Source organism: Streptomyces deccanensis, from assembly GCF_022385335.1.
In the GTDB taxonomy this organism is placed as follows: domain Bacteria; phylum Actinomycetota; class Actinomycetes; order Streptomycetales; family Streptomycetaceae; genus Streptomyces; species Streptomyces deccanensis.
The window spans coordinates 1,255,649-1,370,991 of the sequence record NZ_CP092431.1 but is presented as its reverse complement, the minus strand read 5'-3'; the positions used below and the strand labels follow the sequence as shown (position 1 = coordinate 1,370,991).

Below are 115,343 nucleotides of genomic sequence, written 5' to 3'. Positions count from 1 at the left end.
AGCGCAACGCGGCCCCCGGTGGCTACCACGGGCTCGCGCTGCCGCCGGCGCTGGACGCGAACCTGCTGAACATGGACCCGCCGGACCACACCCGTATCCGGCGTCTGGTGTCCCAGGCGTTCACCCCGCGTCGCGTCGCCCGCCTGCGCGAACCCATCCGCCGGACCGCCGACGCACTGCTCGACGCCGTCGCACCGCACGGGCGCGCCGACCTGATCGCCTCGTACGCCGCGCCCCTGCCGATCACCGTGATCTGCGACCTGCTCGGCGTCGCCCCGCACGACCGGCACGACTTCCGGTCCTGGACCGACACCCTGATCGCCCCGGACCCGACACGACCGGAACGCGCGAAGGAAGCCGTCCGCGACATGCTGGGCTTCTTCACGCTGCTCATCGCCGGCAAGCGGACCGAGCCGTCGGACGACCTGCTCTCCGCCCTGATCGCGGTGCGCGACGACGAGGACCGGCTGAGCGAGGACGAGCTCATGTCCCTCGCCTTCCTGATCCTGTTCGCGGGATACGAGAACACCGTCCACCTCATCGGCAACGCCACCCTGGCCCTCCTCCGCCACCCCGACCAACTGCGCGCGCTGCGTGCCGATCCCGGTCGACTGGGCGCCGCGATCGAGGAGTTGGCCCGCTACGACGGTCCCGTGCCCCTGGCCATCCGGCGCTTCCCGGTCGAGGACGTCACCCTCGGCGGGGTGGTCGTTCCGGCCGGTGAGACCGTCCTGTTGTCCCTGGCCGCCGCGCACCGGGACCCGCACCGCTTCACCGACCCCGACCGGCTCGACACCGGCCGCGACGCGAGCGGGCATCTCGCCCTCGGCCACGGCATCCACTACTGTCTCGGCGCTCCGTTGGCCCGGATGGAGGCCGAGATCGCTCTCGCCGCGCTCCTCGACCGGTTCCCCGATCTGGCCCTCGACATCGCGCCGGACGAGGTGCGTTGGCGGCCCTCCATGCGGTCCCGCGGTCTGCTCGACCTGCCGGTGCGCTTCTGACGGGGGCGCCGGCCGTCCGCCGCCGAGCGAGGGCGAGCGTCCGCCGCTGTGCGCGGGGACAGGCGTCCGCCGTAGTGCGCGGACGAGCGTCCGGTGGCCCCGTAACCCCGTAGTACAGTCGCGCCGTGAACACCTACTGGCACGTCGTTCTGCCGCCGCTCGGCGCCTGACCGGGCGCCGACACCGACGGTTCGATCCCCGGCCCCGACCGACCCGCAGGGCGGTCAGGGGCTGTCGTCGCGCGCCCGTCCCGGATCCAGTCCCAGACGCATGCGACGACGGAAGTTCACGACGTGCCGAACCGCACCACACCCCTGACTCCCGCGCGCCCGGCCACCGCCGGCTCGCGCCCCTCCCGCACCGGTCTCCCTCGCGCCGGGCTCCTCGACGGCCCCGCCCCCATCCTCGTCGCGGCGGTGCTGTGGGGCACGACCGGGACCGTCGCCTCGCTGGCACCGGCCGGCGCCCCGGCGGCGGCCATCGGCTGCGCCGGTCTCGCCCTCGGCGGCATCCTGATGTTCCTCACCTCCCGAGGTGCCCGCTCCCTGCCCGCCGCCTGCACCCGCTCGGAGCGCCTGCTGCTGTTCCTCGGCGCCGTGACGGTGGCCGGTTATCCGGTCACCTTCTACCCGGCGGTCGCCCGGACCGGCGTGGCGGTCGCCACCGTGATCGCACTGGGCAGCGCGCCGGTGTTCGCGGGACTGCTGGCCTGGATCACCGGCCGGGCCCGGCCCACCGCGCGTTGGACGGTGGCCACCACTGCCGCCGTGGTGGGCTGCGTCCTGCTGGTGACCGGCCCTCAACTCGCCGGGCACACCGGGACGATGGACCTCGTCGGCGTCGCGCTGGCCGCGTGCGGCGGGCTGTCGTACGCCGTGTACGCGCTGATCGGCGGCACGCTCATCTCGCGCGGACACGCCTCCGACGCGGTGATGGGGGTGCTGTTCGGGGCGGCCGGGCTGCTCGTCCTGCCGGTCGTGGTGGTCGCCGGCACGGGCTGGACGGCCACCGTTCGCGGTGCGGCGGTCGCGGGGTACCTCGCCCTGTTCACCGTCTTCCTCGCCTACCGGCTCTTCGGGTACGGACTGCGCCGCACACCGGCGTCGACGGCCACCTCGCTGACGCTCGGCGAGCCCGCCGTGGCGGCGGTCCTGGGCGTCTTCCTCCTCGGTGAACGGCTGCCCGCCGTCTCCTGGTGCGGGCTGGCCGTCCTCGCCCTCGGCATGGTCCTGCTGGCCGTCCCCGCCGGGACGGGCCGACGGCGCCGGTAGCAGAGCCCCCCGATCCCGTCCGTGAGGTAAGGCTGACCTAACTGACTTCGGTTAGTGTGCGAGGTGCACCTGTCGCCGCACGTACACACCTTGGGGGTCGGCCTTGCCGCGCACGATCGGGACCACCGCCGGAGACGACCCGGAAGCCGTGGCCGGCGCGGGGCGGAGCGAGGAGGGGTGGGTCGAACTGGGGTCGCGCGAGGCGTTGCGCGAACTGCTGGGCGAGCCCTGGCCGGTGGTGATCGAGAAGGTCCACGACCGGCTCACCGACCAGGACCGGGGCATCCTGGCCCGCTCCCCGTTCTGCCTGCTGGCCACCTCCGACGCGCGGGGCGGCTGCGACGTCTCCCCGCGCGGGGACGCGCCGGGCTTCACCCATGTCGTCGACCCCGGGACGATAGCCCTGCCCGACCGGCCGGGGAACCGGCGCGGCGACAGCTTCCACAACATCCTCGACAACCCGCACGCCGGACTGCTGTACCTGATCCCGGGCTCCAAGGAGGTCCTGCGGGTCAACGGCCGGGCGCGGATCCTCGCCGACGCCCCGTTCTTCGACGCGATGACGCTCGACGACCGGCGGCCCTCGCTGGCGCTGGTCCTGGAGATCGACGAGATCTACCTGCACTGTCCGCAGTCCCTGCGCCGGTCGGGCGTGTGGGATCCGCGGTCGTGGCCGACCGGCTGAATCCGGCCGACGGGGCCCGTTGTCGGCCAATATTTAGGTTAGGCTAACCTTCGCTTGTGAGATCTGGTGAGGAAGCAGCCGACACCCCGAGGCTCCGCGGGCACGCACTGTCGGCCACGGGTGTGACCGTGTCGTACGACGGCGTCGACGTCGTGCACGATGTCGCGATCGCGCTCCGGCCCGGCGAGGTGACCGCCCTGGTCGGCCCCAACGGCAGCGGCAAGTCGACGCTCCTGCGGACCGTCGCCCGGCTGCAGCGGCCCCGCCACGCCGCGCTCAGGATCGACGCCGACACCGACGGACTCGCCCTGACCTCCCGTGAGTTCGCGCGGCACGTCGCCCTGCTGACCCAGGGCCGGCCCACGCCCAGCGGACTGACCGTGCGGGACGTCGTCGAGTTCGGCCGCTACCCGTATCGGGGCCGCTTCGGTCGCCGGGACCCCGACGCGACGGCCGCCGTCGACCGGGCGCTCGCGCTCACCGGCGTCCTCGGCCTCGCGGAGCGCGGCGCCGACCATCTCTCCGGCGGGCAGTTGCAGCGAGTGTGGCTCGCCAGTTGTCTCGCCCAGGAGACCGGCGTCCTCCTGCTGGACGAACCGACCACCTATCTCGACCTGCGCTACCAGGTCGAACTCCTCGACCTCGTCCGCGATCTGGCGGACGACCACGGCATCGCCGTCGGCGTCGTCCTGCACGACCTCGACCAGGCGGCGGCCGTCGCCGACCGGATCACCCTGCTCGAAGCGGGCCGGATCGTCGCCGAGGGCCGCCCCGAGGACGTCCTCACGCCGGAACGTCTGACCGCCGTCTACGGCATCCGCATCGATGTCGACACCGACCCCCTCACCGGCCGACTGCGCACCCGCCCGATCGGTCGTCACCACACCCGCACCACCACCAGCGAAAGGCTCCGCTCCACCTCATGAGACGTCTCCTGCTCCCCGCGACCACCGTCGTCGCGGCGCTCACCCTCGCCGCCTGCGGTACCACCGAGCCCGCCGCCGACAGCACCGAGAAGACCTCCGAGGCCATCACCCTCACCGACTCCACCGGCAAGAAGGTCGAACTCGACGGCCCGGCCACCAAGGTCGTCGCCACCGAGTGGAACGAGGTCGAGTTCCTCCTCACCCTCGGCGTCGACCCCGTCGGCGTCGCGGACGTCAAGGGCTACAAGACCTGGGACCAGGCGGTCCCGCTGAAGAACGAGCCGAAGGACATCGGCACGCGGGGCGAGCCGAGCATGGACACCATCGCCTCCCTCAAGCCCGACCTCATCGTGGCCTCCTCCGACCTGGCGCCCGCCGCCGTCAAGCAACTGCGCGAGATCGCCCCGGTGCTGGGGATCCAGTCCGCCGACGCCTCCGACCAGATCGGGCAGATGCTGGACAACCTCGACCTCATCGCCAAGGCCACCGGCACCACCGACCGGGCGAAGACCGCCCGGGAGAGCTTCGAGGCCAAGGTCGCCGAGGGCAAGAAGGCCCTCGCCGACGCCGGACTCGACGGCACCGACATCGCCTTCGCCGACGGCTACGTCGCCTCCAACCAGGTCTCCCTGCGCCCGTACACCAGCGGTTCGCTGATCGGCGCCGTCAACGAGCGGCTCGGTCTGAAGAACGCCTGGAAGGTGAAGGGCGACGCCGACTACGGCCTCGGCACCACCGACGTCGAGGGTCTGACCGGGCTGCCCAAGGACGTCCAGTTCGCCTACATAGGCAACGACGAGGACGAGACCAGCAACCCCTTCGGCAACGAGCTGGCGAAGAACGCCGTCTGGAAGTCCCTCGCGTTCGTGAAGTCCGGCGACGTGCACCGACTGCCCGACGGCATCTGGATGTTCGGCGGCCCCGGGTCGATGGAGGCGTACATCGACGGCCTCGTCGACGCGCTGACGAAGTAACGGACCGAGCAGCAGAGAAGCAGACGAAGAGACGAAGCAGAAGCACGGAGCCATGGCCGTCACCGCGACTTCCCCCGCCACCCGTCCGTCGGCAGCGGCGACCCGGACGGGCGCGACCGCGGTGACGGCCGCGCTCGTCCTCCTGGTCGCCGCCCTCGCCGTCGTCGACCTCACCCAGGGCACCGCGGCCGTCGGGCCCGCCGAGGTGATCAAGGCCCTGACCGGACGGGCCGACCCCGGCGACGCGTCCGTCGTCATCGCCTCCCGGCTGCCCCGGATGACCGCCGGCATCCTCGTCGGCGTCCTGCTCGGGGTGGCGGGCGCCGTGCTCCAGGCCGTCAGCCGCAACGTCCTCGCCTCACCCGACACCCTCGCCGTGAACGCCGGCGCCTACCTGGCCCTCGGCATCGTCGGCGTCACCGGGGTCTCGCTGCCGCTGCTCGCCTCCTCCGGCGTCGCCTTCGTGGGCGGACTGCTGGCGGCGGCCGTCGTGCTCTCCCTCTCCGGCCTCGGCACGGGCACCGTACGGCTCGTGCTCGCCGGCACCGCCCTGATGCTGGGCCTGAACTCCCTCACCGAGGGCCTGCTGTTGCTGTTCCCGCAGCAGACCGAGGGCCTCTACCAGTGGAACCAGGGCAGCATCGGCCAGAACGGCTTCGACGGCATCCTGCAGATGCTCCCGGTCGCCGCGATCGGGCTCGTGGGCCTGCTGCTGACGGCCCGTCGGGTCGACGCGCTCGCCCTCGGCGACGACGCCGCGCGCGGGCTCGGCGTCCCGGTCCGCGCCACCCGGGTGACGGTCGTCGTCCTCGCCACCCTGCTGTCCGCGGCGGCCGTCACCCTCGCCGGGCCCATCGGCTTCGTCGGCCTGTGCGCGCCCGCGCTGGTGCGGCCCCTCGCCCGCCGCATCCGGGGCTTCGTGCGCACCCGGGGCTCTCTGCCCGTGGCCGGCCTGGTGGGGTCCGGGCTGGTCCTCGGGTCGGACGTCCTGCTGCGCGCCCTCGTCCCCTCCGACACGGCGGTCGCCGTCCCCACCGGCGTCGTCACCAGCCTGGTCGGCGCGGTGTTCCTGGTGGTGATGGCGCTACGGCTGCGGGACACCTCCACAGCCGAGGCGCCCGACCGGCTGCGCATCCCCAGCCGTACGGCGTTCCTGGTCACGTTGGCCGTGCTCGTGGCCGTGACGGTGGGCGTCACCGTCGCCGGCGTCCTGCTGGGCGACAGCAAACTCCTGCTCGGCGATGTCGCGAACTGGGCACAGGGACGGGCCGGCCGGACCGTGTCCTTCGTCCTCGACACCCGGGTGCCGCGGGTCCTCGCGGCCCTCTGCGCGGGCGCGGCCCTCGCCCTGGCCGGAACGCTGGTGCAGGCCGTGACCCGCAACCCCCTCGCGGAACCGGCGATCCTCGGCGTCTCCGGCGGCGCCGCGCTCGGCGCCGTGCTGCTCGTCACCACCGTGCCCGTCGTCGGGGGCTGGGGCGTCGCGGGCGCCGCGTTCGCGGGTGCCGCTCTCGCCTCGGTGGTCGTCTTCGGGCTCGCCGCCCGGGGCGGCTACCAGCAGAACCGGCTGGTGCTCGTCGGCATCGGCGTGGCCGCCGCGACCACGGCACTGATCAGTCTGCTCATCGTGCTCACCGACCCGTTCAACGCCACCAAGGCGTTGACCTGGCTGTCCGGTTCGACGTACGGCCGGACCATGCCGGACGTGCTGCCCGTCGCGTGCGTGGTGGCCGTGGGGCTCGTCGTCGCGGTCGCCCGCCGTACCGAACTGGACCTCGTCTCCCTGGACGAGCACACCCCGCGCCTGCTCGGCCTGCGACTGTCCCGGGCCAGGCTCGGGTTCCTGGTGGTGGCCGTCCTGCTCAGCGCGACCGCCGTCGCCTCCGCCGGCACCATCGGTTTCGTGGGCCTCGTCGCACCGCACGCGGCGCGGGCGCTCGTCGGCCGACGGCATGCACGGGTGGTCCCGGTCGCCGTGCTCCTCGGGGCCACGCTCGTCTGCGCGGCGGATCTCCTCGGCCGTACGGTGATCGCGCCCGCCCAGCTCGGCGCCGGACTGATGACCGCCGTGATCGGCACGCCGTACTTCCTCCACCTGCTGATACGGACCCGACGCTAGCCCGTGGGGCCGCCGTGTCCGGAAGCGGCGGTCGTTGCGTGCGGGCCGGCCCTCACCCGCCCGCCCAGGCCGCTCTTAATCGATCGCGAGGGCGGAGCCCGCCGGGCACAATCGGCCCCATGCCGACCACCGCGGAGCAACTGCTGTCCGCCCTCGAACCGTGCCGTTCCCCGCACGCCTCACCCTGACGGCACGGACCGCCCGCGGGCTCGCGGAGGAAGGGACGCTCGCCCCGCTCCTGGCCGACCTCGACGGACGCGGGCCGTACGAACGGCGGCTCGCGGCGCTGGCGGCGCTCGTCGGACGGGACGTGGAGTTCCTCGCGGAGCGACTGGCCGACCCGGACCCGGTGGTCGCCGGGTACGCGCGGCGCGCCGTACGCGACCTGCCCGTGCCGGACCGGGCGGTCGAGGCGGCCTACGACGACGCACCGGCCGTGCGGCGACAGCGGCTGGCCGGTCTGCTCGCCGCCGGAGGCCGCACCGCACTCGCCGAGCGGATGGTGGTCCGGCTGCGCGCCGAGTGGGGCGACACCGAGGCCGCGCGGCTGCTGCCGGCCTGCTCCACCCCGTTCGTGGCACGGGAGTTGCCCGGACTCGCCCACGCCGTCGACGGCTGGACCCGGCTCGCGTCCCGGCACCCCGACCCGGTGCTCGACCACGCCGAGCGGACCCTGGCCGACCGGGCGGGCGGGGAGCAGCGGGACGACTGGTGGCGGGTGCACGCCACCAAGGTCGCGGCGCTCGCGCCCCTGCGCCCCGAGCGGGTGCTGACCCTGCTGGAGCGGCACGGCCCCGGCAGCCTGCCGCCCGCGCTCAGCCGCGGACTCACGCCCTTGGCCACCGCCGACGCCGAACGTGTCATCCGCTGGATCACCTCGCCCGACCGCGGACGGCCGCGCCACGAGCCGGTGCCGCCCCCTGGAGCGCTGCGCGCGCTCCTGCGGGCCGAGCCCGCGTCACTGATCGCGCTGGGCCGGCACTGGCTGCAGCGCGTCCCGCTCTTCGCCCGGCTGGTCGGAGCCATGGCTCCGGGCCGACGCCCCGCGTTCGTGGACGCGGTCGGCGGCGACGCGGCGGAGACCGTCCTCGAACTGCTGCCGCGCGAGCGCCGCTGGGCGGAGGTGCGGCGCGCGGCGGCCGCTGCCGACGGGACCAACTACTGGTGGGACGACCTGGACACCCTCGCCAACGGTCCGCTCGACGAGGCACGCCCCGCCCTGCTGGCCGCGATCGGGCGGTCCGACGCCGACGACCGGGCCGCCGCCTGGCCGTTGTTCGTGGCCTGCGTCGCCCGGGACGGCGGCCGCGCGGCGATCACCGAGCTGCTGACGACGGCGGGACGACGGCTGCGCAACGATCGGGACCCCGTCCGCGCCGCGGCGCTCGGCGCCCTCGCCGCGACACCCCCGCGCCTCTTCGCCCCGGACGACGCTCCGCTGCTCGACACGATCGCCACGGCCGCGCTGGAGGCACGGGACACCTCGCCCGACACCCTGACGGCCCTACGCACCCTGGCCGTACGCCTGCTCGTCGAGCACGAGGCGGGGGGCGAGGCCGCGACCGGGGACGGAGCCGGCGGTGTCGGGCTGGGGGAGTGGGCACTGCGGGTGGTGGTGCGGATCGCCGAGCGGGTCGGGGTGCCCGACTTCGGGGAACTGCACCGGGAGTTGCGCAGGGGGCAGGAGCACGAGGTCCTCGGTGCCCTGCGGCCCTGGCTCGACGCCGGGGCCGGGCGGGCCGACTTCCGGCTGCTGTTGGGGCTGGCCGCCGCACTGGGACCGCGCGCCCGGCGACTGCCCGAACTCCAGGACCGGCTGGCCACGGCCGTGGAACGCGGCGACGACGAGACTGTCGAGGCGGCGGCCCGGCTGTGGCTGGCCGCACCGGCGACCCGCGACGAACGGGCCGCCCGCATCGTCGCTCGCGAACCGTCGGCCGTGGCCCTCCCTCCCGTACGGCACGTACTGTCCCGGCGGCGCACGGACCTGCTGGACACCCTGCTGGCCGAGACCCCGCCCCACGGCCGCTTCCTGGCGGAGGGCGCCCAGCGTCCGATGCCGGCCCTCGGCGACAGCGACCGCTGGCTGCCCCGCCAGCAGCGAGCGGCGGTCCGGCTGGCCGCGAGGGCGACCGCGGACCGTACGCTCCCGCTCGACGAACGCGCCGCGCTGATCCGGGCCGCCGCCCCGGTGCCCGAGTTCGGGCGTGCCCTGGCGCTCGCGCACACGGACGACCCGGACGTGGTCGTCGCCGAGGCCGCGCTCGGCGCCCTGCCCCGGACCGATCGGCCCCACGACGCCCTGCCGACGCTGCTCGACCAGGCCGACGGCGACCGCGCCGGGGTCGCCGTGTACGCGGCGGTACGCGCCGCCCGCCACACCGCCCCGTCCCGACTCGCCCACGCCCTCGGCCCGTTGCTCACCGGGGAACGGCCCGCGAAGGTCACCTCCCGCAAGGAGGCCGTACGGCTCGCCGCCCGCTTCCTGCCACCCCGGGACGCGGCCCCCCTGCTGGCGGGTGCCTACCACGCCCCCGACGGCCACCCGGACGTACGGGCCGCCGTCGTGCGCGCGCTGCCCCCGCTGCTCGACGAGCCGGAGGCCCGGGCCCTGATCGAGGACGCGGCACGCGACGACACCGCCCCCGTGCACGAAGCCCTCCTGGCCGTCACCCCCTGGGAGTTGGCCGAGACGCACCGCCGGGCGTACGCCGCCGCCGTCCTCGCGGCGTACGACCGAGCCCTCGCGCTCACGGAGGGCTTCGCCGGCCACGCCGTGCTGCGTGCCATGGCGGTGTGGTGCCGCTACTCGCCCGACATCGCCCACCGCATCTCCCGGACGGTCAGCGACCTCGACGACCGGGCGCGCTGGAGCCACGCCGCGTGGGCGCTGCGCGATCTGGCCGTCTCCGAACTGCCGCACCCCGTGGGCGGCGCCGCGCCCGGCAGCGTCTTCCACAGCGCCGTGGCCGAGCTGCTGGCCGCGACGCACACGCCGGAAGGCGGCTGCGACGCGCTGGAGAGCCGTGACGTGCCCGCTTTGCAGAGGCTGCGGCACCTGACGTCGTTCGCCTACGCCGAGGGCGTCCGCACCGAGTTGCTGGAGGCGGTCGCCGCGCAGCTCGCGGGCGAACCGCTGCTCGCGGCGGAACACGCCGAGCTGCTGGGCCAGTTGGTCGACCTCGCCGTGGAACCGACCGAACTGCTCGGACGCCTGCGGGACCTGGCGGCGGCGTTCGAGGACGTCGGGGTGAGCGTCGCGGTGCAGACCTCCGACCGGCTGCGGACGTCGGCGCACCGCGCTCCGGAGTGCGCCGAGGGCCTGCTGACCGCCGCCGACGGATTCGCCCGCGACGGTGCCACCGCGACCGGCCTCCTGGCGGTCGGGCTGGTGAGGGGGGCGGGGCTGTCCCTCGGCTGGACCGAGGAGCGGCGCGCCCTGCTGCGGCTGCTGCGGCGCCATCCCGACCCCGATGTGCGCCACCAGGCGTACCGGACCACGACGCACAACGAATGACGCCCCCGGACGGTCGGCGTGGCGCCGACGAGGACGGCCGCTGGCATGTCACCGGTGACGTCGACGACTTCCTCGCCCGAGCCGGGGACTTCCTGCGCTCGCGTCCCGCCCCGCACACCGTGCACCTGACGGTCACCGAGACACTGCGTACGTCCGGGGCGGACGCCTACGGTGTCGAGGCCCCCGTTCTCGGTCTGCTGGAGCGGGCGGGCGAGGTCCGCGCCACGTTCTTCCGCACCCCGCCGCACCGGCTGAACCTCACGCCTCTCACCCCCGGGGAGGCGGACGCCCTCGCCGCGCGTCTGGCCGGCCTCGGCCATCGCCTCCCCGGCGTCAGCGCGGACCAGGGCACCGCCTCCGCCTTCGCCGACGCGTGGCACCGGCTCACCGGGGCGGCGCCGACCCTGTCGGCGCGTCGCCGTCTGTACCGCCTCGGCACCCTCGCCCCACCCCGACCGCTCCCGCCGGGCCGGAGCCGGCTGGCCGGCCCGCGGGACCGTGAGCGACTCGTCCGCTGGTACCACGAGTTCGCCGCCGCCGTCGGAGAGGAGCCCACCGAGGCCGCGGCCGCCCGCTTCGCCCAAGGACGCGTCACCCTCTGGGAGACCCCGGACGGCGTTCCCGTCTCCATGGCCGCCGTGACCCCGGTGATCGCCGGTCAGGTGCGGGTGGCGGCCGTCTACACCCCGGCCCGCCTGCGGGGACGCGGGTACGCGGGAGCCGTGACCGCCGAGGTGAGCCGTGCCGCGTCGGCCGCGGGCGCGCGGCAGGTGCTGCTGTTCACCAACCTCGCCAACACCACGAGCAACGCCCTGTACGTCCGCCTCGGTTACCTCCCGGTCGACGACTTCACCGTGTACGACTTCGCGCCGCCGACACGCTGACGCGGCGGGCTGCCGGAGCCGTCGAAGCCGCTGGAGTGGCAGGGGGCGTCGCTGTCGCCGGGGTCGGTGAGGGGGGCTTGCGGAGGAGGAGTAGGGCCGCGTCGTCGTGGAGGCGGCCGCCTACGTGTGTGAGGAGTTCGTCGTGCAGGGCCGTGAGCGTGCGGGCCGGCTCCTCGGACAGGTGGTGTGCCAAACGCTCCGTGAGCGGGTAGAACTCGCGGTCGCGGTCCCGGGCCTCCGTGACCCCGTCGGTGTAGAGCAGCAGCTGTTCGCCGTCGGTGAAGGGCAGCGTCTGGAGCGCCGGGGTCTCGCCCGTGAGGGCACGCAGCCCGAGGGGCGGCGCCGGAAGGGCCGGCTCGACGGGCACCACGTCGTCGCCGCGCACCAGCAGTGGCGGCGCGTGCCCGCAGTTGACCAGCTCCAGCCGATCCGGCTCGGGGTGCCCGGCGACCACGGCGGTGACGAAGTCGTCGCAGCGCAGGTTGCGGGCCAGGCTCCGCTCGATCCGGTCGACGACGGCGAGCAGGTCGGGCTCCTCGTACGCCGCCTCGCGGAACACCCCGACCACCAGAGCGGCGATCCCCACCGCGGGCAGCCCCTTGCCGCGCACGTCGCCCACGATCAGCCGTACCCCGTAGGGGGTGGGTACGAGCGCGTACAGATCCCCGCCGATACGGGCCTCCGCGGCGGCCGCGCTGTACCGGACGGCCACCTGGAACGGACCGACGACCGCCGGCACCGGCTGGAGCAGCGCGTGCTGGGCGGCCTCGGCGACCGAGCGGACGGCCGCGAGGACCCGTTCGCGCCGTCCTCGCAACGCGCCGGCCAGGCCGCTCGCCAGGGTGACGGCCGCCAGCGCGGACAGTACGGCGGCCAGCTCACGGCCCGGAGCCCCTTCCCGGACGCCGAGCAGTGTGCCCAGCACCCCGGCCAGCAGCCCGACACAGAGGACGCCGCCGGGCCCGCTGGTGGTGGCGGCCAGCGCGGGCCCGACGGCGAGCAGCGGCAGCCAGGTCAGCCCGGTCCCGCCGAACAGACCGACGACCACGATGCCGGAGACGATCAGCACGGGCAGGACGGGCGTCCCGGAGGCCAGCTGCGCGGCGGCCGGTCGTTTCCGGGGCGGCCGGATCGGATCGTGGTCGGCACCGAGCTCTCGGGTGTGCCTCATGTTTCGCCCGCAGTCCTCACCTGTCCGTGGAGCATGCACTCCGGAATTGTCCGTTTGGTCCAGGAAAGAGGATCGGTGCGGGCGCCACAAGGAGACGATTTTCAGATAGTGAGCGACAGGCCCCTGGTCACCCGGCTCGCGGTCGGGAGCAGCCGGGCCCGGACCTCGTCGAGCCGGGAGAGGCGGTCCGCCCGCAGGGAGACGCCGAGCGAGCCGAGCGTGTCGCCGCTGTAGACGGGCACCGCGACACAGACCGTGCCGAGGGCGTACTCCTCCAGGTCCGTGACGGCCGGTGCGATGGGGGAGTCGTCCAGCCGGCGGAGCAGTTCCGGGGCGTCGGTGATGGTCCGGGGAGTGAGGTCGGCGAGGTGGTGCCGGGAGAGGTAGTCCTTGCGGGACTCCTCGTCCAGTTCGCGCAGCACCGACTTGCCCAGCGCGGTGGCGTGCCCGGCGTCCTCGAACCCCACCCAGAGGTCCACCCGGGGCGCCCGGGCGCTGTCCACGATCTCGGCGACCCTGATCTCACCGTCCTCGTAGAAGGTGAGGTACGCGGCGGTGGTCAGCTCGTCCCGCAGTGCGGCGAGCGTCGGCCGGACCCGGCTGAGCAGTGCCTGACCCCTGCCGGTGGTGTGCAGGGCCGTCACCTTGTCGCCCAGGACGAACCCGCCGTCGGCCAGTTTCCGCAGGTAGCCGTCGTGGACGAGGGTCCGCAGCAGGTGGTAGGCGGTGGCCAGCGGCAGCCCCGTCTCCCGCGCCAGCTGTTTCGCGGGCGCGCCGTTCTCGTGGGCGCTCACCGCCTCCAGCAGGCGGAAGGCCCGCTGCACGGAGGTGATGAGTGTGGGGCCGGGGCCTTCGTGCGCAGCCATACGACCAGCGTGCGCCGGGCGCGCGCCCCGGGCAAACTCCGCCCGGCCGGGACGGGGGCACCGGCGGGACGATCACTTCCAGCCGTACGCGTAGGCCGCGACCCACGTGATGTCGAGCTGGGCGCTGCTGCCCGGGGCCGCGCCCGGCCCCTCCAGGGCGCTCTCGTTCTGCAGCACCCACGACAGCGGCCGGTCCGGCACGTTCCGGGTGTCGTGCCCCACCAGCCGTCCGTCCACGAAGAACCGCACATGGCCGGGCGTCCACTCCGTCGACACGGTGTGCCACCGCGTCCAGTCGTCGCTCCCCGGGAAGTAGCCCTGCTCCCCGCCGCCGCAGGGATGGTGGAAGGCGGTGAGGTCGCCCGTCCACTCACCCTCGGGATGGTCCATCTCGCAGCCCCCGCCGTAGTGCAGCCAGGCCGACTTGTATCCCGGGGCGAGCTTCGTCACCTTGATACGGGCGCTGTACTTGCCGTACTTCATCTGCATGACCGCGCGGGGTACCACCGCGGCAGCGTGCACGGGACCCCCGTCGGCGGGCCGCCACATCCGGATGAACATCCGGCCGTCGCCGTTCTCCGCAGGGCCCACGCTCACGGTGTCCTCCGGGTGGTGGACACCGACGACGTCCCGGCCCCGGTCGTTGGCCGTGTCGCGCCAACCCGTCGGGTACGCCCACCAGTTGTCGCGGTACGCGCCGCGCAGGCCCCCGCAGTGGGCGGCGGAGGTGTCGACCCGGTGGTCGCAGTCGCTGAACCCGCCCAGCGGCACCCGGTCGCCGTCGAAGTCCTCCGCCAGGACCTGCCAGAACGGCCCGCAGTCGCCCCGGGGCAGCGCGGTGCCCGCGACACGGCAGGCGTCGGCCGACACCGGTGCTCCCTCGGCACGGGGAATGCCGACGAGCGCCACCAGCGGCAGGAGACACAGGGAGGGCCACAGTGCGCGTCCACGACGTTTCGGTGCCGCGTGCGAACCCATCGGACAGCCCCCTTCGACCCACAGCGGGATGCGTGGCGCGAGGGAGCATCCTCACCGCACGGCCGCTCCGGCGCCACCCCCGCAACGGGGTGGTGTTCGTGCCGTGATGTTCGTGCCTACCGGAGGGTCGTACTCCGTCGGCGAGGTGAATCGGCCGTTTCGGGTACTCGGGGCGCGGAGCCGGACCCGACACGTCCGGGACGACGGACCTGAGGAGGTACGCGATGCGACTGAGGGAACACGTCGTGGTGGTGACGGGAGCGTCCAGCGGGATCGGCAGGGCCACCGCCGAGGCCTTCGCACGCAAGGGCTGCGCCGTGGTGCTGGCCGCCCGCCGCGAGGAGGCGCTGGAGGCGACCGCTCAGGAGTGCGAGAGGCACCGCGGGGCGCGGACACTGGTCGTGCCGACCGACATGACCGATGCCAAGGCGGTCGACGACCTGGCGAGGCGCGCGGTGCGGGAGTTCGGCCGGATCGACGTCTGGGTCAACAACGCCGCCGTCAACGCCTTCGGCCGGTTCGAGGACGTACCGCTGGAGGACTTCCGCCGGGTCCTGGACGTCAATGTGATGGGCTACGTGCACGGGGCGCGGGCGGCTCTGCCGGTGATGCGGGCGCAGGGGCGGGGCACGCTGGTCAACATCTCCTCGATCGTGGGAGCCGTGGCCCAGCCGTACAGCCACCCGTACAGCATGTCCAAACACGCCGTCCAGGGCTTCGGGTCGAGTCTGCGGCAGCAGCTGCGGGTGGAAGGGGCGAAGGGTGTCCGGGTGTGCACGGTGATGCCCGCGACCATCGACACGCCGCACTTCGAGCAGTCGGCCAACTACACCGGGCGCAAGGTGGTCGCGATGCCGCCCGTCTACAGCCCCGAGCGGGTCGCCAAGGCCGTCGTCGACCTGGTCCGTCACCCGCACCGTGAAGTGGTGGTCGGCCCCGCCGGGCGGGCCCTGGTGCGCAGGGCGCGCAAGAACCCGGCCCTGGCGGAGCGGGTGATGGCCCGGCAGACCGACAGGACCCATCTGTCCCACGACGAGGAGGCGCCGGCCACGCATGGAGCGCTGCACGTCCCCGCTCCCGGCGAGGGAGCCGTGCACGGAGGCTGGGGCGGCCGACGCCGCACGGCACTGCGCCGCACGGCCGCCGTCGCGGTGGTGGGCGCGGGCGTGGCCGCCGCGGGACGCAAAATCGGCCGCGAACTGACCACGACCTGACCCGAAGCCCCCGCGAGCCACCGAAGCCCCTGGAGGCCGCCGGGGGCACGGGAGGCGTGGAGGGGCATCGAAGTCGCGGGGGCATCGGCGCCGTTGGAGGCGCGGTGCGGGTGCCCGTGCTCGCCCCGCTCCTGGGAGCGGGGCGGGGACGCGTGGTGCGCCGTGGCCTACCCGGACGCGTGCACCCGTGTCGGGACGCGGACCGACTCCATGACGAAACCGCTGCGCACCCGCGCCGGCATCCGCGTCAGCGGGATCCGCAGGTCCTGGGCGGGCACGTCGTACGTGAGCCGGGCCAGCCGCGGCCCCAGGGCCCGCAGCAGCGCCACGGTGACGTCCTCGCCGGGGCAGCGATGACCGGCGGCGCGGTCGCCGCCGCCCTGCGGCACCAGGTCGTCGCGCTGCGGCGGCCGCTCCAGGAAGCGCTGTGGTTCGAAGGTGTACGGCAGGTCCCACAGCTCGGGGTCGTGGTTCTGCCCGTACAGGTCGAGCAGGACCATCGCGCCCGCCGGGATCGGCTCGCCGCGCCACTCCAGGTCGGTGACGGCCAGCCCGCCGACGAAGGGCGCGAACGGGTAGAAGCGCCGCAGCTCGTGGGCGAACGCCACGGCGTAGTCGGGGTCGTCCTCGGCCAGCCGCTCCCGCACGTCGGGCCGCAGCCGCAGCGCGTGACCGGCGTAGGTGACGAACCAGCACACCGCGACGGTGGGGCGGACGATATTGAGGAGTTCCACCGCGGCCAGGTGCGGGTCGAGCGGCAGACCGTCGGCGTCCAGGTGCCGGACCACCACGTCCAGCGGCGACCCGGCCGGCGCGGTGGCGGCGCCCTCCCGGACGTCCCGCACCAGACCCGCCAGCCAGGCCTCGCTGCGACTGCGGGCCCGGCGGGCCCGCCAGTGCCGGGGCCCCGGGGTGGCGAAGCCGTCGACCATGGCGACCATGTCCCGGGCCGTGTCGACGGCGGCGGCCTCGTCCAGGGGGATCCCGGCCCACCGGCAGACACCCAGCGCGAGCACCCGGCTCGCCTCGTCGAACAGCACGACCGAGCGCCGGCCGGGCCACGACTCCACGGCCGCGTCCCAGGCCTCGGCGACCCGCTCCACCAGGCCCGCGACGGCCTGCGGGCCGGTGAGCAGCGAAAGGAACAGCTCCTTGCGCACGCGATGGGCCGGACCGTCCAGGGTGTGCACGGCTCCGTGGCCGAACAGGGTGCTCAGCACCGGGCCGGGCAACGCGTTCGCCCGTTCCACGTGCCGCTCGTCGTAGAAGAACCGCACGGCCTCCGGGCCCCACAGGGCGACGGTGTGCTGTCCCATCAGGCGGGCGCGGACCAGGGGACCGGTGCTGCGGCGCCGGCGCTCGGGCAGCCAGGTGTACCCCTTGACCAGGGCCGCGAGCGAACTGTCGACCAGGGGAGTGCGAGGACTGGGATTCATGCCGACCCGAGTGCCCGCCCGGCTCGGCCGGTAACGCGGGCGGCGCGGGCACCGCACGGATGGCCGAAGCGCGCCCCGCACGGACGCCCGACGCCACGCGGCGGCGATCACCGCACAGAGGTGTGACACCCCGCGGAACTCGGTACTCCGCACGGAGACACGAACCGGCCGACCGACCCCTCGGAGGCGATCATGAGCGACGAGAACCTGGCGGACGACGCCTACCAGCCCACCGGTGGCAACGAGGAGCAGGAGGACGCCTCCCCGCTGGATCTCCAGGACGCGATCGACGAACGCACGTACGACGACATGCTGGACGAGGGCTATTCGCCGCCGGAGAGGCCGCTGGGCGTCACCAAGAGCGGCACCACGGCCGCCGAGCAGCACGAGGGCGAGTCGCTCGACGACAGACTGCGGCAGGAGGAGCCCGACGTGGAGGTCCCGCTCGGGGACGGCATCGGCGACCTCCCCGGCGGCGAGGGCGAGCCCGTCGACCCGGAGGCCGGATCGGACCGCGCCGGCCGTCTCGTCGCTCCCGACGAGGGCGTCCGGACGGACACCACCAAGGAACTGGTCGCCGAGGACGAGGGCATCGACGGCGGAGCGGCGGGCGCCGAGGAGGCGGCGATGCACGTGGTCCCCGACGACCGGCTGCCGCCGGTGGAACCGCCGGAGGAATGAACGAACGAGGGAACGAAGGAACGAACGAAGGAAGGGGTGAACGCATGCTCGGGTCGGCCCGTGCGCCCCGCCGGAGCCGACCGCCCCGCCCCTCGGGCGCACCGCCTCGCGCGACCGAGGGGCGGTCGGGGCATACCTGGAGCATGAGAGTGTCGGCCGGGCTTCGTGCGGGGGACCGGTGGCTCGCCAAGCGGCTGGCGGCCTGGGACCCCGTGCGCGTGGGCAAGCCGCTGTGGGCGGTGGAGGAGACGGCCGAGAGCGCCAAGCTCTGGTGCGCGGCGGCCACGGTGATGGCCTGATGGGGCGGTGGGCGCGGCCGACGGGCGGCGGCGACGGGCCTGGCGGCGATGACGCTGGCCCAGGTGGGCTCCAACGTGATCGGCAAGCAGGTGATCGACCGGCGCAGGCCGCCGCTCGTGGCCGTCGAGCGGGTGCGGAGCGGGGCCCACTTCCCGAGCGATGTCGCCGCCGGCGCCGTGCTCGCCCTGGCCGCCGCCTGGACCACCCGCCGCCTTCCGCGCCTGCTCCTCCTCGCCGTCCGCCGTCTGCCCTGACCAGGGGGCGCCGGCGGCCCTACTCGGCGATGTGGCGCTGGAGCCAGTCGGCGGCGGTCCGGCGGAAGAGCCTGCGGCTGTCCGCGCGTAGGAAGTCGTGGCCCTCGTCGCGCAGCAGCAGCAGTTCGGCCCGCAGTCCGCGTTCCCGGGCCGCCCGGACGAACTGCTCGGACTCGCCGAGCGGCACATTGGTGTCGTGCTCGCCGTGGACCGTGAGGACGGGGACGCGCAGGGCGTCCACGCGGGTCATCGGGGACAGCGCGTGCAGCAGTTCGCGGTCGTGCTCCGGGTGGCCGTACTTGTGCGCGGCCGACTCCGCGATCCACGGCTCCGTACCGGCGTAGAAGGTCGCGAAGTCGGACATGCCGCAGGCCGCGACGCCGGTGCGGAAGAGGTCCGGGTGCCACACGAGTGAGGCCATCACCAGATAGCCGCCGTAGGAGCGCCCCATGACGGCCAGCCGCCGGGGGTCGGCGAGACCGGCGACGACGACATGGGCCGCGCAGGCGGCCACGTCCTCGATCGCGGCGAACCGGCCCGTGCCGAGGTCGGCGTCGACGAACGAGCGGCCGTGCCCCGACGAGCCGCGCACGTCCGGGGCGAACACGTCGAGCCCCCGGCCCAGCAGCTCGTGGTAGAGCGGGTTGAACACCGGGCGCTCCTGCTCCTCCGGCCCGCCGTGCAGATGGATCACACAGGGCGCGGGCTCACCGGCGCCCCGGTCCGGAGCCCGGTAGTACCAGCCGCTCAGCGGCAGTCCGTCCCGCGCGACCGGCCGCAGCGGCACCGGACGCACCGGCGGCCGGCCGGGCGGGACGGCGTCCTCGTCCCGCGACGACCAAGCGGTCCGCCGCGCGGTGCCGTCGGGGAACCACCACACCCCGGGGCGGCGCTGGGAGCCGGACAGGGCCAGCACCAGTCCCGCACGCCCGCCGACCTGCGGGATACGCGTCACCACCTCGTGCGGCAGCGACACCGTCCGCGACGGCCCGACCCGGGCCTCCCCGGCGGACGTCGGGGACACCGAGGTGACCTCCAGCTCGGTGGCGCCGCGTACGTTCCAGGCCAGGGCGGCGGTGTACCCGTCGTGGCCGAGCGCCAGCAGCTCCAGGCCGCAGTCCGCGCGCTCGGCGGCGACGGTCAGCCCCAGCGAGGCGCCCTCGGCGTCGAGGCGGACCGCGAACAGCGCGGCGAACTCGCGTGCCGCGTCGCTGCGCAGCCACAGCGTCGTACCGTCCGGGGAGAACCGGCCGATCCAGGGGTCGCCGTCGGCGACGTGCAGGGCGAAGACGGTCCGCAGATCGCCGGTCCGTACGACGAGGGCCTCGCGACGGCCGCGCGGTCCCCGGCGCACGAGCGCGAGCCGTCCGTCCCTGCTGAGGTCGCACACGCGCAGGGTCGCGGCGCCGCGTTCCACCGCGACCAGGGTGGGCGCCGCCACGCCCAGGGGGTCGACCAGATAGGCGGCCAGCCCTCCGCCCGACGCCGTCTCCCGGGCCGTCTCGCCGTCCTTCTCCCGGGCGCCGGGCGTCCCCGTGCCGTGGGCCTCGGGGCCTTCCGTCTCCCGGTCGGCCCCGGGGCCGGCGTCGCCGTGGTGCGGGCCGCCCAGCAGCACGGCCCGGCCGTCGCGGGTGGCCCAGCCAGCCGGGCGGGGGGCGGTGTAGGTGTCCGGATCGGCGAGGCCGGGCCCCGTGGGAGCGGCCCCCTCCTCCCCGTCGGCGCCGCCCGGGGTGAGGACCGGTTCGGCGACGGTGACGGCGACGGCCGTACCGTCGTGCTGCCAGCAGCCCAGGTAGGCGGAGCTGCCCGGTTCGGCACCGGCCAGGACGCGCCGTCCGGTGCCGTCGGGCCGTACGCACAGCACCCTGGTGTGCTCGCCGCCGCCGGGGGCCGTGGTGTAGGCGATCCAGCGGCCGTCGGGCGACCAGGCCACCTCCTTGACCGGGTGGGGATCGGAGTCCAGCAGATGCACCTCGTCCCCGCCGACCGGTCCGGTCCACAGCTGCGGCACCCCGCCCCGGTCGCAGATGAACGCGACGTACCGGCCGCTCGGGTCCACCGACGGGTACCAGCAGCCGTGCGACCGCAACGGCTGGGGCGTGTCCAGCGGCGCGGCGGTGTCGGGCAGCGGGACCGGCACCGGGGCCGTGGCGGCCGACGGCGTCGGGACGCCGAGCGTACGGGTGCGGCCGTCGGCCCCGGGGACCGTCGGGGCGGCGGGACCGTGCTCCTCCGGGCGCCACGGCACCCCGTCGACGAGGTCCTCGCCGACGGGGGAGGGGTGGAAGGAGCCGGTGCGGGGGTGCTCCCCGGTCACCTGATTCCGTGCGTTTGCAGCCATATCTCCAGCAAAGCTACCTGCCACAGCTCGTTCGCCCCACGCCTGGCGCGGTGTTCGTCCGGGGCCGCCAGCAGCCGGGCCACGTAGTCGTCCCGGAAGACGCCGCGCGACCTGGCCTCGGGCGCGGACAGCGCCTCACGGACCCTGCCCAGTACGGGGCCCGCCATGTGCTTGACGGCGGGGACCGGGAAGTACCCCTTCGGCCGGTCGACGACCTCGGCGGGCAGGACCCGGCGTCCGGCGGCCTTGAGGATCCCCTTGCCGCCGTCGGCGAGCTTGAGCTCCGGCGGGCAGACGGCGGCCAGCTCCACCAGCTCGTGGTCGAGGAACGGGGTCCGGGCCTCCAGGCCCCAGTCCATGGTCATGTTGTCGACGCGCTTGACCGGATCGTCGACGAGCATCACGTCGGCGTCGAGCCGCAGCGCCGCGTCGAGCGCGGTCTCGGCGCCCGGGCGGGCCATGTGCTCCCGCACGAAGCGATCGGACACGTCGTGGTCGGCCAGGAAGCGTGGTCGCAGCATTCCGGCGAGGTCGGCGTGCGACCGGTCGAAGTACGTCTCGGCGTACGCCTCGGCCGCCCGCTCCCTCGGGGCGGCGGCGATGTCCGGGTACCAGTGGTAGCCGGCGAAGACCTCGTCGGCGCCCTGGCCGCTCTGCACGACCTTCACCTCCTTCGCGACCTGTTCGGCGAGCAGGTGGAAGGCCACCACGTCATGGCTGACCATCGGCTCGCTCATCGCCTCGATCGCCGCGTCCAGGGCCGTCGACACGCGGTCCGAGGGCACCATCAGCTGGTGGTGGTCGGTGCCGAAACGCCGGGCGACCAGGTCCGAGTAGGGGAACTCGTCGCCCTCCTCGCCGCCCTCGGACTCGAAGCCCACGCTGAACGTGGCGAGATCGCGCTGCCCCTCGTCGGCCAGCAGCGCCACGATCAGGCTGGAGTCGAGGCCGCCCGACAGCAGGACGCCCACGGGCACGTCGGCGACCATGCGCCGGCGTACGGCGGTGCGCAGCGCGTCGAGCACCGCGTCCCGCCAGTCGTCCGCGTCCATCCCCGCGTCCTCGGGCCTGCGGGTGTACGACGGCTGCCAGTAGCGGATGTCGCGGTGGCTGCCGTCCGGCTCCACCACCCGCACGGTGGCCGCGGGGAGTTTGCGCACGCCCGCGAGCACGGTGCGCGGTGCGGCGACCGTGGCGTGCCAGCTCAGGTACTGGTGCAGCGCGACCGGGTCGAGCGAGGTGTCGACGCCGCCGCCCGCCAGGAGGGCGGGCAGCGAGGAGGCGAACCGCAGCCGCCCCGGCGCCTGGGCCAGGTACAGCGGTTTGATGCCCAGCCGGTCACGGGCCAGTACCAGGCGTCCGGTGTCCTGTTCGGCGATGGCGAAGGCGAACATGCCGTAGAAGTGGTCGACGCAGGAGGTGCCCCACTGCTGGTAGGCCTTGAGCACCACCTCGGTGTCGGAGCCGGAGAAGAAGCGGTGGCCGAGGCCGCGCAGTTCCTCACGCAACTCCTTGTAGTTGTAGACGCAGCCGTTGAAGACACCGGCGATCCGGCCCCCGGGGTCCGTCATCGGCTGGGCCCCGCACTCGGACAGGTCGATGATCTTCAACCTGCGGTGCCCCAGGGCGACGGCGTTCTGCGACCACAGGCCCCTGCCGTCCGGGCCACGGGGAGCGAGTCGGTCGGTGATGCGCTCGACGGCGGCCAGGTCGGGCCGTCCGCCGTCGAAGCGGATCTCTCCGCTCAGACCGCACATCAGACCGCACCTCCTCGCAGGGGGTCCGCGTCGGCCGGTCCCGGGGGCGAGGCCTCGATCGAGCGGGAGCCGGTGCGTTTCGGGTGCGTCTCCGTCTTGCTGCTGGGCATGCGAGCCACTCCTTGATCACGGTGGCACCGGCACCACGGGCGGAGGACGCTGCCGCGTCGGGCGTTCCGCGCCGTGTCGCGGGGCGCGAGAGCCGGTGCCTGCCCCTCACGCCGCCGCTCGGATGTCAGCCGCCGACGGACTCGACCGAGTACGCCGCCGAGGTCCCGGCGGGGCCGGCCCCACCGGCCGCGGTCACGGGCCGGCGGACGGCTCCGGGGCCGGTGCCCTGCCCGTAATCGCCCCGCGTCTCGGCGACCGCCGCCCGCACGCAGGCGAGCATGCCCTCCTGCTCGGCGACCCCGCGCAGCCGGTGGGCCGCGCTGCCCCGGGCCAGGGCCTCCTCGGTGAGGGTGCGGACGGTGTCCCAGTCGCCGAGGGCCTCCAGGACCGGGCGCAGCCTGCTCACCATGGCCCGCACCACCTCGGGGGCGGGCGCGGCGACGCGGGTGACCGGGTCGACGAGGGTGCCCTCCAGACCCGCCTGGGCGGCCCGCCAGACCGCGGCCCTCAGCCATTCGTGCCTGCCGTCGCAGCCCGCGCCGGGCTGCTCCAGGCCCGCCTTGGCGTCCTCGACGAGGGCCCGGAAGAGGCCCGCTATGAGGACGACCGTCTCGGCGCGCGGGCAGGCGTCGCAGATGCGCAGCTCCAGGGTCCGCTGGTGTTCGCTCGGCCGCAGGTCGTAATAGACCATCCCCGGGTCCTTGATCACGCCGGAGCGGATCAGGTCCTCGACCGCGGCGTCGTAGTCGGCGGCCCCGCCGAAGCAGCCGACGGGCCCGGCGGTGGGCCAGCGCTGCCACAGCATCGTGCGCCAGCTCGCGTAGCCCGTGTCCGCGCCGAGCCAGAACGGCGAGCTGGCGGACAGGGCCAGCAGCGGGGGCAGCCACGGCGAGACACCGCACATGACCCGGACGGCCGTGTCCCGGTCGGGCACGTCGACATGGACCTGCGCGCTGCACACGAGCTGCTCGTCGGCGACCTTCCGGTATTCGTCGACCAGCGCCCGGTAACGGAAATCGGGGGTCGCGTCCCCGGGCGTCACCCGCGCGAACGGTACGGTCCCGGCCGCGACGACGGCCAGGCCGAGCCCGGTGGCCGCGTCGTCCAGCCGGCGCCGTGCCCCGCGCAGATCGTCGTGCAGGGAGTCGAGCGCCGAGTGGACGGGGCTGTTCCATTCCACCGCGGACCGCTGGAGCTCGGCTTTGAACTCGGGTCCGGGGAGTCGGCCGAGAACCGCGCCGGCCCCGGGGACCAGCCGCCCGTTCTCCGCGTCCAGAACATGAAACTCTTCCTCTACGCCTACACGAACGGTCACGGCTTCTCCCTCATCCGTACCGAGATCGCTCTCCGGGCCTGAGCCCGTCGACGACCGCTGCGTGGTGCGAGTTCCCGACAAACGCACAAATAGTCCCATCTCTGCACTTCTGCCGCCAACGCATCACCGTGCGAGCGGTGCCGAGGGGGTCGCGGTGACGGATGTGGCGGGCGGTGTCGAAGGCGGCGGTCGCCGATCGACGTGAGGGTGAAGGCAGAACGAACCAGGACTTCAGGAGTACCCCACCGCGACGGTGACCGTGACTGCGGATTTGGCCATCTCCCTCGACGGTCCGGGGCCCCTCGGGGTGTGACGGGGATCACGCGGAACGGAAAACCCCTCACGCGGACCCCACGTCTAGGGGGTGTGAGATCACTCAGGAAGGCAGCGGGCGAGCCGGACGAGGAGCGCCTCGTCCGGCTCGTGGCCAAGGGCGACCGCGCGGCGTTCGACGAGCTGTACCGGCGCACCGCGCCATGGCTGGCGGTCCGGCTGCGGCGCCGTTGCGCCGACGAGCAGATCGTCGCCGAGGTCATGCAGGAGACGTATCTGGCGGTATGGCGCGCGGCGGGCGCGTTCGCCGGGGCCGCCGTCGGGGGGACCGCCGTCGGCTGGCTGTGGACGATCGCCGCCCGCCGTCTCGTCGACGCGTTCCGGCGCAGGGCCCACCACGCGGAACCCCCGCCCGCGGCCGCCGCGCACCCCGTGGCGCCCGCCGCCGAGGACGAGGCGCTCGCCGCGACCGTCGGCGGCGACGTCGGGGACGCGCTGCGCCGCCTCGCACCCGAACTCAGAGCGGTACTGCAGGCCATGGTGCTCGACGGACTGACCGTCCGGGAGACCTCGGTCCTGCTCGGCGTGCCCGAGGGCACGGTCAAGACCCGGGCCCGACGGGCCCGGACCGAGATGCGGAAGGCCCTGGCATGAGCGTGGAACACGCCTCGACGCGGCTCATCGACGGTTACGCGCGCGGCGACACCGACCTCGCCGCCGACGAGGTGTGGGCCCTGGAGGCCCATCTGGAGGCCTGCCGGAGCTGCCGGGACCGGCTGTCGGCCGCCGTCGCCGTGACCGCGCCCGCCGTGACCGCCCTGGTCGGCACCGTCCGGGCCGACCTCGACCCCCGGCTCGCCGCCACCGCCAGGATGCCCCGCCGCCGACGGCTGTGGGCCCGGCTCGCGACGTGGCTGACGCCCACGACGGTGCCGTGGCTGGCCATGGTCATGAGCGTCACCCTGCTCGCGCTGCTGTTCGACCTCGCCGACCCCGGCACGGGAGACGGCTCCGGCCCCGGCGAGGTGTCACTGGTGCTGCTGCTCTCCCCCGTCCTGCCCGTGCTCGGCGTGGCCGCCTCCTGGTCACGCGGCCTGGACCCGGCCTACGAGTTGACGGCCTCCGTGCCCAGGGCTGGGCTGCCCCTGGTGCTGCGGCGCACCGTGGCCGTGCTCGTCCTGGTCGTGCCCGCGCTGTTCGTGGGCGGATGGGCGACGGGCGTGACGGCCGCCCAGTGGCTGCTGCCCTGCCTGGCGTTCACCTCGACGACCCTCGCGCTCGGCGGTGTCGTCGGCGTGACCCGCGCCGCCCTCGCGCTGGTCGCGGTGTGGGCCGTCGTGGTCGTGGCGCCCGCCCTGGCCACCGGCCGCACCCCCCTCGCCCTCCGGGCGGACGGCCTGCCCGTCTGGGGACTGATCCTCACGCTCGGTATCGGTGTCGTGATCGCCCGCAGGGGCGCGTACTCCGTGCTGGGAGCCCATCGATGACCAACCGGAAGGAACCACACGTGATGTCCGCGCTGACCGCGGCCGACCTCGCGCCGACGCCCTACGCCTGGGAGATCCGGGCCACGGGGCTGAAGGTGAGGGCCGGTCGGAAACGGATGGCCGTCGACGGGCTCGACCTGTCGCTCGGCACCGGCGTGCACGGCCTGCTCGGACCCAACGGGGCCGGCAAGACCACCCTCATCCGGGCGCTGGCCACCGTGCTGCGCCCCGCCGAGGGCACCCTGGAACTGCTCGGCGAGCAGGCCGGAGGTCTCGGCGAACACCGGGCGCTGCGCCGCCGGATCGGCTATCTGCCGCAGGAGTTCGGCTACTACAAACGGTTCACCGTGCGCGAGTTCGTCGAGTACATGGCGTGGCTGAAGGAGGTGCCGAAAGCGGACATCCCCGGTGCGGTGCAGCGGGCGATCGAGCGGGTCGGCCTCGCCGACCGCGCCGACGAGCGGATGAAAACCCTGTCGGGCGGCATGGTGCGACGCGTCGGTATCGCCCAGGCCATCGTCAACGACCCCGCGATCCTGCTCCTCGACGAACCGACGGTCGGCCTCGACCCGGCCCAACGGCTGCGGTTCCGCGAGCTGTTGCAGGAGCTGGGCACGGACACCTGTGTCGTCGTCTCGACCCATCTCGTGGAGGACGTCGCCGCCGCCTGCACCGACGTGGTGCTCTTCGCCGAGGGCCGACTGGTCTTCCAGGGCACCCCGGACGAGCTGGCCGCCGCGGGCGGACCCGACCACGTGGGCGACAGCCCGCTGGAGCGCGGCTACTCGGCGCTGCTGCTCGACCCCCGCCAGGAAAGGGGCACCTGGTGAACGGCCGTGTCCTGCGCATCGAACTGAGGCGTTCCGTCGCCCCCTGGGCCGGCGTGCTGTCCTTCTGCGTCGCCCTGACGCTCCTGTACCTGGTGAGCGGACCGTGGTGGAAGGGCGCCGCGCTGTGGACGAGCCAGTGGACGTCCATGGCCCTGTGGACCCGGTTCCTGCTGGCCGTCCTGTGGCCGCTCGCCCTGGCGCTCGGCGCCCTCCAGGGGCTGCGCGACCACCGGTCGCGCATGTCCGAGCTGCTGACGAGCACCCCGCGGCCCGCACACCACCGCGCGGCCACCACCGCGGGCGCCATGGCCGCCACGGTGACCTCGGCCTTCGCACTCGTCGTGCTCCTGGGCGCGGCCCAGGTGGTCGGCGCCGCCGAGTACACGCACCTCGGCTGGCTGCCGATCTCGCTGGTCGCCCTGCTCGCGCTCGTCGCGGGGGCCCTGCTCGGCATGGGGATCGGACGCCACCTCCCCTCCCCGCTGACCCCGCCCGCGCTGGCCGTGGCCGCCTTCGTCTTCGTCAACCTGCTGCGGATGTCGACGGAGCCCGCGTTGCCGGCGCCGACGTGGGCGTCGAGCCGGATCACGCTGCTCTCACCGGCGGTGGACGAGGTGCGCGACGTGTTCCTGACCCTCTCCGCCCCCGTGCACCTCGGCCAGACGGTGTGGCTCCTCGGTATGGCGGTGACCGGCTTCGCGCTGCTCGCCGCCGCGTCGCCGCGCGCCCGGCTGCTCGCCCTCTCACCGGTCCTGGCGGGCGCGGTGATCGCCCTGCTCGTCCTGCCCGCCGACCCGCGCCGGGTCTATGTCGTCGACGAGGCCGCGGCGGCCCAGGTCTGCGACGGACCGGTGTGCGTGGCGGCCGTGCACCAGGACCGGCTGGCCGGCCTCGCGGGCCCCGGGAAGGAGGCGTTGCGCCTCATGCGGGACGCCCTCGGCGGCGAGGCACCCACGTCCGTCCGGGAGAGCACCGCCCGACGGGGGATCTTCGACCCGCCGGAGCGGTCACGCACGGCCGTGCTCATCGACTTCGGCGACGGCGTCTTCGGTGACGTGCGGGGCGAGCAGTTGACACGCGCCCTCCTCGGGCAGGGCATGGCACCGATCTGCTTCGCCCGCAGCGCCAACGAGAGCGGCACGGTCGGCGAACTCGCCGCGCAGGGCGTCGTCGCGGGCTGGGTCCTCGGGGATCTGCGGCCGTTCCCCGGCGCGCTGCACACGCCGGCCGACCAACTGGCCACGGCCGGCCCGGTGTTCAAGGAACTCAAGGCCCTGCCGTGGTCCGAGCAGATCGCGCGTGTCAAGGCCGCGCGCACCGCCGCGGTCTCCTGCTCGGGCGACCCGCTCGACATCCTGGACGGCGGTACCGCGCGATGAGATGGCTGACCCTGTACGCGCGCTCCCGGCAGGTGCCCGCGTCGCTCGCCGCGGTGGTGATCAGCGCGGTCGGGGTGTGGGCACTGGTCGCCCGGGACGGCGGCGGGGGACCGGTCGATCCGAGGATGCCCGTCTTCGTCCTCGTCGCCGGCGTGACGGCCGCCTCGATCGGGCTCGGTGGGCAGGATCTCGCGCTGGACCGTGCGGCCGCCGTCCACTGGCGGCCCCGCAGGGCGGCACACGTGCTGCTCATCGGCGCGGTCGTCGGCGCCGCGCTCCTCACGGTGGGTGCGGTGACGGACACGGATTTGGCCGCGACCGCCTTCGTCGTCCGGGACAGCGCCGGGCTGGCGGGGCTCGTCGCGCTCGGAGCGGTGGTGTGCGGGGCCGCGTACGCGTGGACCCCGGCGGTCCTCTGGCTGTCGTTCTCCGCCTTCGCCCCGCCCCCGACGAACGTGCCGACGGAGGTCGCGACCTGGATGACGCTGCCGCCCGGTACGCCGGCGGCCACCTGGACGGCCCTGGCCCTCGCGGTCACCGGCACCACGGTGTACGCCCTCGCGGGCCCGAGACGCTGACTCATGTCCAGGTGTCGAGGACTCATATCCAGGTGTCGAGCCACATCCGGGCCCGCCAGTCCGGATACGGGATCGTCAGGCCCGTGTAGATCGGGAAGAAGTAGACGAAGTTCCAGACGATGAGCAGGACGAGGGTGCCGACCGCCACCGCGCCCCGGTTGCGGCGGTCGGCACCCGCGCCCGGCGGACCCAGCAGCGCGCCCAGCGTCATGGCCACGGCCAGACACAGGTACGGCACGAACACGACGGCGTAGAAGGCGAAGGTCGTGCGCTCCTGGTAGAGGAACCAGGGCAGGTAGCCGGCGGCCACCGCGCACAGCACGGCGCCCGCCCGCCAGTCCCGGCGCAGTGCCCACCGGAACAGCAGATACCCGAGGGCGCAGCACGCCGTCCACCACAGCAGCGGCGTCCCCAGGGCGACGATGGCCTGGGAACAGCCGGTCAGCGCGTGGCAGCCCGCCTCACCGGGCTCGGGCGACCGGTACGTGAACAGCACCGGACGGCCGAGGACCAGCCAACTCCACGGGTTCGACTCGTACTTGTGGTACGCCTCCAGCCCCACGTTGAACCGGTAGACGGCGGCCTCGTAGTGCCACAGGCTGCGCAGTGGGGCGGGGATCCACGACCAGACGCCGCCGCGGCCGTCCGCCCAGTGCCGCCCGTAGCCGTCGTCGGACAGGAACCAGCCGGTCCACGTCACCAGGTACGTCACCACGGCGACCGGCGCGAGGGAGAGCACCGACCGGCCGAGGTCCTTGCGCAGCACCGCCCGGTAGGGGTGCCGTGCCCCCGCGACGCGGCGGGCGCCGACGTCCCACAGCAGGGTCAGGACCATGAAGAAGACCAGGAAGTACAGGCCGTTCCACTTGGTCGAGGCGGCGAGGCCCAGACAGACCCCGGCCGCGATCCGCCACGGGCGCCATCCCGTACCGGCACGGTCACCCGTGTCCGCGTCCGGGCGGACATGCCCGTCCGGGGGCACCGGCAGCGCCGCCGCGAGCCGGGCCCGGGCCTGGTCCCGGTCGAGCAGCAGGCAGCCGAACGCCCCCAGCACGAAGAACATCACGATGAGGTCGAGCAGCGCGGTCCGGCTCATCACGTAGTGCATTCCGTCCACCGCCATCAGCGTGCCGGCCAGACAGCCCAGGAACGTGGAACGGAACAGCCGACGTCCGACGCGGCACAGCATCAGCACCGACAGCGTCCCCAGGAGGGCCGTCATGAAGCGCCAGCCGAACGGCTCCAGACCGAACATCCACTCGCCGACGGCGATCACCCACTTGCCCGCCGGCGGGTGCGCGACGAAGGACCCGGGGTCGGAGAGCGGAATCACCTGCGGGTCGGCCAGCACCTGCGGGTCGGCGATCTTGCGGTCCGGCCAGGTGCCCTCGTAGCCGAGGCGCAGCAGCGACCACGCGTCCTTGGCGTAGTACGTCTCGTCGAAGGCGAGTTCGTGCGGCTGCCCGAGGCGCCAGAAGCGGATCGCTCCCGCCAGCATGGCGACGAGCAGCGGCCCCAGCCACCCCATCGCGCTCGCGACCCGGTACGCGGGCTCCGGCCCGAGCCCCATGCGTTCCCAGATCCGGGTCCCCGGCTCCGGGAAGGGCGGCACCAGCCGTTCGCGCGGGTCGCTCCTAGGCCGCCCCGCATACCCGAACGGGCGCAGACGGTCGATCCGTTCGACGGACGCCGTCGTCGGTCGGGGGCCGTGAAGCATCGTGATGACAGAGTCCTTCGGGCGGGTGCGCGGACATGGCCCTGGAGATCGTAATGGGCGCACGCGTTCGATCAGTGCTGGCAGGTGCGGTTCGAGCCGTGTCGTACGGCGACGTCCGTCCGACGGTCAACTGCCCACCGCCGCCCGCGAATCCCGGATGCGGGGTGGCGGCTCCCCGTGGTGGGATGCGGCACGTGAGTGAGACACTGCGGGACCGCATCGAGCGCTACTACGCCACCGTGCCCTCGCTGTTCGCGGAGGTCGAGGAGTTCGGGCCGCTGCGGCTGTTCGTGCGCGTGGAGCCGGGCGCCCCGTACTACGGCGGGCCCGGGCACGCTCAGCCCATCACGGGGCGGGCCGCGGCGATCGGTGCCGCCGACATCGCCCGGGTTCGGGCCCGGCAGCGTGAACTCGGTGTCCCGGAAGCGTTCGAGTGGCTGGCCGAGTCGGCGCCGGCGCTGCGGGCCGGCATCGAGGGCTCCGGACTTCCGGTGCTGGAACGCCCGTTGATGGCGCTCGGTCCGCACCACCGCGTCGACCCGCAGCCGGTGCCGGACGGGGTGACCGTCCGGGCCCTGACGGCCGACGACCCCGCGTTGCCCGCCGCCCTGGCCCTGCCGCGGCTGGCCTTCGCCGACGAGGGCACCGCCGTGGGCGCGGCGGGCCGTGCCCGGTTGGCGGCGGTGGCCGGGGAACTGCTCACGGACGGCACCGTGGAGACGGTCCGCCCCGTGCTCCGCGCCGGGCACAAGGTGCTGGTCGCCGCCGTCGCCGCGGACGGTACGCCGCTGGCCGTCGGCCACTACCACCCGATGGACGGCACCACCGAGATCGGCGGCATCGGCACACTGCCCGCCGCCCGCCGGCAGGGCCTGGCCGCGGCCGTCACGACGGCCCTGGTCGCCCATGCCCGCGACCACGGGGTGCACACCGTCTTCCTCGCCTACGCGCAGGACACCGTGGCCCGCCTCTACTCCCGCCTGGGCTTCCGCCCCGCCGACTGCACCCTCCTGATCGCCGACCAGCCCGCCCGGTCGTAACCGCCGCGCGACGGTCCGGTGCCGGGGCCGGTCGCCGGGGCGGCCCACTCGCGGCTGCGACTGGTGGCCCGCCACTGAGCTCGGAGAACGCCCTCGGGGACCTTCACGGGAGGGTCGCGTGGCTGGGCCGTTCGCGGGTACTCGGGGTCGCGCCGAGGGCCTGACGAGGCCCGCGGGTACGGATGGCGGAAGCGTCATACGAGGAGAGGACGGGAGACATGGGACACGGTGGAGACGTCATCGACGAACTGACCACGGACCACGGTGAAGTCGAGGAGATGTTCGGCCGGATCGAGGCACTGCCCTCCGGGGACCCCCAGCGCAAGCAGCACATGGACCAGGTCACCATCGAGCTGGTGCGTCACTCGGTCGCCGAGGAGGCCTACCTCTACCCGGCGGTCCGCGAGCACCTCCCGGACGGCGACGCGATCGCCGACCGTGAGCTGGAGGACCACGCCGAGGCCGAGCGCACCATGAAGGCGCTGGAGCGGTGCGAGGCCGACGACCCCGACTTCGACCTCCTGGCCACCCAGCTGATGAGCGAGATCAGGTCGCACATCCGGGACGAGGAGAACAATCTCTTCCCCCGGCTGCGCGCGGCCTGCTCGGCGGACGCCCTGAACACTCTCGGCGACAAGGTCCGCACGGCCAAGAAGACGGCCCCGACCCGGCCGCACCCGGCGGCCCCGGACACCCCGCCGGCCAACAAGCTGCTCGCCCCCGGGATGGGCCTGGTCGACCGCATGCGCGACGCGCTGAGCGGCCGGGGCAAGGACGACTGAACTGACACGGACGACCGACGCGGGAACGACGGCGGCGGCCGGTGGAACCAGGTGAATCCGGTTCCACCGGCCGCCGCCGTCGTTCCCGCCCTGCCTCGCGTTGCCTCGCGTCACCCCTCGTGGCCCGACGTCCGACTTCTACGTGAGTCGTCGGGCGTCCGTCAGTCGTCACCCCTGACGATGTGCGAGTCCGGCCCGGACCTCGCCGCACGCGTGCCGTCCCGGTCCGTCAGGGCGGGCAGGCACAGGCGCACGCCCTTCCCGCGCCGGCGCCGGGCCTCGGCCCAGCCGCTCTCGCGGACGACGAGCTTTTCGACGGTGTGCGTGCTCACGGCGTCTCATCTTCTTTCCGGACCGAATACGAACCGCTTCTTGCTGTGCGCCCACGGGTGCCCGGTGACACGGCGGCCAAACGGCCCTCAGGGCAGCGGGGTGCCGCCGGTGGCGTTGAGGATCTCCGCCGTGACGAAGCTCGCCCGGTCGGAGGCGAGGAACACGTACGCCGGTGCCATCTCGGCGGGCTGGGCGGGCCGGCCCAGCGGCGCCTGCTTGCCGAACTCCTGTGTGTCCGGGAGCGTCGCCGGGATCAGCGGCGTCCACACGGGCCCCGGCGCCACCGCGTTCACCCGGATGCCGTCCGCCGCGACCATCTGCGCCAGCCCCTGGGTGAACGTCACGATCGCGCCCTTGGTCATGGCGTAGTCGAGCAGATGCGGACTCGGCTTGTACGCCTGCACGGACGTGGTGTTGATGATCGAACCGCCCGCCGGGATGTGCGGCAGGGCCGCCCGGCACAGCCAGAACATGCCGTAGAGGTTGGTCCGCACGACCCGGTCGAACTGCTCGGTGGTGATGGCGCCGATACCGTCGGGCTGTGCCATCTGGTACGCGGCGTTGTTGATCAGCACGTCGATCCGGCCGAACTCGGCGACGGCCCGCTCGACCAGACCGCGGCACTGCTCCTCGTCGCGTATGTCGCAGGGGACGGCGATCGCCTTCCGTCCGGCTTCCTCGACGAGCCGTACCGTCTCGCGGGCGTCCTCGGCCTCCTCCGGCAGATGGGTGAAGAGGACGTCCGCGCCCTCCCGGGCGTAGGCCAGGGCCACCGCCCGGCCGATCCCGGAGTCACCGCCGGTCAGGACCGTTTTACGGTCCCTGAGCAGTCCGCTGCCCCGGTAGGACTCCTCGCCGTGGTCGGGCGGCGGGTCCATCGGCCCGGTCCAGCCGGGATGGTCCTGGTCCTGCTGCGGGAGGTCCGGCCGTGGGTGCCGCTCGACCGGGTTCCGCACGTCGTCGTTCATGGGTACGGCCCTTCGTCGGGTGGGTGGGCGGAGGACGGTCGCCCCCGCGTGACCCGTGCCGGGTACCCGCGCCGACCTGGTCGACGCCGCGCGGACGCCGGCGCCGGTCGCGCCCGGACCGCGGTGCGCGAGTGGTCGGGGTTCCGGGGTGTGGGGAGCCGAGGCGGGGGGACTTGGTGGATAGGCCGAGTTTCGGCGGCGCTCCCCTGGGGGCCGGCCCGGCCAGGCTTCTCTGGTTCTGACAGCGTGCCGGAGGAGCCGTCCCCCTCGACGGGCTCCGACGTCAGAGGCCGCCCTGTTCGCAGACCCGGCGGGCGACCTCACGGAGCTTGATGTTGTGCTCCTGCGAGAAGCGGCGCAGGACGTCGAACGCCTGGTCCTCGGTCAGGTGGTGGCTGCCCATGAGGATGCCCATGGCCTCGCCGATCACATGCCGGGTGGCGACGGCCTGCTCCAGTTGGGCATGGGTACGCGCGCTGGAGAACGCGACCGCCGCGTGCGAGGCCAGCAGCCAGCCGGCCAACTCGCTGACCTCGGTGAACGCGCCCGGCTTGCGGGAGTAGAGATTCAGGGCGCCGAGGTCCTCGTCCTCGGTGAACAGCAGGAAGCCCATCATGCTGCCCACACCGAGACGGCGGGCCTCCGGGGCGTAGACGGGCCAGCGCGGCTGCTCCGCGGAGAAATCGGAGATACGGAAGACCCGGTCACCCTCCGAATCACGGGCGGCGTCGAAGCAGGGGCCCTCCCGCAGCCGCTCCTGGAGCCGGTCGCTCTCGACGACCAGCTGGTCCGTGGGGGCGAGCGTCTCCACCGTCGTGCCGCGCAGCACGAGGATGCCGGCCGCGTCACAGCCCTCCACCAGTTCGATCGCCGAGGTCGAGATCCGCCGCAGTGTGGCGTCGACCGAAGGCTGGGCCAGCAGGTCGCGCGCCATCGCCGCCATCTGCTGGGCGAACCGATCCCAGTCCACACCGTCCTCCGTTCACCCCGGCCCGGAAAGCACTCGTACCCAGCCTCGCACGCGAGCCCCGTGCGGAGGCGGTTACGACAGCCGCCTCAGCCGTCTTCCCGGGGGCGGGGCGCGGTACGCCACCGTCGTCACGGCGTGCGCGAGGTCACCGGGTGTCGACGATGCCGCCGGTCACGGCGATGACCTCGCCGACGGTGTAGCTGGAGTCGGCGTCGGAGGCCAGATAGACGTACGTCGGCGCGATCTCCTCCGGCTGTGCCGCGCGGCCGAGGGGCGCCTCGCTGCCGATCCGGGCCAGACCCTCGGGCGGCATGTGCTGGTCCGCCTCGTTGAGCGGGGTCCAGGTCGGGCCCGGGGCCACCACGTTGGCGCGGACGCCGCGCTTGGCCAGATGCGGGGCGATCGACTTGCTGAGCGTGATCAGCGCGGCCTTGGGCGCCGCGTAGTCGATCATCGTGGTGCTGCCCTTGAGCGCCTCCTCGGTGGCCGTGGCGATGACGGCGTCCCCCGGGCCGAGATGGGGCAGGGCGGCCATGACGAGGTGGAAGTAGGCGTAGATGTTGGTCTTGAACGTCCGGTCGAAGTCCTCGGCGGTCAGCTGCTCCAGTTCGAGCTTGCTGTTGAGGTAGGCGGCGTTGCTCACGAGGACGTTCAGCCCGCCGAGCTCCTCCACGGTCCGCTCCACGGCCTCCCGGCAGAACTCCGCGTCCTTGAGGTCGCCCGGCAGCAGCAGGCAGCGCCGGCCCTGCTCCTCGACCTCCCGCCGTACCTGTTCCGCGTCCACGCGCTCGTCCGGCAGATGGACGACGGCACGTCGGCGCCCTCCCTGGCGTAGAGCAGCGCCACCGCCCGTCCGATACCCGAGTCGCCGCCGGTGATCAGGGCGACCTTGTCCTCGAGTTTTCCGGCGGCGCGGTACCGGTCCGCCCGGTAGCGCGGCGCGGTGCGCATGTCGGCCTCCAGTCCGGGCCGCCGCTGCTTGTCTGTGTCGTAGGGCGGGGAGGGCTCGGCGGCGACCTGCGGTGCGGGCTGTTCGTGCTGGGAGGGCAAGGTGTGCCTTTCGCCGGTGCTGTCCACGGCGGGGCGCCGTCGGCCGGGCCGCGCCGTGCTTGCGCGCATCGCGTTCCCAACACGGCGCGGACCAAGCGCCGCGGATCCGGGTCCGGCCGCCGAGACATCGCGATCGGCAGGTGCGGCTCGCCGCTGACGTGGCACTTGGTGGGGCATGGAGTGGACCGGCAGGGTGATGCGGGAGGCGCGGCGGCGCGGGGCGGCCGCCGTGCGGACGGTGCGGATGGCGTGGGCGGGACCGGGCCGGGAACGGGACCTGGTGGCGCAGGCCGGCAAGGCGGCGCTGGCCGCCTGGGTGGCCTGGGCGGTCGCGGGCTGGTGGCTCGCGGCCCCCATGGCGTTCGTGGCGCCCTGGGTGGCGGTCGTCCTGGTGGAGTCGACGGTGTTCCGGTCGCTCGCCCACGGGTTGCAGCAGCTGGGGGCCATCGCGGTGGGCACGGTGGTGGCCACCGCCGTGGCGCTGCTGATGGACCACACGCTGGTCACGATGGCCCTGGTGCTGCCGACGGTGCTGCTGCTGGGCCAGTGGCAACGGCTCGGGAGCCAGGGCGTCTACGCGGCCACCGGCGCGCTCTTCGTGCTGACCGGCGGTCAGGTCACCGTCGCCGCGTCGGCCGCCCGCATCGCGGAGGCGGTCTTCGGCGCGCTGGTCGGCGTCGCGGTCAACGCGCTGATCAGGCCCCCGGTGTATCTCCGCGACACCCGCGCCGCGCTGCGGGACGCCGCCCAGGAGGCCGAGGCGATCCTGGACTCGGTGGCGGACGGGCTGGCCTCCGGTGAGTGGGAGGGGCACCAGGCGGGGGAGTGGCACGAGCGCGCACTGCGGTTGGGGCGTCTGGTCGACCAGGCCCGGCAGGCCATCGGCTGGAGCCAGGAGAGCATGCGGGTCAATCCGTGGGGACGCCGCAGGCACGCCACCGCCCCGCCCGGCAAGGCGTACGCCGACGCGTTGGCCGTGCTCGACCATGTGGCCGTCCACACCTCGGGCGTGACCCGAACGGTGTGGGAGGCAGCCGACGGCGGGGGGAAGGCAACCCGCCCGGACGCGGCGATCGCCCGGCCCTACGCGGACTTCCTGCACCGCACCGCCCGCGCCGTGAGCCTCTACGGACGGACCCGGTTCGCCCCGGGCGGCCCCGACGACGCCGGGGCGGAGGAACTCCGCGAGACGGTCGCGGAACTCCACCGCACCCTCGACGACTTCCGTGCGCGGCTGCCCGGCGCCGTCGCCGACGACCCCGACGCGCTGGTGACGTACGGGACGCTGCTGGCCCAGGCCCACCGCCTCGCCGACCAACTCGTCCAGAACTGAGGCCACGGAGTGGTCACGGCGCGAGGCCCGGTAGTTATCCGGTACTTATCCGGGTAGTAAACGGTCATTGTCGATGGATACCGCTCAACTTAGGCGTAGTTGACGGAACGTCACTACCCTTCGGATACCGCGCGTCACCGATGGGACGCCTGTCGGTCCATGTTCAGCAGGGGGGCATTTCATGGGTTCCGTTGAGCGGCCTCGCCGCGTCGTCGTCCCGCCGGGCGCGTCCGTCGCGCACGGCGCCGCCCGGACCGTCGCGCCGTACACACCGGGACCGGCCGCGACCCGGGAGCTGTTCGCCACCCGGACATCCGAACTCCTCGGCCGCCTGCGCCGGTTGGACGCCGCCGTGGACGACGCCTCGGTCCGGGACATCGCCGACTGGCTGCACGAGCAGTACGTCGGCCGGGGCGCGCCGGTGCCCGTGGGATTCGTCGCGGCCTGCCTGCTCGGCTCCCCCTACGTGGACCATCGGCTCGGGCTCGACGGGCGCATCCAGGAGCACTGCGCGGCCCACGACGTGATGCCGCCGCCGTTCGACGCCGCCCGCATGCTGGCCCGCTCGGGCGCGTACGCGTTCATCGAGGTGTACGCCGACGGGCTGGTCCTGCCCGTGCTGCCCGACGGCAGCGTCGTCAGGCCCTGAGGCGCCGCACGCCGGCACAGCAGCACGGCACCGCACCGCACGGAACGGAGACCCGCGTGAGCGAGATCAACCTCGGCCCGATCATCAGCCGCATCAAAAGCCTGGAGCGTCAACTCGACCTCTCCGTCCGCTCGCTCGGCGGTCAGATCGAGCAGGTGGACGGAGAGGTACGGGACGTCAAGGCCGTACAGGTCCAGACGAAGAACCGTCTGGACCTGCTCTACGACAGGTTCCTGGAGTTCGTCGGAAGAACCGAACGCATCGCCGCCGCCCAACGCGCGGAGGTCCGGATCGTCCAGATCAACGACGAGATCGAGCACAAGTACGGCCACCACAAGGTCGTCCGCCGCTCCGCCACCGGCATCCTCCAGGCGTTCGACACCGGGCTCGTCCAGGAGGAGACGGTCCGCCAGGTCAGCGAGGAGCTGATGATCCAGACGCCGCGCTACTGGCTCGCCCCCGCCCTGGTGGGGCTGGCCGCGTGGGCGGGCGACGACGAGGCCCTGTGCGCACGGGCCGTGGAGGAGGCGTTCCGGCGCTCCACGTCGAAGACCTCCCTGTTCTTCGCGCTGATCCTGCGCAGACAGGGACGGCAGGAGGCGTCCGTCCGCTGGCTGCGGCACTATCTGGAGGGCCAGGACCCCCGGGTCCTCGGCCGGGAGTTCCAGGTCGTCCTGGAGTGCGTCTCCCAGGGCGCCTTCGGAGCCGCGGGCCGCCAACTGCTCGGCGAGACCCTGGAGGAGTGGCGCCGGCGCCTGCTGGACGACGACGCCGTACGCACCGCCCAGGTGGGACGCTGGCGTCAGGAGATCGACTCTCTGCGGGCCCCGTCCGCCGAGGACGACTTCCCGCGCCTGGCAGACGTGTGCCCCCAGTGGCCCGTGCTGGACGACCTCCTCGCCCGCGCCCGCGCGCACGAGGCCCTCCTCGAACGCTTCCGCACCCTGATGGAGAGCGAACTCCTCCCCGCCACCAACCTGGAGGACACGGTCGACGACATCCTCGACGGCCTGGTCCGCAACTCCGACGAGGAAGAACTCCCCCTGCAACGCAAGTTGCTGCTCAACGAGGCCATCGTGCGCCACGACGGGGACGAGGAGGCCGCGCGCCAGGAGGCGGACATGCGCTCCGAGGCACTGGACGAGACCCGCAACTACCTGAGTGTGCAGTCCGTCGCCGCCCTGGACCCCGCGGCCGTGGGCGCCTCACCCGCCGCGCAGCGGATGGCCGTCGCATCGTGCCAGGAGTGGTTCGCGCAGGCGCACGCCGGATTCAGCCGCGACTACCGGGCCGCCATGCCCCCGAAGATCGAGATCTCGCTGCGCAACACCTACGGCGTCAGCCACGGCACCCAGCGCTTCAAGCTCACCACCTGGACCAAGCCGCTCACCGACGACCTGCCCGATCTGGAGGCGTCGCTGACCCGGCACTGGAGCGGCTACGTCGACCTGTACGTCAAGTCCCTCGCCTACAACTACACCTCCTCCCTCGCCCTCCTCGGTGCCACGGTCGCCGGCATCCTCATGATCTTCCTCGGCGTCCACGTCGGCTTCGCCCTCCTCGCGGCCATCGCCGTCGGAGGAATCTGGGGGATCGTCCTGTACAACCGCGCCGACGCCGCGCGCACCGCGCAGGAGAAGGCCCGCGAGCTCCTCAGCCGGCACATGTCGGAGGCCCTCACCCGGCTCCGGGGCGCCCACGCCGAGCTCACCGACTGGCAACAGCGGTACTGGGCCGCCGACTTCGTCGAGGCCGAGGCCCGCGCCTTCATCGCGTCCCTGAACACCGCCACCCACGCACCTTCCCCGTTCGAGGGCCGCGTCGCCGGCACGAGAGGAAACGACCATGAGTGACGATCTCGCCTTCTCCGCGGACGCGACGCCGCCCTGGCTCAGACCGGAGGTCCCGGAGCACCTGCGCCCGCTCGCCGCGCCCCCCAGGCCGGACCGGCCCCCCGCCGTCCCCGACCAGCGCGACACGGACGCGGCACCGCCGCCCGCGTCCACCACCCCGCCCGCCGCACCTGCCCCCTGGGCCTCGGCGCCGGCGCACCCGCCGGGGCAGCCCGCACCGGAACCCGTCACCCGGCGGCTGCGGCGGACCGTGACCGACCTCCCGGCCTGGGAGCCCCTGCCGCCCGGCGAACAGCTCGTACGCCGGCCCTCGAGGGACCTGTGAACGGGGCCCGGTGGGGCGGTGACAGCGCCTACCGGAGCTGGGCCCGGACCCTGGACGAGTGGGCCGACGGCGCCCGCACCGACCCCCTCGACCTGCCCGCGCTGTCGCCGGACGACCTGCCCGCCGACACGTGGCAGCGGCTGCTGACCCGTATCGCCTCCGCCGTCGACCGGCGCCTCCAGGCCGGACTGGACCTGATGGTGCGTGAGGTGAACGACGCGGCCGACGAGTTCTCCGTCGGCCGGGCCCTCACCCGCGGCCGTGACGTGCTGCGCTCCGTCCGCTCCGTCGTCACCCACCCGAGCCTGCCCGCCGACTTCCGCGCCCGCATGGCGACCCTCATGGACGAGCACACCCGCCTGCTCCAGGAGGAACTCGAACGGGGCGTGGGGGCGCTGCTCGCCGAGGGCGCCGACCCGCACGCCGTCGAGACCCGGCGCCGTACCCTGCGCGACAACCCCCTCACCGCCGTGCTGTCCGAACCCGCCGCCCCGCCCCCGGCCGGCTGGTACGAGCCCACCGGCCGACGGCGCATCGTCACCCCCGACTGACGGCAACGGCACTCCGGAGAGCCCACCATGTCGAACTACTCCGACAGCAAGCGTGACCTGGACCACTACCTCACCGCGCGGGTGCCCGTCGTCGGACTGCGCACCATCGAACAGGCCCGTGCCCTGCGCATGCTCAAAGAGGTGGCGACCCAACCACGGCGCGCCAACCAGCAGTTCTGGATCCACACCAGAGCCACCGGACTGCGCGACCTGCGGTCGGGAGCGGCCGTCCTCGACGACCGTTCGCTGACCGGCGCCATGGACTTCGCCGCCGCCCAGTTCGCCGCCCGCCCCCACGCCACCCTCGTCCTGGTCGACCCCGGGGAGCTGGAGTCCGACACCCCCTTCACCCGCAACGTCGCCGAACTGGCGAGGATCGCCGACACCCACGCCGGATGCGTCGTCCTCATCACGGACAACCCGATCTGGAGCGGTCTGCAACGACTCGGCATGAGCCTCCAGCTGGACCTGCCGAACGCCGACGAGATGTACGCGACCATCAGCGCGTTCCTCACCGACCACCGGGGCGTGGTCTCCATCGCCTGGACCGAGCACGACGCCCGCAGGGCCGCCGAGTTCCTCCAGGGAGTCACCGAGGGCGAGGCGGTGAACCTCATGGCCACGCTCATCGCCAAGGGGTCCGTGGAGGCCGCCGACGTCCTGACCCTCGCCAGCTCCAAGGACCGCATCTTCAACAACCTCGCCGGACTCGAACGCCTTGCTCTCAAGGACGTCGACTACTCCGTCGGCGGCCTCACCAACCTGCGCGGCTGGCTGGACCGCAAACACCGGCTCATCCACACGGACCTGCGCGGCACCCAACTGCGCCCGCCGCGCGGTGTCCTGCTCGTCGGTGTCCCCGGCTGCGGCAAGTCCCTGTCGGCGAAGGCCATCGCCCAGCAGTGGCGACTGCCGCTCTACCGGCTGGACATGGCCAGCATCCACGGCCGCTACCTGGGCGAGTCCGAGGGACGGATGCGGGAGGCGCTGGACGCCGCCGACCGGGTCGCCCCCTGCATCCTGTGGATCGACGAGATCGAGAAGGGGCTGGCCGGCAGCCACGACAGCTCCGGCGTCCAGCAGCGCATCATCGGGCAGTTCCTGTTCTGGCTCCAGGAGTCGGACTCCCGGGTCTTCGTCGTCGCCACCGCCAACGACGTCCGCAGCCTGCCGCCCGAACTGCTGCGCAAGGGACGCTTCGACGAACTGTTCTTCGTGGACCTGCCGGACGACCAGGACCGCAGGGAGATCATCACCCTCTACTACCGGCGCTACGTCAAGGCCGAACCCCACCCGGACCAGGTCGACCGGCTCGTCGAGCTCTCCGAGGGCTTCGCGGGCTCCGACATCGAGTCCGCCCTCCACGACGTCGGCGCCGAGGTCCTGCTCGGCGGCGGGGTGGAGCGGCTCGACCCGTCGTTCGTCGAGGAGACGTTCGCCAACACGGCCCCCCTCAGCCGCAGCAACCCCGAACAGATCGAGGAGATCCGCGCCTGGGGCCGGGAGCGCGCGGTACCCGCCGGACGGTCCGGCCTCGCCGCCACCACCCCCGGCGCGGGCACCCCGCGCAGGGTGGTCGTCCTCGGCGACACCTGAGAGGGGCGACACCCGAGATGGGGGAGGCGTGGGTGGCCCTGGCGGTGGCCACGGTCGGCGTCGTGGGCACACTGGGCGCCGCGCTGCTGACGCAGAGCAGGGCCGACCGCACCAAACGCCTGGAACTGCAGGCGCTGGCCCGGCAACAGGGCGAGGAGCGCGAACACGCCGAAAGACTGCGCCGGGCCGAGCTGTCCGCGGCCCAGGTACGTGAACGGCACGAACTGCGGCGGGCCTGTTGCGTCGCCCTCAACACCGCCGCCCGGCAGTACCAGACCGCCCAGGTCAACCTGTGGCACGCCCTGCGGGACGACAGCGGGGTGGACGACTGCGCGGACCGGTTGGACGAACGCCGCGTCGCCCACCGCGAGGCCTACGCCGAGGCGCAGTTGATCCTGCCGACCCCCGTGCTGGTCTCCGCGGGCGCCGCGAGCAGACAGCTCAACAGCGGATACGGCACGCTCCGCAAGCTCGTCGCCGCCGTGCCCGTGGACGCCGCGACCCTGGACGCGTTCGACCCGGAGGTGCGCAAGGCGTGGGCGCTGCTGGCGGACATGCGCCAGGAGATGCGCCGGGACCTGGGCGTCGACGACGTCGGCGCGTGACGTCCCGCCTCACTGCCCGTGGTGCGTGAACGACGCCCAGATCTCCAACTCGTCCAGCGGTCCGTGCGAGGTGTCCTCCAACAGCGCCTCGCACCCGGCCAGTTCGGGAGGCAGAACGCGGCCGGGGTCCAGCATCCACAGCTGGGCCGCCCGCAGCGCGTCCCGGGGCGGCGTGCCCTGCCGCATGTGGTGGTGGACGAGGAGCACCAGCAGCGTGGTCCGGGGGTCGTCCGCGACGGCCCAGCGGGAGCCGACGACCGCCGTGGCGCCCGCGCCGAGGAAGGCCGTCGCCAGGGTGAGGGCCTCGTCGTGGTCGCTGAGGGTCAGATCGCTCGTGCAGTTGGCGAGCAGGACCGTACCACCGGGCATCCCGGGATCGCGGCCCGCGGCGCCCGTCAGCAGATCCTGCACCGAGACCGTGTGCGTGGCGTCCAGTTTGAGGACGGAGTCGTTGGAGGTCGCGCCGGTGTCCGCGTGACAGTTGACGTGCAGCAGCGCGGTCGGCGAGGTGCCCCGGCCGGGCAGGAACGGTTCGAGCGACCGGGGCTCCGGCGGCAGCGCCCCGCCGGCGCCCGCGACGCCCGTCCCGCCGATCACGGTGACCCGGGGATGGAGGGCGGCGACGAGCGTCGCCTCCCGGTGCATGGTGGGCGAGCCGTCCGGGTCCACGACGACGGCCACGGCACCCTCGCCCAGGACGGCCGTGGGGCGGGTGGCCACCTCGATGAGCTGACGGGCACTGGCGCAGTACGAGACGACAGCCCGCGCGCACGCGTGATCGGTCCTCGCGGCCTCCGGCCCGGCCGGCGCCGACGGCGCGGGCACCGGGCAGCGCGCCGCGTGCCAGGGGACGATGCCGAGCGGGCCCACGGGCGCGAGGACGATCCGTGGAACCCGGCCGGGCCACCAGGACTCGGCGGCCGCCAGGAGGGGCCCCATGGCGACCTCACCGGCCCACGAGCACAGCCGCTCCAGCGCCGACCGCCACCTCCCCTCCAGCAGAAGCAGAGCCCGCCGACTGCGCTCGCGCATGACCAGCGGGGCGTGCGGGCCGGGCGGTTCCCGACGGCCCTCCTCCTGGAAGGCCTGCAGCGCGGCGTCGTACGCGCCGACCGGGCCGGTGGACAGCGAGGTCAGCCCGGGCAGTCGCAGCGAACGGACCGCACCCGTGGCCGTCACGATCACCGCATGGCCGCCCGCCCCGTCCTCGCCGGGCACGAGATAGGCGAGCGCGTCGGTCCCCAGCCGGCGCAGCGTGCGCCCCAGCACCCCCGGCGAGGGCGCGGACAGCAGCCGCTTCTCGGCGGCGCTGCCCGCCAGCGCCTCCAGCACACGGCGCCGCAGATCGTCGGGCACCTCGCTCAGTCGGCCGCCGTCGTCGGCGGCCCGTACCCAGGCATCGGCCAGCTCGGCATGACCGGCGTCGCGCAGCAGATCGGGGACGGTGACGTTCATCGTCGCCGCGTTCAGCACCAGCCCGCGGCCGAGTTCGAGCGCCTCGAACGCCGCCTCGGGCAGCTGGTCGGCAAGGCTCCAGCGGACCAGCCGCAGCATGTCCGGTGCGATGGCCCGCGCGGCTTCGAGCCCGTAGTCCGCGCCCGACTGCAGCAGCACGGAGCGGCCGTACGCGGTCAGGGCCGATCTGCCCGTCTCGCGGGCCTGCCGCCGGTGTTCGGCGTCCTGCGGGCCGAAGGCGCGGTGGGCGAGCGCGATGGTCCGGAGCAACGCGATGGCGAAGGGGTCGCCCGGGCTCGCGTTGAGCACCACCCACGCCTCACGCAGGACGGCGACCGCCTCCTCCAGCTCCTCGCGCCGTCCCGACTCCAGGTACCGGGTGAGCAGCAGCGTGCCCAGCCCGTACAGACACCGCCCGCGCGACCCGTGGAACTCGTGCGGGCCCTCCTCCGCCGCGCCCCTCAGCAGGGCGATGCCCTGACCGAGAGCGTCGAGCCGGCCGGGCACCGCCGCCGGCCGCCCCTCGGCGACCGTGTGCCGCGCCAGGGCCGCCGCCGCGCGCAGACGCAGCGCGGGGCGGTGCGGACTCCCTGCCGGGCAGGTCGTCGCGGCCTCGACGAGCGCGCCGACTTCGGCCCCGACGGCCTCGGCGTCCCCCGCCTCGCGCGCCTCGCGCAGGGCGTGCGCCGCCAGTTCCGTACGGACGGCCGGCACCCGGGGATGGTCCGGCGGCAGCGTGCGCCCGGCCTCCTGCCAGGCCCGCACGGCGTCGGCCGCCAGCTTCGGGGAGGGGCGCCGGCGGGCACGCGCGAGCAGCAGCCACGCCGTTCCCGCGGCGGCCAGCAGCTCGGCCCGGAAGGGGGCGTGGCCCGTCGGCTCCGGGGCGCGGAAGAGGTGCGGCGGGACCCGAGGGTCGCCCGCCTCGGCCAACACGGTGTGCAGCGGCGGGCGGACGACGTGCTCCGGCGTGCGGTCGAGCAGCACGTCGTACTCGTGGACGGCGGCGTCCAGATCGGCGTGGTCGCCCAGCAGGACGTGCCGGTCGAGGAGGAGACCGGCCAGGAACTCGGCACACCGGTCGGTGAGCGCCGTGGTGGCCGGGGCGGGGAGTGCCGTGGTGGTCGACGCGGGCAGTGCCGTGGCGGTCGAGGTGGCGAGTGCCTGCCTGACGAGCGTGATCGCCGTCGTCAGGTCCTTGCCGTCGCGTTCCCGGAGCCAGCGGCGGTAGTGCGTCAGGGCCCGTGCGGCGGCCACGGCCGCGCTCGCCGGGGTGTCGTCGCCGGCCAGGATCTCGACGACCCGGCCCGACGGAAGGGCGAACGGGTCCGGTGTGCCGTCCCCGAGCAGCACGGTCGCGGCCGGGTCGATCGGGGGCGGGGTGAGCACGTCCTCGTCGCTCTGTGGCTCCGACGGGGCGGGACCAGGTGGGGACGCGGGGCTCTCCGGCCGGGTCCCCGGCGGCCGGCCCGGCCGCTCCTGACCCGCGGCCGCCGGGAACAACGTACGCAGCAGCGCCTGGAAGTCGGTGACCGCGCCCTGGCGCAACGCCTCGTCGATCAGCCCGCGTGTCGTGGAGCCCGGCGGGAGCAGGGCGCGGGCCTGACGGAGGGTCGCCGTGGTGGTGGCCCGGTCCGTGAGGGTGGCTTCTCCCGTCCGGTCGAGGACGAGCCCCAGGGTGCCGGCGATGGCCAGCATGATGGCCTTCATCCCCCAGGCCTCGGGTTCCAGCAGCGGGGCGGACCGCCGCAACCGGTCCGACCACGCACGGCAGTTCGCCGCCGCAGGCATCCCGCCGGGTGACCGCAGGATGCCCACCATGACGGAGAGGAAGACGAAGTACGGCTCCTGTTCCGCGTCGGCGGGGTCCAACAGCCCGGCGAGCAGCTGCAGATCGTCCTCGACGGTGGGGAACCCGCTGACGTCGGGAACCGGTCGATCGGGGTCCTGCGGCGCGGTGAACGGGTCCGTGTACCAGACGCGGTAGACCATCGCGGTGCGGAAGGAGCCGTAGAGGTCCTCGTCACGGAACTGGCTGTCGGCCGGGGCGCGTTCGAGGACCACGCGCAGGATCCGCAGGGCGTCGCGGAGGGACGCGTGCCGGACCTCGGGCAGCGTGCAGGCGAAGTCCAGCAGCAGGGCGACGCCCAGCACGCACTGGGCGCCCAGATGGAGTTCGTCCTCGTGGTGATAGAGACCGGTCGCCGTGCGCAGCAGGTCGATGGCCTCCCGGAGGTCCGCCATCATGCGGGGCTCGGCACGGGCCGGTGACAGGGCCGGGTCGGCGGTGCCGGTCCGGAGCGCGCCGTGGGACAGGTCGTACATGTACGGGGAGCCACGGTCGATCGCCCGCTGGTTCAGGGTGATCGCGGTCTTGAGGACGAGTTCGGCCCGGTCGGTGTCGTCGGGCCCGATGAGGGAGGCGAGTTCACGTGCGCGGGCGGCGAGACGGTCGACGCCGTCGCCGTCCAGCAGTCCGTTCGACAGCTCGATCCAGAGCAGGTCGACGATCGCCGCCAGACACGCCACCCGTTCCTCGCCGGCCTCCGGGAGCCGGGTCAGCGCCTCTTCCCACAGGGTCTCTGCCTCGGCACGGTCGTCGGCCGGGGCGGGGTCGTCGGGGTGCTGGGCCTCGCGGTTGCGTTCGGACCGGTCCGCCAGGGCCAGCCCCAGGTTCGTGGCGACCCGGTGGGCCGCCTCACGCGGCAGCGCGGGATGGGTGAGGGCGGTCCGGTACCAGTTCACGGCCATCGCCTGGGCCCGCTGCCCGGAGTCGTACTGCATCAGCGCGTCACACACGTCCGCGCCCAGCTCGGCCGCGTCGGCTCCGTCCGGGCCGGGGTCCGTCACGAGGGGCCGCAGCACGTCCAGTACGGCACCGAACTCCGCGGCGGCCTCCGGGGACCGGAGTCCGGGGCGGTCCTCCTGTTCGTAGCGGTCGTACAGATCGAGCGAGGACAGCAGCGCGAGGTCGAAGGCCACGGTGGGGCGCAGGTCCGGGTCGAGGTCGTCGGAGGCGTGCGCCGCCCTCAGGTGTACGACGGCGGCGCGGCGGTCCGCGAGCCGTTCCGGGGTGGCGTGTTCGGGGCAGCGGCAGCGGTCCGACAGGACCAGGCCCAGCACCGCCCGGCACAGGGTGGCGGCCGGTACGTGGCGCTCGTCCGGTCCGCCGAGGATCGGGCCGAGCAGGTCGACGACCCGGTCGGCGTCGGCCGACCGCCGGGGGCCGGCCTCGCTCGTGCGCCAGCGTTCCGCCAGGTCGAGGGCGAGTTCGCAGCGGACGAGCACCAGATCGCCGTGGTCGGGCGGGGTGCCGGGCCCGGTGGAGTGGTACGCCTCGGTGGCCAGGGAATGCGCGCGGTCCAGGCGGGCGATCGTGTCGTCCAGGTCCGAGGGTGCCTGTCCGTGCGTGTAGCGGAGCCGGGCCGCGTCGGCGGACATCCCGAGCAGCAGCCGGAGTTCGTCCGGGCCGGTGGGGGAGCCGGACAACCGCGTCAGGTTCCACTCGGCCTCGTCGAGCAGGTCCACGACGTCTCCCCGGTCCCCCTGCTCCAGGGCGTCCTCGGCCGCTTCGAGGAGCTGGACGACGAGGTCGATCCGAGCGAAACGATCGGGCATCCCGGAATCCCCGGAGTGATCATCGATTCCCTGATTCTCGGTGTACACGAAATCCCCCTGCCCGTTTCGGGGAATGCTCCCCGTACGGCTCCCGAATTGCCAATCGGATCGTAGCTCACTAGCGTACGGCCGCATCCGGATTCCGGATTCCAGGAGGGGAAAGAATGGACGAGTACGAGCAGCAACTAATCGCCGCGCTCGTGTCGGAACCACAGTCGATCCGGGAAAAACTCTCCCCGGAGGACCGGGAACAACTCGACGTCCTGCTGGACCTCGTCGCCGAGGGCGGCAGCGAGGAACGGCTACGGGGGATCACCCGCGCCCTCGCCGCCCATCTGCGCGCGGCCCTGCCGGGGGACGAAGGGCGGGCCGTGAGCCGCCGTTACACCTCTGCTTCGCTCGCCCGACGGCCGCCGCACGACGTGCTCCTGGCTCGCTTCGCACCGGGCGGGACAGGAGTGCCGGGCGGGACGGGAGCGCCGAGCAGGACGGGAGCGCCTGGCGTGCCGGGTGGTGGCATGGACGGGGGGCGAGCAGACGTCGGCACACCGGCACCCGCCGTGCGCTGGACCTCCGCGCGTGAACGGCTCCTGGCCGAGCCCGCCCTGACGGAGACGGACCTGACGGAACTCTTCGGCGTCGCGGCCGACCAGCCCGGACTGATCAGACTGCGCGCGTCCGCCGGGCCCGAGCAGCTGCCGGCGTTCCAGTTCGACGCCGAGGGCCGCCCTCGACCGCTGGTGCTCGCCATCAACGCGATGCTGGGGGCGGCGGCGGACCCGTGGGGGGTGGCCGACTGGTGGCTGGGCCCCAATCCGTGGCTGGACGCCGTGCCGGCGACCCTGCTCGGCACGGGGCTGGACGATCAACTGCTCGCCGCCGCGAGCGTGGTGGGGGAGGACGACTGACATGGCTCGTGGAGCGAAACTGCCCGAGAAGGGCACGGCGAACGCGCGGAAGGTGGTCCGCCGGGCGGGCGAGGTCTTCCACCGGGTGCACTCGCGGCGCCGCCGGGCGCACCACTTCAATCCGGAGCCGCAGGACCACCACTTCGGCGGCGGTCGCTTCGACAGCACTCCGAACGATTCCTACGCGTACCTGTACGCGGCCCCCAAACCCGAGACGGCGATCATCGAGAGGTTCGTCCGCACCCTGCGCTTCGACGGGCAGGGCAACCACCGGGTCCTGCCGCTGAAGGAACTGGAGGGCAGGCTGCTGTCCCAGGTGCGGCTCACCCGGGACGTCGAACTGGTCTCCCTGTGCAGCATCGTCCACCTCAACGCCGTGCAGCAGAGCGACTGGTGGCTGGTGGAGTCCGAGCCCACGGAGTACGCGTTCACCCGGCGCTGGGGGCACTGGCTGCGCGCCGAGGCGGACTGGGCGGACGGCTTCGTCTGGCGGTCGCGGCTGGACGGCCCCAACGAGTCCCTGGTCCTCTTCGGTGCCGCCGCCGAGAACGACCTGCTGACGGAGACGGACGAGCCGCCGAGGGTCCTCGACGACGAGGACGGCCTGCGGTGGCTGGCCGCGACCTTGGAGGACTACCGGGTCGAGATCGGGACGGTCGACCCCGCGCCGGGCATCGGCTCCTGACACCCGCCCCGCCCCGGCCCCGTACGCCCCCGCCCGGGCGCTTTCCGGGCGGGAACCGGTAGCTTTCCGGATTTCCCCGGAGGATCGGCCGAAGGGGGTTCCGGCACCCGTGGCACCCGTGCATACTTCTGATCGAAAGGCCGCAGTGAGAACACGGGGAATGACGGGGGAAAGTCGGGGGAATGCGGCAGGAATAGAGCACGGTATTCGAGATTCCCGGGCGAGAGGATTCGAATACCGTGCTCCCTCGTGATTCAGGGACGCCTGTCGCTCAGCACGTCGAACACCGCACGGGCGCTCACCGGATTGCGCGTCACCAGGTGCACCGACCAGTCGGGATCGGCCTTGAGCACCTGCTCCAGCGTTCCGACGACGGTCTCGGCGCTGGTCCGCGCGTCGAGCCCGCCCCGGCCGGCCCCGAGCAGGGGCAGGGCGACGGACCTCAGCGGGACCCGGCCCGCACGGCGTTCCGCCGCCGCCAGCTCGAACACGCGCCGTACGGCCACCGCGACGGCATCGGGCGCGGTCTCGTAGCCGTCGCCCGTCGCCGAGGGCGTGGCGACCGCGGCGTGGAGGATCCGCCGCACCCCCTGCGCCGCCAGGGCCCCCGGTGAGGTGACGGCCACCGTGCCCGCCGCCACGGGTAACCCGGGAACCCCGAACTTCCGCATCCAGGCCGCGAGTTGCCGGGCTATCACGTCGTCCGTGATGCGGCCGACGGAGTCCTTGGCGGCACCGGCCCGCCGCAGACTGCCGGAGACCGTGCGGCGGAACGTCTTGGACATCTCGAAGTAGATGTTCTCCGAGGAGACCAGGACGTCCACGCCGGTGACGAGTTCGATGGGCGCCACATGCACGGTGAGCAGCACGTCCCCGTGAGGGAAGGCGGTCCGCACCACATGGCGTCCCGCCCGGACGGGAACGACGGCGTCCACGGGCGGCGCCGCGCAGGCACCCCTGGAGGAACCCTCCCGGGAAACCGGCGGGGGCGTGGTGTCGGGGCCCTCCCCGTTCAGCAGCGCCCGCGCGACCTGCTGGAGCATCAGCTTCTCCTGATGCTTGCGGAACCGTTCCGCGCCGACCCGGTAGACGTGCGCCGCCCGCTCCCGGCGTTCCTTGCCCGACAGGTCGCGGGTGCCGGGGGCGAAACCGAACGAGTGCAGGGCCGCGTCGCGCAGCAGAGCCCCGTCGAGGCCCAGCACCACGGTGTGCAGCAGTCGCTCGACGGCCTCCGGTGCCACGTGGACGCCCGGTGCGGATGTCTCCGCACCGGGCGTCCTGGCCGCGACGCAGGCGTACAGGGCCTCCAGCTTCGCCTCGTGCAGCCGCAGCAGACCCAGTGCCCGGACCCGGCCCAGTTCGTCGACCAGCTTGTGCGGCACCGTGGGGACGTCGGGGCCGGCCTGCTCCTGCTCATCGGTCACCGCTCAAGAATGGGCAGGGTGCCCGTGCCGGGCAAGCGGTTTGGGACGATCGGGAGAAAAGGGTCCAGACGTTCGAATCCGGCTAGGGCCTGTTGCGAAAGTGCTGGTCACAGCCACTCGTTAATGGCTGCGACCAGCACGGTCGCTTTGGGGCGGGACGGAAAGAGAAGGGTGGGTGCGCCGATCTTCACCATATTCGCGGACGTAGCCGCCCGCGCACGAGCCGAGGCCAGGCGCCTCCTGCAGCCTCAGCCGCCAGTCCGCACGCCCTATCAGCGCAATGCGACCGGATGATTACTTTATGTTTCCAGTGCGCTGCTTCACCGTACGGAAGGGCTGCCATGCTCTCGAACTCGCCATCACACGCCGTCCCGCTCCACCGGTCCTACAGCGCGGCACAAACCGACCACTTCTACACGGCCGACGTCCACGAGCACAACAATGCGGTCAACAATCTCGGCTACTCGCCCGAAGGCGTCGCAGCGAAGGTGTTGAAGCTGCCGGACCCGGGCACCGTGCCCTTCTACCGGCTTTACAGCGCAAGCGGAGGCGATCACTTCTACACCACCAGCACCGACGAGGTGAACAACGCCGCGAAGAACCTCGGCTACGCCCTTGAGGGCATCGCGGGCTACGTCTATCCGTCGGAGCATGATGGCGCGGTCCCATTCCACCGGCTGTACCAGCCGACCCTCATCGATCACTTCTACACCACCAGCGTCACCGAGCGAGACAACGCCGTGAACAACCTCGGCTACCAAGGAGAAGGCGTTGCCGCGTACGTCCTTCCCGCCTAGGGCCTGCTGCGAAAGTGCTGGTCACAGCCACTCGTTAATGGCTGCGACCAGCACGGTCGCTTCGAAGCGGACGGCGAGTTTGTCGTAACGAGTGGCGACGGCCCGGTGGCGCTTGAGACGGTTGATCCCGCACTCGACAGCGTGCCGCTGCTTGTAGTCGTCCTTGTCGAACGTCGGCGGCCGCCCACCGCGCGATCCGCGCTTGAGGCGGTTGCGGACACGGTCCGCCGGGACCGGGATGGTGGCCTTGATCCCGCGTCTGCGCAGGTAGGAGCGGTTACCGCGGGAGTCGTACGCCTTGTCGGCCCGGACCCGGTTGGGACGCTTGCGCGGCCTGCCGAGCCCCAGCCTCGGGACCCGGATGGCTTCCAGGACCGCTTCGAACTGCGGGGAATCGCCCCGCTGCCCGGCCGTGATCACGACGGACAAGGGCTTTTGCCCCTGCTCGACCGCGAGGTGGATCTTGCTAGTCAGTCCGCCTCGGGATCGTCCGAGTGCGTGGTCGGCCGGCTCGACGAAGACGCCGCCGGGCGGTTCCTTCTGGAGATCCCCCTTTTCGCCGCTCCGGCGGCGTGCTGGTGGGCCCGGCAGACGGTGGAGTCGACGTTCACGTCCCAGGTGATCAGGCCCTTGGCGTCCGCCTCGGCCTGAAGCTGGGCGAGGATCCTCGCCCAGGTCCCGTCCCGCTGCCAGCGCCGGAACAGGTCGTAGACCCGGTCCCACGGTCCATAGCGTTCCGGCACGTCGCGCCAGGGGGCGCCGGTCCGGGTCCGCCACCGTATGCCGTCTATGAGCTGCCGCCGCGTCCACACCTGCGGACGACCTGGCTTGATGCCCAGCGGCAACAACGACTCCAGCCGGGCCCACTGGCCGTTCGTCAGATCCCCACGTCCCACAGGACGTGATCATCAACGAACAAGATCCACTTTCGCAACAGACCCTAGTCGCCCGACGGTGCCGTCAGGGTCACGCCCAGGCCGACCGGGGTGCCGAAGTTCGGGGTGCCGTCGGCGTTCCAGGTGAACTTCTGTGCCCGGGTGGACCGGTTCATGTCGCAGCCTCCGGAGGCGGAGTTGTTGGCGTGGTAGACCATCCAGTCCTCGGTCCCGTCGGGCGACTTGAAGAAACCGTTGTGGCCGGGCCCGTAGACCCCGTTGGCGTTGGACCGCTGGAACACCGGGTTGGGGGACTTGACCCAGGAGGACGCGTTCAGCGGGTCGCCGCCGTTGTACGTGAGCATGCCCAGCTTGTAGTCGGGTGTGGAGCAGTGGCTGGCCGAGTAGACGATGAAGGTCCTGCCGCCCCGCTGCAACACCTCGGCGCCCTCGTTGACCGCGCCGCCCACCGTCTCCCAGCTGTACGTCGGCGTGGACAGCACCCGGCGGGTGCCGCTCGTGGTCCACGGGTTCGACAGGGGCCGGATGAACATGGGCTGCGAGCCGTTGTAGTAGGTGCCCAACAGGTACAGCTTCCCGTCGAGTCGCAGGATCCCGGGGTCCAGCTCCCACGTGTTGTCCTGGGTCGGGTCGAGCAGGTCGGCCTTGAAGCTGTAGGGGCCCATCGGGTCCAGCCCGGCGCTCTCCAGGACGTGGATCCGCTGGGTGCCCAGGTCGAACGGCTCCCGGCCGGCCGTGTAGTAGAAGTACCAGCGCTTGCCGTTCGGCCCGTCGAGGAGATGGAACTCCGGTGCCCACATCGTGCCGGCCCCGTTGGGCCGGCTCAGATTGAAGATCACCTGCTCCGTCGCGGTGGAGAGCCCGGCCAGCGTGCTCGACCTGCGCATGGTGATCGTCGAGTTCCAGGTCGTGGTGGCGAGGTAGTAGAAGCCGTCGTGGTACGTCAGCCACGGGTCGGGACCGCGCGGGACCAGCGGGTTGGTGAACGTCTTCGGCGCGGTGCCGCCGCCGGTGAAGCCGGGCAGCCGCCACACCCTGCCGCTCGCCGTGGCGCACGGCAGCTGCACCAGGTCGGTGTCGGAGGCCGACGAACCACCGCTCGGCGTGACGCACTTGCCCGAGCCCACGGAGACCACGTTGAAGGTCTTGTCCGTGCCGGAGACCGACACGGGGGTGAGCCGCCACTGCTGGTTGGTCGCGCCGTGACAGGGCCACTGGATGATCGCGGCGTTGTCCGCCGTGGAGGCGCCGTACACATCGACGCACTGCCCGGACCGGGTGGCGATCGTGTAGACATCGGCCGTTCCCGTGACCGGGGTGAAGGAGAGGCTCTGGTTGTCCGCCCCGCCGGCGCAGGCGGAGGCCCGCAGCTGTGTCCCGTTGGTGGTCGAACTGCCTGGCAGGTCGAGGCAGTTGCCGCCGTTCTGGTTCACCCCGGTCGAGGTGAAGGAGACGGCGGCGGCCGCGGGCTGCGGCACCACCAGGAAGGCGACCGCCAGCGCGACCGACGCGATCAGTGCGAAGAGGGATCGGGAACGGGTCACGGTCCGTACACCTTTGCTTCGAGGAGGCCGACGGAGTTGGTGCCGTTGCCGGTGAGCAGCACCCGCAGCCGGGTGGTGCTCACGGCGTCGAAGGAGACGGTGTTGTACTGGTTCTTCGCCAGCCCGTACGTCCCGGCGCCCGGCACATCCACATACGCGCCGCCGTTCCAGTACTGGAGCTTCCACGAGGCGGGCATGTCGATGCCCTGGTCGTCGTCGAAGAAGTACACCTCCGCCCTGTTCAGGGTCTTCGCCGACGGCCAGGTCAGCTCGGCCCACTGCTGTCCCGTCTCCGGCCAGGTCCCCCAGCGCGGGTTCACGGTGTCGTTGGACGACGGCGGGTCGATCCCGTCGTTGACGGCGGTGACGCTCTCCCAGGGCGAGGTGTACGACGCCGACGCCGTGGCCGAGGCCGCCTGGTTGGCCGGTGGCTGGACCCCGCCCCGGTTGAACACCTTGACCTCGGTGAGCCCCGTCTTCGCGCCGGAGGCGTTGGTGGCGAGGACCCGGACCCGCTGGGCGCTGACCCCCGGGAACTGCACCCGGTTGTAGTTGGCGCGCGGCGCCGTCGGGCTCTTCGTCTGCTCGGGGACGCCCACCCACGAACTGCCGTTGTGGTACTGGATCGTGTACGAGGAAGGAGCCCGGTATGTCGTGTTCGCCGGGCGGCTGTCCTTGAAGTGCAGGCGGACCTCGTTGAACGTGCGGGTGGTGCCGAAGTTCAGCTCGTACCAGTCCTGGCTGTTGGCGGAGCCGCCCGCACCCCAGAAGGGCTCGTTGGTGGGGTAGCCGTCGATCGCGCCGGCGACCGTGCTGCCCGAGCCGGTGTGGGACGCGGTGGCGGTCGCGCCGGCGGCCAGGTTGGTGAGGTCGGCGGTCAGGTCGACGCCCGCCTTGGCGAGCATGTCGACCATCTGCGGGCTGTTCTGCACGACCTGGTTCGGCGCCTTCAGCCCGGACTTGGCGGTGTGATGGGTGACCGTGCCGCCGGTGGTGACGTCGCCGGTGGCCGGGTCCCAGGTCAGGGGCACCAGCGAGTCGACCGTGGCGACCCGGTCGCCGTTGACGTAGACCGAGTAGCCCTCGGGGATGCCGGGGTAGCGCACCACGCCGTCGGCCGGGTCGTCCCAGACGATGGACAGATCGGCGCCCCGGTAGCGGAGGTTGTTGACGGTGAAGTGGCTCCAGCCGATGTCGATCGGGGACAGCTCCACCTTGGCGTCGTTGCGCGGCCGCAGCCCGGCGACGTCCTCGATGACGGTCCAGTTGCTGCTGCCGAGGATGTTGTGGTGGATCCAGGAGCGGTAGTTGATGGAGCTGCCGTTCCAGTCCGCCCAGAACTCGTTGGCGTCGGGCCACTGGGTGTTGCCGCCGACGTACTGTGCCCAGGTGTTCCAGTACAGGAGCTTCTTGTAGTCGGTCGCGCTCATCCAGGAGTTGGGGTAGTCGCGCAGCACCGACGAGTACAGCCGGAACTGCACGGTCGAGTTGATCGTGGAGAAGTTGTTCGAGCCCGGCTCCCCGGCGTCCGCCGCCGCCTTCTTGTCGACCTGGTTGGCCGTGTAGAAGGGGAAGATGGGGTACTGCGCCGGGTCGTCGTAGAGCCGTAGCGCCTGCCGGTACGTCGCGGTGTTGGGGACCGCGCCGACGGAGAACGGGTAGTAGTTGTTGATCTCCTTCCAGGGCACCCACTCGTTCGTCGACTTGAGCCGGTGCTCGAACAGCTGCCGGTTCGGGTTCCACAGCACGTTCACGATCGCGTCCTTGATCTGGTTCGCGAGCGTGCGCATCTCGGTGGCCTTGGCCGTGTTCCCGATCGACTCGTACGCCTGGGCGGCGGCGAGCGCGCCGCTGTACTGGTAGGCGGACTCGGCGCGGTCCATGTTTCCGGGTTTCCAGTGGAAGGAGACGGCGTCGGCGTCGTTGCCGGTCAGGGCGCCCCAGTCGTACTCGATGAGCTTGTTGTCGTCATGGTCGTAGTGCGCGAGCTGCCCCTTCACGTCGCCCTCGGCGTACCGGGCGAGGCTGCCGGCGATGGCGGGCTGCCCGCCGTGTATCTGGTAGCTCTTCCACGCGGCCTCGGCGATGTACTGCGTGTAGCTGTTGGACCAGTTCTCCGGATCGCCGGGATTGTCGAGGAAGCGGCCGCCCTTCGACGTCTGGCCCACGCTCAGCCAGTCCCCGTACGCATAGGCGGGGTTGCGCAGGTACTTGAGGTCGTCGATGTGCATCGGCTGGGTGAGCGCGATGGCGTTGTTGTAGCCGAGGACGCCCTCGGTCGAGGTCGGGAACTGGAAGGTCTGCCCGGGGATGTCCGCGTCGAGGCTGTTGAAGCGCATCAGCCACCAGCGGTAGTAGATGTTCTTCTTGATCGCCGGCTCGGGCACGTCGATGTAGGGCACGTTCTGCGCCCACCACAGGTTGTAGGCCTTGACGTGGGTGGCGAACGCGGTCGCGGGCGAGTACCCGGCGTAGGCGTTGTACTCGGTCAGCGACTGCGGTATCTCGTCGGTGACGAAGCCCATCACCACCTTGGCGGTCACCGTGGCCCCGGCGGCGATCGTCACCGACCGGTTCAGGCCCGCGTTGGATACGGCGAATCCGTCGCCGGTGAGGCGCGGGCGGAGAGTGGTCAGGTTGTTGTGGGCGTTGACCTGGCCGGTCAGCTCGCTGCCGCTGCCGGAGGTGGTGTACGGCGAGGTCGCCCGGAGCTGGAGCGTCGTCGACGCCGAACCGTTGTTCCTGATGGACAGGTTGGTCACGGCGACGTTGTTGTCGGTGATGAACTTCGTCTGGTCGACGGTGATCGAGCCGTTGGTGTGGACGCTCTTCCAGTGGCTGGGGGTCTGCCGCCGCTGGGCGACCTGCTCCGTGAAGGTGCCCGGGGTGATCGCCACGGTGTAGGCGTTGTTGTCGCTGATGCTCTCCCAGTAGGCGGACTTGCCGCCGAAACCGAGCTGGGCGGGGTTGTGCTCCTTCATGAAGAGGGCCCGGCCTCGGCTCATCAGCCAGGGCCCGGCCGGGTCGTTGCCGGAGCGGGCGAGCAACCGGTCCATCCAGAAGTCGGTGCCCGAACTCTCCGCGTCGTAGACCGCCTTCATCATGTCGCCGGGGGTGTGGGCGACCGGTGGGGCCGGGATCGCGGGCCCGCCGAAGGTGGGGAACCCGATGGTCTGCGCCGCCGCGGCCGGGGGAGCGGCGACGACGGAACATGCGCTGAGGGCCAGGGCCGCGAGGAGACACCTCGTGCGCCGGCGTCGTACCAGGAGGACGTGCGGTCTTCTCATCGACAGGCTCCCTGTCCCGTTGACGACACGTGCGCGTGAACCGGGGAGTGCGGAAAATCGACCTGAAAGGTTTTCGCAACGTAGGAGCGGGCTGTTGAAGTGTCAAGGGAGGTGGGAGAGAGGCGAGTTCACGGGGCGGGCGGTTCAGGACACGCAGCTGTCACCCGCGTCCCTGTTCCCTGCTGCGGAAACCCTTTTCGGTCCCGGTTCAGTGGCGTGGTGACCGGCGGACCGTCAGGACGGCCACGTCGTCGTGCCGTCCGCCGCTGCCCGCGTACGCGCGGGCGTCCTCGTACAGGGCTCGGGGCAGCTCGGTGGGGGAGACGTCGAGGTGCTCGGAGAGGCGTTCGTCGACCGGGTAGAACGTGCCGTCGGCGGCCCGGGTCTCGGTGAGGCCGTCGGTGCTCAGCAGCAGCGTCGCGCCCTCCGGGAAAGCGAACCAGCCCACGATCGTGGGTTCGAGGGCCAGTTCGGCGAGGCCGAGCGGGACCCCGGAGTCCAGTGCGGCTGTCGTGACCGTGCCCTCGTGCAGCACGTGCGGCGGGACGTGCCCGCAGTTGACGGCCTGCACCTCCTCGCCGTGCGCGTCGATGCCGACCACCAGGGCGGTGACGAAGCGCTCGTCGTCGCCGGTGTTCTCGGCGTAGGAGTTGTGCCGGACGACCGCCGCGTCGAGGGCGTCGACCAGGGCGGTGAGCGTGGGCTCGCGGTGGGCGGCCTCGCGGAAGGTGCCGATGACGGCGAACGCGGCGCCCACGGCGGCCAGTCCCTTGCCCTGGACGTCCCCGATCAGCACCCGCGTCCCCCAGGGCGAGGCGACGACGTCGTAGATGTCCCCGCCGACCAGCCGGTCCTCCTGAAGGGGCTCGTAGACGCCGTTGACCAGGACGTCGTCGGTGAGCAGCGGGAGCGGGTGCAGGATGTGCCGTTGCATGGCCACGGCCGTGGAACGCAGCCGGAACATCTCGTGCTCGCGCCGGATCCGCCGGTGGCAGGCGTACACCGACGCCGTGCCCAGGGCGAGGGTGAGCAGCACCAGGAGGAGCCGGTCGAGCCACCGGTCGGCGTCGACGTTGCGCACCACCGCCGTGGTGGTGACCACGAGCGTGGTCCACGCGGCGACGAACGCCGTCTGCCGGACCGTGCACAGTGCCGACGCCGTGCCCGGCAGGAACACCAGCAGCCCCAGCAGCCACACCTCGGACCCGGACAGCACCCCGAGCGCCTCCACCGCGGCGGTGACCGCCAGCACACCGAGGACCATCTCGGCGTTGCGCGGCGGCTCGATGGCCTCGAAGGCGTCGACGGGCTCGACAGGTCTCTTCCGGCGGCTACCGGCCATGCGGACTCCCGGGCAGATCGTGATCTCCCCGTACGGTAAGCCGGGTCCTCCCACGGGCGGGAACCGCCCCGCCGAAGCGGCCGGAGCCGGGGATCGACAGGGACCGTCGGCCCGGCCCCGGCACCCGCCGGGCGTCCACCGGCGAGCACCGGGCCGACCTCGTCGAGGGAAACCGAGGCGGCGACGAGCGGACGGGGGTCGATCGCGCCGGAGGCGTACGCGCGGATCGCCCACGGCGACGGACTGGCCGGCTCCAGCATCACCTACGGCGTCGGCGCCCACACCGACCGGGAGTGGATCGAGGCCGTCGTGGGTGCCATGCGCGATGCCGCCCGGGACGGGGCGGCGCCGGCAGCTCGGCGGGGTGGACGAACACGACGGCCGCGCGGTCGTCGAGGACGCGCCACAGCGGGTCCTGCCCCGGCGCGCCGAGGTAGGTGCCCCGGTTGTTGGCCGGCAGCGTGACCCCGTCGGCAGCCAGTTCGTCCAGCGCGCGGACGGCCTCGGCGGCGGAGGCGGCCGGATCGGGTATCGGCAGGGTGGCGAAGGAGCCGAAACGGCCCGGATGGTCGGCGGCCAGGGACGCGCCGTGGTCGTTGAGGCGCCGGGCGAGGGCGAGTGCCTCCCCCGGGTCGGCGAGGAACCCCGTGCCGGGGGTGGAGACGGACAGGACGGCCTGGTCGGTGCCGAGCAGGGCCATCAGCTCCAGGGCGCTCTCGGGGCTCCAGTCCGGCAGCGCCCGCCCACCCGCCTCCGCGATGCCCGCCTTGGTGAGGAGGTCCCGGTAGAAGGGCGGCACGGCGTGCTGATGGACATCGATCCGACCGGCGATGTGGGTCATGACTGCCTCCTGTGCGAGCCGCTACAGCAGTGGTGGTGGGAAGGTCACCGACGCGTCGGTGACCCCTCCGCGGCTGCGCGGCGCGCGGGGCCGGGGGAACGCTGGGATCCTGTACGGGGACCAGGAGCGCTGCTCGATGTCCGACGACGATGGTGGTGAAGCCATGGTGAGGTCCGGGGAGAGAGTCGCGGGGTCGGCCGTCCCCGGTGCCGATCCCCAGGGCGACCCGTTCCTGCCCACCCGGCTCGCCGTACCGGCCCGGCCCGCCACGTTCCTGCGGCGCCGGCGTCTGCTCGACCACCTCGACCAGGCCCTGGACACGCCGTTGACCGTGGTCAACGGAGCCGCCGGCGCCGGCAAGACGCTGCTGGTCGCCGACTGGGCGTCGCGGCGGGACCGGCCGGTCGCCTGGCTCACCACCGAGGCCGGCGACCAGGGCCCCGGCATGTTCTGGGCCTACCTCCTCCAGGCCCTGCGCGCCGCCGACGTGCCCCTGCCGCCCGGGATCGGCTGCCCGGCCGACGCCGGCCGCGTGGACCGCACCCTGCTGACCCGGCTCGCCACCGAACTGGGCGCCCTGGAACGGCCCGTGATCGTGGTGCTCGACGAGTACGACCGGGTCACCGACCCGGAGATCGCGGACCAACTGGAGTTCGTCCTGCACCACGCCGCGTCCGGTGTCCGCCTGATCCTCGTCACCCGCACCGAACCCCTGCTGCCGCTGCACCGCCACCGGACCGCCGGCGACATCACGGAGATCAGGAACGCCGAGCTCGCCTTCACCCCCGAGGAGGCGGCCGTCCTGCTGGACCTGCACGGCCTACGGCTCCCGGTGCCCGTCGCGCAAGCGCTGGTCGAGCGCACCCGGGGGTGGGCGGCCGGTCTGCGGCTGTGCGCCCTGGCCGCGCGCGAGACCCCGGACCCGGAGACGTATCTCAAACGGTTCGAGGCCGAACGCACGGCGGTCGCCGACTTCCTCCTCGCGGAGGTCCTGGAACGCCAGACCCCCGAGACACAGGACCTCCTCCTGCGGGTCAGCGTCCTGGAACGGTTCCGCCCCGAACTGGCCGACGCCCTCACCGGACGCGCCGACGCCGAGGCCATCCTGACCGCCCTGCACCGGGGGAACGCGTTCGTCGAGGACCTCGGGCACGCCTGGTACCGCCTGCACCCCCTCTTCGGGGAGATCCTCCGCGCCCATCTGCGGATGCGCCGCCCCGGCCTGGAACCCGAACTCCACCGCCGCGCCGCACAGTGGCTGCGCCGCTCGGGAATGCTCGCGGAGGCGCTCGGCCACGGCGCCGCCGCCGGCGACTGGGAGTTCACCGCCGGCGCCCTCGTCGACGACCTCGCCATCGGCCAGCTCTTCACCGGCCTGCGCTCCGACGACCTCACCGACCTGTTCTCCCGGATGGACCCCGAGGCCACCAGCCCCGCCACGGACCTCGTACGGGCGGCCCGTGAGCTCTCCCGCTGCGAACTCGACCGGGGCCTGACCCATCTGCGGCACGCGGAGCGGAGCCTGGCGGGGGAGGAGGACCGGGCCGAGGCCCGGGACGAACCAGGCCCGGCGGCGGCCCGGCTGAGCGCTCTGCTGCTGGAGACGCTGGCGGCCCGGCTGACCGGCTCGCCGGACCGGGCGGAACAGGCCGCCGGAACCGCCGAGCGGCTGCGCGACCAGGTCCCCGCCGACCTCCTGGACCGGCACCCCGAACTCACCGCCCTGCTCCTGGCCCATCTGGGCTCCACCCGGCTGTGGGCCGGGCACCTGGAGGAGGCGCGTGCCGCCCTGTCCCTGGTCGCCGAGGGCACCGAGGGCGTGTCGACCGCGCTCCCCCGCGAGGACTCCCTCGGCCGACTGGCCCTCATCGACTACCTCGACGGCTGGCTCGGCAGGGCCGAACGCAAGGCCACGGCGGCGCTGACCGTCTCCGAGCGGTACAGCCTGCCGCAGCCCTCCGGCTTCGGTGTCGCACGCCTGGTCCTCGCGGCCGTGGCCGTCGACCGGGGCGAGCTGCGGCTGGCCCGCGCCCACCTCGACGCGGCGGCCGAGGCCCGGCCCGCGATGCGGGACCCGGTGACCGAGGCCGGCCGGGCCCTCGCCACGGCCCGGCTGCTGCTGGCCCGCGGCGACACCAGAGCCGCCCTGGCGGCGGCCGAACCGGGCGTGACCGCCGATGTCGCCTCGCCCTGGGCGCAGGGCCACACGGCCCTGGTCGCCTCCGCCGCCCACCTGGCCCGGGGCCGCCCCGAGGCCGCCGCCGAACTGCTGCACGCCGTGCCCGGTCACCAGCCGGTCTGCGCGGTGGGCGAGGCACGCGCCCGCCTGGCCGCGGGCACACCCCTCGCGGCGCTCGAACTGCTGGACGGGCTGCGCCCCGAGAGCCCCACCGGTCCCGCGGTGACCGTACGGGCCCTGCTGGTCCGTGCGGAGGCCGCGCACGCGATGGGCGACCCGGCCGCCGTGCGCAGGCTCGTCGCCCAGGCGCTGCACGAGGCCCGGCGCGAGCGGCTGCGCCGGCCCTTCGCCGAGGCCGGCGGATGGCTCCGACCCGTGCTCGACACCGCCCCGCTGCGGGGCCTCGCGGCCGGCTGGCTCACCCCCGAACCCGCCGGGCCGCCCGCGCGCACCGGGCCGTCCCGGCCCGAGGACCGGCCGCCGGTGGTGGAGGAGCTGAGCGGCCGCGAACGCGATGTGCTGCGGCGTCTGGACCGGATGATGTCCACCGAGGAGATCGCCGCCGATCTGTGCCTGTCGGTCAACACCGTCAAGACCCACCTCAAGAGCGTCTTCCGCAAGCTCGCGGTCAACCGGCGCAACGACGCCGTACGCCGTGCCCGCGAGCTGCGTCTGCTCTGACGCCCCTGGGTGGTGTGGCGCTTCCTGGGTCAGCCGCTCGTGGCGGACAGGTTCCTCGCGGTGTCCCGGACGGTCGGGTGGCGGTACAGCTCGCGCAGCCGCAGGGCCGGCAGGCCGTGCGCACGCAGGGCCGCGCCGATGCGGACGGCGAACAGGGAGTTGCCGCCCAGTTCGAAGAAGTCGTCGTCCAGGCCGACGGGCCTGCCGAGGACCTCGCTCCAGATCTCCCGCAGCCGACCGGTGAGGTCATCGTCCGTGTCTCCCGTGTCTCCCGTGTCCTTCGTCCCGGGCCCGGTGTCCCGCGCGGGCGCGACGGCGGCCACCGGCGCCGGGAGCCGTGCCGTGTCGAGCTTTCCGTTGGCCGTCAGCGGCAGCGCGTCCACGGCGGTGACCGTGGCGGGCAGCATGTGGTCGGGCAGGACGCCCGCCGCCCGCTCGCGGACCGTCGACGTGCTGCCGCCGTTGAGGACCACATAGGCGTCGATCCCGGCGGTGGCGGCGTCGGCCGGGTCGTCCCGGCGTACCACGACGGCCGCGGCCCGCACGTCCGGGTTTTCCAGCAGGACCGAGCGGATCTCGTCGAGTTCGATCCGGAAACCGCGGATCTTGACCTGGCTGTCGATCCTGCCCAGGTGTTCGAGCCGCCCGTCCGGCCGCAGACGGCCCAGGTCCCCGCTGCGGTACATCGTCCCGCCGGTGAACGGGTCCGCCACGAAGCGCCGGGCGGTCAGGTCCTCCTGGCCCAGGTAGCCGAGGGCGACACCGGCGCCGCCGACGCAGATCTCACCGGCCACGCCCGGCGGCAGCAACCGGCCCGCCTCGTCGGTCACGTACAGGTGCCAGCCGGGCAGCGCGCGCCCCACGGACCGGCTGCCGGCGAGGGCCAGCCGCCGGGTGAGGGTCTGCTGGGTGACATGGACCGTCGTCTCGGTGATGCCGAACATGTTCACCATCCGGCAGACCGACTCGGGGTGCCGGTCGAACCAGGGCAGCAGCATGCGCGCGTCGAGCGGCTCACCGCCGAACACCACCAGCCTGACGTCTACGTGGGCGTGGTCCACGTCCAGCAGTTGGGCGAACGCCGACGGGGTCTGGCTGAGCACGGTCACCCGCTCCGACACCAGCAGGTCGCGGAAGCTGTCCGGTTCCCGGGAGACGAAGTACGGCACCACGACCAGCCGTCCCCCGGTCAGCAGGCAGCCCCAGATCTCCCACACGGAGAAGTCGAAGGCGCTGGAGTGGAACCAGGTCCACACGTCGTCGGACCCGAACCCGTACTCGTCGCGGGTCGCGTCGATCAGGGCGAGCACGTTCCGGTGCGGCACCTCGACGCCCTTGGGGCGGCCGGTGGAACCCGAGGTGTAGATGACATAGGCGGCGGCGTCGGGGTCGACGGCGGGCAGAGGAGTGGAGTCCCCGGGCCCGTCCTCCGCGGCGCACAGGTCGTCCGGTGTCACGGCCGCGCAGCCCGGCACGTCCGGGAACTCGGGCAACCGGCTGATCACCACGCCCAGGCCCGCGTCCCGCGCGGTGTGGGCGATGCGGTCCGCCGGGTAGGCGGGGTCGACGGGCACGTAGGCCGCGCCGGCCTTCAGCACGGCGAGCAGGGCGACCACGAGCTCGGCGGTGCGCTCCAGGCACACGCCGACCCGGTCCCCGGAGGTGACGCCGTGGGCGCGCAGACCGTGGGCCAGGAGGGCGGACCGTTCGTCGAGTTCGCGATAGGTCAGTTCGGCGTCGGCGTCGGTCACCGCGACACGGTCGGGCGTCGCCGCCGCGATCCGCGCGAACGCCTCGGGCACGCCGACCGGGGTGGTGACCAGCGGGCGGGGCGGTCGGCCGAGTGCGGCGACCCGGTCGCGTTCGGCGTCGTCCAGCAGGTCGACGTCACCGACACCGGTCCCCGGCGCGGCCAGGAGACACTGGTGCACCCGTACGAGGTGCCGGGTGAACTGGGTGGCTATCTCCGTGGAGACGCGCGTGCCGAGATGGTCGCAGCGCAGCCGCCAGCCGTCGGCGTCCCTGAAGACCGACAGGGTGAGCGGGAACGGCGGCGCCAGACAGGGCACGTACGTGCCGGGCACCTCCGCCTCGTCGAACAGCAGACCGACGAGTGCGGGCCCGTCAGCGGAGGACGGCTTCAGCTCACCGAGCGTGGGGGCGTCCTCGACGGTGAAGGAGCCGTGGTCCGTGCCGATGACGGGCGTGCCATCGGGGTCGTAGCGCCGCAGGGTGACGGCGAGGGCGGCGAGCCAGCTCGCCTCATCGCCCCCGTCGCCGAGGGCGAAGTGGTGCGGGGCTGCGGGGCCGCCGTCCGCCAGTCCCCAGGCGGGCGCGGGGGCAGAAGCGGTCGCAGAAGCGGTCGCTGAGGGGGGAACGGGAACGAGTGTGGTCGCGGGAACGGGGGGCTCGGAGCGGGCGGTTCGAGGTTCGAGCGGGTCGCCTGCCGCCAGCCGGCCCAGGGCCGTACGGTCCCACCCGTCGCGTGGGGCCACGACGACCAGATCGCAGGGGCCGTCGGTGTAGCGCAGCAGGACCCTGCGCGGTGCGTCGGCCGGGCGGGCGAGTTCGGCGTGGCGGAGGCGCTCGGCGCGCGGGTCGGCCGCCGGCAGGGGCACGTCCTCGATCCACACCCCGGGAAGGGCCGCGAGGTCGGGGGAGCGGTCCGAGCGGACGCGCACCGCGTGGCAGCGGGCCGCGGAGGGGAGGGAGCCTGACACGGGTGGGTACTCCTTGTCGTTCGGGGAGGGCGGACGGCTTGCGGGCGGTCAGCGGGCGCTGAATCCGCCGTCCACGGTCAGGACCGAGCCGGTGACCTGCCGGGACTCGTCCGAGGCGAGGAAGAGCACCGCCGACGCGACGTCCTCGGGCTCGATCAGCGCGTTCATCGGCTGTGCCTCGACGAAGGTCTTCTCGTGCTCGTCCACCGGCACGTCGAGCGCCCGGGCGATCTCGCCGAGCATGCGGCCCTCGACCTTCGCGTCGTCGCGCACCGACCCCGGGCAGACCGCGTTCACCCGTACCTTCGACGGCGCGTAGTCGAGCGCGGCGGCCTTGGTCAGCCCGACGACGGCGTGCTTGGCGGCGACGTATCCGGCGAAGTGGCGGTAGCCGACGAGCCCGGCCGTGGAGGCGACGTTGACGATGCTCCCGGCCCGGCGGGCGGTCATCGCCTTGCCGACCTCGCGGATCACCCGCCAGGCTCCGGAGAGGTCCACGTCGATCATCAGGGACCACTCCTCCTCGTCGATCTCATGCACGGGCTTGCCCGAGGGCGCCGCGATGCCCGCGTTGTTCACGACGACGTCGATCCGTCCGAACCGGTCCTCGGCCCGGGTCACCGCCTCCCGTACGGCGCGCAGGTCACGGATGTCGGTCTCGACGGTGAGGACGGCGGCGCCCGCCTCCCGGCACAGCGCGGCGGTGTGCTCCAACTGCCCGGGTGTGCCCAGCGGATAGGGCACCCCGGGCAGATCGGCGCAGAGGTCCAGCAGGGTGAGGTCGGCGCCCTCGGCGGCACAGGCGAGGGCGGTCGCCCTGCCGAGTCCGCGGGCGGCGCCGGTGACGAGGACGGACTTGCCGTGCAGGCGCATCGAGAACTCCTAGAGAAAACAGGCACGTTGGGTGGGGAGGAAGCGGGACGCGTGGCGGCTACAGCACCGTCGAGACGATCAGCCGGACCAGCGCGGGGGCGGCGTCGGTGAGGTACATATGGCCCCCGGGGACCTCGACGTGCTCGAAGTCGCGGCCGGCCACCTTGCTCCACGACTCGGCGTCGTCGTAGCCGACCAGGTCGTCGTCCTCGCCCCGGACCACCGTGAGGGGCGCCTGCAGCGGAAGGCCGGTGGAAGGGGTGTAGTTCTCGTGCATCTCGACGTCCGCGCGCAGCGCGGGCAGGATCATCTCGCGCATCTCCGGGTCGTCCAGCGCGGGATGGTGGTAGCCGGCGAAGTCGCCGACCCGGGCGAGGAACTCCTCGTCGGACAGGCCGGTGGCCCGCCGCTCGCGCCCCCGGGCCGGTTCCGGCGAGCCGCTGACGAAGACGTGGAGCAGCTCGACACCCGGCTCGTCGACCAGCCGGTGGGCGAGTTCGAAGGCGAGCACGGCACCGAGGCTGTGTCCGAAGACGGCGACCCGATGCCCACCGATCTCGCCGAGCTCTTCCCTCAGCTGCGCCAGGAGCCCGTCGACGGCCCGGTGCGCGTCCCGGTACGGGTCCTCGTCGATCAGCCGCTCACGACCGGGCAGTTGCAGGGGCACGATCTCCAGCGCGTCCCCGGCGAGGGCCTTCCAGGGCCGGTAGAACGAGGCGCCCGCCCCGGCGTACGGCAGGCAGATCAGCTTGGTCGTGTCATGCGTGGTCATGGGTGTGGTTCTCTCCTCGGGAGTTCTGGGCGTCCTGTGCGTCCTGGGCGTCCTGCGCGTCGTAGGGCCCTCGCGTGCGGGGGCCTTCGGGGGCGCGGGTGGTCGTGAGCAGGCCGGCGAGTTCCGCCGCCTCGACGGCGATCCGCAGCGCGTCGGCGGCGCGGTCCGGCCCGGGGAGCCCGGGGCCCACCGGCATCAGATTGAGCGTCGTGGCGCCGGCCTCGGCGAACGCCGTCATCCGCTCGGCGATGCGCTCGCGGGGCCCGAGCAGCGAGGTGGCGTCGAGGAATTCCAGCGGTACGGCGGCCATGGCGCCGGGGTAGTCGCCGGCCAGGAACCTCTCCTGGACGGCACGCGCCCCGTCCCCGAAGCCCATGCGCTCGGCCAGCCGGGTGTAGTGGTTGTCCTCCCGCCCGCCCATGCCGCCGAGGTACAGCGCGGCGTACCCCCTTACCCGGCGGGCGCAGGTCCGCCAGTCGGGGCCGGTCACCAGGGGCACCCCGGGCGCGATGTCGAAGCCGTCGAGGGTGCGCCCCGACGCCGCGAGGCCGGCCTCGAGCGGCTTGAGCTGCTGGGCGGCGTGGTCGGGGGAGAAGAACACCGGGAGCCATCCGTCGGCGATCTCCCCGGTCAGCTCCAGGTTCCTGGGCCCCAGGGCGGCGAGGTAGACCGGGATCCGCTCGCGCGGCGGCCGGATGGTCAGGGCGAGCGCCTTGCCGGGGCCGTCCGGCAGCGGCAGCGTGAAGTGGCGGCCCTCGTGGGCGAGGGGTTCCCGGCGCAGCGCCTGGCGTACGAGGCCCACGTATTCGCGGGTACGGCCCAGTGGCGAGGCGAACCTGACGCCGTGCCAGCCCTCCGAGACCTGCGGGCCGGACACCCCGAGCCCGAGCCTGAGCCGTCCGCCGGACAGGGTGTCGAGGGTGGCGGCGGTCATCGCCGTCATCGCGGGCGAGCGGGCGGGGATCTGCAGGACCGCGCTGCCGACGTCGACGCGGGAGGTGCGGGCGGCGATCCAGGACATGACGGTGACGGCGTCGGAGCCATAGGCCTCCGAGACCCACACCGCCGAATAGCCGAGGTCCTCGGCCAGGGAGGCGAGGGAGAGGTTGGAGGCGTCGTTGCCGCCGACCCAGTAGCCGAGATTGAGGCCGAGGCGGAGGGCGGGGACGGGCATGGGGGCTCCTGTGAGGGGCGTACGAGGAGCGCGGTCGCGGTCGTTGTTGCGGGGCGCGGTCTCGTGCGCGGTGGTGACGGCGCGGTCGTGCTCGGTGGTGGGGCGCGGTCGCGGTCAGCGGCTCGTGCGGGTGCGGTAGCGCCAGGTCGACAGGGTGATGAAGACGGCGACGAGCAGCACCGAGCAGCCCGCCGTATAGAGCTCGGGGTGCTGGGCGGGCCAGTCGTGCGGTACGTGGAAACCCGGTGGGGGAGTGTTGCCGAACAGTCGGCGCAGGGCGCCCGCGAGCGAGGTGATCGGGTTCCAGGCGGCCACGGTGGACAGCGGTCCCGGGAGGGTCGAGCCGGAGACGAACCCGGAGGAGATGAACGTCGCCGGGAACAGCCAGATCAGCCCGAGACTGCCGGCCACCTGGGCGTTCGGTGCGACGAGGGCGACGAACACGCCGACCCACGACATCGCGAAGGAGAACAGCAGCACCAGCAGGACCCCGGCGGCGACCGCGACGGGCCCGGTGTGCGCGCGCCAGCCCATCAGCAGGCCGCAGGTGGTGGTGACGGCGACGCTCGCCAGGCAGGTGACGAGGTCGGACGTGGTCCGGCCCAGCAGCAAAGCCACCCGGGAGATCGGCAGCGCGCGGAAGCGGTCGACCATCCCCTGCTCCAGGTCCCTGGAGAGTCCGACGGTGGTGAAGGTGGTGGTGAAGGCCACCGTCTGCGCGATCAGACCGCCCATCATGTAGGAGCGGTACGCCGGGCCGCCGAGGCTGTTGCCGAAGACGTAGCCGATGAGCAGGGCGTACACGACCGGCTCGACCAGGCAGGAGATGAGCAGGCCCGGGGAGCGCCGCAGGTGCAGCAGATTGCGCAGGGCGAGGTCGGCGCTCTCCGCGACGACGCGGAGCACGGGGATCCGGCGGGCCGCGGTCCGGCGGATCGCGGGAGGCCGGCCCGTGGGAAGGCCGCTCGCGGGAAGGGGGCTCGCGGGAGGCCGGCTCCCGGTGCCGGTGCCGGTGCCGGTGCCGCTGGCGTTGGTGGCCGGTTCCGGGGCGCGATCGGTCCTGCGCGCAAGAGCGTCCGGGGGGCCGCCGGTGTCCGGGGCGCGTACGGGGGCGTTCATCGGGCGGCCCCCCGTCCGGCGTGGCCGGTCAGGGCGAGGAACACGTCGTCGAGGGTGCAGCGGCTGAGGCCGATCTCCAGCACCTCGACGTCCTCGCTCTCCAGCGCGGCGAGGGCGCGGCCGAGCGCGGCCCGCCCGTCGGTGGCGGCCGCCTCCACGCGCCGGGCGCGGCGGTCCACGGTCGGGGCCGTGCCGGTGGCCTGCCCGGCGGCGCGGGCGGCGGCGTCGAGCTGGTGATCCTCGGCGACGTGGACGACCAGCCGGTTCCCGGCGGTCGCCTTGAGCGCGTCGCTGGTGCCTTCGGCGACCACCTGTCCCCGGTCGATCACGGTGATCCGGTCGGCGAGGCGGTCCGCCTCCTCCAGGTACTGGGTCGTCAGCAGGATCGTCGTGCCGCCCGCCACGAGTTCACCGACCGCCTCCCAGGTGTCCAGCCTGCTCTCGGGGTCGAGGCCCGTGGTGGGCTCGTCCAGCACGACCAGGGGCGGGGAGCCGACCAGGGCGGCGGCCAGATCGAGCCGCCGGCGCATCCCGCCCGAGTAGGTGCCGGCCGGGCGCCCCGCCACATCGGTGAGCCGGAACCGGGACAGCAGATCGTCGGCGACACGGCGGGCCGTACGGCGCCCGACCCCGCGCAGTTTCGCGAGGAGATACAGATTCTCGAAACCGGTGAGCAGCCCGTCGACCGTCGAATACTGGCCGGCCATTCCCATGGTCGAGCGCACTTTCTCCGGTTCTTCCGACACATTCCAGCCGTTCACGAGAACTCGTCCGTGATCCGGCCTGAGAAGCGTCGTCAGAATCTTCACCAGAGTGGTCTTACCTGCTCCGTTCGGTCCCAGCAGGCCCATGACCTCACCGGTTCTCACCTCCAGCTCGACTCCGCGTAACGCATGGTTCGCCCGATATTTCTTGTGGAGGTCGTCGATGACGATGGCCGACCTGGTTGACGCATGCACGGAACCGTTCTACGCCCCTCCCCGACCTCGGTCGATCATGGGAACGTCAAGGTTTCTTGCCCGTTCGATGGACTTGCTTTAGATGCGCTTGAGGACTTCGGGGCAGACTCGAGAACCAAGATCAAGTACGGTTCTTGTCGTGCGAGAATTACTCACGGAGCTGACGGAACGGGCAGCGCGTAATCCGCAGCAGCCCGCAGTGACCTTCGTTTCCGATTTCAGCGGGATCAGCGGTACGGTACGCAATCGAGCAGAACTCGACCGGAATTCTCGGCGTATCGCGGCGTGGCTCCAGGAAAGATTCTCCCCGGGAGAGCGGGCACTCCTCCTCTATTCCCCGGGAATCCAATTCACCACCGCATTCTCCGCCTGTGTGTACGCCGGGGTCGTCGCCGTGCCCGCCCCGCTGCCGGGCCGCTACCGGCACGAACGCCGCCGGCTCGCCGCCATCGCCCGGGATGCCGGGGTGCGCGTCGTCCTCACGCAGAGCGGCGATCTGGCGGACGTCGAGAAGTGGGTGGCCGAGGAGGGCATCGTCGGCGCCGTCTGCCACACCACCGACACCGGCGAGGGCGACCCGGAGGCCTGGACCGCCCCCGAGGTGTCCCCCGACACCCTGGCCCTGCTGCAGTACACCTCCGGATCGACCGGCGACCCCAAAGGGGTCATGGTCACCCACGGCAACCTGATCGCCAACGTCGAGCGGATGGTGGAGACCTTCCGCAACGACAGCGACACCGTCTACGGCGGCTGGATCCCCCTCTACCACGACATGGGCCTCATCGGCCTGATGCTGCCCGGCCTCCTCTCCGGCAGCGGCTATGTGCAGATGGACCCCATGTCCTTCCTGCGCCGGCCCTACCACTGGCTGCGGATGCTGGACGCCTGCGACGTGGGCTTCACCGCCGCGCCCGACTTCGGCTACGAGCTGTGCGTCCGCCGCGTCACCGACGAGCAGCTCGCCACGCTCGACCTCTCCCGGGTCAAACTCGCCGACGGCTCCGAACCCGTCCGCGCCGACGTCGTCACCGCCTTCACCGAGCGGTTCGCCGCCGCCGGCCTGCGGCCCGAGGCACTCATCCCCGTCTACGGCCTGGCCGAGGCGACCCTGATGGCGTCCGGCACCACGGGACGGCCGCCGCTGCGGACCACGGTCGACGCGGCGGCCCTGGAGAACCGGGACCTCAGGCCGGCCACCGGCACGGAAGCCTCCCGGGTGCTCGTCGGCTGCGGTGCGCCCACCGGGTCCGACGTGCTGATCGTCGACCCCGACACCGGCGAGGCCCTGCCCCACGGCCGCATCGGCGAGATCTGGCTCAGCGGCCCCTGCGTCACCGCGGGCTACTGGGAGAACGAACCCGTCACCGAGGCGACGTTCCGGGCACGCACCGCCGACGGACGCGGACCCTACCTGCGCACCGGCGACCTCGGGGCGCTGCTCGACGACGACCTCTACATCACCGGCCGCCGCAAGGACGTCCTGGTCCTGCACGGACGCAATCTGCACCCCTCCGACATCGAGTACGAACTCCGCTCCCAGCACGAGGAGTTGGAGGGCCTGCACGGAGCCGTCTTCATGGTCGGCGACGGCGCCGGGGCGGACCTCACCCCCTCGGTCGTCGCCGTCCACGAGATCCGCGCCCACTGGGGAGCGGAGCGGCTGGGGCAGATCGCCGTCGACATGAAACAGACCGTGGCCCGCGAGTTCGGCGTGCCCGTCGCGGCGGTCGCTCTCGTCCGGCCCGGCGGCGTCCGGCGCACCACGAGCGGCAAGGTGCAGCGCGCGGCGATGCGCGCCCTCTACCTCACCGGGGACCTCGACACCCTGCACCTCGCCGAGGACCCGCTGCTGACCGCGGCCCTGGCCGAACACCGGCGGGTGAGCGGACGATGACCACCACGGCAGACCTGGAGTCGCTGCTCACCGCCCACGAGAACGACGTCTTCTCGCCCGAGACGCTCGCCGGGCTCGACGAGCGCGAGGAGTTCCCCGACGGGGCCGTCCGCGTCCTCGACGCCGCCGGCCTGCCCGCGAGCTATGTGCTCCCCCAGGACGGCGACCTCAGCGAGACGGTACGGCTGCTGCGCGCGGTCGCCCGCCGTGATCTGACCGTCGCCATCGCCCACGGCAAGACGTTCCTCGGGGCGGCGCCCGTGTGGGTGGCCGGCACCCCGGATCAGTCCGCCGCCCTCGCCGACCGCGTCCGCGCCGGCGAACCGGTCTGCTGGGGCCTGACCGAACGCGACCACGGCGCCGACCTGCTGGCGGGTGAACTGACGGCGACGACCACCGACGGGACCGGAGCCGTTGGACCCGCCGGCTGGCGGCTCAGCGGGGAGAAGTGGCTCATCAACAACGCCTCCCGCGCCGGTCTCGCCTGTGTCCTCGCCCGTACCGACCCGGCGGGCGGCGCACGGGGCTTCAGCCTCTTCCTGGTGGACAGGCGCCGACTGCCCGAGGGGGCCTGGCGGAACCTGCCGAAGGTCCGTACGCACGGCATCCGGGGCGCGGACATCAGCGGCTTCGCCCTGGACGCCGCCCCCGTCCCCGCCGACGCCCTCGTCGGGGAGGAGGGCGACGGGATCCCCGTGGTCCTCAAGACGCTCCAGCTGACCCGCGTCACCTGCGCCGCGCTCTCCCTCGGCGCCGCCGACCACGCCCTCGGCCTGGCCCGGGACTTCGCGAACGGCCGCGAACTGTACGGCCGCCGTCTCGCCGACGTCCCGCACGTCCGCCGCATCCTCGGCCGGGCCGCCGCGGCCGCCCTGACCGCCGAGGCGGTGAGCCTGCTCTCCGTCCGCTCGGTGCACACCCTGCCCGGGGAACTGAGCGCGATCTCCGCGATCACCAAGGCGTACGTCCCGACCCTCACCCAGGAGACGCTCGGCTCGCTCGGTGAACTGCTGGGCGTACGCGGCTTCCTCACCTCACCCCCCGGCGGCGGCTTCGCCAAACTGGAGCGCGACCACCGCATCTGCGGCATCTTCGACGGCAGTACCGCCGTCAACCGCGCCGCCCTCCTCAACCAGATGCCGCGCCTGACCCGCCAGTTGAGCCGCCGCAGGACGGACGCCGAAGGCCTGCGCGCCGCCGCCGACCTCACCGCACCCCTGCCCCCGTTCGACCCGGCCCGGCTGACCCTGCTGTCCGTGACGGGATGCAGCGCCGTGCAGGCCCTGCCCGACCTGGCGGCCCGCGCACGGGCGCGGGCGATCCCGGAGACCGGACCGCTCCTCGACCGGCTGCTGGTCGAACTGGCCCGACTGGAAGTGGAGTCGGCGGACTTCGTCCCGGTGGCGGGCGGCCTCCCCAGCACGGCGTTCCGCCTCGCCGAGGCCTACGAACGCGCCTACGCCGCGGCCGCCTGCCTGCTGCTGTGGCTGGAGAACCCGCCCTTGCGCACCGGACGGCTCGGCGGCGACGACCTGTGGCTGCGGGCCTGCCTGACCACCCTGCTGGGCGAAAACGGCGGCGAGGACGGCGGCGAAAAGGGCGGCGAGGAAGGCGGCGACGTCTTCGACGTCCTCGCCGAGGTCGTCCTCCAGGGCCCCGCACCGGAGTTCACCCTGACGGGAGGCGCCGCATGACCACCGCCACGGGCCTCGCACCCAAACGCGCCGACGAACTGGAGCACCTGCTCGGCAGCCTCGCCGACCCGGCCAACCCGACCGGCGCGCACGCGATCCTCGCCGCCGACGAACGCGCCGAGACCCTCACCGCAGGCGAGTCGCTGCTGCACTCCTACGGACTGAACGCCGAGTTCGTCCCACCCGAGCTGGGCGGCCGCCTGGACCGGGCCGACCACCTGGCCGAGGTCATGCGCGCGCTCTACCGACGCGACCCCGCGCTCGGCCTCGGCTACGGCGCCAGCTCGCTCATCGCCGGCGTCACCCTGTGGACCGCCGGGGACGAACAGCAGCGCGAACACGCCGCCGGGCTGCTCCTGGACGGCCGGCGCATCGCCATCGCCTTCCACGAACTCGCCCACGGCAACGACATGGCGGGCACGGAGTTCGCCGCGACCACCGAGGCCGACGGCTCGCTGCGACTCAGCGGCCGCAAGGAGGTCGTCACCAACATCCGGCGCGCCGACGCCCTGGTCGTCCTCGCCCGCACCGACCCCCGGCCCGGCCCGCGCAGCCACTCCCTGGTCCTCGTCGACCGGGCGGCCGCCGACCCGGCACGCCTGACCGACCTGCCACGCTTCGGCACCGTGGGCATGCGCGGGGTCCAGCTCGGCGGCCTGGTCTTCGACGACCTCCCCGTGCCCTCCGCCGCGATCCTCGGCCCGGTCGGCTCCGGCCTGGAGACCGCGCTGAAGGCCCTGCAGATCACCCGCACCGTCCTGCCGGCCATGGCCACCGGCATCCTCGACACCGGACTGCGGATCGCCGTCGACCATCTGACGGGACGCCGGCTGTACGGCGGCGCCGCGACCGACCTCCCGCACGTCCGCTCGGAGCTGGCCGGCGTCTTCGCCGACCTGCTGCGCGCCGAGGCGCTCGGCGCGGTCGGCGCCCGTGCGCTGCACCTGGTGCCCGGCGCGGCGAGCGTGTACGCCTCGGCGGTCAAGTTCGAGGTGTCCCGGCTGCTCCTCGGGGCCATGGACCGGCTCGCGGACCTCCTCGGCGCCCACTTCTACCTGCGCGAAGGGCCGACCGCGCTGTTCCAGAAGCTGCTGCGCGACCTCGCGCCCGTCGGTTTCGGGCACATCGCGCGCGCCGCCTGCCAGATGAGCCTGCTGCCCCAGCTCCCGCTGCTGGCCCGCCGCACCTGGTCCCAGCCCCTCACCGAGCCGCCCGGCGACCTGTTCGCACTGGCGGAGGCGCTGCCGCCGCTGCGTCACGACCGGCTGACCCTGCACGCCGGGGGCCGCGACCCCGTCGCCGGGTCGCTGCACGCCCTCGCCGAGGTGTCCTGGGCCGTCGAGCACGCGGACCTGCGTACGGCGGTCGGCGCCGACCGCATCGACCTGGCGGAACTGGCCGCCGTGTGCGGGGGGTTGTCGCCGGTGGACCTCGGTGTCGACGCCCGCCCCGAGCACTACGACCTCGTCACCCGGTACGTGCGCCTGCTGTCCCGGACCGTCTGCGCCCAGGTCTGGCGGCACGCCCCGCCGGGCGACTTCCTGGCCGATCCCGCCTGGCTGCGCGCGGCCCTGCACCGATCGGCCCCCGGCCCGTACGGACCCGGCCCGCTGCCTGCCCAGGTGGAGAGCGCGCTGTTCGCCGAACTCCTGGACCGCCGGGACACCGGCCGCTCCTTCGGCCTGACCGGCAGGCCGCTCGCCCTCTGACGACCCCCGGCCGGCCTCGAACCCAGCCGAACCGGAAGCCGTACGCCGCTGAAGGCCGCGCACGGCGTCAGCCGAACGCCCTCCGGTGCCCCTCACCGGTGACGGGCGGCACCGCGCCACCACCGTCACGCGGACCGTCGTCGCGCCCGGCCGCCCACCGCCGTGCGTTCCGGCCCTCGTTCCTCCTCACTCACCCGCTCAGAAAGAGACCCCCTCATGACCGCTGGCAACCGAGACGTGCACACCTGGCTGACCGCGCGCGTGGCGACCTATCTGCGCCGTTCGCCGGAGGACATCGACACGTCCGTACCGCTGGCCGACTACGGCCTGGACTCTCTTACGGCGCTGGCCATCACCGCCGACATCGAGGACGAGTTCGAGGTCACCGTCGACGACGCGCTGACCTGGGACCACCCCACGGTCGACGCACTGAGCGCGGCCCTGTCCCAGCTGGTGGGCGGGCAGCCGGCAGCGGCGGCGGGCACGAGCGAGAAGCAGGCCTGACGATGACCTCTGCCCTGCCCCTGACGGCGGCCCAACACGGCGTGTGGGTCGCCCAGCGCCTCGCCCCCGACAGCCCCCTGTACACCTGCGGCATCTACTACGACGTCCCCGGACCGGTGGACCGCGCCCTGCTGGCCCGCGCCGTGGAGCGGACCGTGGCCGAGACCGAGGCGCTGCGGGTCCGCTTCCACGAGGACGGGGAGACGGTCCACCAGAGCGTCGACCCGTCCGTCCAGGGGGAGTTGGAGTACGTCGACCTCGACGGCGCGGCCGACCCGGCCGCCGCCGCCCGCGCCTGGATCGACGCCGATCAGGCCCGGCCGGTACCCCTCACCGCCGACCGGCTCTTCCGGCACACCCTGCTGCGCCTCGGCCCCGACCGGCACTGGCTCCACTTCCGCTACCACCACATCCTCCTCGACGGCTATGGCCAGGTCCTGCACTGCCGCCGTCTGCTGGAGGTCTACACGGCGCTGGCGGCGGGTGAACAGCCGCCCCCGAGCGGCTTCGGCACCCTGCGCGAGGTCCTGGACGAGGAGCACGCCTACCTCGGCTCCGCCCGCAGGGAGCGCGACGGCGCCTACTGGCGACGGGAGTTCGCCGACCTGCCGGACTCCACCGAACTCGGCTCCGCGACAGCCGGCCCGGCGGTCACCGGCCCCGGCTCCCACGAGACCGACCCGGCACTCGCCTCCGGCGCCACCGGACTCGCGCCCAGCCTGCCCTCCGCCACCGGCCGCCTCCCCGAAGCCACCGCCGCGCGGGTGCGCGCGCTCGCCGGGTCCCGTTGGTCCCTGCCGGTGATCGCCGCCATGGTCGCCCACACCCACCGCGTCACCGGCGCCCAGGACGTGGTCGTCCGCGTGTTCATGGCCGCCCGCCTCAGCCCGCGGGCGCTGGCCACGCCCGCCATGCTCGTCAACGACGTCCCGCTGCGGATCCCCGTCGACCACTCCACCACCTTCACCGAACTCCTGGACCGCGTCGCCGCCCGCCTCGCCGAGGCCGGCCGCCACCAGCGCTACCCGCACGACGCACTCCGCCGCGACCTCGCCGCCACGGCCCACCCGGGGGCCCTGAGCGGCCCGTCGGTCAACGTCCTCTCCTTCGCCTCCGCCCGGCTGCCCTTCGGCCCCACCGAGGCGACGGCACACCAGCTCGCCTCCGGCCCGGTGCGCGACCTCGCCCTGCACGCGTTCGGCGACCCCGAGGCCGGCGACGGCATCGAGCTGACCGTCAACGCCCACCCCGGCCGCTTCACCCCCGCCACGGCCGCCGCCCACCGCGACCGCTGGACCCGCCTCCTCACCGCCGCCACCGACCGCCCCGACCTGCCCATCGGCGCCCTCGACCTGCTCGACGACGCGGAGCGGGAGCGCTTCCACGCCCGCAACGCCACCGCCCGCGCCACCGACCCGCGCTCCCTGGTGGAACTCTTCGAGGCCCAGGCCCCGGACGCCGAGGCCGTCGTCTTCGAGGGCGAGCGGCTGACGTACGGCGAACTCAACGCCCGGGTCAACCGCCTCGCGCACGCCCTGCGCGCCAAGGGCGTGGGGCCGGAGTCGCGGGTCGCGGTGAAGCTGCCGCGCTCGCTCGACCTGATCGTCGCGCTGTGGGCCGTGCTGAAGACCGGCGCCGCGTACGTACCCGTCGACACCGGCTACCCGGCCGACCGGATCGCCTACCTGATCGCCGACTCGCGCGCCGCACTCGTGCTCGACGAGGACACCGTGCGCACCCTCGGCGAGGGCGAGCCCGACACCAACCCCGGCGTCGTCCCGCGGGGGGACGGCGCCGCGTACGTCATCCACACCTCGGGCACCACCGGCCGCCCCAAGGGCACCGTCGTCACCCACGCCGGCATCGCCAACATGCTCGCCTGGATGCAGGACGAGTACCGGCTCACCCCGGCCGACCGGGTCGTGCACAAGACGCCCGTCGGGTTCGACGTGTCGGTGTGGGAGGTGTTCTGGACCCTCACCCGGGGCGCGACCCTCGTCGTCGCCCGCCCCGACGGCCACCGCGACCCGGCCTATCTGGCCCGGCTGGTCCGCGACGAGCGCGTCACCGTCATCCACTTCGTCCCGGCCATGCTCGGCCCCTTCCTGGACGAGTACGACGAGTACGACGAGCACGCCGCGTACGTCGCGAACGCCTCGACCGCCGCGCATGCCGAGAACGAGGCAGGGTCGACCCCCTCGCTGCGCATGGTCAGCTGCGGCGGCGAGGCACTGCCCGCCCAACTCGCCGACCGCTTCCACCGCGAGTGCGGCGCACAGCTGCACAACTCCTACGGCCCCACCGAATTCTCGGTGACCGCGACCTCCCACGCCTGCGCGCCCGGCGAGCCCGTCACCATCGGCACGCCCACCCACAACTCCCGTGCCTACGTGCTCGATCCGGCGCTGCGGCCCGTTCCGGACGGCATCACGGGTGAGCTGTACCTCGCGGGCGTCCAGCTCGCGCGCGGCTATCTCGACCGGCCCGGCGCCACCGCCGAACGGTTCGTCGCCGACCCCTACGCCCCGGACGCGGGCGGCCGCATGTACCGCACCGGCGACCTGGTGCGCCGCCGCGCCGACGGCAGCCTGGAGTTCGCCGGACGCGCCGACGACCAGGTGAAGATCAACGGACAGCGGGTGGAGCCCGCCGAGGTCGAGGCCGTCCTGGCGTCGGTGCCCGGCGTGACGCAGGCCGTGGTCCTCGTCCACGACTCCGCCGCGGGCGCCCGGCAGCTCGTCGGCTATGTCACCGGCGCCCCCGAGACCGACCCCCGGACCCACCTCGCACGGCGGCTGCCCGCCCACATGGTGCCGGTCACCGTGTTCACGCTGCCGTCGATCCCGGTGACCCCCAACGGCAAGGTCGACCGCCGCGCCCTGCCCGCCCCGGCCGGCCCGGTGAGCGGACGCGCCCCCGTGACCGCCACCGAGCGCACCCTGCACACCCTCGCCGCCGCCCTGCTCCGCCGTCCCGAACTCGGCGTGGACGACGACCTGTTCGCCCTCGGCGCGGACAGCATCCACGCCATCCAGCTCGTCAGCCGCGCCCGCCGCCAGGGCCTGCGCCTCACCCCCCAGGACGTCTTCGACCACCCCACCGTCGCCCGGCTCGCTGTCGCCGCGACGGCACCCACGGCACCCACGGCACCGACGACCGTCCCCGCCCCGTCCGCCGAGGACGACCCGGTCGGCGAACTCCCCGAGACCCCGATGGCCTGCCGCCTCGCCGAACGCGGCGGCCCCACGGCCAGCTTCGCCCAGTCCCTCCTGCTGACCACGGAACCCGGGCTGTCGTACGACCGGCTGGCCGCCGCCCTGCAGCAGGTGCTCGACCGCCACGACGCCCTGCGGATGCGCGGCCGGCACATCCGGCCCGTGGGCGCCGTACGGGCCGAGGACTGCCTGAGCCGAGCCCACGACGAGGACGTGGCCGGACAGAAGGACGCCGCGCGGCGCGCCCTGTCACCCGACGACGGTGTGATGGTCCGGGCGGTGTGGTTCGCGTCCGGCCGACTGCTGCTCGTCCTGCACCACCTGGCCGTCGATGGTGTGTCCTGGCGCATCCTGCTGACCGACCTCACCGAGGCGCTCAAGGGCGCCGAACTGTCCCCGCCCGGCACCTCGTTGCGCCGCTGGGCCGGACAGCTCCAGGCCCCCGTCGACGAACTCCCGCTGTGGACCGACCTGTTGTCCACCCCGGAACCCGTGCTCGGCAGCCGACCCCTCGACCCCGCCCAGGACGTCCACGGCACCGCCCGCTCGATCACCGTCACCGTCCCGGCCGACCTCACCACCACCCTGCTGGCCACCCTGCCCGCCGCCTACCGGGCCACCCCGGACGACATCCTGCTCGCCGCGCTCTCGGCGGCCGTACAGCGCCACCGGGGCGAGGGCCCGGTCCTGGTCGACTTGGAGGGCCACGGCCGCGACCACCTCCCGGACGGGACGGACCTGTCCACCACCGTCGGCTGGTTCACCCGCATCCATCCCGTGCGCCTGGGCCCCGGCACCGCGACCGACGCCCACCTGATCAAGCGCACCAAGGAGGAACTGCGCGCGATCCCGCACGGCGGCCGGGGTCACGACCTGCTGCGCGACCGGCTCACCGGACTGCCGACACCGCAGATCTCCTTCAACTACCTGGGCCGCCTCGACGCCCAGGACCTCGGCGGCTGGCGTCTCGCCGACGACGAGGGCGCCGTCGAACTGCTGGCCGACGACGGCCTCGCGCTCACCCACGCCCTCCAGATCGACGCCCACGTCCGCGACGGCGAGCTGACCGCCCGGTGGACCTGGCCCTCGGGCGTCCTCGGCGAGACCGACGTACGCGCCCTCGCCGAGGCGTGGACCCGGGCCCTCACCGAACTCGCCCCGCACACCCGCGGCGGACTGACCGTCTCCGACGTGCCCCTCGTCCGCATCACCCAGGAGGAACTGGACCGGTTCCGCGGCGCCGCCGACGTCCTGCCGCTCTCCCCGCTCCAGGAGGGCCTGCTCTTCCTCGCCCTGTACGAGCCCGACGACCCCTACGTCGGCCAGCTCGTCCTGGAGACCGACACGGCCTTCGACCCCGAGCGGATGCGGGCCGCCGCCACCGCCCTGCTGCACCGCCACCCCAACCTGAGGTCCGCCTTCCGCAGCCGCTCGACCGGCGCCCCCGTGCAGGTCGTCCCCACCGACGTGAAGGTCCCCTGGGAGGAGCGCGACGAGGAGGATCTGCACGCCTTCCTCGCCCGTGACCGCGCCCGCGGCTTCAGCGTCGTCCGGCCGCCCCTGCTCAGGTTCACCGCGCTCGGCGACCGCCGCCTGGTCCTGACCCACCACCACCTGCTGCTGGACGGCTGGTCCCTGCCGCTGCTCGTCCGCGAACTCTTCACCCTGTACGGCGGCACCGAACTGCCCCCGGCCGCTCCCTACCGCGACCACCTGGCCTGGCTCGACCGGCAGGACCGCGAGGCCTCCGCCGAGGTGTGGCGGGAGCGGCTCACCGGTCTGACGGCACCCACCCTGCTCGCCCGTGCCGACCGCACCTCCGACGGGCACGCCGTCCACGAGCTGGTCCTCTCCGAGGAACTCACCGACGCCCTGACGTCGACGGCCCGTGCGCACCGCCTCACCCTCAACACCGTCGTCCAGGGCCTGTGGGGGCTGCTGCTGAGCGACTTCACCGGCCGGGACGACGTGGTGTTCGGCGCGACCGTCTCCGGGCGCCCGCCCGAGCTGCCCGGCGCGGAGTCGATGCTCGGGCTGTTCGTCAACACCCTGCCGGTCCGGGTGCGGATCGACCGGGACGAGACACTCACCGCGCTGCTGGCCCGCCTCCAGCACGAACAGCGGTCCCTCCACGCCCACCAGCACGTCTCGCTGGCGGAGCTGACCCGCGCCGCCGGCCTCGACGCGCTGTTCGACACCGTCGTCGCCTTCGAGAACTACCCCATGGACGACGGCATCGAGGCCGGCGGCCTGCGCCTCGCCCACGCCGACCTCGTCGAACGCACCCACTACCCGGTCACGCTCTCCGTCTTCCCCGGCGACCGGCTGCGGCTGCGCTTCTCCTACCTCGCCGGCGCCTTCGACGCGACGGCCGTCACCCGCCTCGCCGACCTCCTGACCGGCCTGCTCGACGGCGCGGCGGCCGGACTCGACCGCCGGACAACCGAGTTGACCGAGGTGAGCGACGAGGACCGGCTGCTCGTCATGGGCACCGCGCACACGGAGACCGGCCCCGCCCCCGTGGCCCCGGCCGGCGGCGGCGCACCCCGCACCCCCGAGGAGACCTCGCTGTGCGCCATCGTCGCCGAGGTCCTCGGCGTCGAACGGGTGGGCGTGGACGACGAGTTCTTCGCGCTCGGCGGCACCTCGATCCTGATGATCCGTCTGGTCCACCGGGTCCGCGACGAGTTCGGTGTCGACCTGTCGCTGCGCGACCTCTTCGCCGCCCCCACCGTCGCCGGTGTCGCCGACCGGCTGACCCGGCTGGCCCCGCAGGCCAAGCGCATCACCGCCGAGGAGCGGCCCGGCCGCATCCCGCTGTCCTTCGCCCAGGAACGCATGTGGTTCCTGCAACGCCTCCAGGGCGCCTCCGGCACGTACAACATCCCCCTCGCGATCCGGTTCACCGGCGCCCTCGACACCGACGCCCTCGCCGGCGCGCTGGCCGACCTCGTCGCCCGCCACGAGGCGCTGCGCACGGTCTACCCGGAGGACGCCGACGGCCCGCACCAGGTCGTCCTGCCGCCCGAGACGCCCTACACCACGGAGTTCGTCCGGGACGCCGCCCCCGACCTCGCCGCCGACGCGGCCCGCCCCTTCGACCTGACGTGCGACGTGCCCCTGCGCACGACGCTGTACGAGACCGGACCCGACACCCACGTCCTGCTGTTCGTCGTGCACCACATCGCGGCGGACGGCGCCTCGCTGCGCCCGCTCGCCGAGGACATCACCACCGGCTACCGCGCCCGCACCGGAGACACGACGGCCGGCTACCCCGAACTCACCGTCCAGTACCCGGACTTCGCGATCTGGCAGCGCGAGACGCTCGCCGCGGACCTGCCCCGCCAGATCGAGTACTGGAAGCAGCACCTGGACGGGCTGCCGCCCGAGGTCACCTTCCCCGGCGACCGCCCCCGCCCGGCGGTGGCCACCCACCGCGGCGACCACGTCGAGTTCCCCGTCGCCCCGGAGCTGTACCGGCGGATGCTGGACCTGGCCGGCCGCACCCGCACCACCCCGTTCATGGTCCTCCAGGCGGCCGTGTCGCTGCTGCTGACCCGGCTCGGCGCCGGCGAGGACATCCCGCTCGGCGGTGTCATCGCCGACCGGCCCGACTCCGTCCTCGACGACGTGGTCGGCGTCTTCATCAACACGCTCGTCTACCGCATGGACACCTCCGGCGACCCCAGCTTCGAGGAGCTGCTCGTCCGCGTCCGCGAGACGGGCCTCGCCGCATACGCCCACCAGGGCGTCCCCTTCGAACGCCTGGTGGAGGAACTGAACCCGGAGCGCTCCCGCTCCCGGCACGCCTTCTTCCAGGTGATGCTCGCCTGGTTGGACCTCACCGAGGCCCGCTTCGACCTGCCCGGCGTCACCGCCGACCCCGGCCCGGTCACCAGCGGCACCGCCAAGTTCGACGTCCACTTCGACTGCCACGTCCACGAGGACGGCGGACTGCTCTGCCGCCTGGAGTACGCCACCGACCTGTACGACCGCCGCACCGCCGAGAGCTTCGCGACCCGGTTCGTCCGCGTCCTGGAGCACGTCACCACCGACCCCGGCCTGCGCCTGTCCGAGGTGGACGTCCTCGGCACCGAGGACCGCGCCCTGGTGCTCGCCGGCTGGAACGACACCGCCGTCCGCTTCGACGGCGAGGGTTCGGCCGTCGACCTGCTGGAGGCGCACGCGCGGCGCACCCCGGACGCCGAGGCGGTCCGCTTCGAGGGCGAGAGCGTCACCTACGGCGAGTTCGACGCCCGGGTGAACCGGCTCGCCCACGCCCTGCGCGCGGGGGGCGTCGGACCCGAGTCACGGGTCGCCGTGATGCTGCCGCGCTCGGTCGACCTGATCGTGGCCCTCTGGGCGGTGCTCAAGGCGGGCGCCGCGTACGTGCCGATCGACACCGGCTACCCGGCCGACCGGATCGCGTACATCCTCGCCGACTCCGGCGCCCGGCTGCTGGTCTCCGACCGCGACGTGGACGGCTTCGAGCGGATCGCGCCCGACGCCGAGGGGCCCGGGGAGCGGCCGGGGGTGACGGCCCGGGGCGACAACGCCGCGTACGTCATCTACACCTCCGGCTCCACCGGCCGCCCCAAGGGCACCGTCAACACGTACGCGGGCATGGCGAACCGGCTGTGGTGGATGCAGCGCGACCACCGACTCGCCCCGGGCGAGCGGGTGGTGCAGTCCACCCCCGTCAGCTTCGACGTGTCGGTGTGGGAGGTCTTCTGGACCCTCATGTACGGCGGCACCCTCGTCGTGGCCCGGCCCGACGGCCACCGCGACCCGCTCTACCTGGAGCGGCTGATGCGGGAGGAGTCCGTCGCGGTCGTCCACCTCAGCGCGTCCATGCTCGGCGCCTACCTGGCCGAGACCCGGCTGCCGGACTCTGTCCGCCTGGTCGTCTCCGGCGACGAGGCCCTGCCCGCCGAACTGGTCCGCCGCTTCCACGAGTTCACGGCGAACGAGAACGCCGTGCTCCTCAACGCCTACGGCCCGACCGAGGCCGCCGTCGACGTGACCGCCTGGCCCGCGCCGGCGGACGTCGAGGCCGTGCTGATCGGCGGGCCCGTCGCCAACACCCGTGCCTACGTCCTCGACGCGACGCTGGCACCGGTCGCCCCCGGCGCGCCCGGCGAGCTGTACGTCGAGGGCGTCCAGTTGGCCCGCGGCTATCTCGACCGGCCCGCGCTGACCGCCGAACGGTTCGTGGCGAGCCCGTACGGGCCACCCGGGGCCCGCATGTACCGCACGGGCGACGTGGCCCGCTGGACGGCCGACGGCGAGCTGGAGTACCTCGGGCGCGCCGACAACCAGGTCAAGCTGCGCGGCTTCCGCGTCGAACTCGGCGAGATCGAGGACGCCCTGGCCGACCACCCGGCCGTCGCCCGCGCGGCCGCCGCCGTGCACGGCCAATGGCTCGTCGGATACGTGGTCCCCGCCGGGACGGTGCCCGTTGACGCCGACGACCTGCGCGACCGGCTCGCCGCCCGACTGCCCGAGTACATGGTCCCGGCCCAGATCGTCCCCCTGGACGCGCTGCCGCTCACTCCGAACGGCAAGCTCGACCGCAAGGCCCTGCCGGTCCCCGACCTCGGACACACCACCGGGCGCGGCCCGCGCACCCCGCAGGAGGAGATCCTGTGCGGCCTGTTCGCCGAGGTCCTCCACGTGCCCGAGGTCTCGATCGACGACGACTTCTTCGCGCTCGGCGGCCACTCTTTGCTGGTGACCCGGCTGGCGAGCCGCATCCGCGCCGCCCTCGACACCGACCTCGAACTGTCGGTCCTGTTCGAGGCGACGACCGTGGCGAAGCTCGCGTCCCGGCTCGCCCCCGGCGGCCCGCGCCGCTCCGCGATCGCACCACATCCGCGCGAGGGACGCCTGCCGCTGTCGTACGCGCAGGAACGGCTGTGGTTCCTGCACCGCTTCGAGGGCCCCTCCCCGACGTACAACCTGCCCGTCGCGCTGCGGCTCTCCGGCGACCTCGACGTGACCGCGCTGACGGCGGCCCTGGACGACCTGGCGCGGCGGCACGAGGCCCTGCGCACCGTCTTTGCCGAGGACGAGCACGGCCCCCACCAGGTGGTCCTGCCGTCCGTGCCGCCGCTGACCGTCGTCCGCGCCGACGAGGACGCGCTGGACGAGCGGCTCGCCGACGCCGTCCGCACACCGTTCGACCTCACCGCCCAACCACCGTTGCGTGCCACCCTGTTCGATCTCGGCGCGGGCGAGCACGTGCTGCTCCTCGTCCTGCACCACATCGCCGGCGACGGCGCCTCCATGGCCCCACTGGCCCGCGACCTCACCACCGCGTACGCGGCGCGCAGCCGGGGCGAGACACCCGCGTGGGCCGAACTGCCGCTCCAGTACGCCGACTTCGCCGTGTGGCAGCGACAGTCGCTGGGGGAGCCCGACGACCTGGACAGCACCCTCTCCCACCAGCTCGACCACTGGCGGACGACGCTCGCCGGGCTGCCCGAGCAGCTGGAGCTGCCCTTCGACCGACCCCGGCCCGCCGTCCCCACCCACCGCGGCGACACGGTGCCCTTCACGGTCGAACCCGCCGTCCACGAGGCCCTGGTCCGGCTCGCCCGCGCGCACCACACGACCGTCTTCATGGTCGTGCACGCCGCCCTGGCCACCCTGCTGCACCGGCTCGGCGCGGGCGACGACATCGTCATCGGCTCACCGGTCGCGAACCGCACCGACGACTCCCTCACGCCCCTGATCGGCTACTTCGCCAACAACCTCGTCCTGCGCACCGACCTGAGCGGCGACCCCGACTTCACCGAGGTGCTGCGCCGGGTGCGGGCCGCCGACCTGGCCGCCTACGCCCACCAGGACGTGCCGTTCGAGAGGGTTGTGGAAGCCCTCAACCCGGCCCGCTCCACCGCCCGCCACCCGCTGTTCCAGACCGGCCTCAACTTCAGCGGCGCCGACCAGCAGGCCGCCCTCGACCTCGCCGTCGACCTGCCCGGCCTCACGGCACGGGTACGGCCCGTCGCGTCACCCACCGCCAAGTTCGACCTGTCGTTCTTCCTCACCGAGCGGCCCGAGGGCGGCGTGAACGGGCTCCTGGAGTTCGCCACCGACCTCTTCGACCGCGACTCCGCCGCCCGCATCGCGGAGCGGTTCACCCGACTGCTCACCGCCGTCACCGCCGAACCGCGGCGCCCGGTACGGGAGTTCGACCTCGTCGACGCCGACGAGCGCCGACTGCTGCTCACCGAGTGGAACAGCACCGGCCACGAGGTGCCCACGCAAACCCTGACGGACCTGATCGAGGCCCAGGTGGCCCGCACCCCCGACGCACCGGCCGTCGTGTTCGGCACCACCGAGCTGACGTACGCCGAACTCGACGCCCGCGCCAACCGGTTGGCCCGCCACCTGATCGACCTGGGAGCGGGCCCGGAACGCCACGTGGCCGTGCTGATGCCGGTCTCCGAGGACGTCCCGGTGACCCTGCTGGCCGTCCTGAAGACCGGTGCCGGATATCTGCCGCTGGACCCCGCGCACCCGGACGACCGCCTCACCTTCATGCTGGAGGACATCGCACCGGCCGCCGTGGTCACCACCGCCGAACTCGCCGCGCGCGTCGCCTCGTCGACGGCGGCGCCCGTCGTGCCGACGGACGACCCGGAGATCCAGCGGCGGCCCTCCGGGCCCCTCACCGCCGTGGTCCGCCGGCCCGACCACACCGCCTTCGTCATCTTCACCTCGGGCTCCACCGGGCGGCCCAAGGCGGTCGTCGTCGAACACCGCTCCCTGGTCGCCTACCTGGCCTGGGCCACCCACGAGTACGAGAGCCTGCGCCACCGCGTCCTGGTCCACTCGCCGGTCTCCTTCGACCTCACCGCGACCGGCATGTTCGGCCCGCTGATCTCCGGCGGCACCGTCGAACTGGTCCGCTGGACCGCGAGCGGCCCCGACCCGGACGCCCACGTCACCCGCCCCGACTTCGTCAAGGCCACCCCCACCCATCTGCATCTGCTGAGCGCGGTCCCCGACGCGTACTCCCCGGCCGGCCAACTCGTGCTCGGCGGCGAGTCCCTCCTCGGCGACGTCCTCGACGCCTGGCGCTCCCGGCACCCCGGCGTGACCGTCCTCAACGAGTACGGCCCCACCGAGACCACCGTCGGATGCAGCCTGTTCCGCATCGAGCCCGGCGACCCCGTGCCGCCCGGTGTCGTCACCATCGGCACGCCCGCCTGGAACACCCGCATGTACGTGCTGGACGCGCTGCTGCGCCCGGCGCCCGTCGGCACCGCCGGCGAACTCTACGTCGCGGGCGACCTCGTCACCCGCGGCTACCACGGCCGCCCCGGTCTGACCGCCGGACGCTTCGTCGCCGACCCCTTCGGCCCGCCCGGAACCCGGATGTACCGCACCGGGGACCTGGCCCGCTGGACGGCGGCCGGACGGCTGGAGTTCGTCAGCCGCGTCGACGACCAGGTGAAGATCCGCGGCTTCCGCATCGAACTCGGCGAGGTGGAGGCCGTCCTCACCGCCCAGTCGGGCATCGACGCCGCCGCCGTGGTCGTCCGCGAGGACACCCCCGGCGACAAGCGCCTCGTCGCCTACGTCGTACCGGGCCAGGGGCACCCGGCGGATCCGGCCGCCCTGCGTGCCGCCGCGGCCCGGGTCCTGCCCGACTACATGGTCCCCTCCGCGTTCGTCCCGCTGGAGACGCTGCCGCTGACCGCCAACGGCAAGATCGCCCGCAAGGCACTGCCCGCGCCGGACCGCACCGCCGAGGGCACGGGCAGGACACCCGCCGAAGGCCTTCAGTGCCGGGTGGCGGACCTCTTCGCCACCGTCCTCGGAGTGCCCGAGGTCTTCGCCGACGACGACTTCTTCCGGCTCGGCGGCCACTCCCTCCTCGTCGCCCGGCTGGTCAACCGGATCCGCGCCGACCTCGGAGCGGAGCTGTCCATCCGGGAGGTCTTCGAGCACGCCACCGTCGCCGGACTCGCGGACCTGCTGTCGGACCGGCCGACACGGGCCCCCCGACCCCCGCTCGTCCGGCGCGAACGCCCCGACCGGGTGCCGCTGTCGGCGGCGCAGCGGCGGATGTGGTTCCTCGACCGGCTCGACGGCCCGTCGCAGACGTACACCATCCCCGTCGTCCTGCGGATGACCGGAACCCTGGACCGGGACGCCCTGCGGGACGCCTTCGGCGACCTGGTGGAGCGCCATGAAGTGCTGCGCACGGTGATCGCCGAGGGGCCGGACGGCCCGCACCAGGTCGTCGTCGACACCGAACCGCGCTTCGCGGTCCGCTCCTGCGACCCCGCCGGGTTCGCCACGGGGCTGGCGGAGGCGGCCCGGACGCCGTTCTCCCTCGACCACCAACTCCCGCTCCGGGCCGTGCTGTTCACCGACGACGGCAGCGAACACGCCCTGCTGCTGCTCCTGCACCACATCGCGGGCGACGGCTCGTCCATGCGGCCCCTCGCCGAAGACCTCTCCACGGCCTACGCCGCCCGCCTCGCCGGCCACGCCCCCGACTGGACCCCGCTGCCCGTCCAGTACGCCGACTACGCCCTGTGGGAGCGCGAACTGCCCCCGGACCGCGTCGACTTCTGGACGCGGGAGCTGGCCGGGATCCCCGACCAGATCGAGCTGCCGACCGACCGGCCCCGGCCCGCGATCGCCTCCCGGCGCGGTGGCACGGTGCCGTTCACGGTCCCGGCCGGGCTGCGCGGCCGCGTCGACGCCCTCGGCCGCGACCGGGGCGCCAGCGCCTTCATGGTGCTGCACGCCACGCTCGTCACCCTCCTGACCCGGCTCGGCGCCGGCGAGGACATCGTGATCGGCACCCCCGTGGAGGGCCGTCCCGACACCGCGCTGGAAGGCCTCGTCGGGCTCTTCGCCAACACCCTGGTGCTGCGAGCCGACACCTCCGGCGACCCCACCTTCGAGGAACTCCTCGACCGGGTGCGCGCGGCGGACGTGGCGGCGTACGACCACACCGACGTGCCCTTCGAGCACCTGGTCGAGGTCCTCAACCCGACGCGCTCCCGCTCCCGACACCCCCTGTTCCAGGTCATGCTGACGGTCAACCAGGAGCCCGTCGCACCCGAACTCCCCGGCCTCACGGTGACCGTCGGGGACGTGCCCGGCGACCACGCCAAGTTCGACCTGTCGCTGACGCTCGTCGAGACCGGCGACGGCGGCTGGTCCGGAGCGGTCGAGTACGCCGCGGACCTCTTCGACCGGGCCACCGCCGAGAGCGTCGCCACCCGCTACACGCGCCTGCTCCAGGAGGTGACCGCCGACCCGGCACGCCCCCTGCACGCCCTGCCCCTGCTCACCCCCGCCGAACGCGACGACACGCTCGTCCGCCGCAACGACACCGACCGCCCGCTGCCCGGGGCACCGCTGCCGGAGATGCTCGAGGCACAGGTGGCCCGCACCCCGCACGCCGTGGCCGTCGTCGCGGACGGTACGGAGCTGACGTACGAGGAGGTGAACCGCCGCGCCAACCAGCTCGCCCGGCACCTGATCGCGCTCGGCGCCGGACCCGAGACCGTCGTCGCCGTCGTGCTGCCGCGCCGCCCCGAAGTGGTCGTCGCCCTGCTCGCGGTCCTGAAGACCGGCGCGGCCTATCTGCCCATCGACCCGGCCAACCCGCGGGCACGGATCGACGCGCTGGTCGCCGACGCGGCGGCGCGGATCGTCCTCGACGAGGAGACCCTCCCCGTCGCCCTGGACGATGTCCCCGACGACGACCTGGGCCTGCCCGTCCACCCTCACCAGGCCGCCTACCTGATCCACACCTCCGGATCGACCGGCCGCCCCAAGGGAGTCGTCGTCGAACACGGCTCGCTCGCCGCCTATCTGAGCGAGGCGGCCACGATGTACCCGGCCGCGTCCGGCGAGTCCCTGGTCCACACCTCCCTCGCCTTCGACATGCCGGTGACCACCCTGTTCACCCCGCTCGTCACGGGCGGCCGGGTGCGGTTCGCGGACCTGGACCACGACACCGAGACCCCCGACCTGCTCAAGGTCACCCCGAGCCATCTGCGGCTGCTGGATTCCCTGCCCGACCGCGTCAGCGACGCCCGCAACCTGGTCATCGGCGGCGAGGCCCTCGACGGCACCGCCCTCCAGGCGTGGCGCGCCAGGCACCCCGGGGCCGTGGTGGTCAACGAGTACGGCCCCACGGAGGCGACCGTCGGCTGCGTGGTCCACCGCATCGAACCCGACGACGACCTCGGCGCGGGCCCGGTGCCCATCGGCCGCCCCATCGGCAACACACGCGTGTACGTGCTCGACGACCACCTCCAGCCCGTCCCCGACGGGGTGTGGGGCGAGCTGTACCTCGCAGGCGCCGGACTCGCCCGCGGCTACGCCGGACGGCCCGCCCAGAGCGCCGAACGCTTCGTAGCCGACCCCTACGGCCCGCCCGGCACCCGCATGTACCGCGTCGGCGACCGCGCCCGCTGGAACCGCGCCGGGTTCCTGGAATACGCCGGCCGCGTCGACGACCAGGTCAAGATCCGGGGCTACCGCATAGAGCCGGCCGAGATCGAGTCCGCCCTGACGGCACTGGACGGCATAGCCCAGGCCGCGGTAATAGCCCGAGAGGACCGCCCGGGCGACCAACGCCTGGTCGCCTACGTCGTCCCACTCGCAACCCCCGGGCAAGCAGCGCCCCTCCAGGGGCGCGGGGAACTGCGCGACCAGCCCCCACTGACCCGCGGCGAAGATGCAACCCAGCCAACGAACCACTCCCTCGACCCCGACGCCCTACGAACCAAGCTCGCCACGACCCTCCCCGCCCACCTCATCCCCTCCACCATCATCGAGCTCGCCGAAGTCCCACTGAACCCCAACGGCAAGCTCGACCGCAGGCGGCTGCCCGCCCCGCCGGACGTCGCCGCCGGCACCGGCCGGGCACCGCGCACCCCACTGGAGACCCAGCTGTGCACCCTGTTCGCCGAGGCACTGAACGTGCCCGAGGTCTCCGCCGACGACGACTTCTTCGCGCTGGGCGGCCACTCCCTCCTCGCCACCCGGCTGGCAGGCCGCATCGGTGAGACCGTGGGCATCCGCTTCAGCCTGTCGGCGCTCCTCGGAGCACCCACCCCGGCGGGACTGGCCCGCCACCTCACGGAGGACGGACCGCGCCCCGCGTCGTGGGTGCCGGACTCGGAGGCCGAGTTGAGCCCCGCCCTGCGCTTCACGTCCGGCGCGTCCCCCGCCGGCCCACCCGACGCACGGCAGGCCGCCCCGGACGCCGACGGCCCCCGGGAGATCCTGCTGACCGGGGCCACGGGGTTCGTCGGAGCCTTCCTGCTGGCGGAGTTGCTGGACCGGACGTCGGCGCGCGTGCACTGCCTCGTCCGGGCGCGGACCGACGCCGAGGCCGCAGGGCGGCTGACCGGAACCCTGCTGCGCTACGGCATCGACCTCGGCCCCGCGTCGGACGAGGCGCGGCTGAACATCGTCCGGGGCGACCTGGCCGCAGGGGACCTCGGCCTCGACCCCTCGGACTGGGCGGACCTGCGCGAGCGCGTCGACACGATCGTGCACAGCGGCGCACACGTCCATCACCTCTCGCCGTACGGCCTGCTGAAGCCGGCCAACGTGGAGGGCACCCGAACCCTGCTGCGCCTGGCTGCCGAGGGCCGCCCGAAGGCGTTCCACCACCTCTCCACCCTCGGTGTGTTCGGGCCCGGCCAGGACTCCCGGCTGGTCAGCGAGGACTCTCTGATCGACGGCGAGAGGCACCTGTTCGGCGACGGCTACGCGGCGAGCAAATGGGTCGCGGACCGGCTGGTCGAGCGTGCCTTCGAGCGGGGGGCCACCGGCGCCATCCACCGGCTCGGCCGGATCTGGGCACACACCTCGACCGGTGCCGTCAGCACGGACGACATGTTCTCCCGACTGCTCACCAGCAGCGCCGCGCTCGGCTGCCATCCGGCCGGGCCGGAGGGGGAGGAAGCACTGCTCCCCGTCGACGTCCTGGCCCGCGCCGTGGTGGGGCTGATCCTGACCGGCACCGGAACCGCCCGCGTGCACCACCTCCACCACCCGCACCGGGTCGGAATCGATGCCTTCATGAGCGGATACGACCGGGCGCACGGGACGGTGACCGAAGCGGTCCCGCTCACCGCATGGCTGCGGCGCCTGCGGCGCGCGAGCGAACGGGGCGAGGACCTGCCGATCCTGCCCTACCAGGCCTCTCTCGAAGAGCACGCGAGGAACGCGCCGGACCCCGGGCGGCCCACCCTGGCGTTCGAGAACGACCGGACGCTCCAGCGACTGCGGGACCTGGCGGTCGCGATCCCGGACATCGACGAGGACGCGATCTCCCGCTACTGGGCCTTCGTCGAACGCTGACGCGAGCCGCGCGGACCGCCTCGCTGCGGCCCGCTACCCGGGGCCTCACACCCCACACCCACACCCGGGAGGCGAAGTGCCTCCCGGGCTCCTGAAAGGAACAGCGACCCGCCATGACCAACCCCTTCGAGAACCCCGACGGCACCTACCGGGTCCTGGTCAACGACGAGGGCCAGCACTCCCTGTGGCCCGACTCCGTGGCCGTACCCGCCGGCTGGACGACCGCCTACGGCCCGGACACCCGCCCCGCCTGCCTCGACCACATCGAGCGCGAGTGGACCGACCTGCGACCCAAGAGCCTCATCGACGCCATGAACGCCTGACCACCCCACGTCACCCCACGCGACGCACGGAACGGAAGTGAACACGACGTGATCAGCGTCGAATCGACGACGGCGCCCGCGAGCCCGGCGCGGACCCCTCACCCCACGCCCGGCGACGGCACGGTCCGCCTCGGCGCCCCCGACCTGGCCGCACTGGCCCTGGTGACGGGTGGCCTGCTGGACCGGGCCGGGGAGCGGGTCGACGACCCCGACTGGCCGGCCCTCGCCCGCCACGCCTGGGAGGACGCCCCGGCCGAAGTGAGGCGGCTGGTAAGGGAGTTCCGCAGGAACTCCGGCCCCGACGGCGCCCTCGTCCTGCGGCGCCTGCCCATCGGCGCCGCCGACCTGCCGCCGACCCCGATGGTGAAGGGCTCGGTGCAGCGCGTCCCGTCACTGCCCGCGGCGACCCTGCTGCTGTTCGCGGCGGGGCTCGGCGATCCGGCCGCGTTCGCGGCCGAGAAGTCCGGCGCCCTGGTCCAGGACGTGGTCCCGGTGCCGGGGGAGGAGGAGGTCCAGGGCAACGTGGGCTCGGTCGAGCTCACCTTCCACACCGAGAACGCCTTCCACCCCCACCGCCCGGACTACGTCATGCTGCTGTGCCTGCGCCCCGACCACGAGGGCGTGGCGGAGCTGCGTACCAGCTGTGTCCGGCGCGTACTGCCCCGGCTGACCCCCGCGACCCGCGAGGCGCTCGGCCGCCCCGAGTACGTCACCCAGGCACCCCCGTCCTTCGGCCGCGGCGACACCGGCACCGTCCACGCCGTCCTCACCGGCGACCCCGAGGACCCGGACCTGTGCTTCGACGAGGCGGCCACCCGGGCCCTGACCCCCGAAGGCCGGGCCGCCCTCACCGAACTGGCGACGGTCGCCCACGCGACGTACACGGGGGTGCTGCTCCGTCCCGGAGACCTCGCCGTGGTCGACAACAGGGTGACCCTGCACGGACGTTCGGCGTTCACCCCGCGCTACGACGGCGCGGACCGCTGGCTCCAGCGGACCTTCGCGTTCAGCGACCTCCGCCGCTCCCGCGACCACCGTCCCGGCGACGGAACGGTCCTGGTCAAGTGACGCGGCTCCGCAATCGATGAAAGGTACGTGCTGACATGACCGAGGCCGACCGGACGCCCCGTACGGTGTTCGAACGTCACGAGTCGAACGTACGCAGCTACTGCCGCGACTTCCCGGTGGTCTTCGAACGCGCCAGCGGACACCACCTGTGGGACACCACCGGGCGTCGCTACGTGGACCTGCTCTGCGGGGCGGGCTCCCTCAACTACGGCCACAACCCGCCCGCGATCGTCGAACGGGTGACGGCCTACCTCGCGGCCGGCGGGCCGGTCCAGTCGCTGGACCTGCACACCACCGCGAAGGCCGACTTCCTGGAACGCTTCACCGGCCTGGTCCTGGAGCCCCGGGGACTGGGCCACTTCGTGGTGCAGTTCCCGGGCCCGGCCGGGACACTCGCGGTGGAGGCCGCGCTGAAGCTGGCCCGCAAGGTCACCGGCCGCACCGAGGTGATCGCCTTCACCGGCGGCTTCCACGGAGCGTCCCTGGGCGCCCTCGCCGCCACGACCTCCCCGCTGCTGCGCGGAGCGGCCGGGGTGGCGCTGACCGACGTCACGATCCTGCCCTACGGCGACGCGGCCCACCCGGACGGCACCGACCCCGTCACCGCCCTGGAACGGGCCCTCGGCCGGGACGCGCGGACGGCCCCGCCCGCGGCGATCCTGCTGGAGACCGTCCAGGGCGAGGGCGGCCTGCACACCGCCCCCCACGACTGGCTCGTACGGATCCGTGAACTCGCCGACGCCGTGGGCGCGTTGGTGATCGTGGACGACATCCAGGCGGGCTGCGGCCGCACCGGGACCTTCTTCAGTTTCGAGGACACCCCCGGACTCCGCCCCGACCTGGTGTGTCTGTCGAAGTCGCTCAGCGGCATGGGGCTGCCGATGGCGGCCCTGCTGATCCGCCGCGAGATCGACCGGTGGGCGCCGGGCGAGCACAACGGCACCTTCCGCGGCCACAACCTCGCCTTCGTTGCGGGCTCCGCGGCCCTGGACCACTGGACCGACCCCGAATTCACCCATCACGCCGAGCAGTTGGCCTCGGCGATCCGCACCAGCCTCGACGGCCTGGTCGCGGCCCTCCCGGCCCAGACGGCCGACGTGGTGGGCAAGGGCGCCATGAGCGGGCTGCGGTTCGCCGACGCGGACACCGCCGAGGGGGTGCGGCGTGCGCTGTTCCGCGCCGGGATCGTCGCGGAGACCTCGGGGCGGGGACACGTACTGAAACTCCTGCCGCCCCTCACGATGTCCCTCATCGAGTGGAAGGAGGTGGCCGAGGTGCTCGGCGAGGCGGTCCTCGCCACGGCCTCCGACGTCCCGGCACCCACTGCGCGGCCGTGAGTCGGCTGCTATCTTCCTAGTCAACGATGCACCTAGGTGCATCGTTGACCAGCAAGACGGTGAACCGTCGGCGCCACCGGGCCGCCGGCGTCGACGAGAGGCGGTCGGTCCGTGCCGAGCGGTGGGTATCTGCGCTATGTCGCCCTGGGCGACAGTCAGACCGAGGGGCTCGGGGACGGTGACGACGAAAGCGGTCTGCGGGGCTGGGCGGACCGGCTCGCCGAGCTGCTCGACCGTCACCGCCCCGGCCTGCGCTACGCCAACCTCGCGATACGCGGCCGCAAGGCCGGAGAGGTGCGCGCCGAACAACTCGCCCCGGCACTCGCGATGCGGCCCGACCTCGCCACCGTCGTCGCCGGGGTCAACGACGTGCTGCGCCCGCGCGTCGACCTCGACGAGGTGGCCGGCCACCTGGAGGCGATGTTCGCCGCCCTCACCGCCCAGGGCGCCACGGTCGTGACCCTCACCGCCCCCGACGTGGGGCGCATCACTCCGCTGGCCCGCCCGATCGGCCGCCGCGTGCTCGCGCTCAACGATCGCGTACGGGAGGCCGCCGCCCGCCACGGCGTGCTGGTCGCGGAGACGGCCGCGCACCCCGTCGTGACCGATCCACGGCTGTGGAGCGCGGACCGGCTGCACGCCGGTCCGCTGGGGCACGCGCGCATCGCGGCCGCCGTGGCCCAGGCGCTCGAACTGCCCGGCAGCGACGACACCTGGACGCACCCCCTTCCGGCCGAGGGCACGGACGCCGCCGCCTGGCGGGCCGTGGGCGCCGAGGTGCGCTGGGCCGGCGCCTTCCTCGGCCCCTGGCTCGGCCGCCGCCTGCGCGGCCGCTCCTCCGGCGACGGCCGCCGGGCCAAGAGACCGACCCTCCTGCCGGTGACCGCGCCCGCGCGCTAGGCGTACGCCCGGCGCCCTCGCCCTCGCCCTCCGTACGACACGGCCTCGCCCGGTGTGCGCTGCGACGGCCTCGCTAGGTGCGTGAGCGCGCGGCGGCCGCGCGCTGGTCGAGTCGGCGCAGGGCCATGTCCCCCCACTGCAGGTTCTCCCGCTCCAGAGCCATCCCGCGCAGCAGCGTGAGGTACGGTCCGACGCGTTCCGCCTCGGCGAAGTACGCCTCCTCCGAGCGCCCGTCGAGGAGGCGCTGGCGCAGCCTCTCGTAGCGGGCGAGCTTGGCGGTGGCCCACTCCATGCGCTGGGCGACGGCGGCCCGCACGGCCTCGCTGTCGCCGACGTCCACGCACTGCACCTTGACCATCAGCTCGTCCCGGATCACCCCCGGCTTCCCGGGCGGCTCGGCGGTGTAGGCGTGCACGGCCTCGCGCCCGGCCCGGGTCAGTGAGAACAGCCGCTTGTTGGGCCGGCGCTCCTGCTCGACGACGCGGGCCGTGACCAGCCCTTCGGCCTCCATGCGTTCCAGCTCCCGGTAGAGCTGCTGGGGAGTCGACATCCAGAAGTTGGCGACCGTCGCGTCGAACGCCTTCGCGAGGTCGTACCCGGACGCCTCGCCCTCCAACAGCGCGGCCATCACCGCGTTCCGCAAAGCCATGAGCACACGCTAGCAGTGCTGCTACTCTCCTCCTCACCTAATCAATTCCTTGTATATAGATCCCTGTGAGAGGTGGGTTCATGCACGCCTTCCGTGAGGCTGTGGAGAACGGCGACATGGACGCCGTCGCCGCCCTGCTGGCCGACGACGTCGTCTTCACCAGCCCGGTCGCGTTCAAGCCGTACCCGGGCAAGGCGATGACCGCCGCGATCCTGCGCGGTGTGTCCCGGGTCTTCGAGGACTTCACCTACGTCCGCGAGATCGCCAACCCCGACGGGCGCGACCACGCCTTCGTCTTCACCGCGACCATCGCCGGCAAGCAGCTCCAGGGCTGCGACTTCCTGCACTTCGACGACCAGGGGAAGATCGACGAGTTCACGGTGATGGTCCGCCCCCTCTCTGCCGCGCAGGCCCTGTCCGAGGCGATGGGCGCCCAGTTCGACCGGATCGCCCGGGAGGCGGCCGACGGTGTCAGTGCCCGTTCGTAGGATCGCGGCATGTCCGATGCCTTCACGGTCCTGTGGACCCATGACACATGCCGTGCCCTGCGCGCGGCGGGGCGCGAGGGTGAGCGCCCGCCCGTCGCGTTCAGCGGCGTCCATTCCTCGCTGCCCGCCTGGTCGGGCGCCCGCCCCGGGGACGAGGTGTACGCGCTGCACGTGAACCGGGGCGAGGTGCTGCTGGTGAGCCGGATGCGCGTGGTCGACAGGGAGCGGCGCGGCTGCTGCGGCGCCGCTCCGGCGACCTGGCGGGACGCGGGTTTCCCGGGGCACCACGACTGGGCGGCGCTCGGCGCGGGCGGCTGCGGCGCCGAGGCCGTGCACGTGGACGCCACGCCCGTGCGCTTCGACATGGCGATACCCGGCGAGCTCCTGGGCCGACTGACCTGGCGCAACCGCCGAGGACAGACCAGGGGTCTGAAGTACGTGGTGGACGGCCGTCTGCAGCGGGCGGTCAGCCTCCAGGGGTTCTACCGCCTCACACCCGAGTCGGCCGAGGACCTCGCGGCGGTTGTCGCTGCCACCGCCCGCTGACCCCGTCCGTCCCGTCGTCCCTGTCAGTCTGCCGTCGGGCCCTGCGCGACCTCCGCTCGCGTGAATCCGCTGCTCCGCTCCACTTTCGCCACATGCAGCGTGTAGCTCTGGTACCACTGGGCCCGCCCGCGCTTCTGCGCCGCGCGGTGCTCCAGGTCGTCACGCCACCGCGTCAGCTCGTCGACGTCACGGAAGTAGCTGACCGTGATGCCGAGCCCGCCGGGGGTCTGCGCATGGTCCATCCCCAGGTATCCGGGGATGTCCTTCACGAGGTCCTCCATGCGCGCGGCCGTCTCGGTGTACCCCTCCTGCTCCGGGGTGCGCACCGTGGTGAACACGACCGCGTAGTAAGGGGGTTCATAGGCCTGGACGGGCACGACAGCCGCGTCGGAGTGATCGCTCATGACTCCACCGTACGGGGCGTGACGCACTCCGCGGCGGGCTGCGGCCGCGCTGCGCCCGGGACCAGCGCGCGGATGGACGGGGTGGCGACCATGACGAGCGTGGCGAGGAGGATGAGCGCGGCGGCGGCGTAGAGGGTGGCCTGGAGGCCGAGGAGGAGCACGGCGGGCCCGGCGGCGAACTGGGCGAGCGGGAGCGCGAGGTAGGAGCCGAGGTCGTCGTAGGCGTAGACGCGGGCAAGACGGTCCTCGGGGATCTGCTCGTTGAGGGTCGAGTACCAGGCGACGCCGGCCTGTTCGCCGCCCACGCCCGCCACGAAGTTGGCCACGACCAGCAGCCAGGTGTACGGGGCGAGCGCGAGCAGCAGCGGGATCGTCGCCGTCAGACCCATCAGCGCGCAGCCGACCAGGATCGCGCGCCGGGGCCGCCATCTCAGCGACAGGACGCCGCCGGCGACCGCGCCGAGCGAGCCCGAGGCGAGGGCCAGGCCCCAGCCGCTGCGGCCGATCCCGGTGCTGTCGGCGACGGCCGGTCCGAGGACGGTGAACGAGGCGGTGAGGCCGGCGTTGAGGAAGCAGAAGCACACCACGATCACCCACACCCAGCTGCGGGAGGTGAACTCCCGCCAGCCGACGCGCAGTTCATGCACCACACCGGGGCTGGGCGCGGGCGGCGCGGCCTGGACGCGGACCAGCGCGAAGAACGTGGCGGCGAGCGCGAAGCTGAGCGCGTCGACGGCCAGGCCCCAGCCCGGGCCGATCGCGGCGACCAGGACGCCGCCGAGCGAGGCGCCCACGACCACCGCGCTGCTGCCCGCGATGCGGGAGAGCGCGAGGGCGGCGCGGCGGGACTCGGCCGGCACGGTCTGCGGCAACAACGCCTGGGCGGCGGGCTGATAGCAGGAACCTGACGCGCCGGAGACCGCGGCGAGCACCATGAGCAGGGGGATGGCGGCGTTGTGGGTGAGGACCAGGGCGGCGATCACCGCCTGGCTCAGGCCGCAGACCACACTGCTGCCGACCAGCAGCGGGCCGCGCGGCAGCCGGTCCGCCAACACCCCGCCGTACAGCAGGAAGAGAATGCTGGTGAGGGAGTGGGCGCCGACCACCAACCCGAGCGAGCCGACCGAGCCGGTGGCGTCGAGGACGGCGAACGCCAGGGCGATCGGCGCCACTCCGTTGCCGAGCAGATTGGCCGTCGTACCGATGAAGAGGTGACGGAACGGGCGGTGGCGCAGCGGCGCCAGGGCGGCAGACACGCGCTTGATCGTCCGGGCCGGCCGGCGCGCCCGTCAACGGATTTTAGGACCGGCGCGGCTCGACGACCGTGCCGGTGCGCGGTGTTCAGGTGGCGTGGACCTCGACGGTGCGGCCGTCCGGGTCGGTGAGCAGATGGCGCCCCCGGGCGAGTGGGGGAGTGGCCCTCGCGCCGTTTACGGCCAGGCCCAGCCGCAGCGCGTCCGTCCGCCGGTCCGGACGGGCCGGGTAGAGCTCGAAGACCGTACCGTCGCCCAGGACGGCGGCATGGTGCTCGGGACCCCGGCCGTGTCGCTCCGCGGTGAAGTCCAGGCCGAGGTCCTGATAGAAGCGCCGGCATTCCTCGAGCCGGGGCGAGTACAACACCAGCAAGGTCACGCGGGCCGTAGCCGAGTCGGTCATGCGCACTCCCGGCGCTCTCGTGGGACGACGCGCAACGGTAGCGCGACAGGAAATCGAGATGCCGGAGCCGCGCACGCGTCCTTACCCTCGTCCCCATGCGTCACGAAACCACCCTGCTCAACGTCATCGATGTGGAGGCCACCTGCTGGGACGGACAACCGCCGCCCGGCTCGGTGCACGAGATCATCGAGATCGGTCTCACCGTCGTGGACGTGTCGGCACGGTGTCGTGTGTCCCGGCACCGTGTCCTGGTCCGCCCCGTCCGCTCGGCGGTGAGCGACTTCTGCACGGAACTGACCGGCCTGACGCAGGCCGAGGTGGAACAGGGCGTCACCTTCGCCGAGGCGTGCCGGATCCTCGTCGAGGAGCACGGGGCGGGGGAGCGGCCCTGGGCGAGCTGGGGCGAGTACGACCGTCGGCAGTTCGCTCGGCAGAGTCAGGCCGACGGCGTGGCCTACCCGTTCGGCTATCCGACGGAGCGCACGCACACCAACGCCAAGGCCGTGTTCACCGCGGCCTACGGACTGCGCAAGAAGCCCGGCATGAGCCAGGCGCTGCGGATCGCGGGACTGCCGCTCGAGGGACGCCATCACCGGGGCGAGGACGACGCGTGGAACATCGCGGCACTCGTCCTCGATCTGCTGGACCGCGAGGCGTGGCCGGCGAAGGCCTGATCAACGCGTGGACCGCCGGGCGGCCCACTCACGTTCGGCGATGGCGAGGCCGCGCTCCAGCGTCTCGACGAACACCGTCCGGTGCAGCGACACCACCGTGGGCTCGTGCCGGGCCTCGGTGCCCGAGACGGCGCCGTCTTCCTCACGCAGCCGGCAAGCGAGGTGCACCCGGTCCCCGTCAGGGAACGCGAACGCCGTCACCTCGTCGGTGCACTCCCCCCACTCCAGGAACTCCCACCGCGCGAGCGCCGCCCCGGGCTCGGCCTCGGTGCCGGCATCGCCGTACATCCAACTCTCGGCGGTGCGAAAGGAATCGGACGGCGAGGTGAAGTCCACCGGCGGCGGGGTCGGCGTACGGAAGCGGGCGAGCTCGTCCTTGAGCTTCTTGACCAGCAGGGGCGGGTAGAACGCGTTGTCCCACGTGTTCACATGAAGCCCGCCGACGAAGACATCGACGCACAGCAGCCCCGGGTCCTGGTCGACGTGGAACTCCAGACCGAACCCGCCCCGCGACCCACACAACATGGCCATCTTCCCGTCCGTGCCGCACCCCCCGCACGGCCCAACCCTACTGACCCCTATCGACGCTCACGCACCTGCTCAGTCGGTGATCGCGACAGTCACGCGTTCGCCTTCGAGCTGTTCCAGTTGCTCGAGCGTGGCGTCGTAGGTGCCGAGGTGGATGGTCCGGTCGGAAGGAGGGTTGCCCTCGCGCGCGTACCAGAAGCCGATGTTCCCCCAGGGCACGAAGTAGAGCAGGTCTCCTCGCTCCAGGGCAGACCCCGGGGAACCCTCGTGATCGAGCTTGCGGGGCAGGTAGCTGATCTTCTCCTCGCCGGCGTACTCCTCGAACGTGAGGGTGAGGGGCAGCATCGACACGAAGTCGCGGACGGCGGGGTTGTCCTCGTCGACCGTCACGTCCACCGAGGTCGCGTCGGAGGAGAACCGGATCACGGCGCCGACGATCTCATCGTCTGTCCTCTCACCGGCGTCGCCACTGCCGTCCGACGTCATGGGCCTCGACGGCGGCGCCGTGGCGGAGGCGGAGCCCGGGGAGCCCTCGGGTTCTTCGGGCGACGACGCGCAGGCCGGCAGGGCCAGCAGGAGGGAGGCCACACCAGTCGCGGACATGGTCTTCACCTTCATGAGGGCAACTTCCTTCTGAGCGGTGATGTCGACTCCACGACAGGCCGGTGGGGTGCCGGCCTGTCGTGGAGTGCTTGCGGTCAGACGAGGTTCTTGGTGAAGAACTCGTCGAGCTTGCCGAAGGGGATGACGTCTTTGCGGTCGTACAGGTCGACGTGGTCCGCGCCGGGGACGACCAGGAGGTCGATGGTGTCGGGGGCCGTCTTCTGGACGTCCTCGGAGTAGTAGCGGGAGTGCGCCTCGGATCCGGTCACCAGAAGGGCCTTGCGGGGCGCGAGCAGGTCGATGTTCGTCATCTGCCGGAAGGCGAAGAACGACATCGGCGTGGTCCCGGTCCACGCGGTGGTGGAGTTGATCGAGCGCGGGTGGTAACCGCGCCTGGTGCGGTAGTAGTTGAAGAACATCGTCGTGATCGGGTCGGCGTCCGGCGGGAGGGTCTCGGGCAGGCCGCGGTCGGAGGGGGCGACGTTGCCGTTCTCGTCGAAGGGGACCTCTGCGGAGAGCCGCGCGTAGGTGCCGTTCTCGGCGTCGATCCAGCGCTGCCGGCTGAGGTGGTCCACGACCTTCTGGCGCTGCTCACGCGTGTAGTAGTCCTGGTAGCCGCGGGACATGGCACGCGACATGTCGTACATCGCGGACGTGGCGACCGCCTTGATACGGCTGTCCGCGGCGGCCGCGGTGAGCGCCATCCCGCTCAGACCGCAGATGCCCTGCGCGCCGATCCGCTCGCGATCGACGATCTTCTGAAGGCCGAGGAAGTCGACGGCGGCGCTCCAGTCCTCGGTGTTGATGTCGGGCGAGCCCACATCGCGCACCCTGCCGCCGCTCTCCCCGGTGAAGGAGGGGTCGAAGGCGAGGGCGACGTAGCCGCGGCGGGCGAACTCGTTGGCGTAGAGCCCGGAGACCTGTTCCTTGACGGCGCCGAACGGGCCGCTGACCGCCAGGGCCGGCAGCTTGCCCCGGGCGTTCTTCGGCACGTAGAGGTCCGCGGCGAGTTCGATGCCGTAGCGGTTCTTGAACCGCACCGGGGTCCGCCTGACGGCCTTGTCCAGCGCGAACGTGTAGCCGCCCTTGGCCGTGGCCCTGCCCTGTCCGGTGGCGCCCGCGGCACGGCCGCTCTCGTCACCGAAGGCGGGCACGGCCGTGAAGGACGCGGCGGTGGCGGCGCCGGTGGCGGCGATCAGTCCGAGCGCTTTACGACGTTCCATGGAGTGGACCTCACCTGTTCGATCCGTGGGGGATAGGGGTGCGGCGGTCGCTACTGCCGTGACCCGGCCGCCATTCCAGGCAACCGCCTCCGCGTCAGGCGTGACAGGTCGGGCTTATGGGGGGTACCAGCTCAACCCCCCAACCCTGCGCGGGTGATGACTCGCGGGGTGGAAGACATGCTGATGTCGCGGCGAGGGTGCGGGGCCTTCCGCGCGAGCTCATTTCTCCGCCCCGCGAACCAGGTCGCGTTTATAGGGGGACAAGCTCAACCTCCCTATGTGACGGCCGATGGCTACCGTGGTGGACATGGCCCCAGGACCCGACCACCCGGCGGACAACCGCACCGAGATCCGAGACTTCCTCGCCAGCCGGCGCGCGAAGATCACCCCGGAGCAGGTCGGGCTGCCCGCCGGCGGTCGGCGTCGCGTTCCCGGACTGCGGCGGGAGGAAGTGGCCGTCCTCGCCGGCGTGAGCCCCGAGTGGTACACACGCCTGGAGAAGGGGCACGTCGGCGGTGTCTCCGAAGACGTCCTCGACGCGGTAGCCAAGGCGTTGCGGCTCGACGACGACGAACGTACCTATCTCTTCGACCTGGCCCGGGCCGCCCGGCCCGCCCGCCGCGAACCCACCCGTCGGAGAGGCGTCGGGGTGCCGCCCCGCGTCCAGTGGATGATCGACTCCATGACGATGTCCGCAGCGTTCGTGCGCAACGGGCGGCTGGACATCGTCGCCGGCAACCCGCTGGTCCGCGCCCTGCTCGCGCCGGTCTTCGCCAGTGCCACCGCCGACCGGCACGGGCGGGCCAACTTCGCCCGCTTCACCTTCCTCGACCCGATCGCCCGGCACTTCTACGTCGACTGGCACGAATCCGTCGTCATCACCGCCGCGTTGCTGCGCGCGGAGGCCGGGCGGGAGCCGCATGACCGGGATCTGCGCGAGTTGATCGGCGAGCTGTCCACACTCAGTCCCGAGTTCCGTACCCAGTGGGCGGCCCACGACGTCCGCATCCGCCACGACGGCATCAAGCGCCTGCGCCACCCGGACATCGGGGATCTGGAGCTGACCTACCAGTCCCTGGACCTGCCCCTTTCCGACCGAGCGGTGCACAACCTCACCGTCTACACCGCGGAGCCCGGCACCTCGCACGAAGACAGACTCAAAGTCCTCGCCAGCTGGCAAGCCGGCTCCGCCCCGGGGGAGAAGCCGACCCATCACCCTGGGTGAGCCCTGTCCAGGAGCCGTAGCCGTAGCCGTATGACGCCGGTCGGCTCGGCCGGCTCACCCCTGCGCAGCACCCGCGCGCACAGCACATCGACCCACCGGGCCGTGACCTGCCCCTTGAACGCGGCGACGCGCGCGCTTGACACGCGCGTTCCCCGGCCCTTGCCTGGGTCAACACCCCCGGTCTTGTCCGGGCGCGCCCTGCCCCGCGCTGAGCCCTTCCAGGAGGAGGTCCCCCAGTTCCGAGAAAGCGTCGCCCGCGGTCAGGCCGGTACTCTCCAGGAGGGCCCCCGACTGGACCGCGTCGATGGTCACGGCCACCACCTGGGCGGCGAAATGCCCGTTGAGCTCGCGGAAGACGCCGGCGCGCACGCCCTCCTCGATCATTTCGTGGACGCGGTGCGCGGCGGCGGCGGAGTTCTTGCGGTAGATCTCCGCCGTCGGCTTGTAACCGACCATGTCGTCGTAGAAGGCATGGGAGTGCCTGCGCATGGCGGTGCCGACGCCGGCGAGGTAGACCCGGATACGCTGCCTGGGGTCGGGTTCGGCCCGGACGACCTCCTCGATCTCGGCGGTCGCATCCCGGAAGAAGGCACGGGTGACCGCGAGTACCAGCTGTTCCTTGGTGGAGGCCAGGCTGTACAGCGTGGCCTTGGAGCACCCGAGCCGCTGGGTGAGCTCATCCATGGTCACCGAGGTGAAGCCTTCGGCCAGGATGATCGCCTCGGCCTGACGCAGCAGTTCGTCCCGCCGACGGGTGTCCACGACCCGCCTGCGCGCCGTTCGGCGCGGGCGTCGGTCACGCGAGTCGGTTTCGGCCGTCACCCTGGCTGCTCCCCTGATCATCTCCGCCGGATGCGGAGGGCGGTCGTCCGGGCCGGAAGATCGACCCTGGCGCAAGGGTACTAGAGTACCGTCTAACGTACCCATGCCGAGTGCCCCGGGCGGCGACCCGATCGGGCATCGACTCACGCAATCGGGGGACCGTCACCGCCTGACCCGCGAAGCGGCTCTACCGGATCGAGGATCCGATGGAGATTCCGCCGTCCACGTCCAGGACGACGCCGGTGATGTAGCCGGCGGCCTCGCCGGCGAGGAAGGCCGCGGCTTCGGCGATGTCCTCGGGGCGGCCGGTGTGTCGCATGGGGATCTTGTGGGTGAGTTTGTCGCGTGCGGGGCCGTTCATGGAGGCGAGCATGGGGGTCTCGATGAGGCCGGGGGCGATGGCGTTGGCGGTGATGCCGTGGCGGGCGCCTTCGAGGGCGAGGGTGCGGGTCATGCCGACGATGCCGGCCTTGGCGGCCACGTAGTTGGTCTGGCCGAAGTTCCCGCGCCAGGACATGGAGGAGAAGCTGACGATGCGTCCGTAGCCCTGGCGTTTCATCGGGCCGAACGCGGCGCGGGCGCAGTGGAAGCCGCCGGTGAGGCTGACGTCGACGACCGCGTGCCAGTCGTCGTCGGTGATGTCCTCGATACGGTTGTCGCGGATGATGCCGGCGTTGTTGATCAGCACGTCGAGGCGGCCGAGGTCGGTGGTGATGCCGTCGATCCAGGCGTCGACCTGGGCCGAGTCGGTCACGTCCACGACGTCGGTGCGGGCGCTGCTTATGGTTGCCGCCGCGTCGGCGAGAGCCGCTTCGTTGACGTCGGCCAGCGCGACGGTGGCGCCCTCCGCGGCGAACCGGGTCGCCATGGCGAGGCCGAGGCCCTGGGCGGCGCCGGTGATGGCGACGACGCGTCCCTGGTAGCGATTCATGTGTGGTCCGCTTTCGTGGTGGGCGCCGATGTGGTGGGCGCCGTTGTGGTGGGCGCTTTCGTGGTGTGGGGAGCGAGGAAGGCCCGCAGGGCGTCGGCGACCTCGCTCGCCGGCCAGTTGTCCGCGAAGGTGGCCAGTTCCTCGCGCAGGGCCTGCTCGGGGCCCATGCCGTCGATCCGGTGCAGCAGCGTCTTGAGGTGTTGCTGAGCGGGGCCGTGACGATCGGCCAACTGCCGGCAGACGCGGATGGCGGTCGCGTCGAGGTCGGCCTCGGGCACGGTCGCGTGGATCCAGCCGGTGTCGGCGAAGGCGGTCGCGGGCAGCAGTTCGCCGGTGAGCAGGAGCCAGCGGGACAGCCCCCGTCCGACCGCGCCGGGCAGCCGGACGCTCGACCCGCCGGCCGGGACCAGGCGCCTCTGCAGGTGACCGTCGCCGATCAGCGTGGTGTCGGCGGCGACGACGACATCGCAGGCCAGGGCGAGTTCGAGGCCCCCGGCGACCGCGTGACCATGCAGCACGGCGACCCACGGTTTCGGGCTCGCCGCGATACGGCTGAAGCAAGCTGACACGTCGGTCAGGAAGCCGACCGGGTTCTCCCCCCGGTCGTGGAGTTCGAGGAACTGGTGGAAGTCCCCGCCGGCGCAGAAGCTCGGGCCCCTGCCCGCCACCGCGACGACCGCGGTGGCGGGGTCGGCCTCGGCGCTGGTGATCTGCTTGTCCAGCGCTTCGATGAGGGTGACATCGAGGGCGTTGCGCCGCTCGGGGCGGTTGAGCGACAGCCATCGGACGGGGCCGCGTTGCTCGACGAGCAGTGGTTCGATGCCGGTCAACGTGGCTCCGGGGTGGTGGTGCGGTCGGTGCGTCGGCGGTCACGCAGCACATAGCGCTGGATCTTGCCGCTCGGGGTCTTGGGCAGGGCGTCGATGAAATGGATGGTGCGCGGATAGGCGTGGGCGGCGTAGCGGGTCTTGACCAACTGCTGAAGCTCGGCGGCCAGTTCGGGTGATCCCTCGACGCCGTCGCGGGGGACGACGTAGGCCTCGATGACCTCGCCGCGGACCTCGTCGGGTGCGCCGATGACGCTGCACTCGGCGACTGCGGGGTGCTGGGCGAGGACGCTCTCGATCTCGAACGGTCCGATCCGGTACCCGGCCATGATGATGACGTCGTCGTCGCGGGAGGAGAAGAAGAAGTCTCCGTCGGCGTCGACCCGTCCGGCGTCGCCGGTGAGGTAGTAGCGGCCGTCCGGGGTGAACTTGGATGCGCTCTGCCCGGCGATCTGGTAGTCGCGGAAGGTCATCAGCGGGCTCGCCGCGACGTCGATCGCGACCCGGCCGAGGACATCCGGTCCGGCGGGCTCGTCCTTGTCGTCGGCGAGGACGGTCAGGCTCCAGCCGGGTACCGGCCGGCCCATCGATCCGGCTTTGAGGGGGCGGGCGAGTTCGGGATGGTGGTGGTTGGCCAGGGGCATGCCGACCTCGGTCTGCCCGAAGTGGTCGTGCACGGCCAGGCCGAGCGCGGTGGCGGCCCACTCGTTGACCTCGGGGGTCAGGGGCTCACCCGCGCTGGACGCCCGTTCCAGCCGCAGCCCCTGCGGTACAGGTACCGATGAGGAGCGCAGTCCCCGGTACACGGTGGGGGCGGCGGTGAAGTCGGTGACCCGGTGGTCGAGGAGGGTGCGCCAGGTCGTCTCGGGAGAGAACCCGCCGGACAGCAACAGACTGGGGATGCCGGCGGCCAGCGGAGCGACGATCGCGGAGTACAGCCCGTAGGCCCAGCCGGGGTCGGCCGCGCACCAGTAGCTGCTGTCCGGGGTGACGCCCAGCCCGTACTCCAGGTAGATCTGCCATCCGGTGATGTAGGAGACGGGGTGGATGACCCCCTTGGGCTTGCCGGTGGTGCCGGAGGTGAACATGTGCACGAGGGGCCCGTGCCCGCTCGTGGTGACGGTGGGGACCGGCTCGGGCGACGCGGCTGCGACGAGTCCGGCCAGTGACAAGTCACCGCGTGACGTGCCGGTCCCGGTGACGACGATGCGGCGCTCGGGGTCCTCCGGCATGTCGGGGCCCGGATCGAGCTTGTGCCGCTGATCGGGGTCGACGACCACCACGTGCGCACCCGCGCCCTCCAGCCGCAGGGCGATGGCCTGGGGCGCGAACGCGGTGAACAGCGGGACGTACACCGCGCCCAGCCGCCAGACCGCCAGGATGACGGTGACCAGATCGGTGCTCTTGCCCATCAGGGTCGCCACCCGGTCACCCGGGCCGACTCCGAGCCCTTGCAGAGCCCGGGCGTACCGGTGCGAGTCCGCGGCGAGGTCGCCGAAGGTCAGCGTCGAAGACTTCCCGGTGCCGTCGACCACGGTGAACGCCGTGCGGTCGGCCGGATGCCGGTCGCACAGGAGCCCGGCCACGTCGAGGGAAGACGCCGTGAAGGTCGCGGTCAGTTCGGAGACCCGGTCAAAGACCCGGTCGGCGGCGCTCACGCCTGGTCCTTGCGGTCGATGATCGGCAGTACCAGACGGCTGGGGTGGTTCGGTCCGTGGTGGATGTGGTTGATCGCGGGAACCATCTGCTCCTCGCTCTCGCGGGCGATGACGCCACCGGTGTTGGTGTTGCGGTCGTAACGCGGGAAGTTGCTGCTGGAGACGTCCACGCGGATGCGGTGACCGGGCAGGAACACATTGGAGGTGCCGGTCATGTCGACGGTGATCTCGTAGACCGTGCCTGGCTCCATCAGTTCCTCCGTGGCCAGGCCGCCCCGGTAGCGGGTGCGCAGGATGCCGTCGCACAGGTTGATCGCCCTGCCGTCCGGGAAGACGTCGACGAGCTTGGCGGTGAAGTCGGTGTCCACCGCCGACGAGGACACGTACAGGGTCAGGCTGACCGGACCGGTGACCTCGACGGCCTCGTCCAGAACGGGGGTCGCGAAGCACAGGACGTCGTCGCGGGCGGCGACCTTCCGCTGGTCGACCGGGCCGCAGAACCCCGGGGTCGTCGGCATGGACGCCCCGCCCGCCGAGGGGACCGGGCGGCGCGGGTCGTACAGGTAGGTCTCGTGCCCGGCCTCGGTCGGCGCCTCGGTGGTCAACGTCCCATCGCCGTCCGCGGTGTTGGCGCGGCCGGTGCTCGTGAGGTGGTAGTCGGTCCACTGCGTGTCGGGCAGCGGCCACTCCTGCTCGTCGCGCCACTGGTCGATGCCCATCACGAAGAGCTTCACCGGCGCCACGCCGTCCAGGGCCGTGGCGTCACCGCGCAGCCAGCGGTCGAAGAACTTCACATGCAGGTCCGCCAGGCCCATCATCTGCGCGTCGGCCAATGGGCCGAAGGACCGGTCGGCAAAGACGCCAACCGTGGAGCCGTGATCCCACGGACCGACGATCAGCCGCTGCCCCTCACGAGCCTGGGCAGTGCCCGCCTTCTGACGGGCGGCGGTGTAGGTGCGCAGGGTCTGCCCGATGTAGAGGTCGTACCAGCCACCGATGTTCAGCGCCGGGACGGTGACGTTCTTGAGCTCGGGCGTGAGCTCCATGGCGTCCCAGTACTCGTCGTGGGAGGGGTGGGCCATCCAGTCGTCCCACCACTTCCCGTACGCCGCCAGGACAGGAACCTCCGCCGTCGGCAGCATCTCGTTGAGAGCTTCCAAGGACAGAGCCGCCTGACCGAGCTCCCGCAGGTGGGACGCGGTGGCCTCACCGGCCGCCAGGGACCGCCGCGCGTCAGCCCCGTACATCATGACGTTCCACAGCGTGACCAGGCTCAGCGACAGCGCACCGCCCGGGCCGTACCAGGGCGCCTCGTAGTTGTCGATCGAAGTGAAGGTCGGTGCGATCGCCTTGAGGCCGGGGGCGCCGGTCACGGCGGTCTCCCACTGGACCATCCCCAGATAGGACGGCCCGTACATGCCCACCGTGCCGTCCGACCACGGCTGCTGGGTGATCCAGGCGACGGTGTCCGCACCGTCGTGCCGGTCCGCCATATGAGGAACGAACTCGCCTTCCGAGCGGTGTGTGCCCCGGCAGTCCTGCACCACCAACGCGTAACCGGCCTCCAGCAGAGCCAGAACGTTGGGCAGGGAGCCGTGGCCGAGGAGGGCCGAGTCCTTGCTGTACGGCAGGCGCACGAGCAGCGTCGGAGCCTTGCCCTCGGCCGGATGCCACACGTTGGCGGCGAGAGCCACGCCGTCACGCATCGGGACCCGGACGTCAATGTCGTATAGGTGCTGCATCGGTGCTCCTCATCGAGCAGACGGCATCATGGCGAATGCGGGTACGTTAAGAGGTACGTTCGTACCCTGTCAATTACCGCTCGGAGGGCAGACCTATGGCCTTGGATGCCGTGGCGCCACTGAAAGCGCGATCCCTGGCTGGGGCGCCGGCCCGGTGACGCCTCCTGATCCCCGGGCCGGGTGTCCCGCATTGACCACCAGATGTCCGCAGTCGACTGAGTGATTCGGCGTATGCCGACAGAGGATCGAGTGGTGCTCCTGCGGCGACCGCCTCGCCGCGGGCGTCCCGGCGCGGCGGCCCTGCGGGGCCGCACTCGATAAGTAAGGAACTGGTATGGACAAGCGTGCAGCCTCCGCAGGCGCCGACTCTGCGACGATGCGAGCGGTCGTTTTGACTCAGCCCGGTGGACTGGATGCCCTGCGGGTCATGACGGTGCCGATGCCCGAGCGGCAGCCCGGATGGGTGCGCATCAAGGTGAGGGCGTTCGGCGTCAACGAGTCCGAGGTCACCACCCGCAAGGGCGAGTCGGACGCGGAGGTCACCTACCCGCGGATCCCCGGCATCGAGGGCGTCGGTGTGGTCGACGAGGCCGACGAGGACAGCGGGCTGCGCCCGGGGCAGCCGGTGGCGACCATGATGGGCGGCATGGGCAGGTCCTTCGACGGCTCGTACGCGCAGTACGTGACCGTCCCCGCGGGACAGGTCATCCCGTTCGAGACCGGCCTCCCGTGGGAGGTGGCCGGCGCGCTGCCGGAGATGTTCCAGACCGCCTACGGCTCCCTCGCCACGGGCCTCGGTCTGCGGGCGGGGCAGACGCTGCTGATCCGCGGCGGCACCTCCACGGTCGGGCTGAGCGCGGCCACGATCGCGAAGGACCTCGGAGCCACCGTGCTGTCCACCACTCGCAGCCCTGACCGGGCGGGGGAACTGCGGGCCGTGGGCGTCGACCATCCACTCGTCGACAACGGCACGATCGCCGACCGGGTGCGCGAGCTGATGCCGGACGGCGTCGACGCCGTACTGGAACTGGTGGGCTGCTCGGTCCTCGCCGACACCTTCCGCACCGTCCGCCGCCACGGCACCGTCTGCTTCACCGGAGCCCTGGCGGGCCAGTGGACGATCCCCGACTTCACCCCGTTCATGATTCCCAGCGGGGTGCGACTGACCGCTTATGCGGGCGAGGCCACCGACCTGCCCGCCGAGGTGTTCCAGCAGCAGCTGCAAGCCATCGCGGACGGGAGGCTCGAGGTGCCGGTCGCGAAGGTCCACCACGGCCTGGAGCAGGTGCGCGATGCCCAGGCCGACGTCGAGGCCGGCACGACGCCGGGCAAGCACGTCGTGCTGCTCGACGACTGAAGAAACACCTGCCTGGGCCGTGTGCTCACAGTCAGCCGCGGCATGCACGAAAGGATTCCCAATGGAGTTGTCAACCCGCGTTGGTGACTCGCTGTGAGCGTGTCAGCCCAGCATGACGGGGGTCTGCGGTGCCGTGAGTTCGAAGGCGCGGCCGTCGCGTATGAGTGCCCACAGGACGTTCAGGCGGCGTCGTGCGAGGGCGATGATTGCCTGCTTGTGGCCCTTGCCCTCGGCTCGTTTGCGCTCGTAGAAGGCTTTGGAGACGGGGCAGGAGCGGGCGGCGACCATGGCGGACATGTAGAAGACCCGCAGCAGGCGTCGGCAGTAGCGGCGTGGGCGGCGCATGTTGCCGCTGATGCGTCCGGAGTCCTTGGGGACCGGGGCCAGGCCGGCGACGCCGGCGAGGCGGTCAGCGCTGGCGAAGACGCTCAGGTCTCCGCCGGTGTGAGCGATGAACTCGGCGCCCAGGACGGGGCCGAGGCCGGGCATGCTCAGGATGACCTCGGCGTGCGGGTGGTCGCGAAACCGGCCCTCGATCAGGGCGTCGGTCTCGGCGATCTCCTCGTCGAGGGCCATCACCTCCCTCGCGAGCCTGGCCACCATGGCGGCGGCCAGCTTCTCCCCGGCGACGGCGGTGTGCTGGGCCTCGGCGGCCTCCACCGCGGTGGCCGCAACGAGCTGATAGTTGCGGACCTTGCGGTTCTTCAGCCAGGTCGCGAGCCGGGTCCTGCCGACGCGCCGGAGGGCGGCCGGGGTCTGGTACTGCGTCAGCAGCACCAGGGCCGCCTTGGACGTCTTGTAGTCGAAGGCGCGTTCCAGGGCGGGGAAGTACTCCAGCATCTGGGCTCGCAGCCGGTTGATGGTCCTGGTGCGGTCGGCGGCCAGGTCCAGGCGGCGCGAGGTGAGGATGCGCAGGTCCACGGCGATGTCGTCGCCTCGGTGCACAGGTTCCAGGTCGCGGCGCATGCGGGCCTGGTCGGCGATGACGAAGGCGTCCTTGGCGTCGCTCTTGCCGTCGCCCCGGTAGGAGCCGGAGGCGTGATGGACGGTGCGGCCGGGGATGTAGAGGACCTGCTGGCCGTTGTCGGTCAGCAGCGCGATCATCAGCGCGGCCCCTGCCGGCGTTGAGGTCGATCGCCCAGGTCACCGGGGCGCCGTCGCTCAGCTCCAGCACATCGGCGATCAGCTTCAGCAGCGCGGTCTCGTCGTTGTCCACCCGCCGCGACAGCCGGCGCTTGCCGTCCGCGTCGAGCACCACGCAGTGATGCGCGGCCTTGCCCGCATCCGTACCGGCCCACAGCTCGGGCACGGCCACCTCCGAAGTCGTATCCGTTCACAGCCCAGCAGACGACCTCGCCAGCGTGTCCTTACCAAGCGATCTTGTGCCGCGCATCCCAATGAGTGGTCGAGTCGTCGCGGGATGCCGAGCGGCCAATCCTTTCAAGCCACCAGTGGGCGGAAACCCATGAGCCACACCCAGCATCCCCGGGTCTTTCGATCCTACGAGTGACCGAAACCAACCCACCTACAACGTAAGGAAGCGCCATGGGCGTCGACAAGGAAGAAATCAGCACGACCATCATCGAGCTGGAGAAGTCGTTCAACGAGCGGTGGAGCGTCGGCGACAACCGCGGCTACCTCGACGCGTTCGCCGAGGAGGTCAGCTATTTCGACCCGATCCTCGAGAACATCCTGGTCGGCCGGGACAAGGTCATCGCATGGATCGACTCCATCTACTCCAATCCGCACATCGTCCGCAACGAGTACCTCGACCCGCAGGTCCACGTCAGCGACAACGGCGACCTCGCCGTCCTGGGGTACCACCTGAACACCTTCGTTCTCGACGAGAACGGCGAGGAAAAGCAGCTGCGCGCCTGGAACGCCTCCCACGGCTACAAGCTCATCGACGGCCAGTGGCGGATCGTGCACTCCAACTGGGCGTTCTCCGAGACCGTGACGGAGAAGATCGCCTCCTGACCGACAGGCCTGCGAAGCAGGGGATGAAAGACTCCGCGGTGGGCGCCGCGCCGGACGGATCACCGTGCGCGGGGCCCGCGTGCACAACCTCAAGGACATCGACGTCACGGTGCCGTTGGGCAGGCTCGTCGCGATCGCCGGCGTCTCCGGCCCGGGCAAGTCCTCGCTCGCCCTCGGTGTGCTGTACGCCGAAGGATCGCGCCGCTACCTGGAGGCTCTGTCCACCTACACCCGGCGCCGCCTGACCCAGGCGGCACACGCGGCCGTCACGTTCGGCACCTCCACCGAACTGCTCAACAGCCTGCGCCTGATCTTCTCCCGGCTCGGCAACCACCAGTGCCCCAAAGGGCACCGCCTGGACCGAACATGGACGTCGCCCTCGACCTGCCCCTGACCTGCCCCGAGTGCCAGGTCGTGTTCGGGCCGCCGAGTGCGGAGTCGTACGCCTTCAACAGCGAGGGTGCCTGCCCGCGCTGCGCCGGCACCGGGACCGTGCGGGAGGTCGACGAGGACGCCCTCGTACCCGATCCCTCACGCACCATCGACGAGGGCGCGGTCCTGCCGTGGCAGATGTTCGGCCTGGCAGCCGTGCCGAAGGTGGCCGCCGAGCTCGGCGTGCGGACCGACGTGCCGTTCTCGAAGCTGACGAAGAACGAACGCCGCATCGTCTTCGAGGGGGAGCCGGTCAAGCGCGTCATCCCGCACCCGGCCAAGAACGGCAAGCTCTTCGAGCTGAACGCCAGTTACCGCAACGCCCGCCAGACGGTCGAGGAGGCGTTGAAGAAGGCCACCACCAAGAAGGGGCTCGACCGTGTCGACAGGTTCCTCAGCGTCCAGACCTGCCCGGACTGCCACGGCACCCGGTTGAGCGTCGCTCGCCGACCATCACGCGTCCGCAGCTTACGCCCGTTTCGCCGGCGGACCGGCAGCTTGGCGCTGCCGGTGTAGCCCAACTCCCTTATCTGCCGAGGGATGCGCTGGAGTCCCAGGGCCGCCAGGTGCCTCACCCGGCGCGACTTGGCGACCCCTCGGCATTCGCATCCCCTGGTCGGTCGCAGCCCTGGTCGGACACATTGCGAGCGGCAGCCGATTGCCCTGGGGATCCGTGCGACTCAGTCCTTGATTTCGCAGATGGCCGCGCCGGAGGTGATGGAGGCGCCGATCTCTGCGGTGAGGCCCTTGATGGTGCCGGAGCGGTGGGCGTTGAGGGGTTGTTCCATCTTCATGGCTTCCAGGACGACGACGAGGTCGCCTTCCTTGACTTCCTGGCCTTCTTCGACGGCGACCTTGACGATGGTGCCCTGCATGGGGGAGGCGAGGGTGTCGCCGGAGGCGGCGGGGCCGGACTTCTTGGCGGCGCGGCGCTTGGGTTTGGCGCCGGCGGCGAGGCCGGTGCGGGCCAGGGTCATGCCGAGGGAGGAGGGCAGGGAGACCTCCAGGCGCTTGCCGCCGACCTCGACCACGATCGTCTCGCGGTCGCCGTCCTCGTCGGTGTCGGTGTCGGCGGGGGCCGCGAAGGGCTTGATGTCGTTGACGAACTCGGTCTCGATCCAGCGGGTGTGGACCGTGAACGGGTCGCTGGAGCCGGTCAGTTCGGGAGCGAAGGCCGGGTCGGTGACCACCGCGCGGTGGAAGGGGATCGCGGTGGCCATGCCCTCGACGGTGAACTCCTCCAGTGCGCGGGCGGCGCGCTGGAGGGCCTGCTGGCGGGTGGCGCCGGTGATGACGAGTTTGGCGAGCAGGGAGTCCCAGGCGGGGCCGATGACGCTGCCGGATTCCACGCCGGCGTCGAGGCGGACGCCGGGGCCGGTGGGTGCGGTGAAGGTGGTGACGGTGCCGGGGGCGGGGAGGAAGTTGCGGCCGGGGTCCTCGCCGTTGATGCGGAACTCGAAGGAATGGCCGCGCAGGGGCGGGTCGTCGTAGCCGAGGTGCTCGCCGTCGGCGATGCGGAACATCTCGCGGACCAGGTCGATGCCGGTGACTTCCTCGGTGACCGGGTGCTCGACCTGGAGGCGGGTGTTGACCTCCAGGAAGGAGATCGTGCCGTCCGCGCCGACGAGGAACTCCACCGTGCCGGCGCCGACGTAGCCGGCCTCCTTCAGGATCGCCTTCGACGCCGCGTACAGCTCGGCGTTCTGCGCCTCGGAAAGGAAGGGGGCGGGGGCCTCCTCGACGAGTTTTTGGTGGCGGCGCTGCAGGGAGCAGTCGCGGGTGGAGACCACGACGACGTTGCCGTGGGTGTCGGCCAGGCACTGGGTCTCGACGTGGCGGGGCTTGTCGAGGTAGCGCTCGACGAAGCACTCGCCGCGGCCGAACGCGGCGACGGCCTCGCGGACGGCGGAGTCGTACAGCTCGGGGACCTCCTCCAGGGTGCGGGCGACCTTCAGGCCGCGTCCGCCACCGCCGAAGGCCGCCTTGATCGCGATCGGCAGGCCGTGCTCCCGGGCGAAGGCCACGACCTCGTCGGCGCCGGACACCGGGTCGGGGGTGCCCGCGACGAGGGGGGCGCCGGCGCGCTGGGCGATGTGCCGGGCGGCGACCTTGTCGCCGAGGTCGCGGATGGCCTGCGGCGGCGGGCCGATCCAGATCAGGCCCGCGTCCAGGACCGCCTGGGCGAACTCCGCGTTCTCCGAGAGGAACCC

84 protein-coding genes and 5 pseudogenes (2 of these 89 running past the window's edge) are annotated in these 115,343 nt (G+C 72.9%); 48 read left to right on the top strand and 41 right to left on the bottom strand.

All coding sequences use genetic code 11. The annotated features are described in order from the left end of the window. The 8 genes and pseudogenes from L3078_RS06160 to L3078_RS06125 form a co-directional block, all read left to right on the top strand. Positions 1 to 1,004: the 3' portion of a cytochrome P450 family protein gene (locus L3078_RS06160; RefSeq protein WP_239751638.1), read on the top strand. Its footprint begins 199 nt before the window's first position; 1,004 of the gene's 1,203 nt are visible here — the last part of the coding sequence; the start codon falls outside the window, past its left edge; it ends in the stop codon at positions 1,002 to 1,004. A 293-nt stretch (positions 1,005 to 1,297) separates the two neighbouring features. Beyond that, entirely contained in the window at positions 1,298 to 2,275 is a 978-nt protein-coding gene (locus tag L3078_RS06155; protein ID WP_239751635.1) for a DMT family transporter, read from the top strand. A gap of 103 nt (positions 2,276 to 2,378) precedes the next feature. Further along, positions 2,379 to 2,960, top strand: coding sequence for an MSMEG_1061 family FMN-dependent PPOX-type flavoprotein (locus L3078_RS06150; RefSeq protein WP_420864043.1), 582 nt, complete (start codon positions 2,379 to 2,381; stop codon positions 2,958 to 2,960). Positions 2,961 to 3,016: 56 nt separating this feature from the next. Beyond that, on the top strand, positions 3,017 to 3,886 hold the full coding sequence (locus L3078_RS06145; RefSeq protein ID WP_239751632.1) for an ABC transporter ATP-binding protein: 870 nt from the start codon (positions 3,017 to 3,019) through the stop codon (positions 3,884 to 3,886). Beyond that, complete coding sequence (locus tag L3078_RS06140; RefSeq protein WP_239751629.1) at positions 3,883 to 4,860, top strand: ABC transporter substrate-binding protein; 978 nt, start codon at positions 3,883 to 3,885, stop codon at positions 4,858 to 4,860. Before L3078_RS06145 ends, L3078_RS06140 begins: the two co-directional genes overlap by 4 nt. Positions 4,861 to 4,903: 43 nt before the next feature. Further along, a pseudogene (locus L3078_RS06135) lies at positions 4,904 to 6,979 on the top strand (iron ABC transporter permease); the annotation flags it as partial. 160 nt (positions 6,980 to 7,139) lie between these two features. Continuing rightward, positions 7,140 to 10,496, top strand: a complete 3,357-nt coding sequence (locus L3078_RS06130) for a hypothetical protein (RefSeq protein ID WP_239751625.1) — start codon at positions 7,140 to 7,142, stop codon at positions 10,494 to 10,496. Beyond that, positions 10,493 to 11,380, top strand: coding sequence for a GNAT family N-acetyltransferase (locus tag L3078_RS06125; protein ID WP_239751623.1), 888 nt, complete (start codon positions 10,493 to 10,495; stop codon positions 11,378 to 11,380). Before L3078_RS06130 ends, L3078_RS06125 begins: the two co-directional genes overlap by 4 nt. Here L3078_RS06125 and L3078_RS06120 read toward each other — a convergent pair. From L3078_RS06120 to L3078_RS06110, 3 genes are all read right to left on the bottom strand, one after another. Then, entirely contained in the window at positions 11,346 to 12,551 is a 1,206-nt protein-coding gene (locus L3078_RS06120; protein WP_239751620.1) for a PP2C family protein-serine/threonine phosphatase, read from the bottom strand. The genes L3078_RS06125 and L3078_RS06120 overlap by 35 nt on opposite strands. Positions 12,552 to 12,652: 101 nt before the next feature. Continuing rightward, positions 12,653 to 13,417: an IclR family transcriptional regulator gene (locus L3078_RS06115; protein WP_239751616.1), complete on the bottom strand. Its 765-nt coding sequence runs from the start codon at positions 13,415 to 13,417 to the stop codon at positions 12,653 to 12,655. Between the two features lie 72 nt (positions 13,418 to 13,489). Beyond that, positions 13,490 to 14,287, bottom strand: coding sequence for a glycoside hydrolase family 16 protein (locus L3078_RS06110; RefSeq protein WP_239751613.1), 798 nt, complete (start codon positions 14,285 to 14,287; stop codon positions 13,490 to 13,492). 332 nt (positions 14,288 to 14,619) lie between these two features. Here L3078_RS06110 and L3078_RS06105 point away from each other — a divergent pair, with 332 nt between their 5' ends. Continuing rightward, positions 14,620 to 15,609 (top strand): SDR family oxidoreductase, encoded by a 990-nt coding sequence (locus L3078_RS06105; RefSeq protein ID WP_239751611.1) that lies wholly within the window; start codon positions 14,620 to 14,622, stop codon positions 15,607 to 15,609. Positions 15,610 to 15,776: 167 nt separating this feature from the next. Here L3078_RS06105 and L3078_RS06100 read toward each other — a convergent pair whose 3' ends face one another. Beyond that, positions 15,777 to 17,045, bottom strand: coding sequence for a cytochrome P450 (locus L3078_RS06100; protein ID WP_239751608.1), 1,269 nt, complete (start codon positions 17,043 to 17,045; stop codon positions 15,777 to 15,779). Positions 17,046 to 17,237: 192 nt separating this feature from the next. On the opposite strand from L3078_RS06100, the gene L3078_RS06095 reads away from it, so the two are divergent. The 3 genes from L3078_RS06095 to L3078_RS06085 all read left to right on the top strand — a co-directional run bounded on the left by L3078_RS06095 (position 17,238) and on the right by L3078_RS06085 (position 18,280). Continuing rightward, a complete protein-coding gene (locus L3078_RS06095; protein WP_239751606.1) occupies positions 17,238 to 17,726 on the top strand; it encodes a DUF5709 domain-containing protein in 489 nt (162 codons plus the stop codon). Between the two features lie 143 nt (positions 17,727 to 17,869). Beyond that, positions 17,870 to 18,025 carry a hypothetical protein gene (locus tag L3078_RS06090; protein ID WP_239751603.1) on the top strand — a complete coding sequence of 52 codons (156 nt, stop codon included), beginning with the start codon at positions 17,870 to 17,872 and terminating at the stop codon, positions 18,023 to 18,025. A 48-nt stretch (positions 18,026 to 18,073) separates the two neighbouring features. Next, positions 18,074 to 18,280 carry a phosphatase PAP2 family protein gene (locus tag L3078_RS06085; protein WP_239751600.1) on the top strand — a complete coding sequence of 69 codons (207 nt, stop codon included), beginning with the start codon at positions 18,074 to 18,076 and terminating at the stop codon, positions 18,278 to 18,280. 19 nt (positions 18,281 to 18,299) lie between these two features. Here the strand turns inward: L3078_RS06085 and L3078_RS06080 are convergent, their stop codons facing one another. The 3 genes from L3078_RS06080 to L3078_RS06070 all read right to left on the bottom strand — a co-directional run bounded on the left by L3078_RS06080 (position 18,300) and on the right by L3078_RS06070 (position 23,804). Continuing rightward, positions 18,300 to 20,621 carry a prolyl oligopeptidase family serine peptidase gene (locus L3078_RS06080; RefSeq protein ID WP_239751598.1) on the bottom strand — a complete coding sequence of 774 codons (2,322 nt, stop codon included), beginning with the start codon at positions 20,619 to 20,621 and terminating at the stop codon, positions 18,300 to 18,302. Next, positions 20,594 to 22,378, bottom strand: coding sequence for an N-acetylglutaminylglutamine amidotransferase (locus L3078_RS06075; RefSeq protein WP_239751596.1), 1,785 nt, complete (start codon positions 22,376 to 22,378; stop codon positions 20,594 to 20,596). Before L3078_RS06075 ends, L3078_RS06080 begins: the two co-directional genes overlap by 28 nt. Positions 22,379 to 22,613: 235 nt before the next feature. Beyond that, positions 22,614 to 23,804, bottom strand: coding sequence for a carboxylate-amine ligase (locus tag L3078_RS06070; RefSeq protein ID WP_239751594.1), 1,191 nt, complete (start codon positions 23,802 to 23,804; stop codon positions 22,614 to 22,616). Between the two features lie 366 nt (positions 23,805 to 24,170). Between L3078_RS06070 and L3078_RS06065 the strand changes: the two genes are divergently transcribed. Genes L3078_RS06065 through L3078_RS06045 form a run of 5 tightly spaced genes read left to right on the top strand, consistent with a single transcriptional unit; the run spans position 24,171 to position 28,351 of the window. Continuing rightward, positions 24,171 to 24,731, top strand: coding sequence for an RNA polymerase sigma factor (locus tag L3078_RS06065; protein WP_239751592.1), 561 nt, complete (start codon positions 24,171 to 24,173; stop codon positions 24,729 to 24,731). Beyond that, positions 24,728 to 25,564, top strand: a complete 837-nt coding sequence (locus tag L3078_RS06060; protein ID WP_239751589.1) for a zf-HC2 domain-containing protein — start codon at positions 24,728 to 24,730, stop codon at positions 25,562 to 25,564. The genes L3078_RS06065 and L3078_RS06060 overlap by 4 nt, the downstream gene beginning before the upstream one ends. After that, positions 25,561 to 26,394, top strand: coding sequence for an ABC transporter ATP-binding protein (locus L3078_RS06055; RefSeq protein ID WP_239751587.1), 834 nt, complete (start codon positions 25,561 to 25,563; stop codon positions 26,392 to 26,394). Before L3078_RS06060 ends, L3078_RS06055 begins: the two co-directional genes overlap by 4 nt. Beyond that, the gene (locus L3078_RS06050) at positions 26,391 to 27,773 is read left to right on the top strand and encodes a hypothetical protein (RefSeq protein WP_239751585.1); all 1,383 of its coding nucleotides are present in this window, start codon (positions 26,391 to 26,393) and stop codon (positions 27,771 to 27,773) included. The genes L3078_RS06055 and L3078_RS06050 overlap by 4 nt, the downstream gene beginning before the upstream one ends. Then, entirely contained in the window at positions 27,770 to 28,351 is a 582-nt protein-coding gene (locus L3078_RS06045) for a hypothetical protein (RefSeq protein ID WP_239751583.1), read from the top strand. Before L3078_RS06050 ends, L3078_RS06045 begins: the two co-directional genes overlap by 4 nt. A 22-nt stretch (positions 28,352 to 28,373) precedes the next feature. Here the strand turns inward: L3078_RS06045 and L3078_RS06040 are convergent, their stop codons facing one another. Next, a complete protein-coding gene (locus L3078_RS06040) occupies positions 28,374 to 30,068 on the bottom strand; it encodes a dolichyl-phosphate-mannose--protein mannosyltransferase (RefSeq protein ID WP_239751581.1) in 1,695 nt (564 codons plus the stop codon). 185 nt (positions 30,069 to 30,253) lie between these two features. Here L3078_RS06040 and L3078_RS06035 point away from each other — a divergent pair, with 185 nt between their 5' ends. Together L3078_RS06035 and L3078_RS06030 are read left to right on the top strand one after the other, a co-directional pair. Then, the gene (locus tag L3078_RS06035) at positions 30,254 to 31,108 is read left to right on the top strand and encodes a GNAT family N-acetyltransferase (RefSeq protein WP_239751579.1); all 855 of its coding nucleotides are present in this window, start codon (positions 30,254 to 30,256) and stop codon (positions 31,106 to 31,108) included. Positions 31,109 to 31,326: 218 nt separating this feature from the next. Continuing rightward, on the top strand, positions 31,327 to 31,890 hold the full coding sequence (locus tag L3078_RS06030; RefSeq protein ID WP_239751577.1) for a hemerythrin domain-containing protein: 564 nt from the start codon (positions 31,327 to 31,329) through the stop codon (positions 31,888 to 31,890). 161 nt (positions 31,891 to 32,051) lie between these two features. Here L3078_RS06030 and L3078_RS06025 read toward each other — a convergent pair whose 3' ends face one another. The 4 genes from L3078_RS06025 to L3078_RS06010 form a co-directional block, all read right to left on the bottom strand. Beyond that, the gene (locus tag L3078_RS06025; RefSeq protein WP_239751575.1) at positions 32,052 to 32,222 is read right to left on the bottom strand and encodes a hypothetical protein; all 171 of its coding nucleotides are present in this window, start codon (positions 32,220 to 32,222) and stop codon (positions 32,052 to 32,054) included. Between the two features lie 87 nt (positions 32,223 to 32,309). After that, the gene (locus L3078_RS06020) at positions 32,310 to 33,191 is read right to left on the bottom strand and encodes an SDR family oxidoreductase (RefSeq protein WP_239751573.1); all 882 of its coding nucleotides are present in this window, start codon (positions 33,189 to 33,191) and stop codon (positions 32,310 to 32,312) included. Between the two features lie 283 nt (positions 33,192 to 33,474). Beyond that, positions 33,475 to 34,134, bottom strand: coding sequence for an ANTAR domain-containing protein (locus tag L3078_RS06015; protein ID WP_420864161.1), 660 nt, complete (start codon positions 34,132 to 34,134; stop codon positions 33,475 to 33,477). Between the two features lie 172 nt (positions 34,135 to 34,306). Continuing rightward, on the bottom strand, positions 34,307 to 34,945 hold the full coding sequence (locus L3078_RS06010; protein ID WP_239751565.1) for an SDR family oxidoreductase: 639 nt from the start codon (positions 34,943 to 34,945) through the stop codon (positions 34,307 to 34,309). Positions 34,946 to 35,386: 441 nt separating this feature from the next. Between L3078_RS06010 and L3078_RS06005 the strand changes: the two genes are divergently transcribed. The 7 genes from L3078_RS06005 (at position 35,387) to L3078_RS05975 (ending at position 42,123) form a co-directional block, all read left to right on the top strand. Beyond that, complete coding sequence (locus tag L3078_RS06005) at positions 35,387 to 36,544, top strand: FUSC family protein (RefSeq protein ID WP_239751564.1); 1,158 nt, start codon at positions 35,387 to 35,389, stop codon at positions 36,542 to 36,544. 181 nt (positions 36,545 to 36,725) lie between these two features. After that, the gene (locus tag L3078_RS06000; protein ID WP_239751561.1) at positions 36,726 to 37,193 is read left to right on the top strand and encodes a hypothetical protein; all 468 of its coding nucleotides are present in this window, start codon (positions 36,726 to 36,728) and stop codon (positions 37,191 to 37,193) included. Between the two features lie 56 nt (positions 37,194 to 37,249). Beyond that, positions 37,250 to 39,046, top strand: coding sequence for a hypothetical protein (locus tag L3078_RS05995; protein WP_239751558.1), 1,797 nt, complete (start codon positions 37,250 to 37,252; stop codon positions 39,044 to 39,046). Further along, positions 39,039 to 39,371 (top strand): hypothetical protein, encoded by a 333-nt coding sequence (locus L3078_RS05990; RefSeq protein WP_239751555.1) that lies wholly within the window; start codon positions 39,039 to 39,041, stop codon positions 39,369 to 39,371. Before L3078_RS05995 ends, L3078_RS05990 begins: the two co-directional genes overlap by 8 nt. Continuing rightward, positions 39,368 to 39,922 (top strand): hypothetical protein, encoded by a 555-nt coding sequence (locus L3078_RS05985; RefSeq protein ID WP_239751553.1) that lies wholly within the window; start codon positions 39,368 to 39,370, stop codon positions 39,920 to 39,922. Before L3078_RS05990 ends, L3078_RS05985 begins: the two co-directional genes overlap by 4 nt. A 27-nt stretch (positions 39,923 to 39,949) precedes the next feature. Next, positions 39,950 to 41,518, top strand: coding sequence for an AAA family ATPase (locus L3078_RS05980; RefSeq protein WP_239751552.1), 1,569 nt, complete (start codon positions 39,950 to 39,952; stop codon positions 41,516 to 41,518). A gap of 17 nt (positions 41,519 to 41,535) precedes the next feature. After that, positions 41,536 to 42,123 carry a hypothetical protein gene (locus tag L3078_RS05975; protein ID WP_239751549.1) on the top strand — a complete coding sequence of 196 codons (588 nt, stop codon included), beginning with the start codon at positions 41,536 to 41,538 and terminating at the stop codon, positions 42,121 to 42,123. Positions 42,124 to 42,132: 9 nt separating this feature from the next. Here L3078_RS05975 and L3078_RS05970 read toward each other — a convergent pair whose 3' ends face one another. Beyond that, entirely contained in the window at positions 42,133 to 47,193 is a 5,061-nt protein-coding gene (locus L3078_RS05970; RefSeq protein ID WP_239751547.1) for a CHAT domain-containing protein, read from the bottom strand. Positions 47,194 to 47,357: 164 nt separating this feature from the next. Between L3078_RS05970 and L3078_RS05965 the strand changes: the two genes are divergently transcribed. Beyond that, on the top strand, positions 47,358 to 48,101 hold the full coding sequence (locus tag L3078_RS05965; protein ID WP_239751545.1) for a DUF3168 domain-containing protein: 744 nt from the start codon (positions 47,358 to 47,360) through the stop codon (positions 48,099 to 48,101). 1 nt (position 48,102) lies between these two features. After that, complete coding sequence (locus L3078_RS05960; protein ID WP_239751542.1) at positions 48,103 to 48,786, top strand: RES family NAD+ phosphorylase; 684 nt, start codon at positions 48,103 to 48,105, stop codon at positions 48,784 to 48,786. A 254-nt stretch (positions 48,787 to 49,040) separates the two neighbouring features. Here the strand turns inward: L3078_RS05960 and L3078_RS05955 are convergent, their stop codons facing one another. Then, positions 49,041 to 50,210, bottom strand: coding sequence for a macro domain-containing protein (locus L3078_RS05955; protein WP_239751540.1), 1,170 nt, complete (start codon positions 50,208 to 50,210; stop codon positions 49,041 to 49,043). Positions 50,211 to 50,551: 341 nt separating this feature from the next. Here L3078_RS05955 and L3078_RS05950 point away from each other — a divergent pair, with 341 nt between their 5' ends. Continuing rightward, a complete protein-coding gene (locus tag L3078_RS05950) occupies positions 50,552 to 51,007 on the top strand; it encodes a hypothetical protein (protein WP_239751538.1) in 456 nt (151 codons plus the stop codon). A gap of 21 nt (positions 51,008 to 51,028) precedes the next feature. Here L3078_RS05950 and L3078_RS05945 read toward each other — a convergent pair. The 5 genes and pseudogenes from L3078_RS05945 to L3078_RS05925 form a co-directional block, all read right to left on the bottom strand. After that, a protein-coding gene (locus L3078_RS05945; RefSeq protein ID WP_275593127.1) for an IS5 family transposase occupies positions 51,029 to 51,903 on the bottom strand; the annotation gives its coding sequence in 2 pieces (ribosomal slippage) (positions 51,029 to 51,510 and positions 51,510 to 51,903; 876 coding nt in all). Positions 51,904 to 51,947: 44 nt separating this feature from the next. After that, on the bottom strand, positions 51,948 to 53,447 hold the full coding sequence (locus L3078_RS05940; RefSeq protein ID WP_239751535.1) for a family 43 glycosylhydrolase: 1,500 nt from the start codon (positions 53,445 to 53,447) through the stop codon (positions 51,948 to 51,950). After that, on the bottom strand, positions 53,444 to 56,734 hold the full coding sequence (locus tag L3078_RS05935) for a discoidin domain-containing protein (protein ID WP_239751532.1): 3,291 nt from the start codon (positions 56,732 to 56,734) through the stop codon (positions 53,444 to 53,446). Before L3078_RS05935 ends, L3078_RS05940 begins: the two co-directional genes overlap by 4 nt. A 208-nt stretch (positions 56,735 to 56,942) precedes the next feature. Beyond that, positions 56,943 to 58,076 (bottom strand): PP2C family protein-serine/threonine phosphatase, encoded by a 1,134-nt coding sequence (locus L3078_RS05930; RefSeq protein WP_239751530.1) that lies wholly within the window; start codon positions 58,074 to 58,076, stop codon positions 56,943 to 56,945. An 86-nt stretch (positions 58,077 to 58,162) separates the two neighbouring features. Beyond that, a pseudogene (locus L3078_RS05925) lies at positions 58,163 to 58,303 on the bottom strand (alcohol dehydrogenase); the annotation flags it as partial. Between L3078_RS05925 and L3078_RS44905 the strand changes: the two are divergent. Continuing rightward, positions 58,302 to 58,406 (top strand): annotated as a pseudogene (locus tag L3078_RS44905) (4-hydroxy-2-oxovalerate aldolase); the annotation flags it as partial. The pseudogenes L3078_RS05925 and L3078_RS44905 overlap by 2 nt on opposite strands. A 28-nt stretch (positions 58,407 to 58,434) precedes the next feature. Here L3078_RS44905 and L3078_RS05920 read toward each other — a convergent pair. Next, positions 58,435 to 58,917, bottom strand: a pseudogene (locus tag L3078_RS05920) (amidohydrolase family protein); the annotation flags it as partial. 163 nt (positions 58,918 to 59,080) lie between these two features. Here L3078_RS05920 and L3078_RS05915 point away from each other — a divergent pair. After that, on the top strand, positions 59,081 to 61,777 hold the full coding sequence (locus L3078_RS05915; RefSeq protein WP_239760229.1) for a winged helix-turn-helix domain-containing protein: 2,697 nt from the start codon (positions 59,081 to 59,083) through the stop codon (positions 61,775 to 61,777). A 29-nt stretch (positions 61,778 to 61,806) separates the two neighbouring features. On the opposite strand, the gene L3078_RS05910 is transcribed toward L3078_RS05915, so the two are convergent. From L3078_RS05910 to L3078_RS05885, 6 genes are all read right to left on the bottom strand, one after another. Further along, complete coding sequence (locus L3078_RS05910; protein ID WP_239751528.1) at positions 61,807 to 64,497, bottom strand: non-ribosomal peptide synthetase; 2,691 nt, start codon at positions 64,495 to 64,497, stop codon at positions 61,807 to 61,809. Positions 64,498 to 64,545: 48 nt separating this feature from the next. Next, positions 64,546 to 65,370 (bottom strand): SDR family oxidoreductase, encoded by an 825-nt coding sequence (locus tag L3078_RS05905; RefSeq protein WP_239751526.1) that lies wholly within the window; start codon positions 65,368 to 65,370, stop codon positions 64,546 to 64,548. A 58-nt stretch (positions 65,371 to 65,428) separates the two neighbouring features. Next, positions 65,429 to 66,142 carry a thioesterase II family protein gene (locus L3078_RS05900; RefSeq protein WP_239751524.1) on the bottom strand — a complete coding sequence of 238 codons (714 nt, stop codon included), beginning with the start codon at positions 66,140 to 66,142 and terminating at the stop codon, positions 65,429 to 65,431. Beyond that, positions 66,129 to 67,316, bottom strand: a complete 1,188-nt coding sequence (locus L3078_RS05895) for an LLM class F420-dependent oxidoreductase (protein ID WP_239751522.1) — start codon at positions 67,314 to 67,316, stop codon at positions 66,129 to 66,131. The genes L3078_RS05900 and L3078_RS05895 overlap by 14 nt, the downstream gene beginning before the upstream one ends. 114 nt (positions 67,317 to 67,430) lie before the next feature. Then, positions 67,431 to 68,435 carry an ABC transporter permease gene (locus L3078_RS05890; RefSeq protein ID WP_239751520.1) on the bottom strand — a complete coding sequence of 335 codons (1,005 nt, stop codon included), beginning with the start codon at positions 68,433 to 68,435 and terminating at the stop codon, positions 67,431 to 67,433. Further along, the gene (locus L3078_RS05885) at positions 68,432 to 69,286 is read right to left on the bottom strand and encodes an ABC transporter ATP-binding protein (RefSeq protein ID WP_239760228.1); all 855 of its coding nucleotides are present in this window, start codon (positions 69,284 to 69,286) and stop codon (positions 68,432 to 68,434) included. The genes L3078_RS05890 and L3078_RS05885 overlap by 4 nt, the downstream gene beginning before the upstream one ends. Positions 69,287 to 69,476: 190 nt before the next feature. Between L3078_RS05885 and L3078_RS05880 the strand changes: the two genes are divergently transcribed. The 9 genes from L3078_RS05880 to L3078_RS05840 all read left to right on the top strand — a co-directional run bounded on the left by L3078_RS05880 (position 69,477) and on the right by L3078_RS05840 (position 95,391). Next, a complete protein-coding gene (locus tag L3078_RS05880; RefSeq protein ID WP_239751518.1) occupies positions 69,477 to 71,288 on the top strand; it encodes a fatty acyl-AMP ligase in 1,812 nt (603 codons plus the stop codon). Continuing rightward, complete coding sequence (locus L3078_RS05875; RefSeq protein ID WP_239751517.1) at positions 71,285 to 72,982, top strand: acyl-CoA dehydrogenase family protein; 1,698 nt, start codon at positions 71,285 to 71,287, stop codon at positions 72,980 to 72,982. The genes L3078_RS05880 and L3078_RS05875 overlap by 4 nt, the downstream gene beginning before the upstream one ends. Then, on the top strand, positions 72,979 to 74,691 hold the full coding sequence (locus L3078_RS05870; RefSeq protein WP_239751514.1) for an acyl-CoA dehydrogenase family protein: 1,713 nt from the start codon (positions 72,979 to 72,981) through the stop codon (positions 74,689 to 74,691). Before L3078_RS05875 ends, L3078_RS05870 begins: the two co-directional genes overlap by 4 nt. A 216-nt stretch (positions 74,692 to 74,907) precedes the next feature. Further along, entirely contained in the window at positions 74,908 to 75,195 is a 288-nt protein-coding gene (locus tag L3078_RS05865) for an acyl carrier protein (protein ID WP_239751513.1), read from the top strand. A gap of 2 nt (positions 75,196 to 75,197) precedes the next feature. After that, positions 75,198 to 91,763, top strand: coding sequence for a non-ribosomal peptide synthetase (locus tag L3078_RS05860; protein ID WP_239751511.1), 16,566 nt, complete (start codon positions 75,198 to 75,200; stop codon positions 91,761 to 91,763). A 113-nt stretch (positions 91,764 to 91,876) separates the two neighbouring features. Beyond that, positions 91,877 to 92,086, top strand: coding sequence for an MbtH family protein (locus L3078_RS05855; protein ID WP_239751510.1), 210 nt, complete (start codon positions 91,877 to 91,879; stop codon positions 92,084 to 92,086). Positions 92,087 to 92,134: 48 nt separating this feature from the next. Then, positions 92,135 to 93,154 (top strand): TauD/TfdA family dioxygenase, encoded by a 1,020-nt coding sequence (locus L3078_RS05850; RefSeq protein ID WP_239751508.1) that lies wholly within the window; start codon positions 92,135 to 92,137, stop codon positions 93,152 to 93,154. Between the two features lie 35 nt (positions 93,155 to 93,189). Next, entirely contained in the window at positions 93,190 to 94,491 is a 1,302-nt protein-coding gene (locus L3078_RS05845; RefSeq protein ID WP_239751506.1) for a diaminobutyrate--2-oxoglutarate transaminase, read from the top strand. 111 nt (positions 94,492 to 94,602) lie between these two features. Beyond that, positions 94,603 to 95,391, top strand: coding sequence for an SGNH/GDSL hydrolase family protein (locus L3078_RS05840; RefSeq protein ID WP_239751504.1), 789 nt, complete (start codon positions 94,603 to 94,605; stop codon positions 95,389 to 95,391). A 73-nt stretch (positions 95,392 to 95,464) separates the two neighbouring features. Here L3078_RS05840 and L3078_RS05835 read toward each other — a convergent pair whose 3' ends face one another. Continuing rightward, positions 95,465 to 96,040, bottom strand: coding sequence for a PadR family transcriptional regulator (locus L3078_RS05835; RefSeq protein ID WP_239751502.1), 576 nt, complete (start codon positions 96,038 to 96,040; stop codon positions 95,465 to 95,467). Positions 96,041 to 96,120: 80 nt separating this feature from the next. Here L3078_RS05835 and L3078_RS05830 point away from each other — a divergent pair, with 80 nt between their 5' ends. Beyond that, on the top strand, positions 96,121 to 96,528 hold the full coding sequence (locus tag L3078_RS05830; protein WP_239751500.1) for a nuclear transport factor 2 family protein: 408 nt from the start codon (positions 96,121 to 96,123) through the stop codon (positions 96,526 to 96,528). A gap of 9 nt (positions 96,529 to 96,537) precedes the next feature. After that, positions 96,538 to 97,074 carry a hypothetical protein gene (locus L3078_RS05825; protein WP_239751498.1) on the top strand — a complete coding sequence of 179 codons (537 nt, stop codon included), beginning with the start codon at positions 96,538 to 96,540 and terminating at the stop codon, positions 97,072 to 97,074. A gap of 23 nt (positions 97,075 to 97,097) precedes the next feature. Here the strand turns inward: L3078_RS05825 and L3078_RS05820 are convergent, their stop codons facing one another. The 3 genes from L3078_RS05820 to L3078_RS05810 form a co-directional block, all read right to left on the bottom strand. Beyond that, entirely contained in the window at positions 97,098 to 97,478 is a 381-nt protein-coding gene (locus L3078_RS05820; RefSeq protein ID WP_239751496.1) for an antibiotic biosynthesis monooxygenase family protein, read from the bottom strand. Further along, the gene (locus tag L3078_RS05815; protein WP_239751495.1) at positions 97,475 to 98,734 is read right to left on the bottom strand and encodes an MFS transporter; all 1,260 of its coding nucleotides are present in this window, start codon (positions 98,732 to 98,734) and stop codon (positions 97,475 to 97,477) included. Before L3078_RS05815 ends, L3078_RS05820 begins: the two co-directional genes overlap by 4 nt. 85 nt (positions 98,735 to 98,819) lie before the next feature. Next, positions 98,820 to 99,134: a VOC family protein gene (locus tag L3078_RS05810; RefSeq protein WP_239751492.1), complete on the bottom strand. Its 315-nt coding sequence runs from the start codon at positions 99,132 to 99,134 to the stop codon at positions 98,820 to 98,822. Positions 99,135 to 99,229: 95 nt separating this feature from the next. On the opposite strand from L3078_RS05810, the gene L3078_RS05805 reads away from it, so the two are divergent. Next, complete coding sequence (locus L3078_RS05805; RefSeq protein ID WP_239751490.1) at positions 99,230 to 99,808, top strand: 3'-5' exonuclease; 579 nt, start codon at positions 99,230 to 99,232, stop codon at positions 99,806 to 99,808. On the opposite strand, the gene L3078_RS05800 is transcribed toward L3078_RS05805, so the two are convergent. The 3 genes from L3078_RS05800 to L3078_RS05790 form a co-directional block, all read right to left on the bottom strand. Next, positions 99,809 to 100,339 carry a hypothetical protein gene (locus L3078_RS05800; protein WP_239751488.1) on the bottom strand — a complete coding sequence of 177 codons (531 nt, stop codon included), beginning with the start codon at positions 100,337 to 100,339 and terminating at the stop codon, positions 99,809 to 99,811. A 69-nt stretch (positions 100,340 to 100,408) separates the two neighbouring features. Then, complete coding sequence (locus L3078_RS05795; protein WP_239751486.1) at positions 100,409 to 100,939, bottom strand: cyclophilin-like fold protein; 531 nt, start codon at positions 100,937 to 100,939, stop codon at positions 100,409 to 100,411. A gap of 95 nt (positions 100,940 to 101,034) precedes the next feature. Continuing rightward, positions 101,035 to 102,162 carry an alpha/beta hydrolase gene (locus L3078_RS05790; RefSeq protein WP_239751484.1) on the bottom strand — a complete coding sequence of 376 codons (1,128 nt, stop codon included), beginning with the start codon at positions 102,160 to 102,162 and terminating at the stop codon, positions 101,035 to 101,037. Positions 102,163 to 102,469: 307 nt separating this feature from the next. Here L3078_RS05790 and L3078_RS05785 point away from each other — a divergent pair, with 307 nt between their 5' ends. Continuing rightward, a complete protein-coding gene (locus L3078_RS05785; RefSeq protein ID WP_239751481.1) occupies positions 102,470 to 103,387 on the top strand; it encodes a helix-turn-helix transcriptional regulator in 918 nt (305 codons plus the stop codon). On the opposite strand, the gene L3078_RS05780 is transcribed toward L3078_RS05785, so the two are convergent. The 6 genes from L3078_RS05780 to L3078_RS05755 all read right to left on the bottom strand — a co-directional run bounded on the left by L3078_RS05780 (position 103,375) and on the right by L3078_RS05755 (position 109,367). After that, positions 103,375 to 103,530 (bottom strand): hypothetical protein, encoded by a 156-nt coding sequence (locus L3078_RS05780; protein WP_239751478.1) that lies wholly within the window; start codon positions 103,528 to 103,530, stop codon positions 103,375 to 103,377. The two genes, L3078_RS05785 and L3078_RS05780, sit on opposite strands and share 13 nt — an antisense overlap. 25 nt (positions 103,531 to 103,555) lie before the next feature. Next, positions 103,556 to 104,209, bottom strand: a complete 654-nt coding sequence (locus L3078_RS05775; protein ID WP_239751476.1) for a TetR/AcrR family transcriptional regulator — start codon at positions 104,207 to 104,209, stop codon at positions 103,556 to 103,558. A gap of 187 nt (positions 104,210 to 104,396) precedes the next feature. Then, positions 104,397 to 105,140 (bottom strand): SDR family oxidoreductase, encoded by a 744-nt coding sequence (locus L3078_RS05770; RefSeq protein ID WP_239751474.1) that lies wholly within the window; start codon positions 105,138 to 105,140, stop codon positions 104,397 to 104,399. Beyond that, a complete protein-coding gene (locus L3078_RS05765) occupies positions 105,137 to 105,970 on the bottom strand; it encodes an enoyl-CoA hydratase/isomerase family protein (protein ID WP_239751469.1) in 834 nt (277 codons plus the stop codon). Before L3078_RS05765 ends, L3078_RS05770 begins: the two co-directional genes overlap by 4 nt. Further along, positions 105,967 to 107,625, bottom strand: a complete 1,659-nt coding sequence (locus tag L3078_RS05760; protein ID WP_239751468.1) for an AMP-binding protein — start codon at positions 107,623 to 107,625, stop codon at positions 105,967 to 105,969. Before L3078_RS05760 ends, L3078_RS05765 begins: the two co-directional genes overlap by 4 nt. Further along, positions 107,622 to 109,367: a CocE/NonD family hydrolase gene (locus L3078_RS05755; protein WP_239751466.1), complete on the bottom strand. Its 1,746-nt coding sequence runs from the start codon at positions 109,365 to 109,367 to the stop codon at positions 107,622 to 107,624. The genes L3078_RS05760 and L3078_RS05755 overlap by 4 nt, the downstream gene beginning before the upstream one ends. A gap of 376 nt (positions 109,368 to 109,743) precedes the next feature. Between L3078_RS05755 and L3078_RS05750 the strand changes: the two genes are divergently transcribed. Beyond that, positions 109,744 to 110,724: an alcohol dehydrogenase catalytic domain-containing protein gene (locus tag L3078_RS05750; protein WP_239760227.1), complete on the top strand. Its 981-nt coding sequence runs from the start codon at positions 109,744 to 109,746 to the stop codon at positions 110,722 to 110,724. A gap of 102 nt (positions 110,725 to 110,826) precedes the next feature. Here the strand turns inward: L3078_RS05750 and L3078_RS05745 are convergent. Further along, positions 110,827 to 112,039 (bottom strand): annotated as a pseudogene (locus tag L3078_RS05745) (IS110 family RNA-guided transposase). A gap of 230 nt (positions 112,040 to 112,269) precedes the next feature. On the opposite strand from L3078_RS05745, the gene L3078_RS05740 reads away from it, so the two are divergent. The 3 genes from L3078_RS05740 to L3078_RS05730 all read left to right on the top strand — a co-directional run bounded on the left by L3078_RS05740 (position 112,270) and on the right by L3078_RS05730 (position 113,649). Continuing rightward, positions 112,270 to 112,701 carry a YybH family protein gene (locus L3078_RS05740; RefSeq protein ID WP_239751464.1) on the top strand — a complete coding sequence of 144 codons (432 nt, stop codon included), beginning with the start codon at positions 112,270 to 112,272 and terminating at the stop codon, positions 112,699 to 112,701. Positions 112,702 to 112,765: 64 nt separating this feature from the next. Continuing rightward, the gene (locus L3078_RS05735) at positions 112,766 to 113,095 is read left to right on the top strand and encodes a P-loop NTPase family protein (RefSeq protein ID WP_239751462.1); all 330 of its coding nucleotides are present in this window, start codon (positions 112,766 to 112,768) and stop codon (positions 113,093 to 113,095) included. Continuing rightward, positions 113,068 to 113,649, top strand: coding sequence for a hypothetical protein (locus tag L3078_RS05730; RefSeq protein ID WP_239751459.1), 582 nt, complete (start codon positions 113,068 to 113,070; stop codon positions 113,647 to 113,649). The genes L3078_RS05735 and L3078_RS05730 overlap by 28 nt, the downstream gene beginning before the upstream one ends. A gap of 164 nt (positions 113,650 to 113,813) precedes the next feature. On the opposite strand, the gene L3078_RS05725 is transcribed toward L3078_RS05730, so the two are convergent. After that, positions 113,814 to 115,343: the 3' portion of an acetyl/propionyl/methylcrotonyl-CoA carboxylase subunit alpha gene (locus tag L3078_RS05725; RefSeq protein WP_239760226.1), read on the bottom strand. It continues 243 nt past the right edge of the window; the window shows 1,530 of its 1,773 coding nt (coding positions 244-1,773); its start codon lies beyond the right edge, outside the window; it ends in the stop codon at positions 113,814 to 113,816.

Coding starts and splice junctions, on each gene's coding strand:
- L3078_RS05895 (WP_239751522.1), bottom strand. CDS start 67,316: ATGCCCGTCCCCGCCCTCCGCCTCGGCCTCAATCTCGGCTACTGGGTC.
- L3078_RS05980 (WP_239751552.1), top strand. CDS start 39,950: ATGTCGAACTACTCCGACAGCAAGCGTGACCTGGACCACTACCTCACC.
- L3078_RS05880 (WP_239751518.1), top strand. CDS start 69,477: ATGCGCTTGAGGACTTCGGGGCAGACTCGAGAACCAAGATCAAGTACG.
- L3078_RS06095 (WP_239751606.1), top strand. CDS start 17,238: ATGAGCGACGAGAACCTGGCGGACGACGCCTACCAGCCCACCGGTGGC.
- L3078_RS05785 (WP_239751481.1), top strand. CDS start 102,470: ATGGCCCCAGGACCCGACCACCCGGCGGACAACCGCACCGAGATCCGA.
- L3078_RS05970 (WP_239751547.1), bottom strand. CDS start 47,193: ATGCCCGATCGTTTCGCTCGGATCGACCTCGTCGTCCAGCTCCTCGAA.
- L3078_RS06105 (WP_239751611.1), top strand. CDS start 14,620: ATGCGACTGAGGGAACACGTCGTGGTGGTGACGGGAGCGTCCAGCGGG.
- L3078_RS06035 (WP_239751579.1), top strand. CDS start 30,254: ATGCGGCACGTGAGTGAGACACTGCGGGACCGCATCGAGCGCTACTAC.
- L3078_RS06030 (WP_239751577.1), top strand. CDS start 31,327: ATGGGACACGGTGGAGACGTCATCGACGAACTGACCACGGACCACGGT.
- L3078_RS06115 (WP_239751616.1), bottom strand. CDS start 13,417: ATGGCTGCGCACGAAGGCCCCGGCCCCACACTCATCACCTCCGTGCAG.
- L3078_RS06055 (WP_239751587.1), top strand. CDS start 25,561: ATGACCAACCGGAAGGAACCACACGTGATGTCCGCGCTGACCGCGGCC.
- L3078_RS06080 (WP_239751598.1), bottom strand. CDS start 20,621: ATGGCTGCAAACGCACGGAATCAGGTGACCGGGGAGCACCCCCGCACC.
- L3078_RS05755 (WP_239751466.1), bottom strand. CDS start 109,367: ATGCAGCACCTATACGACATTGACGTCCGGGTCCCGATGCGTGACGGC.
- L3078_RS05810 (WP_239751492.1), bottom strand. CDS start 99,134: ATGACCGACTCGGCTACGGCCCGCGTGACCTTGCTGGTGTTGTACTCG.
- L3078_RS06060 (WP_239751589.1), top strand. CDS start 24,728: ATGAGCGTGGAACACGCCTCGACGCGGCTCATCGACGGTTACGCGCGC.
- L3078_RS06005 (WP_239751564.1), top strand. CDS start 35,387: ATGGAGTGGACCGGCAGGGTGATGCGGGAGGCGCGGCGGCGCGGGGCG.
- L3078_RS06125 (WP_239751623.1), top strand. CDS start 10,493: ATGACGCCCCCGGACGGTCGGCGTGGCGCCGACGAGGACGGCCGCTGG.
- L3078_RS06075 (WP_239751596.1), bottom strand. CDS start 22,378: ATGTGCGGTCTGAGCGGAGAGATCCGCTTCGACGGCGGACGGCCCGAC.
- L3078_RS05990 (WP_239751555.1), top strand. CDS start 39,039: ATGAGTGACGATCTCGCCTTCTCCGCGGACGCGACGCCGCCCTGGCTC.
- L3078_RS06090 (WP_239751603.1), top strand. CDS start 17,870: ATGAGAGTGTCGGCCGGGCTTCGTGCGGGGGACCGGTGGCTCGCCAAG.
- L3078_RS05860 (WP_239751511.1), top strand. CDS start 75,198: ATGACCTCTGCCCTGCCCCTGACGGCGGCCCAACACGGCGTGTGGGTC.
- L3078_RS06015 (WP_420864161.1), bottom strand. CDS start 34,134: ATGGCGGCGATGGCGCGCGACCTGCTGGCCCAGCCTTCGGTCGACGCC.
- L3078_RS05870 (WP_239751514.1), top strand. CDS start 72,979: ATGACCACCGCCACGGGCCTCGCACCCAAACGCGCCGACGAACTGGAG.
- L3078_RS05905 (WP_239751526.1), bottom strand. CDS start 65,370: ATGCGCCTGCACGGCAAGTCCGTCCTCGTCACCGGCGCCGCCCGCGGA.
- L3078_RS05890 (WP_239751520.1), bottom strand. CDS start 68,435: ATGAACGCCCCCGTACGCGCCCCGGACACCGGCGGCCCCCCGGACGCT.
- L3078_RS05830 (WP_239751500.1), top strand. CDS start 96,121: ATGCACGCCTTCCGTGAGGCTGTGGAGAACGGCGACATGGACGCCGTC.
- L3078_RS05855 (WP_239751510.1), top strand. CDS start 91,877: ATGACCAACCCCTTCGAGAACCCCGACGGCACCTACCGGGTCCTGGTC.
- L3078_RS05845 (WP_239751506.1), top strand. CDS start 93,190: ATGACCGAGGCCGACCGGACGCCCCGTACGGTGTTCGAACGTCACGAG.
- L3078_RS05950 (WP_239751538.1), top strand. CDS start 50,552: ATGCTCTCGAACTCGCCATCACACGCCGTCCCGCTCCACCGGTCCTAC.
- L3078_RS06085 (WP_239751600.1), top strand. CDS start 18,074: ATGACGCTGGCCCAGGTGGGCTCCAACGTGATCGGCAAGCAGGTGATC.
- L3078_RS05825 (WP_239751498.1), top strand. CDS start 96,538: ATGTCCGATGCCTTCACGGTCCTGTGGACCCATGACACATGCCGTGCC.
- L3078_RS05900 (WP_239751524.1), bottom strand. CDS start 66,142: ATGACCACGCATGACACGACCAAGCTGATCTGCCTGCCGTACGCCGGG.
- L3078_RS05800 (WP_239751488.1), bottom strand. CDS start 100,339: ATGGCCATGTTGTGTGGGTCGCGGGGCGGGTTCGGTCTGGAGTTCCAC.
- L3078_RS05915 (WP_239760229.1), top strand. CDS start 59,081: ATGGTGAGGTCCGGGGAGAGAGTCGCGGGGTCGGCCGTCCCCGGTGCC.
- L3078_RS05835 (WP_239751502.1), bottom strand. CDS start 96,040: ATGGCTTTGCGGAACGCGGTGATGGCCGCGCTGTTGGAGGGCGAGGCG.
- L3078_RS06045 (WP_239751583.1), top strand. CDS start 27,770: ATGAGATGGCTGACCCTGTACGCGCGCTCCCGGCAGGTGCCCGCGTCG.
- L3078_RS05820 (WP_239751496.1), bottom strand. CDS start 97,478: ATGAGCGATCACTCCGACGCGGCTGTCGTGCCCGTCCAGGCCTATGAA.
- L3078_RS05865 (WP_239751513.1), top strand. CDS start 74,908: ATGACCGCTGGCAACCGAGACGTGCACACCTGGCTGACCGCGCGCGTG.
- L3078_RS06040 (WP_239751581.1), bottom strand. CDS start 30,068: ATGCTTCACGGCCCCCGACCGACGACGGCGTCCGTCGAACGGATCGAC.
- L3078_RS05935 (WP_239751532.1), bottom strand. CDS start 56,734: ATGAGAAGACCGCACGTCCTCCTGGTACGACGCCGGCGCACGAGGTGT.
- L3078_RS05790 (WP_239751484.1), bottom strand. CDS start 102,162: ATGGAACGTCGTAAAGCGCTCGGACTGATCGCCGCCACCGGCGCCGCC.
- L3078_RS06100 (WP_239751608.1), bottom strand. CDS start 17,045: ATGAATCCCAGTCCTCGCACTCCCCTGGTCGACAGTTCGCTCGCGGCC.
- L3078_RS06000 (WP_239751561.1), top strand. CDS start 36,726: ATGGGTTCCGTTGAGCGGCCTCGCCGCGTCGTCGTCCCGCCGGGCGCG.
- L3078_RS05740 (WP_239751464.1), top strand. CDS start 112,270: ATGGGCGTCGACAAGGAAGAAATCAGCACGACCATCATCGAGCTGGAG.
- L3078_RS05805 (WP_239751490.1), top strand. CDS start 99,230: ATGCGTCACGAAACCACCCTGCTCAACGTCATCGATGTGGAGGCCACC.
- L3078_RS05930 (WP_239751530.1), bottom strand. CDS start 58,076: ATGGCCGGTAGCCGCCGGAAGAGACCTGTCGAGCCCGTCGACGCCTTC.
- L3078_RS06020 (WP_239751573.1), bottom strand. CDS start 33,191: ATGAACGACGACGTGCGGAACCCGGTCGAGCGGCACCCACGGCCGGAC.
- L3078_RS05750 (WP_239760227.1), top strand. CDS start 109,744: ATGCGAGCGGTCGTTTTGACTCAGCCCGGTGGACTGGATGCCCTGCGG.
- L3078_RS05975 (WP_239751549.1), top strand. CDS start 41,536: ATGGGGGAGGCGTGGGTGGCCCTGGCGGTGGCCACGGTCGGCGTCGTG.
- L3078_RS05885 (WP_239760228.1), bottom strand. CDS start 69,286: ATGGGCCTGCTGGGACCGAACGGAGCAGGTAAGACCACTCTGGTGAAG.
- L3078_RS05875 (WP_239751517.1), top strand. CDS start 71,285: ATGACCACCACGGCAGACCTGGAGTCGCTGCTCACCGCCCACGAGAAC.
- L3078_RS05770 (WP_239751474.1), bottom strand. CDS start 105,140: ATGAATCGCTACCAGGGACGCGTCGTCGCCATCACCGGCGCCGCCCAG.
- L3078_RS06120 (WP_239751620.1), bottom strand. CDS start 12,551: ATGAGGCACACCCGAGAGCTCGGTGCCGACCACGATCCGATCCGGCCG.
- L3078_RS05730 (WP_239751459.1), top strand. CDS start 113,068: ATGGACGTCGCCCTCGACCTGCCCCTGACCTGCCCCGAGTGCCAGGTC.
- L3078_RS05965 (WP_239751545.1), top strand. CDS start 47,358: ATGGACGAGTACGAGCAGCAACTAATCGCCGCGCTCGTGTCGGAACCA.
- L3078_RS05960 (WP_239751542.1), top strand. CDS start 48,103: ATGGCTCGTGGAGCGAAACTGCCCGAGAAGGGCACGGCGAACGCGCGG.
- L3078_RS06140 (WP_239751629.1), top strand. CDS start 3,883: ATGAGACGTCTCCTGCTCCCCGCGACCACCGTCGTCGCGGCGCTCACC.
- L3078_RS05795 (WP_239751486.1), bottom strand. CDS start 100,939: ATGTCCGCGACTGGTGTGGCCTCCCTCCTGCTGGCCCTGCCGGCCTGC.